This is a genomic window from Brenneria roseae subsp. roseae (assembly GCF_003115845.1).
GTDB lineage: Bacteria > Pseudomonadota > Gammaproteobacteria > Enterobacterales > Enterobacteriaceae > Brenneria > Brenneria roseae.
Map to the genome: position 1 here is coordinate 1 of NZ_KZ819033.1, position 115,343 is coordinate 115,343.

Annotated in this window: 105 protein-coding genes (1 of these 105 running past the window's edge); 52 read left to right on the forward strand and 53 right to left on the reverse strand. The window is 53.3% G+C overall.

Going from position 1 to position 115,343, the window contains the following annotated elements; translation table 11 throughout:
• Window positions 1-86: 86 nt before the first annotated feature.
• Window positions 87-302: a 50S ribosomal protein L31 gene (rpmE, locus tag DDT52_RS15440; RefSeq protein ID WP_136157145.1), complete on the reverse strand. Its 216-nt coding sequence runs from the start codon at window positions 300-302 to the stop codon at window positions 87-89.
• 212 nt (window positions 303-514) lie between these two features.
• Here rpmE and priA point away from each other — a divergent pair, with 212 nt between their 5' ends.
• The 7 genes from priA to rraA all read left to right on the forward strand — a co-directional run bounded on the left by priA (window position 515) and on the right by rraA (window position 8,609).
• On the forward strand, window positions 515-2,713 hold the full coding sequence (gene priA, locus DDT52_RS15445) for a primosomal protein N' (RefSeq protein ID WP_136157146.1): 2,199 nt from the start codon (window positions 515-517) through the stop codon (window positions 2,711-2,713).
• Between the two features lie 276 nt (window positions 2,714-2,989).
• Window positions 2,990-4,033: a DNA-binding transcriptional regulator CytR gene (gene cytR / locus DDT52_RS15450; protein ID WP_109491291.1), complete on the forward strand. Its 1,044-nt coding sequence runs from the start codon at window positions 2,990-2,992 to the stop codon at window positions 4,031-4,033.
• Between the two features lie 81 nt (window positions 4,034-4,114).
• Window positions 4,115-4,939, forward strand: coding sequence for a cell division protein FtsN (ftsN, locus tag DDT52_RS15455; protein ID WP_136157147.1), 825 nt, complete (start codon window positions 4,115-4,117; stop codon window positions 4,937-4,939).
• 87 nt (window positions 4,940-5,026) lie between these two features.
• Complete coding sequence (hslV, locus tag DDT52_RS15460) at window positions 5,027-5,557, forward strand: ATP-dependent protease subunit HslV (protein ID WP_136157148.1); 531 nt, start codon at window positions 5,027-5,029, stop codon at window positions 5,555-5,557.
• A 9-nt stretch (window positions 5,558-5,566) separates the two neighbouring features.
• Window positions 5,567-6,898, forward strand: a complete 1,332-nt coding sequence (gene hslU, locus DDT52_RS15465; RefSeq protein WP_136157149.1) for an ATP-dependent protease ATPase subunit HslU — start codon at window positions 5,567-5,569, stop codon at window positions 6,896-6,898.
• A 119-nt stretch (window positions 6,899-7,017) separates the two neighbouring features.
• Window positions 7,018-7,935, forward strand: a complete 918-nt coding sequence (locus DDT52_RS15470; RefSeq protein WP_109491288.1) for a 1,4-dihydroxy-2-naphthoate polyprenyltransferase — start codon at window positions 7,018-7,020, stop codon at window positions 7,933-7,935.
• Window positions 7,936-8,123: 188 nt separating this feature from the next.
• Window positions 8,124-8,609, forward strand: coding sequence for a ribonuclease E activity regulator RraA (gene rraA, locus DDT52_RS15475; protein ID WP_136157150.1), 486 nt, complete (start codon window positions 8,124-8,126; stop codon window positions 8,607-8,609).
• A 116-nt stretch (window positions 8,610-8,725) separates the two neighbouring features.
• Here the strand turns inward: rraA and zapB are convergent, their stop codons facing one another.
• Window positions 8,726-8,965, reverse strand: coding sequence for a septal ring assembly protein ZapB (gene zapB, locus DDT52_RS15480; RefSeq protein WP_109491286.1), 240 nt, complete (start codon window positions 8,963-8,965; stop codon window positions 8,726-8,728).
• A 511-nt stretch (window positions 8,966-9,476) separates the two neighbouring features.
• Between zapB and DDT52_RS15485 the strand changes: the two genes are divergently transcribed.
• Window positions 9,477-10,310 (forward strand): MIP/aquaporin family protein, encoded by an 834-nt coding sequence (locus tag DDT52_RS15485; RefSeq protein ID WP_136157151.1) that lies wholly within the window; start codon window positions 9,477-9,479, stop codon window positions 10,308-10,310.
• Between the two features lie 55 nt (window positions 10,311-10,365).
• On the forward strand, window positions 10,366-11,877 hold the full coding sequence (gene glpK, locus DDT52_RS15490) for a glycerol kinase GlpK (protein ID WP_136157152.1): 1,512 nt from the start codon (window positions 10,366-10,368) through the stop codon (window positions 11,875-11,877).
• A 48-nt stretch (window positions 11,878-11,925) separates the two neighbouring features.
• Here the strand turns inward: glpK and idnO are convergent, their stop codons facing one another.
• Window positions 11,926-12,690 carry a gluconate 5-dehydrogenase gene (idnO, locus tag DDT52_RS15495; protein WP_136157153.1) on the reverse strand — a complete coding sequence of 255 codons (765 nt, stop codon included), beginning with the start codon at window positions 12,688-12,690 and terminating at the stop codon, window positions 11,926-11,928.
• Window positions 12,691-13,665: 975 nt separating this feature from the next.
• Between idnO and DDT52_RS15500 the strand changes: the two genes are divergently transcribed.
• The 3 genes from DDT52_RS15500 (at window position 13,666) to fpr (ending at window position 17,105) form a co-directional block, all read left to right on the forward strand.
• Entirely contained in the window at window positions 13,666-14,961 is a 1,296-nt protein-coding gene (locus DDT52_RS15500) for an MFS transporter (protein ID WP_136157154.1), read from the forward strand.
• 203 nt (window positions 14,962-15,164) lie between these two features.
• Window positions 15,165-16,175: a class II fructose-bisphosphatase gene (gene glpX, locus DDT52_RS15505; RefSeq protein WP_136157155.1), complete on the forward strand. Its 1,011-nt coding sequence runs from the start codon at window positions 15,165-15,167 to the stop codon at window positions 16,173-16,175.
• A 183-nt stretch (window positions 16,176-16,358) separates the two neighbouring features.
• Window positions 16,359-17,105 (forward strand): ferredoxin--NADP(+) reductase, encoded by a 747-nt coding sequence (gene fpr, locus DDT52_RS15510; protein WP_136157156.1) that lies wholly within the window; start codon window positions 16,359-16,361, stop codon window positions 17,103-17,105.
• Between the two features lie 34 nt (window positions 17,106-17,139).
• Here fpr and DDT52_RS15515 read toward each other — a convergent pair whose 3' ends face one another.
• On the reverse strand, window positions 17,140-17,562 hold the full coding sequence (locus DDT52_RS15515; RefSeq protein ID WP_109491280.1) for a DUF805 domain-containing protein: 423 nt from the start codon (window positions 17,560-17,562) through the stop codon (window positions 17,140-17,142).
• Between the two features lie 270 nt (window positions 17,563-17,832).
• On the opposite strand from DDT52_RS15515, the gene DDT52_RS15520 reads away from it, so the two are divergent.
• Complete coding sequence (locus DDT52_RS15520; RefSeq protein ID WP_136157157.1) at window positions 17,833-18,429, forward strand: DUF1454 family protein; 597 nt, start codon at window positions 17,833-17,835, stop codon at window positions 18,427-18,429.
• 126 nt (window positions 18,430-18,555) lie between these two features.
• A complete protein-coding gene (tpiA, locus tag DDT52_RS15525; protein ID WP_136157158.1) occupies window positions 18,556-19,323 on the forward strand; it encodes a triose-phosphate isomerase in 768 nt (255 codons plus the stop codon).
• A gap of 202 nt (window positions 19,324-19,525) precedes the next feature.
• Here tpiA and aguA read toward each other — a convergent pair whose 3' ends face one another.
• From aguA to DDT52_RS15560, 7 genes are all read right to left on the reverse strand, one after another.
• Complete coding sequence (gene aguA, locus DDT52_RS15530; protein ID WP_136157159.1) at window positions 19,526-20,614, reverse strand: agmatine deiminase; 1,089 nt, start codon at window positions 20,612-20,614, stop codon at window positions 19,526-19,528.
• Between the two features lie 4 nt (window positions 20,615-20,618).
• Window positions 20,619-21,503 carry an N-carbamoylputrescine amidase gene (gene aguB, locus DDT52_RS15535; RefSeq protein WP_136157160.1) on the reverse strand — a complete coding sequence of 295 codons (885 nt, stop codon included), beginning with the start codon at window positions 21,501-21,503 and terminating at the stop codon, window positions 20,619-20,621.
• Between the two features lie 269 nt (window positions 21,504-21,772).
• Complete coding sequence (locus DDT52_RS15540) at window positions 21,773-22,786, reverse strand: YopT-type cysteine protease domain-containing protein (RefSeq protein ID WP_136157161.1); 1,014 nt, start codon at window positions 22,784-22,786, stop codon at window positions 21,773-21,775.
• A 55-nt stretch (window positions 22,787-22,841) separates the two neighbouring features.
• Window positions 22,842-23,339: a CesT family type III secretion system chaperone gene (locus DDT52_RS15545; RefSeq protein ID WP_136157162.1), complete on the reverse strand. Its 498-nt coding sequence runs from the start codon at window positions 23,337-23,339 to the stop codon at window positions 22,842-22,844.
• Between the two features lie 203 nt (window positions 23,340-23,542).
• A complete protein-coding gene (pfkA, locus tag DDT52_RS15550; protein WP_136157163.1) occupies window positions 23,543-24,505 on the reverse strand; it encodes a 6-phosphofructokinase in 963 nt (320 codons plus the stop codon).
• A gap of 218 nt (window positions 24,506-24,723) precedes the next feature.
• The gene (gene fieF, locus DDT52_RS15555) at window positions 24,724-25,629 is read right to left on the reverse strand and encodes a CDF family cation-efflux transporter FieF (protein ID WP_136157164.1); all 906 of its coding nucleotides are present in this window, start codon (window positions 25,627-25,629) and stop codon (window positions 24,724-24,726) included.
• Between the two features lie 42 nt (window positions 25,630-25,671).
• Window positions 25,672-26,823, reverse strand: coding sequence for a sugar transporter (locus DDT52_RS15560; RefSeq protein WP_247595555.1), 1,152 nt, complete (start codon window positions 26,821-26,823; stop codon window positions 25,672-25,674).
• Between DDT52_RS15560 and DDT52_RS21230 the strand changes: the two genes are divergently transcribed.
• Window positions 26,705-26,962 carry a hypothetical protein gene (locus DDT52_RS21230; protein ID WP_247595560.1) on the forward strand — a complete coding sequence of 86 codons (258 nt, stop codon included), beginning with the start codon at window positions 26,705-26,707 and terminating at the stop codon, window positions 26,960-26,962. The two genes, DDT52_RS15560 and DDT52_RS21230, sit on opposite strands and share 119 nt — an antisense overlap.
• A gap of 370 nt (window positions 26,963-27,332) precedes the next feature.
• Here the strand turns inward: DDT52_RS21230 and DDT52_RS15565 are convergent, their stop codons facing one another.
• On the reverse strand, window positions 27,333-27,926 hold the full coding sequence (locus DDT52_RS15565; RefSeq protein WP_136157165.1) for a HupE/UreJ family protein: 594 nt from the start codon (window positions 27,924-27,926) through the stop codon (window positions 27,333-27,335).
• 369 nt (window positions 27,927-28,295) lie between these two features.
• On the opposite strand from DDT52_RS15565, the gene agp reads away from it, so the two are divergent.
• On the forward strand, window positions 28,296-29,552 hold the full coding sequence (gene agp / locus DDT52_RS15570) for a bifunctional glucose-1-phosphatase/inositol phosphatase (RefSeq protein ID WP_136157166.1): 1,257 nt from the start codon (window positions 28,296-28,298) through the stop codon (window positions 29,550-29,552).
• A gap of 162 nt (window positions 29,553-29,714) precedes the next feature.
• On the opposite strand, the gene cpxP is transcribed toward agp, so the two are convergent.
• Window positions 29,715-30,200 carry a cell-envelope stress modulator CpxP gene (gene cpxP, locus DDT52_RS15575; RefSeq protein WP_136157167.1) on the reverse strand — a complete coding sequence of 162 codons (486 nt, stop codon included), beginning with the start codon at window positions 30,198-30,200 and terminating at the stop codon, window positions 29,715-29,717.
• Between the two features lie 153 nt (window positions 30,201-30,353).
• On the opposite strand from cpxP, the gene cpxR reads away from it, so the two are divergent.
• Both cpxR and cpxA read left to right on the forward strand, forming a co-directional pair.
• Window positions 30,354-31,052 (forward strand): envelope stress response regulator transcription factor CpxR, encoded by a 699-nt coding sequence (cpxR, locus tag DDT52_RS15580; protein ID WP_109055259.1) that lies wholly within the window; start codon window positions 30,354-30,356, stop codon window positions 31,050-31,052.
• Window positions 31,049-32,419, forward strand: a complete 1,371-nt coding sequence (gene cpxA, locus DDT52_RS15585) for an envelope stress sensor histidine kinase CpxA (RefSeq protein WP_136157168.1) — start codon at window positions 31,049-31,051, stop codon at window positions 32,417-32,419. The genes cpxR and cpxA overlap by 4 nt, the downstream gene beginning before the upstream one ends.
• Before the next feature lie 62 nt (window positions 32,420-32,481).
• On the opposite strand, the gene DDT52_RS15590 is transcribed toward cpxA, so the two are convergent.
• From DDT52_RS15590 to DDT52_RS15600, 3 genes are read right to left on the reverse strand one after another with little or no spacing between them, the layout of a single operon-like run.
• Window positions 32,482-32,745, reverse strand: coding sequence for a metal-sensitive transcriptional regulator (locus DDT52_RS15590; RefSeq protein WP_168709791.1), 264 nt, complete (start codon window positions 32,743-32,745; stop codon window positions 32,482-32,484).
• 55 nt (window positions 32,746-32,800) lie between these two features.
• Window positions 32,801-33,019, reverse strand: a complete 219-nt coding sequence (locus DDT52_RS15595) for a heavy-metal-associated domain-containing protein (protein ID WP_136157170.1) — start codon at window positions 33,017-33,019, stop codon at window positions 32,801-32,803.
• Window positions 33,020-33,055: 36 nt separating this feature from the next.
• The gene (locus DDT52_RS15600; RefSeq protein WP_136157171.1) at window positions 33,056-35,443 is read right to left on the reverse strand and encodes a heavy metal translocating P-type ATPase; all 2,388 of its coding nucleotides are present in this window, start codon (window positions 35,441-35,443) and stop codon (window positions 33,056-33,058) included.
• A gap of 377 nt (window positions 35,444-35,820) precedes the next feature.
• Here DDT52_RS15600 and DDT52_RS15605 point away from each other — a divergent pair, with 377 nt between their 5' ends.
• The 7 genes from DDT52_RS15605 to DDT52_RS15635 all read left to right on the forward strand — a co-directional run bounded on the left by DDT52_RS15605 (window position 35,821) and on the right by DDT52_RS15635 (window position 44,808).
• Window positions 35,821-38,037 carry a TonB-dependent siderophore receptor gene (locus DDT52_RS15605; protein ID WP_136157172.1) on the forward strand — a complete coding sequence of 739 codons (2,217 nt, stop codon included), beginning with the start codon at window positions 35,821-35,823 and terminating at the stop codon, window positions 38,035-38,037.
• A 9-nt stretch (window positions 38,038-38,046) separates the two neighbouring features.
• Entirely contained in the window at window positions 38,047-39,807 is a 1,761-nt protein-coding gene (locus tag DDT52_RS15610; RefSeq protein ID WP_136157173.1) for an ABC transporter ATP-binding protein/permease, read from the forward strand.
• Between the two features lies 1 nt (window position 39,808).
• Window positions 39,809-40,561: an energy transducer TonB gene (locus DDT52_RS15615; RefSeq protein WP_136157174.1), complete on the forward strand. Its 753-nt coding sequence runs from the start codon at window positions 39,809-39,811 to the stop codon at window positions 40,559-40,561.
• A 28-nt stretch (window positions 40,562-40,589) separates the two neighbouring features.
• Window positions 40,590-41,264: a MotA/TolQ/ExbB proton channel family protein gene (locus DDT52_RS15620; RefSeq protein ID WP_136157175.1), complete on the forward strand. Its 675-nt coding sequence runs from the start codon at window positions 40,590-40,592 to the stop codon at window positions 41,262-41,264.
• 17 nt (window positions 41,265-41,281) lie between these two features.
• Window positions 41,282-41,692, forward strand: a complete 411-nt coding sequence (locus tag DDT52_RS15625) for an ExbD/TolR family protein (RefSeq protein ID WP_136157176.1) — start codon at window positions 41,282-41,284, stop codon at window positions 41,690-41,692.
• A gap of 198 nt (window positions 41,693-41,890) precedes the next feature.
• Window positions 41,891-44,080, forward strand: coding sequence for a PA5441 family protein (locus DDT52_RS15630; protein ID WP_136157177.1), 2,190 nt, complete (start codon window positions 41,891-41,893; stop codon window positions 44,078-44,080).
• Window positions 44,050-44,808 (forward strand): DUF3142 domain-containing protein, encoded by a 759-nt coding sequence (locus DDT52_RS15635; protein ID WP_136157178.1) that lies wholly within the window; start codon window positions 44,050-44,052, stop codon window positions 44,806-44,808. Before DDT52_RS15630 ends, DDT52_RS15635 begins: the two co-directional genes overlap by 31 nt.
• Window positions 44,809-44,855: 47 nt before the next feature.
• Here the strand turns inward: DDT52_RS15635 and DDT52_RS15640 are convergent, their stop codons facing one another.
• A complete protein-coding gene (locus tag DDT52_RS15640; protein ID WP_136157179.1) occupies window positions 44,856-45,320 on the reverse strand; it encodes a tRNA (cytidine(34)-2'-O)-methyltransferase in 465 nt (154 codons plus the stop codon).
• 163 nt (window positions 45,321-45,483) lie between these two features.
• Here DDT52_RS15640 and DDT52_RS15645 point away from each other — a divergent pair, with 163 nt between their 5' ends.
• Window positions 45,484-45,780 (forward strand): DUF2756 domain-containing protein, encoded by a 297-nt coding sequence (locus DDT52_RS15645; RefSeq protein WP_136157180.1) that lies wholly within the window; start codon window positions 45,484-45,486, stop codon window positions 45,778-45,780.
• A gap of 9 nt (window positions 45,781-45,789) precedes the next feature.
• On the opposite strand, the gene DDT52_RS15650 is transcribed toward DDT52_RS15645, so the two are convergent.
• From DDT52_RS15650 to otnK, 10 genes are all read right to left on the reverse strand, one after another.
• Window positions 45,790-46,746: an AEC family transporter gene (locus DDT52_RS15650; RefSeq protein ID WP_109055247.1), complete on the reverse strand. Its 957-nt coding sequence runs from the start codon at window positions 46,744-46,746 to the stop codon at window positions 45,790-45,792.
• Window positions 46,747-46,867: 121 nt separating this feature from the next.
• A complete protein-coding gene (ugpQ, locus tag DDT52_RS15655; protein ID WP_136157181.1) occupies window positions 46,868-47,617 on the reverse strand; it encodes a glycerophosphodiester phosphodiesterase in 750 nt (249 codons plus the stop codon).
• Between the two features lie 5 nt (window positions 47,618-47,622).
• Window positions 47,623-48,696, reverse strand: a complete 1,074-nt coding sequence (locus DDT52_RS15660; protein WP_136157182.1) for a sn-glycerol-3-phosphate import ATP-binding protein UgpC — start codon at window positions 48,694-48,696, stop codon at window positions 47,623-47,625.
• 78 nt (window positions 48,697-48,774) lie between these two features.
• On the reverse strand, window positions 48,775-49,620 hold the full coding sequence (gene ugpE / locus DDT52_RS15665) for a sn-glycerol-3-phosphate ABC transporter permease UgpE (protein WP_136157183.1): 846 nt from the start codon (window positions 49,618-49,620) through the stop codon (window positions 48,775-48,777).
• Window positions 49,617-50,504: a sn-glycerol-3-phosphate ABC transporter permease UgpA gene (gene ugpA / locus DDT52_RS15670; protein WP_136157184.1), complete on the reverse strand. Its 888-nt coding sequence runs from the start codon at window positions 50,502-50,504 to the stop codon at window positions 49,617-49,619. The genes ugpE and ugpA overlap by 4 nt, the downstream gene beginning before the upstream one ends.
• A 71-nt stretch (window positions 50,505-50,575) precedes the next feature.
• On the reverse strand, window positions 50,576-51,904 hold the full coding sequence (gene ugpB / locus DDT52_RS15675) for a sn-glycerol-3-phosphate ABC transporter substrate-binding protein UgpB (RefSeq protein ID WP_136157185.1): 1,329 nt from the start codon (window positions 51,902-51,904) through the stop codon (window positions 50,576-50,578).
• 381 nt (window positions 51,905-52,285) lie between these two features.
• The gene (locus DDT52_RS15680; protein WP_136157186.1) at window positions 52,286-53,050 is read right to left on the reverse strand and encodes a DeoR/GlpR family DNA-binding transcription regulator; all 765 of its coding nucleotides are present in this window, start codon (window positions 53,048-53,050) and stop codon (window positions 52,286-52,288) included.
• A gap of 92 nt (window positions 53,051-53,142) precedes the next feature.
• Window positions 53,143-53,925 (reverse strand): 2-oxo-tetronate isomerase, encoded by a 783-nt coding sequence (gene otnI, locus DDT52_RS15685; RefSeq protein WP_136157187.1) that lies wholly within the window; start codon window positions 53,923-53,925, stop codon window positions 53,143-53,145.
• A 19-nt stretch (window positions 53,926-53,944) separates the two neighbouring features.
• On the reverse strand, window positions 53,945-54,568 hold the full coding sequence (gene otnC, locus DDT52_RS15690) for a 3-oxo-tetronate 4-phosphate decarboxylase (RefSeq protein ID WP_136157188.1): 624 nt from the start codon (window positions 54,566-54,568) through the stop codon (window positions 53,945-53,947).
• The gene (gene otnK / locus DDT52_RS15695) at window positions 54,565-55,875 is read right to left on the reverse strand and encodes a 3-oxo-tetronate kinase (RefSeq protein WP_281728911.1); all 1,311 of its coding nucleotides are present in this window, start codon (window positions 55,873-55,875) and stop codon (window positions 54,565-54,567) included. Before otnK ends, otnC begins: the two co-directional genes overlap by 4 nt.
• 433 nt (window positions 55,876-56,308) lie before the next feature.
• On the opposite strand from otnK, the gene DDT52_RS15700 reads away from it, so the two are divergent.
• From DDT52_RS15700 to DDT52_RS15720, 5 genes are all read left to right on the forward strand, one after another.
• Window positions 56,309-57,334 carry a TRAP transporter substrate-binding protein gene (locus DDT52_RS15700; RefSeq protein ID WP_136157189.1) on the forward strand — a complete coding sequence of 342 codons (1,026 nt, stop codon included), beginning with the start codon at window positions 56,309-56,311 and terminating at the stop codon, window positions 57,332-57,334.
• Window positions 57,335-57,372: 38 nt separating this feature from the next.
• The gene (locus tag DDT52_RS15705) at window positions 57,373-59,244 is read left to right on the forward strand and encodes a TRAP transporter large permease (RefSeq protein ID WP_136157190.1); all 1,872 of its coding nucleotides are present in this window, start codon (window positions 57,373-57,375) and stop codon (window positions 59,242-59,244) included.
• A 21-nt stretch (window positions 59,245-59,265) separates the two neighbouring features.
• Window positions 59,266-59,673: a GlcG/HbpS family heme-binding protein gene (locus DDT52_RS15710; protein WP_136157191.1), complete on the forward strand. Its 408-nt coding sequence runs from the start codon at window positions 59,266-59,268 to the stop codon at window positions 59,671-59,673.
• Between the two features lie 24 nt (window positions 59,674-59,697).
• Window positions 59,698-60,360, forward strand: coding sequence for an aspartate/glutamate racemase family protein (locus DDT52_RS15715; RefSeq protein WP_136157192.1), 663 nt, complete (start codon window positions 59,698-59,700; stop codon window positions 60,358-60,360).
• Window positions 60,361-60,448: 88 nt separating this feature from the next.
• Entirely contained in the window at window positions 60,449-61,255 is an 807-nt protein-coding gene (locus tag DDT52_RS15720; RefSeq protein ID WP_136157193.1) for a beta-keto acid cleavage family enzyme, read from the forward strand.
• A 160-nt stretch (window positions 61,256-61,415) separates the two neighbouring features.
• Here the strand turns inward: DDT52_RS15720 and DDT52_RS15725 are convergent, their stop codons facing one another.
• The 6 genes from DDT52_RS15725 to DDT52_RS15750 form a co-directional block, all read right to left on the reverse strand.
• The gene (locus DDT52_RS15725; RefSeq protein WP_136157194.1) at window positions 61,416-62,603 is read right to left on the reverse strand and encodes an aminotransferase-like domain-containing protein; all 1,188 of its coding nucleotides are present in this window, start codon (window positions 62,601-62,603) and stop codon (window positions 61,416-61,418) included.
• Between the two features lie 53 nt (window positions 62,604-62,656).
• The gene (gene livF / locus DDT52_RS15730; protein ID WP_109055235.1) at window positions 62,657-63,358 is read right to left on the reverse strand and encodes a high-affinity branched-chain amino acid ABC transporter ATP-binding protein LivF; all 702 of its coding nucleotides are present in this window, start codon (window positions 63,356-63,358) and stop codon (window positions 62,657-62,659) included.
• Between the two features lie 4 nt (window positions 63,359-63,362).
• The gene (livG, locus tag DDT52_RS15735; protein ID WP_136157195.1) at window positions 63,363-64,133 is read right to left on the reverse strand and encodes a high-affinity branched-chain amino acid ABC transporter ATP-binding protein LivG; all 771 of its coding nucleotides are present in this window, start codon (window positions 64,131-64,133) and stop codon (window positions 63,363-63,365) included.
• On the reverse strand, window positions 64,130-65,401 hold the full coding sequence (locus DDT52_RS15740) for a high-affinity branched-chain amino acid ABC transporter permease LivM (protein ID WP_136157196.1): 1,272 nt from the start codon (window positions 65,399-65,401) through the stop codon (window positions 64,130-64,132). The genes livG and DDT52_RS15740 overlap by 4 nt, the downstream gene beginning before the upstream one ends.
• Entirely contained in the window at window positions 65,398-66,324 is a 927-nt protein-coding gene (livH, locus tag DDT52_RS15745) for a high-affinity branched-chain amino acid ABC transporter permease LivH (protein ID WP_136157197.1), read from the reverse strand. The genes DDT52_RS15740 and livH overlap by 4 nt, the downstream gene beginning before the upstream one ends.
• A 143-nt stretch (window positions 66,325-66,467) precedes the next feature.
• The gene (locus DDT52_RS15750) at window positions 66,468-67,580 is read right to left on the reverse strand and encodes a branched-chain amino acid ABC transporter substrate-binding protein (RefSeq protein WP_136157198.1); all 1,113 of its coding nucleotides are present in this window, start codon (window positions 67,578-67,580) and stop codon (window positions 66,468-66,470) included.
• A gap of 544 nt (window positions 67,581-68,124) precedes the next feature.
• On the opposite strand from DDT52_RS15750, the gene panM reads away from it, so the two are divergent.
• Window positions 68,125-68,532: an aspartate 1-decarboxylase autocleavage activator PanM gene (gene panM / locus DDT52_RS15755; protein WP_136157199.1), complete on the forward strand. Its 408-nt coding sequence runs from the start codon at window positions 68,125-68,127 to the stop codon at window positions 68,530-68,532.
• Between the two features lie 129 nt (window positions 68,533-68,661).
• On the opposite strand, the gene rpoH is transcribed toward panM, so the two are convergent.
• From rpoH to ftsY, 4 genes are all read right to left on the reverse strand, one after another.
• Window positions 68,662-69,519: an RNA polymerase sigma factor RpoH gene (gene rpoH / locus DDT52_RS15760; RefSeq protein ID WP_136157200.1), complete on the reverse strand. Its 858-nt coding sequence runs from the start codon at window positions 69,517-69,519 to the stop codon at window positions 68,662-68,664.
• A 343-nt stretch (window positions 69,520-69,862) separates the two neighbouring features.
• Window positions 69,863-70,831, reverse strand: a complete 969-nt coding sequence (gene ftsX, locus DDT52_RS15765) for a permease-like cell division protein FtsX (protein WP_136157201.1) — start codon at window positions 70,829-70,831, stop codon at window positions 69,863-69,865.
• A complete protein-coding gene (gene ftsE / locus DDT52_RS15770) occupies window positions 70,821-71,492 on the reverse strand; it encodes a cell division ATP-binding protein FtsE (RefSeq protein ID WP_109055227.1) in 672 nt (223 codons plus the stop codon). Before ftsE ends, ftsX begins: the two co-directional genes overlap by 11 nt.
• A gap of 5 nt (window positions 71,493-71,497) precedes the next feature.
• Window positions 71,498-72,805, reverse strand: a complete 1,308-nt coding sequence (gene ftsY, locus DDT52_RS15775) for a signal recognition particle-docking protein FtsY (protein WP_136157202.1) — start codon at window positions 72,803-72,805, stop codon at window positions 71,498-71,500.
• Window positions 72,806-73,054: 249 nt separating this feature from the next.
• Between ftsY and rsmD the strand changes: the two genes are divergently transcribed.
• Together rsmD and DDT52_RS15785 are read left to right on the forward strand one after the other, a co-directional pair.
• On the forward strand, window positions 73,055-73,630 hold the full coding sequence (gene rsmD / locus DDT52_RS15780) for a 16S rRNA (guanine(966)-N(2))-methyltransferase (protein ID WP_136157203.1): 576 nt from the start codon (window positions 73,055-73,057) through the stop codon (window positions 73,628-73,630).
• Between the two features lie 41 nt (window positions 73,631-73,671).
• Window positions 73,672-73,950 carry a DUF1145 family protein gene (locus DDT52_RS15785; protein ID WP_109055224.1) on the forward strand — a complete coding sequence of 93 codons (279 nt, stop codon included), beginning with the start codon at window positions 73,672-73,674 and terminating at the stop codon, window positions 73,948-73,950.
• 3 nt (window positions 73,951-73,953) lie between these two features.
• On the opposite strand, the gene DDT52_RS15790 is transcribed toward DDT52_RS15785, so the two are convergent.
• Both DDT52_RS15790 and DDT52_RS15795 read right to left on the reverse strand, forming a co-directional pair.
• A complete protein-coding gene (locus DDT52_RS15790) occupies window positions 73,954-74,313 on the reverse strand; it encodes a DUF2500 domain-containing protein (RefSeq protein WP_136157204.1) in 360 nt (119 codons plus the stop codon).
• 3 nt (window positions 74,314-74,316) lie between these two features.
• Window positions 74,317-74,637 (reverse strand): DUF1820 family protein, encoded by a 321-nt coding sequence (locus DDT52_RS15795; protein WP_136157205.1) that lies wholly within the window; start codon window positions 74,635-74,637, stop codon window positions 74,317-74,319.
• A 192-nt stretch (window positions 74,638-74,829) separates the two neighbouring features.
• On the opposite strand from DDT52_RS15795, the gene DDT52_RS15800 reads away from it, so the two are divergent.
• Both DDT52_RS15800 and DDT52_RS15805 read left to right on the forward strand, forming a co-directional pair.
• The gene (locus DDT52_RS15800; RefSeq protein ID WP_136157206.1) at window positions 74,830-75,459 is read left to right on the forward strand and encodes a lysoplasmalogenase; all 630 of its coding nucleotides are present in this window, start codon (window positions 74,830-74,832) and stop codon (window positions 75,457-75,459) included.
• A gap of 91 nt (window positions 75,460-75,550) precedes the next feature.
• Window positions 75,551-77,866: a zinc/cadmium/mercury/lead-transporting ATPase gene (locus DDT52_RS15805; RefSeq protein ID WP_136157207.1), complete on the forward strand. Its 2,316-nt coding sequence runs from the start codon at window positions 75,551-75,553 to the stop codon at window positions 77,864-77,866.
• A gap of 114 nt (window positions 77,867-77,980) precedes the next feature.
• On the opposite strand, the gene DDT52_RS15810 is transcribed toward DDT52_RS15805, so the two are convergent.
• From DDT52_RS15810 to tusA, 3 genes are all read right to left on the reverse strand, one after another.
• Complete coding sequence (locus DDT52_RS15810; RefSeq protein WP_109055219.1) at window positions 77,981-78,946, reverse strand: siderophore ABC transporter substrate-binding protein; 966 nt, start codon at window positions 78,944-78,946, stop codon at window positions 77,981-77,983.
• A 61-nt stretch (window positions 78,947-79,007) separates the two neighbouring features.
• The gene (locus tag DDT52_RS15815; RefSeq protein WP_210732722.1) at window positions 79,008-81,191 is read right to left on the reverse strand and encodes a TonB-dependent siderophore receptor; all 2,184 of its coding nucleotides are present in this window, start codon (window positions 81,189-81,191) and stop codon (window positions 79,008-79,010) included.
• A gap of 424 nt (window positions 81,192-81,615) precedes the next feature.
• Complete coding sequence (gene tusA / locus DDT52_RS15820; RefSeq protein ID WP_136157208.1) at window positions 81,616-81,861, reverse strand: sulfurtransferase TusA; 246 nt, start codon at window positions 81,859-81,861, stop codon at window positions 81,616-81,618.
• Window positions 81,862-82,105: 244 nt separating this feature from the next.
• Here tusA and DDT52_RS15825 point away from each other — a divergent pair, with 244 nt between their 5' ends.
• Window positions 82,106-82,783: a 7-cyano-7-deazaguanine/7-aminomethyl-7-deazaguanine transporter gene (locus DDT52_RS15825; protein WP_136157209.1), complete on the forward strand. Its 678-nt coding sequence runs from the start codon at window positions 82,106-82,108 to the stop codon at window positions 82,781-82,783.
• Between the two features lie 178 nt (window positions 82,784-82,961).
• Window positions 82,962-83,528, forward strand: a complete 567-nt coding sequence (locus tag DDT52_RS15830; RefSeq protein ID WP_136157210.1) for a DcrB family lipoprotein — start codon at window positions 82,962-82,964, stop codon at window positions 83,526-83,528.
• A 53-nt stretch (window positions 83,529-83,581) separates the two neighbouring features.
• On the opposite strand, the gene DDT52_RS15835 is transcribed toward DDT52_RS15830, so the two are convergent.
• Together DDT52_RS15835 and DDT52_RS15840 are read right to left on the reverse strand one after the other, a co-directional pair.
• A complete protein-coding gene (locus DDT52_RS15835; RefSeq protein ID WP_136157211.1) occupies window positions 83,582-85,111 on the reverse strand; it encodes a flavocytochrome c in 1,530 nt (509 codons plus the stop codon).
• 260 nt (window positions 85,112-85,371) lie between these two features.
• The gene (locus tag DDT52_RS15840) at window positions 85,372-86,571 is read right to left on the reverse strand and encodes an MFS transporter (RefSeq protein WP_136157212.1); all 1,200 of its coding nucleotides are present in this window, start codon (window positions 86,569-86,571) and stop codon (window positions 85,372-85,374) included.
• 253 nt (window positions 86,572-86,824) lie between these two features.
• Between DDT52_RS15840 and yhjD the strand changes: the two genes are divergently transcribed.
• From yhjD to kdgK, 3 genes are all read left to right on the forward strand, one after another.
• Window positions 86,825-87,919 (forward strand): inner membrane protein YhjD, encoded by a 1,095-nt coding sequence (yhjD, locus tag DDT52_RS15845; protein WP_247595553.1) that lies wholly within the window; start codon window positions 86,825-86,827, stop codon window positions 87,917-87,919.
• A 17-nt stretch (window positions 87,920-87,936) separates the two neighbouring features.
• On the forward strand, window positions 87,937-88,134 hold the full coding sequence (locus DDT52_RS15850; protein ID WP_109055213.1) for a 2-hydroxymuconate tautomerase family protein: 198 nt from the start codon (window positions 87,937-87,939) through the stop codon (window positions 88,132-88,134).
• Window positions 88,135-88,334: 200 nt separating this feature from the next.
• Window positions 88,335-89,267, forward strand: a complete 933-nt coding sequence (gene kdgK / locus DDT52_RS15855; protein ID WP_136157213.1) for a 2-dehydro-3-deoxygluconokinase — start codon at window positions 88,335-88,337, stop codon at window positions 89,265-89,267.
• A gap of 200 nt (window positions 89,268-89,467) precedes the next feature.
• Here the strand turns inward: kdgK and DDT52_RS15860 are convergent, their stop codons facing one another.
• From DDT52_RS15860 to DDT52_RS15880, 5 genes are all read right to left on the reverse strand, one after another.
• Window positions 89,468-90,943 carry a M16 family metallopeptidase gene (locus DDT52_RS15860; protein WP_136157214.1) on the reverse strand — a complete coding sequence of 492 codons (1,476 nt, stop codon included), beginning with the start codon at window positions 90,941-90,943 and terminating at the stop codon, window positions 89,468-89,470.
• 400 nt (window positions 90,944-91,343) lie between these two features.
• On the reverse strand, window positions 91,344-92,642 hold the full coding sequence (locus DDT52_RS15865) for a dicarboxylate/amino acid:cation symporter (RefSeq protein WP_136157215.1): 1,299 nt from the start codon (window positions 92,640-92,642) through the stop codon (window positions 91,344-91,346).
• A gap of 335 nt (window positions 92,643-92,977) precedes the next feature.
• On the reverse strand, window positions 92,978-94,135 hold the full coding sequence (locus DDT52_RS15870; RefSeq protein ID WP_136157216.1) for a diguanylate cyclase: 1,158 nt from the start codon (window positions 94,133-94,135) through the stop codon (window positions 92,978-92,980).
• A 351-nt stretch (window positions 94,136-94,486) separates the two neighbouring features.
• Window positions 94,487-96,250 carry a gamma-glutamyltransferase gene (gene ggt, locus DDT52_RS15875; RefSeq protein ID WP_136157217.1) on the reverse strand — a complete coding sequence of 588 codons (1,764 nt, stop codon included), beginning with the start codon at window positions 96,248-96,250 and terminating at the stop codon, window positions 94,487-94,489.
• Between the two features lie 107 nt (window positions 96,251-96,357).
• Complete coding sequence (locus DDT52_RS15880; protein ID WP_136157218.1) at window positions 96,358-97,269, reverse strand: EamA family transporter; 912 nt, start codon at window positions 97,267-97,269, stop codon at window positions 96,358-96,360.
• 356 nt (window positions 97,270-97,625) lie between these two features.
• Between DDT52_RS15880 and DDT52_RS15885 the strand changes: the two genes are divergently transcribed.
• From DDT52_RS15885 to DDT52_RS15920, 8 genes are all read left to right on the forward strand, one after another.
• Window positions 97,626-99,269 (forward strand): TIGR04028 family ABC transporter substrate-binding protein, encoded by a 1,644-nt coding sequence (locus DDT52_RS15885; protein ID WP_425591558.1) that lies wholly within the window; start codon window positions 97,626-97,628, stop codon window positions 99,267-99,269.
• Between the two features lie 25 nt (window positions 99,270-99,294).
• Window positions 99,295-100,242 (forward strand): ABC transporter permease, encoded by a 948-nt coding sequence (locus DDT52_RS15890; RefSeq protein WP_136157220.1) that lies wholly within the window; start codon window positions 99,295-99,297, stop codon window positions 100,240-100,242.
• Window positions 100,239-101,099, forward strand: a complete 861-nt coding sequence (locus tag DDT52_RS15895; protein WP_136157221.1) for an ABC transporter permease — start codon at window positions 100,239-100,241, stop codon at window positions 101,097-101,099. The genes DDT52_RS15890 and DDT52_RS15895 overlap by 4 nt, the downstream gene beginning before the upstream one ends.
• Window positions 101,096-102,733, forward strand: coding sequence for a dipeptide ABC transporter ATP-binding protein (locus tag DDT52_RS15900; protein WP_136157222.1), 1,638 nt, complete (start codon window positions 101,096-101,098; stop codon window positions 102,731-102,733). Before DDT52_RS15895 ends, DDT52_RS15900 begins: the two co-directional genes overlap by 4 nt.
• 27 nt (window positions 102,734-102,760) lie before the next feature.
• Window positions 102,761-103,792, forward strand: coding sequence for a putative FMN-dependent luciferase-like monooxygenase (locus DDT52_RS15905; protein ID WP_136157223.1), 1,032 nt, complete (start codon window positions 102,761-102,763; stop codon window positions 103,790-103,792).
• Complete coding sequence (locus tag DDT52_RS15910; RefSeq protein ID WP_136157224.1) at window positions 103,789-104,925, forward strand: alkylhydroperoxidase domain protein; 1,137 nt, start codon at window positions 103,789-103,791, stop codon at window positions 104,923-104,925. Before DDT52_RS15905 ends, DDT52_RS15910 begins: the two co-directional genes overlap by 4 nt.
• 313 nt (window positions 104,926-105,238) lie before the next feature.
• Window positions 105,239-105,574 carry a helix-turn-helix transcriptional regulator gene (locus tag DDT52_RS15915; protein WP_136157225.1) on the forward strand — a complete coding sequence of 112 codons (336 nt, stop codon included), beginning with the start codon at window positions 105,239-105,241 and terminating at the stop codon, window positions 105,572-105,574.
• Window positions 105,568-106,884, forward strand: a complete 1,317-nt coding sequence (locus DDT52_RS15920; protein WP_136157226.1) for a type II toxin-antitoxin system HipA family toxin — start codon at window positions 105,568-105,570, stop codon at window positions 106,882-106,884. The genes DDT52_RS15915 and DDT52_RS15920 overlap by 7 nt, the downstream gene beginning before the upstream one ends.
• A 111-nt stretch (window positions 106,885-106,995) precedes the next feature.
• On the opposite strand, the gene gorA is transcribed toward DDT52_RS15920, so the two are convergent.
• Together gorA and DDT52_RS15930 are read right to left on the reverse strand one after the other, a co-directional pair.
• Window positions 106,996-108,348 carry a glutathione-disulfide reductase gene (gene gorA, locus DDT52_RS15925; protein WP_136157227.1) on the reverse strand — a complete coding sequence of 451 codons (1,353 nt, stop codon included), beginning with the start codon at window positions 108,346-108,348 and terminating at the stop codon, window positions 106,996-106,998.
• Window positions 108,349-108,479: 131 nt separating this feature from the next.
• Window positions 108,480-109,322, reverse strand: coding sequence for a 23S rRNA (adenine(2030)-N(6))-methyltransferase RlmJ (locus DDT52_RS15930; protein ID WP_136157228.1), 843 nt, complete (start codon window positions 109,320-109,322; stop codon window positions 108,480-108,482).
• A gap of 398 nt (window positions 109,323-109,720) precedes the next feature.
• Between DDT52_RS15930 and prlC the strand changes: the two genes are divergently transcribed.
• Window positions 109,721-111,763 (forward strand): oligopeptidase A, encoded by a 2,043-nt coding sequence (prlC, locus tag DDT52_RS15935; RefSeq protein ID WP_136157229.1) that lies wholly within the window; start codon window positions 109,721-109,723, stop codon window positions 111,761-111,763.
• Window positions 111,764-111,774: 11 nt separating this feature from the next.
• Window positions 111,775-112,515 carry a 16S rRNA (guanine(1516)-N(2))-methyltransferase RsmJ gene (rsmJ, locus tag DDT52_RS15940; protein ID WP_425591559.1) on the forward strand — a complete coding sequence of 247 codons (741 nt, stop codon included), beginning with the start codon at window positions 111,775-111,777 and terminating at the stop codon, window positions 112,513-112,515.
• Between the two features lie 107 nt (window positions 112,516-112,622).
• Here rsmJ and uspA read toward each other — a convergent pair whose 3' ends face one another.
• Window positions 112,623-113,063 carry a universal stress protein UspA gene (uspA, locus tag DDT52_RS15945; RefSeq protein WP_109055195.1) on the reverse strand — a complete coding sequence of 147 codons (441 nt, stop codon included), beginning with the start codon at window positions 113,061-113,063 and terminating at the stop codon, window positions 112,623-112,625.
• Window positions 113,064-113,597: 534 nt separating this feature from the next.
• Here uspA and uspB point away from each other — a divergent pair.
• Entirely contained in the window at window positions 113,598-113,933 is a 336-nt protein-coding gene (gene uspB / locus DDT52_RS15950; protein WP_109055194.1) for a universal stress protein UspB, read from the forward strand.
• Between the two features lie 111 nt (window positions 113,934-114,044).
• Here the strand turns inward: uspB and pitA are convergent, their stop codons facing one another.
• Window positions 114,045-115,343, reverse strand: partial view of an inorganic phosphate transporter PitA gene (pitA, locus tag DDT52_RS15955; protein WP_136157231.1) — the 3' portion only. The gene runs 207 nt beyond the window's last position; 1,299 of the gene's 1,506 nt are visible here — the last part of the coding sequence; its start codon lies beyond the right edge, outside the window; the stop codon is at window positions 114,045-114,047.

The window sequence follows — 115,343 nt, forward strand, 5'->3', positions numbered from 1 at the left end:
AAAGTCCTGGCCGGCAGGCCAGGACTTTGTCATCAATCTGAAGGGCGCCCATAGGCGCCCTTGCTTTTACAGCTAACCGGAATAGCTTATTTTTTGCTGCCCGGCACGCTGAAACGCTTGTTGAAGCGCTCAACACGACCACCAGTATCAACAACACGTTGTTTACCCGTGTAGAACGGGTGGCATGCGCCACAAACGTCCAGGTTCAGGTCGTGACCCACGGTAGAATGGGTTTTGATAACATTACCGCAAGAGCAAGTTGCCGTAATTTCAACGTAATTCGGGTGAATACCTTTTTTCATGGGAAACCTCTGTTAAGGCCGTGTCGCTATCCAGCCCTGTTCCGCCAGACACCACACGAAAGTTGAGTAAGTAAGTTCATCATGCAAACAGCACAATGGCGGCGGATCATACAGAAACTGACAACCCGATGCAATCGCATCCACACATTATCACTCACAGCATGTACACTAGCGGCTTACATTATTTCACGCCTGTTCCAACCGGAGATGTCATGTCTGTCGCCCAGGTCGCATTGCCCGTGCCATTGGCACGTACATTCGATTATTTGTTCCCCGCTGCTGGCGTTCAGCCGCAAGTCGGTGTCCGCGTCAGCGTGTCCTTTGGTAACCGCAAAACAATTGGCATTGTTACCGCATTAAGCGAATCGAGCGAACTCCCGCTGGATCAGTTAAAGCCCGTGCATGCCGTATTGGATGATCAACCACTGTTTCCCGCCGGCCTGTGGCGTATTTTAATGTGGGCGGTAGATTATTACCACTATCCCATCGGCGAAGTCCTGTTCCATGCTCTGCCGATATTACTGCGTCAGGGGAAACCGGCCCATCGCGCGCCACTCTGGCAATGGTTCGCCACCGAACAAGGACGGGCTACCCCCCTGAGTTCGCTAAAACGCGCCCCCAAACAGCAGCAGGCGCTGGCTGCGCTTCTTCAGGCGCCGGTGTACCGCCACCAGGTCAGCGAAACCGAACTAACGGAAACCGCGTTCCAGGCCTTGCGCGGTAAAGGATTGTGCGATCTGAAAGCTGCCGAACGAGCCACGCATGACTGGCGTAAAGATTTCAGTACTGCGACAGAGCGTCTGCGGCTGAACACCGAGCAGGCTACCGCCGTCGGCGCCATCCGTAGTGAAGATAATCATTTTGCCGCCTGGTTGCTGGCCGGCATCACCGGCTCGGGCAAAACGGAAGTCTATCTCAGCGTGCTGGAAAATGTGCTGGCGCAGGGGAAACAGGCTCTGGTGCTGGTGCCGGAGATAGGTCTGACGCCGCAGACGATCGCCCGTTTCCGCGAGCGCTTCAACGCTCCCGTTGATGTGCTGCACTCCGGTCTGAATGACAGTGAACGTCTTGCTGTCTGGCTACGTGCCCGCAGTGGCGAAGCGGCGATTGTCATCGGTACGCGTTCGGCCCTGTTTACACCGTTTGCCCGGCTGGGACTGATCGTGATTGATGAAGAACATGACAGCTCATACAAACAGCAGGATGGCTGGCGTTATCATGCCCGCGATCTGGCGGTATTCCGCGCCAGAGAAGAAGATATCCCCATTGTGATGGGCACCGCGACGCCCGCGCTGGAAACGCTCTATAACGTACAAATCGGCAAATACCGTCAGTTGCGGCTCACCAAGCGCCCCGGCAACGCGATGCTGGCCCGCCAGCACATTCTCGATTTAAAGGGGCTCCCTCTCACAACCGGATTATCGCAGCCGCTCATTACCCGTATCCGACACCATCTGACGCAGGATAATCAGGTGATCCTGTTCCTTAACCGCCGGGGTTTCGCTCCGGTGGTCATGTGTCATGAATGCGGCTGGATTGCCGAATGCCAGCGCTGCGATCACTATTATACCCTGCATCAACACCAGCAAATGTTGCGCTGCCACCACTGCGACAGTCAGCGTCCGGTGCCGCATCAGTGCCCCGGCTGCGGTTCCACCAATCTGGTGCCTATCGGCCTCGGGACAGAACAGTTGGAACAAGCGTTGGCGCCGTTATTTCCTGACACGCCGATTACCCGTATCGACCGGGACACGACCAGCCGCAAAGGCACGCTCGAACATCAGCTGTCACAGGTGAGACAAGGCGGCGCCCGCATTCTGATCGGTACGCAAATGCTGGCAAAAGGACACCATTTTCCCGATGTCACGCTGGTTGCCCTGCTGGACGTCGACAGTTCACTGTTCTCTGCCGATTTTCGCGCGGCCGAGCGCTTCGCCCAGCTCTATACGCAGGTATCAGGCCGGGCCGGACGCGCCGGTAAAGCGGGGGAAGTCATCCTGCAAACGCACCACCCGAAACATCCTTTGCTGCAAATTCTGCTGCAACAGGGCTACGACGCCTTTGCCAGTCAGACCCTGAACGAGCGAAAAAGCGTTTTTCTCCCGCCTTTCACTAACCATATTCTGTTCCGCGCCGACGACCATGATAATCAGCAGGCGCCGCTCTTCCTCCAGCAGCTGCGCAATCTGTTGGAAGCCAGCCCCCTGCGCGATGAATCGCTCTGGCTGCTGGGCCCCGTTCCCGCGCTGCAACCCAAACGGGCAGGCCGTTTCCGCTGGCAATTGTTGTTACAACACCCTTCCCGGGCGCTGTTGCAACGGTTGGTCAAAACTTCCGTGGCGCTGATCAACACGCTGCCGCAAGCGCGCAAAGTGAAGTGGGTGTTAGATGTCGACCCGATAGACAGCTAGCATTTTCATACCCGGCATGCCGATGACAAATTCTTGCGAATCGCATCGAAAAACTGAAATTCATCACGTTTTACATGCAAATTAAGCAACAAAAATTGCGTTCAATCTGTTAAGTGTGTTCGTGAAGGCAGTATTCTGGAAATGATGACAACACGAAATTTGGCAACACCCTGGCACTGTCATTGAGCAATGGCGAGCAGTCATTACAGTCAGAAGGGGGAAGTAATAACATCCAGGCCGGTAGCGCCAGCTCAGGCTGACGCAAGGAGAAAAGCGTTGGAACAGAAGAAAGAAGTGACTACGGCGACAATGAAAGACGTCGCGGACGAAGCCGGTGTATCCACCGCCACGGTTTCCCGTACGTTGATGAATCCAGAAAAAGTCTCTGCGGCCACACGAAAAAAAGTAGAGCAGGCGGTTATTACTGTAGGATACTCTCCCCATGCGCTGGCCAGAAACCTTAAGCGTAATGAATCGCGAACCATTCTGGCCATCGTACCGGACATCTGCGATCCCTATTTTTCTGAAATATTCAGAGGGATTGAAGAAACCGCGGCGGAGCATGGTTATCTGGTCCTGATTGGCGATTGCGCTCATCAACACCGGAAAGAAAAAACCTTTATTGATTTGATTATCACCAAACAAATTGATGGCATGTTGCTGCTGGGCTCGGACCTGCCATTCGATGCCGGAAAAGAAGAGCAGCGCAATCTGCCTCCGATGGTTATGGCTAATGAATTCGCACCGGAGTTGGAACTGCCGACGGTCCATATCGATAATCTGACCGCCGCATTCGATGCCGTACACTATTTGCACCAGCTCGGCCATCAACGGATCGCCTGTATTGCCGGCCCCGAACGCATGCATCTGAGCCAATATCGGCTACAGGGCTATGTACAAGCGCTACGCCGCAGTGGCATCGCCGTCGATAACCAGTACATTATCCGGGGCGATTTCACGTATGAAACCGGCGTAAACGGTCTGATTGCGTTAATGAAACATCCGCTGCCGCCCAGCGCGATTTTCTGTCATAACGACATCATCGCGCTGGGCGTGCTGTCGCAGGCAAAAAAGATGGGGCTGGATATACCACGCGATATTTCCGTGGTCGGCTTTGACGACATCGATCAGGCACAGTATTGTTGGCCACCGCTGACAACAGTGGCACAGCCGCGTTATCGGATCGGCCGCGAGGCAATGCTGCTACTATTAGAGCAGCTACATGGTAATACCGTACGCAGCGGCTCGCGACTGCTGGCCAGTGAACTGGTGATACGGGAAAGCTCGGCAGCCCTGAATTATTCACGCAACAGGCTTTAAGAATTCAGGTGCTGGTCAAATATTTTAGGGTTCAGTAACATGGCCCCCTAATACCTTTATTCAATTCACAGCGAAACGACAGTGGCACAAAGAGACTATGTCAGCCGGGGCCGTTCAAATACGCGCCGGAAAAAGACAACCAGCCGAAGGAAAAGCAACGCTTCAGGAACGTCCAAAACCATGGTGGCTCTGGCTGTTGCCGTTTTGGTCACTTTTGCGGGTGGGCTGTATTTTATCGCCCATAATAAACCGGAAGAGTCGCCAGTACTGCCACATCAAAACGCAGCGGGTAAAGGCAATGGGTTACCGCCCAAGCCAGAGGAGCGTTGGCGTTACATTAAGGAACTGGAAAATCGGCAGTTAGGCGTCACATCGCCTACCGAGCCTTCCGCCGGCGGGGAGATTCAGTCACCGGTACAGCTGACGGATGAACAACGCCAGTTGCTGGAACAAATGCAATCGGATATGCGCCGTCAGCCAACTCAACTCTCAGAAGTGCCGTATAACGATCAGACTCAGGTTCCGCGCTCACAGGTGACGATCAAACCACCGACGCAACCCCCGGTGGCTACAACGCCGCCGCCGGTGACGCGGGCTCCGGTTACCACGACGCCGGCGGTGCCGGCCGCACCAAAACAGGACGTCGTTAAGCAAGAGCCAAAGCCAGAAAAAGAGAAAACACAGCGTTGGATCGTTCAATGTGGCTCATTCAAAACCATGGAGCCTGCCGAATCGGTGAGAGCGCAACTGGCGTTTGCCGGTATCGAAAGCCGAATCACCTCTAACGGTGGATGGAACCGCATCATGCTGGGACCTTACAATAACCGCGCCGCAGCGGACAGCATGTTGCAACGTCTCAAAGGCGCGGGCGCATCAAACTGTATCCCTCTCGCCAGTGGGGGTTGAAAAACCCCACGCCTTCCCCCATTTATGAAATCAATATGCCCCGCCGTCGTGGCGGGGGCCTTTTTCTTCAGTAACGGGGATTTACTCGTGACAACTATCGTAAGTATACGCCGCAACGGCCACGTGGTCATTGGCGGTGATGGGCAAGCCACGCTGGGCAACACCGTCATGAAAGGCAACGTGCGTAAAGTGCGCCGCCTCTACAACGATCGCGTTATTGCTGGCTTTGCTGGTGGTACAGCGGATGCATTCACCCTGTTCGAGCTTTTTGAGCGCAAACTGGAAATGCATCAGGGACATCTGGTGAAAGCAGCCGTAGAACTGGCGAAAGACTGGCGTACCGATCGCATGTTGCGCCGACTGGAAGCCTTGCTTGCCGTTGCTGATGAAAATGCTTCACTGATTATTACCGGTAATGGCGATGTCGTGCAGCCGGAAAACGATCTGATAGCTATCGGATCCGGTGGTCCGTATGCCCAGGCCGCCGCTCGCGCCTTACTCGAAAACACGGAATTGAGCGCACGGGATATTGTCGAGAAGTCGTTAAGTATTGCTGGCGATATCTGTATCTACACCAACCAGTTCCACACGATTGAAGAATTAGCCTCGAAGGCGTAAGGATCAACTATGTCTGAAATGACCCCGCGCGAAATAGTCAGCGAACTCGATAGTTATATTATCGGCCAGCACAACGCCAAACGCGCCGTAGCGATTGCCCTGCGTAACCGCTGGCGCCGGATGCAGTTGGAAGAAACGCTGCGCCATGAAGTCACCCCTAAAAACATTCTGATGATTGGCCCGACCGGCGTCGGTAAAACCGAAATTGCCCGTCGTCTGGCCAAACTGGCCAATGCCCCCTTCATCAAGGTTGAAGCCACCAAATTCACCGAAGTCGGCTATGTGGGTAAAGAAGTCGATTCGATTATCCGCGATCTGACGGATTCAGCGATAAAAATGGTGCGTCAGCAGTCCATTGAGAAAAACCGTTACCGCGCAGAGGAACTGGCGGAAGAACGTATTCTGGATGCTCTGATCCCGCCAGCGAAGAACAACTGGGGACAGGCAGAAGAAGCGGCTGAACCTTCTGCTGCGCGTCAGGCGTTCCGCAAGAAATTGCGCGAAGGCCAGTTGGACGATAAAGAAATTGAAATCGATCTGGCCGCTACACCCGTTGGCGTTGAAATCATGGCGCCTCCAGGCATGGAAGAGATGACCAACCAACTGCAATCCATGTTTCAGAATCTGGCGGGTCAGAAACAGAAAGCCCGTAAGGTGAAAATCAAGGAAGCCTTTAAGCTGCTGGTGGAAGAAGAAGCCGCCAAACTGGTCAATCCGGAAGAACTGAAGCAGCAGGCTATCGAAGCCGTCGAACAGCATGGCATCGTGTTTATTGATGAGATCGATAAAATTTGTAAACGCGGCGAAAGTTCTGGTCCGGACGTATCCCGTGAAGGCGTTCAGCGCGATCTGCTGCCTCTGGTTGAAGGTTGTACCGTCTCGACCAAACATGGCATGGTCAAAACCGACCACATCCTGTTTATCGCATCGGGCGCTTTCCAGGTTGCCAGCCCGTCCGATCTGATCCCGGAATTGCAGGGACGTCTGCCGATTCGTGTTGAATTGCAGGCGCTGACGACGGAAGATTTTGAGCGTATTCTGACGGAACCGAGCGCATCCCTGACCGAACAGTATAAAGCGCTAATGGCAACGGAAGGCGTCAACATTGAGTTTTCCGCGGAGGGTATTCGCCGTATAGCAGAAGCCGCATGGCAGGTTAACGAACGTACCGAAAACATCGGCGCGCGTCGTTTGCATACCGTATTGGAGCGTCTGATTGAAGATATTTCTTACGATGCCAGCGAAATGAGTGGTCAAAACGTTACTATTGACGCAGATTACGTACGTGGTCACCTGGATGAATTAGTAGCAGATGAAGATCTAAGCCGATTTATCTTATAATCCGTTTTACGGATCGTCCTGTTAACTATTAAGCGGGAGGCCTGGGCCTCCCGTTTGTGTTTATGGTTCTGTCGTTAAAGATATTATTTACTCATAAACAATAAAAATTGAAGCACACCATGACCTTATCAACCCATAGCAGTAAAACCAAAGCCTGGCTGGATAGTCTGCGTCCAAAAACGCTGCCATTAGCTTTCGCTTCTATCGTCACCGGCTCGGCGATTGCAAGCTGGCATAGCAGTTTTAAACCGGGTGTCGCATTACTGGCGTTACTCACCGCGGGATTACTACAGATTCTTTCCAATCTGGCAAATGACTATGGGGATGCGGTCAAAGGCAGCGACACCAAAGATCGCATCGGGCCATTACGGGGTATTCAAACCGGCGCCATTACGCTGTCTCAGTTGAGAAATGCGCTAATTGCAACCGTTGTCCTCACCGTTATTTCAGGCGTATCGCTGGTGATTCTCGCCTGTGAAAAACCAAGCGATATCATTGGTTTTCTGGTTCTGGGATTGCTGGCCATTCTTGCCGCCATCACCTATACCGTCGGCAATCGCCCTTACGGCTATATCGGGCTGGGTGATATCTCGGTACTGATATTTTTCGGCTGGCTCAGCGTTGCAGGCTCTTATTACCTGCAAACCGGCCATTTCGACAGCATCGTCATGTTGCCGGCCACCGCTTGCGGTTTGCTTGCTACCGCCGTATTGAACATTAATAACCTGCGGGATATCGACAATGACCGTCTCAGTGGAAAAAACACGCTGGCCGTTCGCCTCGGCGCGCAGAAAGCCCGCTGCTATCACACCCTGCTGTTGATGCTGGCGCCGTTCTGTCTCGGCCTGTTCGCCATGCTTTACCTGCATAGCCTGGCGGGCTGGCTCTTTCTCCTGACGCTACCGCTGCTGCTCAAGCAGGCCATTTACGTTCTGCGCGAAACCAGCGCGTTCAGCATGCGCCCAATGCTGGAAAAAACCGTCAAGGGCGCGCTGTTGACCAATCTTCTGTTTGCTGTCGGGGTTATGCTCAGCTAACGCTAAACGGAACGCATTCCCAGACTCGCGGATCGCTCCCCGGCAGTAGACGATGACCTGATGAATAACCGGGACAAAGCGCGGCGGCAATTTACTGATACGCATCAAGTTAACATTTGATGATTTTGCCAACACCCGCCAGAAAGGGATATACTCACTATCCCTGCGGGCAAACTGACATCAATCCTATGAAATACGATACTTCCGAACTGTGCGATATTTATCACGAAGAGGTTAACGTTGTTGAGCCTCTGTTCTCTAATTTTGGCGGGCGTACTTCATTTGGTGGCAAAATCACCACGGTGAAATGTTTTGAGGATAACGGCCTGCTTTATGATCTGTTAGAAGAAAATGGCATTGGGCGCGTACTCCTGATTGATGGCGGTGGCTCGGTACGTCGTGCCTTGCTCAACGCAGAACTGGCCAGATTGGCGACCCAGAATGAATGGGAAGGTATTGTCATCTATGGCGCCGTGCGTCAGGTGGACGATCTGGCGGAACTGGATATTGGCATCCAGGCCATGGCGGCTATTCCGGTCGGCGCAGCCAGCGAAGGAATTGGGGAAAGCGATATCCGGGTGAATTTTGGCGGGGTGACCTTTTTCTCCGGCGATCATCTGTATGCCGACAACACAGGGATTATTCTGGCGGAAGACCCGCTGGATATTGAATAATCCTCACGGCATCAGCAAACCGGTGCTGCCATATAACGTAATCCTGCGTAGGCAGAGATTGCGCTATATGGCGTCGGCAAAAGCTCAAAAAAGTGAGCTTCTGCCTTGCCGGAAGATTAAACTTCTTCCATCTTGCCTAGCAGCGCACGCAAACGATCTTGCCATACCTGCTGCTCTTCTTTCAGCTGTTCGTTCTCGCGCACCAGCGCTTCACGAGAACCCGCCGCCGCCTGAACGTCTTGTGACAAAGCGCTGTTTTGCTCCTTCAGCTCTTCGATTTCCATTTGTAACAGCGTGATCGTATCAATCGCCTGCTGAACTTTTGCTTCCAGCTTTTCAAACACTTCAAATGACATTCTTCAAACCCCTTTTAATCACAAGGCATAAATCGGTTAACGCTGCGCCATCACGTCCGCATGACCACAACACGACAGCACACCCTAATACGATGCCCGTTTAATACGCCTCTGGACATAACCTGATGGCGAGACTGGCCGTAGCTGAATTGTATGTAGCCAATGAATCCCTGTCTAGCAGGCATCCCACACAACGCAGAGTGTGACAGCTTTTATTTATTACCACTATCAGCACAAACTGAAAAAACGCGTTAATGACCTTTCACCGGGTAGCGAATGTTAATCATTGTATCGACGATTTAACATAATACGGGCGATACCAACCGTCAAATCACAAAATTTTAAGCGAATACGCACATTTTTTGACATACAACACACATTTTGATTTCGATATTTCTCGTTTTCGAACATTAACGATAAATTCACATTATAAAAACTTTTAAAGCAGAAGTTGCCGTTTACGGTGACCTTACGATCCCTACCATTCTGTCCCTAACAGCAGGAAAACAATATGAGCAAATCAGAACGTTCAACCTTAAAAGGCCAGTGTATCGCCGAGTTTCTAGGTACTGGCCTGTTGATTTTCTTTGGCGTGGGCTGTGTTGCCGCCCTGAGTCTGACCGGCGCCAGCTTCGGCCAATGGGAAATCAGCGTTATCTGGGGCCTGGGAGTGGCGATGGCTATCTATCTGACGGCCGCCATTTCCGGTGCGCATCTTAACCCCGCCGTCACTGTCGCCCTATGGCTGTTTGCCTGTTTCGATGGCAAGAAAGTCATTCCCTATATTCTCTCTCAATTCGCGGGAGCCTTCTGTTCCGCCGCCCTGGTCTACGGTCTGTATTACAATTTGTTCGTGGATTTTGAACAAACACATAATATGGTGCGCGGTAGCGTGGAGAGCCTGAACCTCGCCGGTGTCTTCTCGACGTATCCCAACGTACATATTTCAGTCATACAGGCGTTTCTGATTGAAACGGTGATCACCGCGATCCTGATGTGTCTGATTCTGGCGCTGACTGACGACGGTAACGGTATCCCTCGCGGGCCACTGGCGCCGTTGCTGATCGGTATTTTGATCGCCGTCATCGGCGCCTCAATGGGGCCGCTCACCGGCTTTGCATTGAACCCGGCGCGTGACTTTGGGCCAAAACTGTTTGCCTCTCTGGCAGGATGGGGAGAGATTGCCCTCACCGGTGGACGTGATATTCCGTACTTCCTGGTACCCATTTTTGGTCCACTGGTCGGTGCTTGCCTGGGTGCGGTAGGCTACCGTGCATTGATCGGCCGTCACCTGCCGTGCGATGTGTGTGAAGCCGACACAACGGCGGGTACAGAAACCCACTAACATTTAGTGCTACAGCAATTACCCTTTTGCGGTTAACCATTACAGGATTGGATTTATGAACCCGGAAAAAAAATACATTGTCGCGCTCGATCAAGGAACCACCAGTTCTCGTGCCGTTGTTCTGGACCACGATGCCAACATTATCAGCGTCTCACAGCGTGAATTCAGCCAAATTTATCCAAAAGCGGGTTGGGTAGAACACGATCCCATGGAAATTTGGGCATCACAAAGTTCGACGTTGGTAGAAGTACTGGCCAAAGCGGATATCAACGCAGATGAAGTGGCGGGTATCGGCATCACCAACCAGCGCGAAACCACCATTGTGTGGGAAAAAGAGACCGGCAAGCCAATTTATAACGCTATCGTCTGGCAATGTCGCCGAACGGCGGAGATCTGTGAACAGCTCAAGAAAAGCGGTCTGGAAGAGTACGTTCGTAACACCACCGGACTGGTCGTTGACCCTTACTTCTCCGGTACCAAGGTGAAATGGATTCTGGATCACGTTGAGGGCGCGCGTGAACGCGCCCAGCGTGGAGAACTACTGTTTGGTACGGTTGATACGTGGTTGATCTGGAAAATGACGCAAGGGCGCGTTCACGTCACGGACTACACCAACGCCTCCCGCACCATGCTGTTCAATATCCATACGCTTGAGTGGGATGAACGTATGTTGCAGGCACTGGATATTCCCCGCGCTATGCTGCCGGAAGTACGTGCCTCCTCCGAAGTTTATGGACAAACCAACATCGGCGGCAAGGGCGGCACACGTATTCCGATTGCCGGTATTGCGGGCGATCAGCAGGCGGCCCTGTATGGTCAGCTTTGCGTCCATCCCGGTATGGCGAAAAACACCTACGGCACGGGTTGCTTCCTGCTGATGAATACCGGTACTGAAGCGGTACTGTCCAAACATGGCCTGCTCACCACCATTGCCTGTGGCCCACGTGGTGAAGTCAATTACGCGCTGGAAGGATCCGTTTTCGTCGGTGGCGCATCAATTCAGTGGCTGCGCGATGAGCTGAAGCTGATTGGCGAATCCATGGACTCAGAATATTTCGCCACCAAGGTGAAGGACACCAACGGCGTCTACGTCGTTCCCGCCTTCACTGGCCTGGGCGCCCCTTATTGGGACCCGTATGCACGCGGCGCGATCTTCGGTCTGACCCGTGGCGTCAACGCTAATCACATTATCCGCGCCACGCTGGAGTCCATCGCGTTCCAAACCCGCGATGTACTGGATGCCATGCAGGCAGACGCGGATACCCGCCTGAAAGCACTGCGTGTAGACGGTGGGGCCGTCGCGAACAACTTCCTGATGCAATTCCAGTCCGATATTCTCGGCACCCGCGTTGAACGTCCCGAAGTGCGTGAAGTCACCGCGTTGGGCGCCGCCTTCCTGGCTGGTCTGGCAACCGGATTCTGGAACGATCTGGATGAAGTGAAAAGCAAAGCCACTATTGAGCGTGAATTCCGCCCCAGTATTGAAACCGTGGAGCGTAACTACCGTTATAGCGGTTGGCAGAAAGCCGTTGCCCGCGCCCGTGACTGGGAAGAGCACGACGCATGATGTTTCTCCGGGCGCGCCTGTCGCGCGCCCATTTTCAGCGCGGCAAGGTTACACCGCAACCAGCATGCCGCCATCCACAAACAACAGATGACCGTTGACAAAATCAGACGCTTTTGACGACAGATAAACGGCAGCGCCAACCAACTCCTCTGGATCCCCCCAGCGGGCGGCGGGAGTACGCTTGCACAACCAATTGGTAAACGCTTCATCCTCGACCAACGCCTTGGTCATGTCCGTCTTAAAATAGCCGGGAGCGATGCCATTAACCTGAATATTATAGCGCGCCAATTCGACGCACATCCCGCGCGTCAGCATTTTTACCGCTCCCTTTGAGGCCGCATAAGGCGTAATCGTGTCCCGCCCCAGTTCGCTTTGCATAGAACAGATATTAATAATTTTTCCACGCTGGCGTTCCACCATATAACGAGAAACTGCCTGTGAAACCAGAAAGACGGATTTTTGATTCACATTAATCACATCGTCCCAATCCTTTTCCGGAAAATCATTGAAGGGATGACGACGCTGAATACCCGCGTTATTAATTAATACATCAATTTCTCCAATTTTTTCCTCAATAAACTGAACCGAGCGACTGACAGCCTGATGATTAGTCACATCAAAAGCACAGGCGTGAGCCGTATAACCTAAATCCCGCAGTTGGCCGGCGGCATGTTCAGCCCGCGCATCAGTAATGTCATTAATAATAATTTCCGCGCCATACTCTGCCAGCCCTCTCGCCAGCAAAAAACCAATTCCTTGTGCAGAACCGGTAATAAGTACTTTTCTTTTTTCCAATGAAAATAAATTTTTCATAATAATATCCTGATAGCCGAACTGAATTACTTTATACCCGTCTTTATTTTCAAACTCAGACGGCCATATATACAAACTTCACACATTACGCTACGTTTCTATTAAATGAGGATGGTGAAACACTCATTAAACCAAAACACCCGGAGATGTTTATTTGAAAGGTAATATTATCAAACCGTTTTATTCACGTTAAAACCGTGACAAATATCACTCAAGAGAATGTTACGATAAGGTGTTACCACTTCCGTGATCGGAATCGCGCCGATACGGCCTGATTAAGCATAATTATTCCTCACAATATCATTCCAACGAAAAGAAAAATAACATGATTAATAAAGGCGGCGATTATTCATCCTGCGGTGTATGTTACCTTTAGCGCCTTTGGTAACACTTTTCTATCTCAGGAAGGCATAGCGAACCATCGCCGCGCCTTTTCATGCCATTTCCCCTGTATTTTCCTGCCTGAAAGCCTTGCTGTCAGGGTTAAATGCCAGGCCGATCACGTTGCCTGTAACATCTTTTTTTAACATGATTTACAGTGACTTTCATCACAAAAATAAAATCTAAAAACAGGTCTCATACTAGCATCAAATAAAAATTGTATATGCCGTTATACCCAATAAATTTCCTGAAGCCTATGCGGGTGAACGATTGAAGCATTAAGCGTATTTCAACGCCACGTGCGGCAACGCCGAAGAGGCGAAGGAAAAAAATAATTCGGGTAGCGGAGGGAAACCAACGCACCGGCAATTTGAAAAATAAAGGGCATACTCTTGGGAATCAAACAGGCACAGGTGAGACAGAGAAGATGACATCAACATCCTGAATGCTGCAAAAATAAATTTATTTTAAATAAAAAACCATCGATTTTTTTATTTAAAAAGATCGCTTTTCTTACATCCGAAAAACAGGAAAAACATTCCTGAATTTACCGGATCGTTAAGATATTACTTTAAAAAAATAAAACAGGTAACCATGATGACGATGAAGAAACTGGCTGTTAAACGTTGGTGGTATTTAATGCCCATCATCTTTATTACTTATAGTTTGGCTTATCTCGATCGAGCCAACTATGGATTTGCTGCCGCATCAGGTATTGAAGTCGATTTAGGTATAACAAAAGGCGTTTCTTCTTTAATCGGGGCGCTTTTTTTCCTTGGCTATTTCTTCTTTCAGGTACCCGGCGCAATATATGCGGTAAAGCGCAGCGTGCGTAAATTAATTTTTGTCAGCCTTATTTTATGGGGCTTTTGCGCGGCGGCGACCGGGATGGTCAGCAATATCCCCACGCTTATGGTGATCCGTTTTATACTCGGCGTTGTGGAAGCGGCGGTCATGCCTTCCATGCTGATTTACATCAGTACCTGGTTTACCAAAGAAGAGCGCTCGCGTGCCAATACCTTTCTTGTGTTGGGAAACCCGGTCACCGTTCTGTGGATGTCGATTGTTTCCGGCTACCTGATCAATGCTTACGGCTGGCGTGAAATGTTCATCTTTGAAGGCGCCCCTGCCATTATCTGGGCGTTCTGCTGGTGGATTCTGGTGCGTGACAAACCGTCTGAAGTGTCATGGTTAAGCGCACAGGAAAAAGCTGACTTACAGGCGGTCATGGACAATGAGCAGAAAAATATCAAACCCGTGCGTAACTATGGCGAAGCACTGCGCTCTCGCAATGTGATTATGCTCTGCGCCGTGCATGCTTTATGGAGTATCGGCGTCTATGGTTTCATGATGTGGATGCCATCCATTATTAAATCTGCCGCCTCAATGGACATTGTTTCTGTTGGCTGGCTGTCGGCGCTGCCGTATTTTGCTGCTATCGTTACGATGCTCAGCGTCTCCTGGCTGTCCGATAAAATGCAGAACCGGAAACTCTATATCTGGCCATTACTGCTGATTGCCTCCGCGGCGTTCTTTACGTCTTACACCATCGGTAATCAACATTTCTGGATTTCCTATGCGCTGCTGGTTATTGCTGCCGCCTGTATGTATGCGCCTTATGGACCGTTCTTTGCCCTGATCCCCGAGTTACTGCCGAAGAATGTCTCTGGTGTATCCATTGGATTAATCAATAGCTTTGGCGCGCTGGGCGCGTTCCTCGGCGCCTGGCTGGTCGGTTATCTGAACGGCATTACGGGTAACCCCAGCGTGTCATACAGTTTTATGGCCATCGCGCTGCTCCTTTCCGTCGTCATTATGATCAAAGTCCGGGCGCCGGAGCAGGAAAAACCCGCAATCCCTCATCCAGGAAAAAGTCTGCCTCAACGTTAATCATCCAATGATGTGCCGCCGCTCAGGCGGCACATTCCCTACAACGCCGGTCACAAGCCGTTCTACGCAGGTTTATCAGCGGCGACGATAAAGTCTCGCCTGCTGGAACTCACTCGCATCCACATTTACGCCGCCCGCTATCCGTTGTGATAAAATCCCGCCTATTGACTATTCCCCCCTCGATCGACAACAGACAGGTATCCATGAAACGTGAATTAGCCATCGAATTCTCGCGCGTCACTGAAGCGGCCGCGCTGGCAGGCTATAAATGGTTAGGCCGTGGCGACAAGAATGCCGCCGATAACGCGGCAGTGCAGGCCATGCGCATTATGCTCAATCAGGTCAATATCAATGGTCAGATTGTGATTGGTGAAGGAGAAATCGACGAAGCGCCGATGCTTTTTATCGGAGAGCAAGTGGGAACCGGTCAGGGGTCCGCCGTGGATATCGCCGTCGATCCCATTGAAGGCACACGGATGACCGCCATGGGTCAGGCCAATGCATTAGCTGTACTGGCCGTCGGTGAAAAAGGGACGTTTCTGCACGCGCCCGATATGTATATGGAAAAACTGATTGTCGGACCTGGCGCAAAAGGCGCGATTGATCTGGCGCTTCCGCTGGCGGACAACTTACACAATATCGCCAGAACGCTGCATAAGTCACTCGACCAGCTAACCGTGATTACGCTGGCTAAACCGCGTCACGACGCCTGCATTGCCGAAATGCAGCGGTTGGGCGTGAAGGTGTTCGCGATCCCTGACGGCGATGTCGCCGCTTCCATTCTTACCTGCATGCCAGACAGCGAAGTCGATGTGCTATACGGCATTGGCGGCGCGCCAGAGGGCGTTATTTCCGCCGCCGTCATTCGTGCGCTTGATGGCGACATGCAGGGCCGGCTGCTGGCGCGTCATCAGGTGAAAGGTGATAGCGCGGAAAACCGCCGTATCGGTGAAGATGAGCTGACCCGCTGTCAACAAATGGGGATTGAAGCCGGTAAAGTGCTGCAACTCGACGATATGGCGCGGAATGATAACGTGATTTTTTCGGCTACGGGTATTACCAAAGGCGACCTGCTGGACGGTATTTCACGTAAGGGAAATATCGCGACTACCGAAACTCTGCTGATCCGCGGCAAATCGAGGACGATCCGGCGGATCAAGTCCACGCATTACCTCGACCGCAAAGATCGGACGCTGCATGATTTCCTGCTGTAACCGGCAGCCCGACGTCCGGGTTTTACTGACTGATTGTTTCACAGTTGTTAATAAATAGCGTATCTTAAAGGCGGCCCATTGAAGGCCGCCATGGCATACTTGACCATCATGAGACAATGCGGATACCGCCTGCCGTCGTACAATGAAAGCAACGGCTATTGACAGAAACAGGAGCACAGCACTATGGCTGAATGGGTAACAGGCAACGTTATTCAGGTGGAGCACTGGACAGAAAGTTTATTCAGCATCCGGGTAAATGCCCCCACCGATCCGTTCACGGCCGGACAATATGCCAAACTGGCGCTGGAATTTAATGGTGAAAAAGTCCAACGCGCCTATTCCTATGTCAATGCCCCCAGCGACCACAATCTTGAGTTCTATCTGGTTAACGTGCCGGAAGGAAAACTCAGCCCTCATTTACACGCGATGCAACCTGGTGCAGAAATCATGATCACCAAAGACGCCGCGGGCTTTTTCGTACTGGAAGAAATTCCACCTTGTGAAACACTGTGGATGCTGGCGACCGGCACCGCGATCGGGCCTTATCTTTCCATTCTTCAGGAAGGCAAGGATCTGGAACGGTTCAAGGACATCGTACTGGTTCACGCTGCCCGTTTCGCCCGTGATTTAAGCTATCTGCCGCTGATGCAGCAGTTACAGCAACGCTATAACGGCAAGCTGCGTATTCAGACGGTGGTCAGTCGTGAAGAGGAAACGGGCTCATTGACAGGTCGGATCCCGGCGCTCATCAGCAACGGTACGCTGGAAGCAGCAGTAGGCTTGCCAATTGATGCGGCAACCAGCCATGTCATGCTGTGCGGCAATCCCCAGATGGTGCGTGATACGCAGCAGATACTGAAGGACGAACGGCAAATGACCAAACATCTGCGTCGCAGACCCGGTCACATGACCAGTGAGCATTATTGGTAATCGCCAGATTATCCTGACGCCTGGAATGAGGGACTCAGGAGCGGAATTTCAAGGGTTCCGCTTCAGGCCCAAATCGGTTCTCACCTTTCGTACCCGAAAAAACACCGCAGTCGAGTATCACCATGACGCTAATCAGCGTTGGAATAAACCGGCCAATTCCCCATTGCCAAATCGCGGGCAACATAAACCAATGACCGGCGGCCAATACCCAGGCAACGATAATCAGTAACGCCCACCAGCCGCTTTTATTACGGTCATGCAGGCGTTTTACCACGATTGCCGCCGTTGGCCACAGCAATGCAACAAGAATAAATGCCGTGGATTGAACATCCAGCCAGTTCTGACCAGACAAGGTGAACAGCAGCGCCATCAACACCAGCCAGAGGACGATCCAGACCCAAAAATCACGGCGGCCGATACGCCCTTTAAACGAGAAACACCATTGCTGTAGCGTCATCAAATACAGAATCCTGAATTACAGAGCCCATCCCATCAAGCGCAACGGGAAAAATATTGATCGGTTAAATAACCAAACGGGCGCGACGTCAAAAACCCCTCACCCGCAAACTTCTCCCGCCAAGTTTACCATTAACCGGATGGGCCACGCGCCCGTAATCTTTACGCGACTTTTGACAATCACTCATGAATGCCGCTTTAATCAAACATAGCATCGCTATCGCCGCCTTTGGCCTAAACTGATTACCATGGCTCGCCTGATAAAATCCTTATGACACGACAATATATCGCTGCAATTTGTACGTTTTCCGCCCTGATGTTCTACCAGTCCGGTGCGTGGTCCGATCCCGTTTCTCCATCAAAAACGACAGCAACGGCCCCTTATCTGCTGGCCGGCGCGCCAACATTTGACCAAACCATCGTCCAGTTCCGTACACGTTATAACCTGAGTAATCCGGCGCTGCCAATTGGGGAATTCCGGGTTATCGACACCGGCAACATGTCCAGTCTGCTGACGCGCGCCGCCAGCAAAATCAACGATCACCTGTACGCGTCAACCGCGTTGGAAAAAGGCACAGGGAAGATCAAAACGCTGCAAATTACCTGGCTACCACAACAGGAAGATACCGATACCGAAGCAAGGCGTACACAGGCCATTAATTATATGGCGGCCCTGTCACGCGCTTTTTCCCCGTCATTGACGGAAGAACAAAGTATTAAAAAAGTCACCGAACTGCTGGAAAAAGGCAAGGGCCATCGCTTTTACCAGCAAACGGAAGGGGCCATGCGCTATGTTGTTGCAGATAACGCTGAAAAAGGGCTAACTTTTGCTGTTGAACCGATTAAGCTAACGCTATCTGAACCGTGATCAACAGGACAATTAATGACGAAAAACAGAGCCACGGTATCATTTCGTCTTTATACTGTTGGCAGGTCAAACTGCCGACTGGCAGTTATGTATTGATTATTTGCGATCCCGTCTGGAGGAAAAAAGATGCGTCATCCATTAGTTATGGGTAACTGGAAGCTGAATGGCAGCACCCACATGGTCAACGAACTGATCGCTGGTCTGCGTAAAGAATTAAGCACCGTCGACGGTTGTGGTGTTGCTATCGCGCCACCCGCTATCTACTTGGATCAGGCTAATCATCAACTGGCCGGTAGCCGTATTGCACTGGGCGCGCAGAACGTTGACGTGAACCTGTCTGGTGCTTTTACCGGTGAAACGTCCGCCGACATGCTGAAAGATATTGGTGCGAAATACATCATCATCGGGCACTCAGAACGTCGTACCTACCACAAAGAAAGCGATGAATTCATTGCCAAAAAATTTGGCGTATTGAAAGATGCAGGTCTGATTCCGGTTCTGTGTATCGGTGAAACCGAAGCAGAAAACGAAGCAGGACAGACAGAAGCCGTATGTGCCCGTCAATTGGACGCCGTGTTGAATACGCTGGGCGCCAAAGCATTTGAAAACACCGTCATTGCCTACGAACCGGTATGGGCTATCGGTACTGGCAAATCAGCAACCCCGGCACAGGCTCAGGCCGTTCACAAATTCATTCGCGATCATATCGCCAAACAGGACGCCGCGGTTGCCGAACAGGTTATCATCCAGTACGGCGGTTCCGTTAATGCATCCAACGCCGCAGAGCTGTTTACTCAGCCTGACATCGATGGCGCGCTGGTCGGCGGGGCTTCACTGAAGGCTGACGCTTTTGCAGTGATCGTCAAAGCTGCCGCTGAAGCAAAACGCGGCTAAGATACGCTTAACGTCGTTATTAACAACGCCGCCATTTCTTATAAAGAAATGGCGGCGTTGTTCAGCTTGATGACAACCTTTTCATCCCCCAAGCCAACCTCCCCTTTACCGGGGAGGGAGCGAACCCATGTGTTTAGCAGGAGCGGGGAATAGTAGCGAACATTTCAATTTTGCCAACGGTCTGAATATTCCAGACCATGCCTTATCTTTTGACGGGGATCTGCTGCGTAATGCAGTGAATATTGCCGCCCCCCAGCAGAATTTCCCGGGCCGGGACGCCGCTTACCCGATAGTCCGGAAACATCTGCTGTAACCGTTCGCGGGCGATATCATCCGTTCGCGCATCCAGCAGCGGAAAAATAATCTGCTGATTGCTGATCAGAAAGTTCACGTACGATCCCGCCAAACGCGATCCGGCATTACGCTCCACCGCATTTCCCCTATCCACGCCCGCGGTTTCTTCCGGCGTCGCATACAGCGGACCCGGTGCGGGCAGCCTCCAGATTTTCAGCTGGCGGCCCTGTGCATCTTTAGCAGTGGACAGCACCCGATATGCCGCCATTGAGCGCGCATATTGCGGATCGTTTTCGTCATCCGTCCAATGCAGCGCCACTTCACCGGGACGCACAAAGCAACACATATTGTCGATGTGTCCGTCGGTTTCGTCGTTATACACGCCCTCTTCCAACCAGATAATCGTCGATATGCCCAGATAATCGCGCATCAGCTGTTCGATCTGCGCTTTGCTCAGATGCGGGTTACGATTGGGATTCAGCAGGCATTCTGCCGTGGTCAGCAATGTCCCTTCACCATCGGTATGAATCGAACCGCCTTCCAGAATCAGAGGAGCGGCATAGCGCGCATTCTGGTGGTAAGCCAACACCTGCGCCGCGACCTTTTCATCCTGTCGCCAGTCGTCATACAGACCGCCGAGTTCACCGCCCCAGGCGTTAAACCGCCAGTCGATACCACGGCGTTCCCCGGCCTGATTCAGTACCATCGTCGGCCCGGTATCACGCATCCAGGCATCGTCACTTTCCATTTCAACCAGTGTGACATCGGCGGGCATTACACGCTTCGCGTCAGCCATGCAGCGCGCGGGCACGCCCATGATTACCGGCGTCGTCTGCGCAATGGTTTTCGCCACCTGCGCAAAGGTTTGCTGGGCAGGAACGCCCTCTTCACGCCAGTTATCCCGTCGATGGGGCCAAATCATCCACACGGCTTCCTGTGGCGCCCACTCGGCAGGCATCGTAAAGCCGTCCTGATGCGGCGTGGTTAACTGTAACATCAACTTATCTCCGGGTTTTGCCGTCGGAACTGGCAATCACACCATACATTTCCGGACGGCGATCGCGGAACAGTCCCCATGATGCACGCTGTGCGGCAATGGCGGCCAAATCAAATTCATGCACCAGAACGGTTTCATCCGTTTTGTTGGCCTGCACCACCAGTTCACCCGTTTGATCGGCAATGAAAGAGGAACCGTAGAAGGTCATTTCCAGGCCGTCGATATACTTGCTGGCTTCGGTGCCAATGCGGTTGGAGGCAATCACCGGCACCAGATTCGCGGCGGCATGACCTTGCTGGACTCGAGTCCAATGCGGCTGGCTGTCAATCTCCGGATAAGCCGGTTCTGAACCAATGGCTGTCGGGTAGAAAATCAGTTCCGCGCCCTGCAATGCCAGGCTGCGAGCGGTTTCCGGGAACCATTGATCCCAGCAGATGCCAACGCCGATTTTTGCGTAACGGGTTTGCCAGACTTTGAAGCCGGTATCGCCCGGAATAAAAAACTGCTTTTCCTGATACGCCGGGCCATTCGGGATATGGGTTTTACGGTAGAGATCGAGTACGGCGCCATCCGCATCAATCACTACCAGCGAGTTGTAGTACGCATTGTTGGCCCGCTCAAAAAAGCTCAGCGGCAACACCACTTCCAGCTCGGCCGCCAACGCAGAAAAATGTTTAATCAGCGGGCTGGTTTCCAGTTCCTGTGCCAGGGCATAGTGTTCCGGGCTCTGATCGATACAGAAATAAGGCGCGGCAAACAGCTCCTGAATCAGGATGATCTGCGCCCCTTTTGCATGCGCTTGCCGCACCAGCTTCTCGGCATTCTCAATGTTCCTGGGCAGATCCCAGGAACACGCCATTTGTGTTGCGGCAACGGTAACTTTTGTCATGCGAAAACCTCAATAATATTTTCTATATATGCCAACAATGAACAATACGGCCCGCGTTCGCTCAGCGGGGCTTGCCCATCGAGTTTAGGTCAACAAATCTCCCACTGCCTGACCCATCATGCCTGAAGCAGACATTCACCGAACATGGCAGGACTATTATGCCAGCTAATGACAATAATTCACTATGAGGGATAAAAGGTTATGAAAAGGTCATCGTCCTGAAGATGGGATAGGAAGTTTACTCCGGCTGTAGCGGCTTTCTCACCGCGTCAATGAACCTTCATCTCCATAATCATCAACTGATCCGGATCCCCGTTCGCCAACGTGTCGGATGCAACGTTCAGCATTTTACCGATCCGGTTCATAAAAGAGGCAAGGTTTTCTTTATTCTGAAAACTGAACATACCGTTATTGGGATCGTAAAACGCATATTGATCGTGACCGTTGCTGTAGATCGCCATTGCGTGACCGTCAGAGTGAACCGCCAGGAGTTGCTCTCGTCCTTCGCGCAGCACATCGCTTACCAGCCCATCACCAAACCCCTCTCTGCGATTGAGCAACACAAACGGCGTTTCCCCTCTCACCGGAATAACGGACATCTTCGCCAAATTCGCAATACGCTGCATCAGATCATAACGTTTCACCACCGGAGCGGCGCCATCAAATCGCCGGTCTTTAAATTGACCGTCAATACGGGCGCTATTTTGAAACTTTTCCTGCACAACATGGATTTTCTCGAACCCGCTTTTCGCTCTGACTCCCGATATCACCTCGTCTTTATCCGCATCGTACCCCAGCAAATTACCGATCACCGTTTTGTCATCCAAACCACTGTGACGCCCCAGCAACCAGAGAGTCGACAACCCCAGACAGGCTCCGTCTTCCACGCTTTGTACTTTTTTCTTCATATCGGGCAGTTGCGTTTTCAACGTTTGCAGATAGTCACTCTGCTCCATTAGCGTGGTTTGCCCTGCGTTCTCATTACAGGAGATCGCCAGATTCGATTCATAAACTCGCGGTTTCTTGCCCAACGCATCCATATCCGCCTCTTTCCTGCTTGAGAAAAGATGGCTCACGGAAGGCGGCAAAATGGAAAACGGCATGGATGGCAACGTGTTCAGCAACCCGCGCAACGAAAAACTGGCATGTCCTTCTTTTTGGCTCAGTGGCGTAAATGCCGCCTGCTCCTGCATGACACGCCATCGGGGCGGCTCCGGCATGGCGTTTCTGGCGGGCGGCAGTGAAGTTGTCATCTCAGGTAAAACAGTTTGATGAATACGCATAGCAACGATCTCGTGATGTTAAATGGACGCACCGTGATGCTGGACAGAGTGGGGTTTACCGGGACAGTTGAGAATGAAACGCGTGTGCCCGATACCGGTTAAGCCCGGATAATGGCAACGTTTTAGCGTCGGCCGATGTCTTTCGGCCAGCCACAACCGAAGCAAACTCTTCTTGTATGCGCAGACCGAGGCTTACCACATTTTCTATCCACGCGCTCAACGCACGCTCATCAAAAGACAACACATTCTGATGTGCCGTCAGCATCAGATTACGCTGTTGTGTTTCCAGCCCGATTGCCGCACCGCACATCAGGCCAGGTTCAAGATTCAGCATCATGCCCAACGCCAGCAGGTCGCCGTCCCGCTCAAAATCCAGCGTATAAACCGGCATAAAAACAAACAGGGTTTCCCGTGATTCGGGCAATTTTAAAAAAAGCGCTTGTCCGTTCAGCACGACCTGAACACCGGCCTCGACATTGAGCGCTCCGTCTCCCTCCGTCTGCTTCTCGACCCAACGTAGCAATAACGTTTTGGCATAATTCGGCTCAGACATCTCCTCCTCCTTAACATGATAAAACACACCGGGATTACCTGCTGTTGCGGCATTCGCGCGGTAAATACCTATAGGGTAAGTGTCAGAAAAGGCATGAGCGTTCCCTGTCCGGGCCGCTAAAAAACAAAACCCCCGAAAAACGGGGGTAGGTCAATAAGCGGCAACCCTGCTTTGACAGCGGGATTGACGATGCGATGGCGGGATCAGAACAATTTTTTCGCCGTTTCCAGCCAGTCGCCTTTAAACGGACGCTTCATGTTCTCAATGGCATCAACGATATCGTGATGAACCAGTTTTTCGTTCTGGATACCGACGCAACGGCCACCATAGCCTTGCAGCAACAGTTCAATGGAATACGCGCCCATACGAGAAGCCAAAATACGGTCATAGGCCACCGGAGAACCGCCGCGCTGAATATGGCCCAGAACGGTGGCGCGCGTGTCGCGGCCCGTTTCTTTCTGGATATATTTCGACAGTTCGTTGATGTCGCAAATGTGTTCGGTAATCGCCACAATCGCGTGTTTTTTGCCTTTTTCGATACCGCCTTTGATTTCGTTCACCAGATCTTCCGGACTGAACGGCACTTCCGGCAAAACGATAAACTCACAGCCGCCGGCGATCGCCGCCGCCAGCGTCAGGTCGCCGCAGTGACGTCCCATCACTTCCACAATGGAGATCCGCTGGTGGGAAGAGGATGTGTCGCGCAGACGGTCAATGGCTTCCAGCACCGTCTCCAACGCCGTAAAATAGCCGATGGTATAGTCCGTACCCGCAACGTCGTTATCGATGGTGCCGGGCAGCCCGATACAGGGGAAACCCATTTCCGTCAGGCGCTTGGCCCCCATGTAGGAACCGTCGCCGCCGATCACCACCAGCGCATCCAGTCCTTGCGCTTTCATGTTTTGAATGGCGACTTCACGCACTTTCTCATCACGGAATTCAGGAAAACGCGCCGAACCCAGAAACGTCCCCCCGCGGTTGATCATATCTGACACGCTGTAGCGGTCTAATTGAACCATCCGATTCTCATACAAGCCCAGATAGCCATCATAAATGCCGAACACTTCCAGCCCTTCCGTCAGTGCGGCACGCACCACGCCACGAATTGCCGCATTCATTCCGGGCGCATCACCACCGCTCGTCAATACTCCGATTCTTTTAATCATGACAACCTCTGGACTTGTAGATGTAAATTTGCAGGATTCTTCTATCGTAAATTCACTGCCGGTTGTTACAACGACAGCGACCTCTCATCTTTTATTAGCATATTATAACAAATACCCGTAGCTGAATTGATTCAGGTCAGGCTAGATTGTGCATAAATTTTCACGGCATATCACGTTTTAAACATAAACAGGCAACAAACAACATCGGACTCAAGCTGTTACAGCTCCTTGAGTTGCCCTTTCTGTTCTTCCGGCACAGCCGAAACCGGATCCTGGTGGATAATAATATCGGAGTCTGGAAATTGCTTAAGCAACGCCTGCTCGATGTCATCGGCAATTTGATGCGATTGCAGCAGCGGCAAAGCGTCATCCATCTCCAGATGCAGTTGAATGAAGCGGGTCGGCCCGGAACGCCGGGTTCGTAAGTCGTGAGCGCCGCGAATGCCCGGCCAGTTGGAGATAATCCCGACAATCATGTTCCGTTCTTCGTCCGGCAAAGCGCGATCCAATAGCGATTGTACGGCTTCATAACCCATACGTAGGGCACTGTATAGAATATAGACACCGATGCCCAGCGCAAACAGCGCATCGGCGCGGGTGATGCCTTTCCAGCTCAATCCCAGCGCCACCAGAATCGCGCCGTTCATCAGCACATCAGACTGATAGTGCAGCATATCCGCGCGCACCGCCTGACTATGCGTGCGCTTGACCACCCAGCGCTGGAATGACACCAGCAGCAACGTTGACAGCAACGCAATCACCGTTACCCATATTCCCACCTCCGGGGCGCGCAGCGTCTGGGGCTCCAGGGTATGCTGCAACCCTGTCAATATCAGAAACAACGCAGAACCGGAAATAAACATACTCTGCGCCAGCGCAGCCAGAGATTCGGCTTTGCCATGGCCGAAAGTATGCTCAAGATCCGCAGGCTGAAGCGAATAGCGAACCACCAGCAGGTTAACCAGCGAGGCGGCGATATCAACCAGAGAATCCACCAATGAGGCCAGCAGACTCACCGAACCGGTATGCCACCAGGCGAAGACCTTCATGACGAACAATATTACTGCAACGGCAGTCGCACTCAATGCCGCCAGCGTAACCAGACGAGCATAGTGTGAATTCATAACGCCCTCACTCAGGACAGAAACGCTCGGTGGATACCCGTATTAGTTCATCGACACATTACTTAACTCGCGGACATAACGGATAAGTGTAAAAATACAGCATGCCAACGCCACCAATCCCAGCGCCGCGCCAATAAAGCCGACGTCAGCCAGCCCCAGGTGCGTAATCACCTGATTGCCCAATAAAGCGCCGCCGCCAATACCAAGATTATAAATGCCGGAATAGAGCGACATAGCGACATCCGTCGCATCCGAAGCCAGCGACAGCACTTTGACCTGCATCGCCAGGCTCAATGCCATAATGGCGATCCCCCAGGCGACGCATAACAGCGAAATGCTCCAGCCGCTGAATGACAGCGGCAGCAACAGCAGCAGACACATCGTCAGGAAAGCAAATGACGTCACCAGGAAGCGGGAAGGATACCTGTTGCTGTAGCGGCTAAACAGCATGCTGCCGATAATTCCGGCGCCACCGAAAATCAGCAGCAACATGGTGGTGAAATTCTCACTCAGCAGAGCCACTTTTTGCACAAACGGCTCTATGTAACTGTAAGCCGTAAAATGCGCGGTGACAATCATCACGGTCAGGCCGTAAATACACAGCAATGCGGGCCGCTTAAGCAGCAAAGGCAAACTTTTCAGCGAACCGGAATTGCTGCTGGGCAATTCCGGCAGCAGCTTCATCATCACCAGCATAATCGCGGAGGCCAGCATGCCAATAATCACGAACGTGACACGCCAGCCCAGATATTGGCCCACCAGACGCCCCAGCGGCAGTCCCAGCACCATCGCCAGCGCCGTGCCCGTCGCCAGCAGGCTCAACGCCTGCGCCTTTTTATCCGCCGGCGCCAGACGCACCGCCAGAGACGCGGTTATCGACCAAAAAATCGCGTGGGACAGCGCTACGCCGATGCGGGCCAGCACCAGAATCCAATAATTCCAGGCCAGACCGGACAATATGTTGCTGACGGTGAATAGAATAAAGATTTTGATCAGCAGGCTACGCCGCTCCATATCACTGGACAGCAACATGCAGGGTAACGACATCACCCCGACCACCCAGGCATAGATGGTAATGATCAGACCAACTTGCGCGGCACTCATTGAAAAACTGGCTGCGATATCAGAAAGCAAAGCAACCGGAGCAAATTCAGCGGTATTAAAAATAAAAGCAGCGAGAGAGAGACTAATCACTCTCAACCAGGCGGTCGATCTGGGAGAACGGGTCATGGTATCGATATCAAAAGTTAAAATAAAAAAGTGCACCGCCTTGTTCTGGCAAGGCCTGCGCGGTGGAGCGATGATACAGAGAAAGTATGACATCACCGTGTAACACCTGCGGTCAACGGTGTTTCAACGTGCTTTTATGAGGATGTCAGCCAGAAGCCCGAGGGCAGATGAGGGAACACTCATGAGCATCATTTTTTGATGATCGCATTCTACGCTTTACCGCTCTCCTGCGCTGTCTTTTTTTCGTGCCATTTTATCAATAATTTCAAACTTGCGTATCGCCTTTTTCGCCCTTGACGACGGCACGATAAAACAACAACGGGCGCGTTTTACAAGGGGAAAACACGGCGATGAGGTTCCCGCAGGGGATACCTCGCGCCGCGGTCGCCGCCCGAGGTATCGCTAACCTTAAATTTCGCCTGCACAGACGGGGTTCATGGCAAACCGACCGTCTCGCAGACAACGGGAATGGACTAAATCAAACCACCCAGTAAACCAAGACCCAGAACAGAGGAACAACCGCCGATCAAACGTGGCCACCACACCGTCGATTTTTTTGAAGAGATCAGCAAATATCCAATGCCTAATCCCAATACGTGCAGCAATGCGGTCGCGATCACCATCCCCGATAATGCCCCCACCGAGTGGGAAAGTTCCGCCCCATGAGCCAGACCGTGAAATATCGCAAAGGCGCCGATACTTAATGCGCCCGCCGCCGAAGACAGCTTCAATTGCATCGCCACCATCAGACCAATGCCCAGTAACGAGGCCGCAACGATATGCTCCGTCGCAGGGATGGTCACACCCGCCATGCCAATCAGCGCGCCCACTAACAGCAAGGACGCAAACGACAGCGGAGCTACCCACCACTTGCGGGTATTCATTGCACTCCATACGCCAACCAGCGTCATTGCAAACAAGTGGTCCAGGCCCGTAAGGGGATGGGTGAATCCTTCTGTAAAGCCCAGCACATGATGTGCACCGCCATCGTTGCCGGTGTGTGCGAACACCAGCGCAGGGAACAAAGTCAGTACCAATACCAACGCACGTTTGACATTTATGCTCATATTTTCCGCCAGAATAAATGATGTTGTAGTAGTAAGTATCGCCTCTCTATTTAGCTCAAAATTCAAGCGCCATATTATGATTTAAATTAATTTTTTATGAAAACAAGACAAAAAACATAATTTTTAAAGAAAAATAACATCATTTTAAAAGCATAAAATCCATCCACTATCGTAAAAATAGAGGCCACACCCGGTAGGGAGTTACGTGGTTTGAATCACATTTTGACTATTCTTTTTACATCAAGCTGTAATTAATGAAACATTAAGCACAAGATATAACGGATGCTCACAACCAAAATATCGGATAAATTTTTCAGTTTTTTCTTTTTTTTATGAAAGAAATAACTCCAACCAACGAGGAGAGTGCAGATGTCCCTGAAAATGAAAGCACTGTTTTGCCTGCCGCTACTGTTGCCGTTTTCGACGGAAACCTTCGCCAGCAGTAATGATGAATTGGCATTGGAGCAAGTCGTCGTATTTAGCCGTCATGGATTGAGAGCACCACTTGCAAGCCCCAGCAGCGCATTAGGCAAGCTGACGCCCGATGCCTGGCCACAATGGGATACGCCCAGCAGTTGGCTGACCACCCGGGGTGGCGTACTGGAAGCCTATTTTGGTCACTATTTCAGCGAATGGCTGGTAGATAACCATCTACTTGCCGCTGATACCTGCCCTACCGACAAAGACGTCTATTTCTACGCCAACAGCCTGCAACGCACGATTGCAACCGCACAGTATTTCTCTGTTGGCGCGTTTCCGGGCTGCATCGTACCCGTAACCCATAAAGAAAAACTGGGCACCATGGACGCCACTTTTAACCCCATCATCCGCGACGGCAGCCCGGAGTTTAAACAACGCGCCATTGAATCCATTAATCAAACCGCGGGAGAAAACGGCCTTGAAGGGCTGAACGAACGTTTGAAACCGACCTATCAGCAAATGGCGCAGATCATTCGCTATACCGAATCGGCAACCTGCAAAGAAGACAAACAGTGTGATCTCACCGCCATCCCGACGTCAGTGAACATCGTTGCCGATCAGGAACCCGGCGTTTCGGGTCCGCTGAGAACCGGCACCTCAATTTCAGATGCGTTTATTCTGCAATATTATGAAGGCGCGCCGATTGAAAATGTTGGCTGGGGACGAATCAAAGACGATAAGCAGTTCGAGTCGCTGGTCGCGATAAAAGAGTATTACAACAGCGTCGTATTCAGCGCGCCGGTCATCGCCAGGGAAGTCTCCGGGAATCTGGTCAAGGAACTGAAAAACTCATTCGGGCAAGATAAACCCAAATTCACTTTCCTCGTCGGGCATGACTCAAACGTCGCCTCACTGTTCTCCGCATTGGGTGTGAAGCCCTATAAATTGCCGAACCAGTTTGAAACCACCCCCATCGGCGGCAAAATTGTCTTTGAGCGCTGGAAGAATAAAACCAGCGGTGAGTCTTTCCTGAAAATGGAATATGTTTATCAATCCACCGATCAAATCAAAACGCTGGCTCCGCTGAACCGCAACAATCCACCACAGCGGGTTACGCTGGCCCTGCAAGATTGCCCGATAAATGCCGACGGATTCTGTTCGTTCAGCGCGTTTGAGAAAATCACTTCCGACTTAACTCAAAAGTAACCGTTGAATAATGAGTACTGAGTAAAAAAAAAGCCCTCCATCATGGAGGGCAAAAGACAGGGATGGTGTCTATGGCAAGGAAAAGGGTGTATCTACTACATGTATCTACTGCGTTACTACTCGAACTACACACTACTACTCGGGATTTACCATGGTGTCTGACTACTGTGGTAACGGCATCTGATTTAACATCGAGATCTGCCGTTCTATTTGCTGCATTCGTTGCTGGTGCTTCTGTTCCAGAATATTTTTCTGCTCTGATGTCAGCAGGTTGTACATTTGATTACGAATACGCGTCATCTGCACCTGACGTTCAATCTGTACTTCCATCATCTTGGTAATCTGTTTACGAACCGCATCTTCATCAAACGCATTAGCCGTCACCAGGTTATGCATGGTTTCAACATCTTTCGCATTAAACGCCGGAACATCCTGGCGCCCCTGATACATAAGATCGCGCATTTGTTGCCGCTGTTGCTCGGTCAACTTCACACCATCAAACATCGCCTGCTGATCGTGCATGCGTTTCATGGCAGAGTCGTCCTGATGCCAGCTATTCACAGACGCACTCCCAACATCTGCCGCAAATGCAGTGAAAACGCTCAGCATCAGCAGCGAAGCAAGAGATAACGTTGTGGCGTGTTGCATCAATAACTCCCCGTTTTGGCGTGCTGTTCTGTGAATCAATGAGCATCAGTTTAATTGTCTTGCTGCAAACATGCGTCAGAGGATGTAAAACTACGTAAAGTCATGGAATACCACTAATCTATGGCGTATTTTGCCCCTGGAGGTAGATAAAACATGAACAAGATCCTGCTGGTTGATGACGATAAAGAGCTGACGTCTTTACTGAAAGAGTTGCTCGAAATGGAAGGATTTAATGTCGTGGTCGCCTATGATGGCGAGCAGGCATTAAACGCATTGGATAATACAATTGACCTGCTTTTGCTGGATGTGATGATGCCGAAAAAGAATGGCATCGACACATTAAAAGAACTACGTCAGCAACATCAGACACCGGTAATTATGTTGACCGCACGTGGCAGTGAACTGGATCGGGTACTCGGCCTGGAATTAGGCGCGGATGATTATCTGCCAAAACCCTTTAACGACCGTGAACTGGTGGCGCGTATCCGGGCCATTTTACGTCGTTCAAACTGGACAGATCAGCAACAGGCAGGCGAAAACAATGCGCCGACGCTGGAAGTTGACGGCCTGCGGCTCAACCCGGGGCGTCAGGAAGCCAGCTTCGACGATACCGTGCTGGATCTGACAGGCACGGAATTTACGCTGCTCTACCTGCTGGCCCAACGGCTGGGTCAGGTGGTTTCACGCGAACATCTGAGCCAGGAAGTGTTAGGCAAGCGTCTGACGCCATTTGACCGTGCCATTGATATGCATATCTCCAATCTGCGTCGCAAGTTACCGGAGCGCAAAGATGGGCTGCCCTGGTTTAAAACCTTGCGCGGACGAGGCTATCTGATGGTATCTGCTGCATGATCAATAGCCTGACCGCACGTATTTTCGCTATTTTCTGGCTAACGCTGGCTCTGGTTCTCATGCTGGTGCTGATGGTGCCCAAGCTGGATTCGCGTCAGCTGACGGCGCTGCTGGAAAATGAGCAGCGGCAAGGGCTTATGCTGGAACAGCACATTGAAGCCGATCTGGCCAACACGCCCGCCAACGATTTACGCTGGTGGCTAAGGTTGTTCTGGGTCATTGAGAAATGGGCACCGCCGGGGCAGCGTCTTTTGCTGGTCACCAGCGAAGGGCGGGTGCTGGGCGCTCAGAAAAATGAAACGCAGATTGTACGTAACTTTATCGGCCTGTCCGATAATGCCGATCACCCACAAAAGAAAAAGTATGGCCGGGTTGAATTACTGGGGCCATTCTCCATTCGGGATGGTGAAGACAACTACCAGCTTTACCTGATCCGTCCGGCCAGCAGCCCCCAGTCAGACTTTATCAGTCTGTTGTTCGACCGGCCGTTACTGCTGTTGATTTTCACCATGTTAATCAGTTCTCCCCTGCTGTTATGGCTTGCCTGGAGTCTCGCCAAACCGGCTCGTAAACTGAAAAACGCCGCTGACGAGGTTGCTCGGGGCAATTTACGTCAACACCCTGAACTGGAATCCGGACCACAGGAGTTTCAGGCAACGGGCGTCAGCTTCAACCAGATGGTCAGCGCGCTTGAACGAATGGTGACGGCGCAGCAACGCCTGCTGTCAGACATTTCGCATGAGCTGCGTACTCCGCTTACGCGCTTGCAGCTTGCCACCGCGCTCCTGCGCAGACGGCAGGGAGAGGGGAACGAACTGAGCCGTATCGAAATGGAAACCCAGCGGCTCGATAGCATGATCAACGATCTGCTGGTGCTGTCGCGCAATCAGCACAAGAATGAGTTGACCCGTGAATTCTTGCGGGCTGATGAACTATGGGGCAATGTGCTGGACGACGCCGCGTTTGAAGCGGAACAGATGGGGAAAACGCTGGAAGTCACTTATCCTCCCGGACCGTGGACGTTCTTCGGCAACCCGAACGCCCTCGATAGCGCGCTGGAGAATATCGTGCGCAATGCGCTACGTTATTCCCACCATCACATTGCGGTCGCGTTCTCCGTTGATAATCAAGGTATCACCATTAAAGTTGACGATGATGGCCCGGGCGTCAGCCCGGAAGATCGCGAACAGATTTTCCGGCCATTTTATCGAACGGATGAAGCCCGCGATCGCGAATCTGGTGGAACAGGATTAGGGTTGGCGATTGTCGAGACCGCCATCACCCAGCACAAAGGCTGGGTGAAAGCGGAAGACAGCCCGTTAGGCGGCTTGCGATTGGTGATCTGGCTTCCTCTGGACCAGCGATGAAACCTGACGTTGTGGCGATCTCGCCGATAAAGGCTCCCGGCCACAACGTCAGTTTACCGTACTCAGCGCATGCGCTGGATCACCTGCAATAATTCCGCTATTTCGGCTTCGCCGCCATCCGCCAGCACAGCTTTGCGCACGCACCCATTGGTATGGTCGGCAAGTAATTGATTTGCTACTGCGTTCAGCGCAGAACGCGCCGCGGAAATCTGGTGGAGGATATCGACGCAATAGCGATCCTGCTCAATCATCTGCGCAATACCATTAACCTGCCCATTAACACGACTCAGCCGATTGAGCAGCGCCTTTTTGCGTGGCTGCACCACTCTGCGCTCATCATGCGCGTCAACGCTATTCGCCGCCTCTGAGGCGGCGCAATATTCACACTTCCGGGACGACGTCAAAGCCGAGACCTTCGACGGTGTCCCGGAAGACGGCTGGATTGGCTTTTTCTGTCTCATCGTACTCCACATTGACCAGACCGGTTTCCAGCGTGACTTCGACACCCTGAACACCATTAAGCGCCTCTAGCGCATTCTTGACCTTGCCGGCGCAACCGCCGCAAGCCATACCTTGAACGCTGATTGTAGCATAGGACATAAAATACTCTCCATTCTGACGGTTAACAGACCGGACTCAGTCACGCCGCGTCGGTTTCCAATTACGTAACAACAGTGAATTGCTCAGTACGGAAATCGAACTGAGCGCCATGGCTGTGCCGGCAATCACCGGATTGAGCAACGAAAACGCTGCCAGGGGAATACCCAGCACATTGTAGAAAAACGCAAAAAACAGGTTTTGTTTCACTTTGCCGAGCGTTGCCCGCGAGAGGCTGATCGCATCGGCAATACTATCCAACCGGTTACGCATCAGCACAACATCCGCGGTATCCAGCGCGATATCCGAACCGGCGCCAATCGCGAAACCGATATCGGCGGCCGCCAGCGCCGGCGCATCATTGATGCCATCGCCCACCATCCCGACGCAGCGGCCGCTGGCCTGTATTCGCTGGATCTCCGCCACCTTGCGCTCCGGCAACATCTGCGCCACAAATCGGTCTATACCCAATTGAGCGGCAATCACCGAGGCGACCCGGTGGTTATCGCCGGTAAGCATCACAACCTCGATCCCTTGCTTTTGCAAGGCCTGCACAGCGTCACGCGCGTCGCTTCTTAAACGATCTTGCAGGCTGACATACCCCAACAACCGCATCCCGATAGCAACGGCAATCACCGTTTTTCCCTGTGCTTCCAACGTGGCGACCCGCTCGCTATCAAGAACGACGCCGCGTTCCGCCAGATAGGTCGGCGATCCCAGCAACCACTCATCACCATCGACCTCAGCCCTGACGCCGCCGCCAATAATGGCCTGAAACGCACTCACCTCTGCCGCTGCCACGCCTGATTCCCGCGCATAGCGCGCCAGCGCCTGCCCTAAAGGGTGCTCCGAATGCTGTTCCAGCGACAATGTGACATGAAGTAGTTCCCCGGCGGTGATCCCCGGCTGCGGAAAAATATCGCTGACAGAGGGCTTTCCCTCCGTTACCGTACCCGTTTTATCCAGTACCAGCACCTGTAAGCGCCGCACCTGCTCCAGCGCATTGGCATTGCGAAACAGAATCCCCGAACGCGCCCCTTGTCCGGTGCCCACCATAATCGCGGTGGGCGTCGCCAGCCCCAGCGCACAGGGGCAGGCGATCACCAATACGGCAACGGCACTGACCAGACTGGCCGCAAACTCACCCGTGATCAGCCAGTGTGTTAGCCATGTCAGCAACGCGAGGCTTACCACAACCGGCACAAACACGGCCGAAATCCTGTCCGCCAAACGCTGTACTGCCGCCTTCGACCCCTGAGCGTCTTCCACCATGCGGATAATGCGCGCAAGCGCCGTATTACTCCCGACGCCGGAGGCCCTGACGCGCAACATCCCGCTCTGGTTCAGCGTCGCGGCATACACCTCAGCGCCCACGCCTTTGACAACCGGAACACTTTCTCCCGTCAGCATGGCTTCGTTCACGTCCGACATACCATCCAGAATCACGCCATCGACCGGAATGCTCTCGCCGGGGCGAACCACAAACACCTCGCCAACGCGCAGACAGGCGACATCACAATCCCGTATTTCACCGTCAATCTCGATATGGGCGGTGAGCGGTTGCAGATTCAACAAGCCTTCAATCGCGGCGCCGGTTTTCGCTTTCGCCCGCCCTTCCAGTAATTTTCCCAATAAAACCAGCGTGATAATCGCTGCACTGGCTTCAAAATAGAGATGTCCATGCGGATCGGTAAACAACGTAAAGACGCTGAAGACATAAGCCACGCTGGTGCCCAGCGTCACCAGCACATCCATATTCGAGGTGCCATTACGTAGGGCGCTCCAGGCGCGCCGATAGAAATGACGGCCGCTCCAGAACTGCACCGGCGTCGCCAGCAGCCATTGCAACCAGCCAGGCAGCAGATGTCCGCGCCCGAAAAACATGCCCGCCATTTCCACCATCAGTGGCAGAGCGAGGGCGGCGGCGATCAGGAACTCGCGCCGTTCCCGATGCCATGCGCGCTTACGTCGTTCACGCTCGCCATCGCGATCGCCTTCATCAATAACATGCGCCAGATAGCCAGCGCGTTCTATCTGCTCAATAATACGGTCGCGATCGGCTATCCCCGGCACATAGCGTACGGCGGCCCGTCCGCTGGCAAACCATACCGTCGCCGACACGCCTCCCAATGCGTTGAGATCGGCGCGGATACGTTCGGCGCAACGTTCGCTGCTCATGCCGACGATCTCTACCGTCAGGTTCTGCTCCACCACGTCAAATCCGAGTTTCTGAATCGCGGCAACAACCTCATGCGGCGAACTGGTTTCGGCCTGTAAACGGATGCGTGCCCGTTCGCTGGCGAAATTGACGTTAGCTTCCACACCATCCAGACGGTTCAGGACGCGCTCTATTCGTACGGCGCAAGCCGCACAGGACATACCGCCAATCGGCAGGTGAAAAGAGAGGGAGGCGCTGTTGTTTGTCATGACATCATTATCCTTAAGCTTTCCATAAATAAAAAAGCCGTCTTTAATCAGCCCCGTCGGCTGCCCGATAAAATACCCCCAACCTATAAATAATAATACCCCTCATAGGTATTATTATCAGAATAGTATATGCAAATTTTAGATATAATTTATTTTCAATAAGATAAAAACAATCATTCATATTTTGACAAAAGCATATATAAAAAAATCATTTTTAATGCCCTACCATCCTTCCTAGTATCGAGCTAATAAAAATATACCCCATAGGGGTTTATTGCATAACCAAAACATTCCAGAGTTTATTACGCTGAAGATAGAAAAAAACACTAATCAATTGAGTTATAAATTTAATTTATTCATTTATAAGGGACAGGAACATGATGACATGCACAGTTATTCGCCACACCAGGCAACATAAAACCTTTCAATTCAGCGCTACGGCGATTTTTATTTCCGGTATGTTATTCGGCGCGCAAACGGCGAGTTCCGCAACGGCGTCGCCGGATAACACCGATTACACCGAGGGGACGACGAATACCGCCACGCTGGAGGGTATTACCGTATGGGGACAGGCGCCTACGGAAGACACCACCTCCTATACCGCGCAGGAGGTAACCGTTGCCAGCAAACTGCCGGTGGCGCTGAAGGATATCCCTCAATCGGTATCGGTTATTACCCGTCAGCGTATTGAAGATCAGAACCTCACTACGCTGGAAGACGCTTTGCAGCAAACCACCGGCGTGACAATCATTCCCAACGGCTCCGGCACCAGCATTATCCGGTCGCGCGGACACAATCTGAATGCCGCCATTGACGGCGTTCCTGTTTACAATGGATTGGGAGGATCGGAGCAGTTCGATCTGGGGATATACGATCGGGTGGAAGTATTGCGCGGTCCGGCGGCGCTGCTGGGCGGCAGCGGTGACCCCGGCGGCACTGTTAACGTTGTCACCAAAAAACCGCGGGACGTTTTCACACTTAACGGCACGCTGAGCGCGGGAAGTTGGGACAATTATCGTAGCGAACTCGACGTCACCGGACCGCTGAACGACAGCGGAACCCTGCGCGGTCGTGCTGTGGGTATCTGGCAGGATCGCGATTTCTTCTACGATAAGACTCATCAGGAAAAAAAAGTGTTTTACGGCGTGGTGGAATATGACCTGACGCCAGATACCACGCTGTCTCTGACATTCGCCAATCAAACCAACAATATCACGGCGCCGTATTACGGCCTTCCCACCTATATCAATGGCGCTCTGCTGGATGTCTCACGATCGGTAAATACCACACCGGAGTGGGCCTGGTACAATAACCACACTCAGGAATATGTTGCCGGGCTGGAACAACGCTTCGATAACGGCTGGACCGCCACCGGAAAATTCCGTTATCTGAACAAGGACAATCCGTATAAGGACATCTTCCCACGCGGTATCGGTGTTGACCCTCAGACCTTAACGCTGCCCTACTCATGGAACCGGCATTATGATTACGAGTATCAACGCTATGCGCTGGACCTGTACGTTGGCGGTCCGTTTACGCTGTTTGGCCGCGAGCATCAGGCTCTGATCGGCTATAACTATGACGATTATCAGGAACAATATCAGGGCGGAAGGACGTGGGGCTCTCAAGCCTCACAGAACGACATCAATCTGTTCGATTCATCCGCGGTACAGGAATACGATGTGGACTGGACGCAAGGTCTACGCACCCGCACCATCCAGAGCGGTATTTATGGGCAGACCCGCTTACGCCTGCTCGATCCGCTCACCTGGGTGATTGGTGGACGAATCAGCGATTTCAGCGTCAAAGAACGTAGCATCGCCCCCGCAGAACCCACAGGATGGAGCCAAACACAGTCGGCACGCAGCGAACTTATCCCTTATACCGGCCTGATCTACGAACTGACGCCGCAGCTTTCCCTTTACGGTAGCTATTCTGAAACCTTTGTCCCGCAAACGGACAAACGCGCGGACGGTTCAACGCTGGATCCACGTAAAGGTAAACAATATGAAACCGGGATTAAAGGCAGTTTTTATGATGGCGCACTGAATGCTTCGGTTGCCGTATTCCGCATTGATGACGTCAACCGCGCATTCAGCGATCCGAACTACCCTGATGACGATGTCTACATCGCCGCAGGCAAGGTCAGAAGCGAAGGGTGGGAAACAGAAATCAGTGGCAGCCCGCTACCGGGTTGGGATATCTCCGCCGGCTACGCCTACCTGAGCACACGCTATCGGTCCGACGACAGCAATATCGGCGCCTTCAGTCTGGCCGAACCGAAGCATAGTTTCAAACTGTGGAGCCATTATCGTATTGCCGGTGGTCTGCTGGACGGCCTTGGTTTCGGCGGTGGGCTTTATGCCGTCAGCAATTATGCCGATGCCAGGGGAAATGGCGAAGAACGCTATCAGGGCGGTTACGCGCTATTGAACGCGGCACTCAGTTATCCCATCAATGACAACTTTACCGTCTCGCTCAATGCGGAGAATCTGACCGATCGCAAATACTACGCCAGTATCGGTGGCCGTGGAACGCAGAACGTATATGGTACGCCACGTAATTTCACTCTTTCGCTGCATGCGAAATTTTAACCCAGGCATATGATGAAGAAACCTTTGTCACATAGCGCACTGTTGGGCGCTTACTGGCGGTCTGAAGAGCGATGGCGCGCCAGCGGCCTGCTGGCGCTGGTGATCCTGCTCGAAATGGGCACCGTGTATGCGGCGGTGGGGATCAGCAACTGGCAGAAAAATTTTTTTGACGCCCTGGCTGACTATCAGCGTAGCGCTATCGCGCCGCTGCTGCTGACGCTGGCGTTGCTGATGGGCATCGCGGTGCTGAGCAAAACGTTCAGCATCTGGTTCACCCAGTTGCTCACACTGCGCTGGCGCAGTTGGCTGGTTGATGTGTTTCTGGAAAAATGGTTGCGGCAGCGCATCTATTACCATCTGGAAAACGATGCGACAGCCGACAACCCGGACCAGCGTATAGCCGAAGACCTGCGCCAGATGGCGGAAAAGAGCCTGGAGCTGCTGCTAGGACTTCTCACCAACATCGCCAACGCCGTCTCTTTTTCCGTGATCCTGTGGGGATTATCCGGCACGCTCTCTCTTACGCTGCTGGGTCACGAATTTCAGGTACCGGGCTACATGTTGTGGGTCGGCATCGCCTACGCGCTGCTGGGATCGTGGCTGATGGAAAAGATCGGCCGCCCGCTGGTAGGGCTGAGCTATCAACAACAGCGCTGCGAGGCGGACTTCCGCTATCAACTGATGCGCATTCGGGAAAGCGCCGAGCAAATTGCCTTTTATCGTGGGGAAAGCGAAGAAAACCGGCGTCTGCGCACTGCCTTCTCCGCCGTTCAGCAAAACTGGCGCGGCTTGATGGTGTACTCAAAACGGGTCGCCTTTACAGAAACCCTGTATATCGAAGCAGGCAGTTTTGTTCCCTATCTGTTTACCATCCCACGCTATTTTGCCAGACAACTCACCATCGGCGGCGTGATGCAGATGGGGATCGGTTTCGCCCGCCTGCGCACCGCGCTTTCCTGGTTCCTGTTCAATTACAAAGATCTGGCGTTACTGCGCGCCGTACTGCGGCGGCTGTGTGAATTCGATGATCTGTTACGTCAGCAGGAACGTGGCGATATTGTGATCACCTCTTCCGCTGACAACGCCCTGCGTACCCGCGGCCTGTGCCTGCGCCTACCGGACGGCGCACCGCTGGCCGCCATTCCCGATACCGAGATACGGCCCGGCGAACGTTGGATGATCTGCGGCGGCTCAGGCGGCGGCAAGAGCACGCTGCTGCGCGCGCTGGCGGGATTATGGCCATACGGCAGCGGCAGTGTCGCGTTTCCGGCCGGTTCTTACCTGTTTCTACCGCAAAAGAGCTATCTGCCCTCCGGCACACTGCGGGAGGCGCTGAGCTATCCCGGCAAGACGCTGGATAGCGAACGCTGCCGCGATGCGCTGACGCAGGTACGGCTGGAACACTATATCCCTTGTCTGGAGCAGACGGCGCAGTGGGATAAACGGTTGTCGCCGGGAGAACAGCAGCGGCTGGCGTTCGCCCGCGTGCTGCTGCAACGCCCGGACAGCGTGTTTTTAGACGAAGCCACCTCGGCGCTGGACCGGGAAAACGAAGACAATCTGTACCGTTTGCTGCGAGAAACCTTGCCAGACGCCACGGTGATCAGCGTAACCCACCACCCGCACCTGACACACTGGCACTCGCATACCCTGCGCATCACGCCAGCGAAGGAAGAGAGCAACGCCGCCACGTCAGATGAGCCGCAAAGCGCTATTTCGTCTTTGCCCGGCAACGCGGCGGAAACGATCACTGTTAGCAGGGCGCACTAAAATGGCAGCCGTTTTTTCAACATCGACCGGCGGAATAACCGACAAGATCGAGAAACTCCTGATCGTCATATTGGCAACCGGGTTGCATATCTTGCTGATCTATCAGATAGCGCATTTATCGTCGGCGCCTGCCATACCACAACCGCAACCGTCGATCACGCTTGAGCTGTCGCTGACCGCGCCGTCTGCGGCAGCGTCCGTCACATCGTCGCCGCCCTCGCTTCCCGAAGTCGCGCCGCCAGCGGAGAATGAGCCGCAACAAGGTGATTTACAACAACAGGAAACACCGCCCGTTGACGAATTCGCGGTGGCGCCGCCGAAACCGGTGGAAAAACATATTGAACCTGGACGAACGATCAAACCCCGGCCCAAACAACCCGCACCGCCGGTTCAGCAGACAGCGGTTGCCAGCGCCCCCACACAGCCCCCGGCAACTGCCCAGACCACTGTGACATCGCAGGCAGACGGCGCCATAACGCCCGCCTCGGCAAACGCGGCGCATCTGAATAACCCTGCACCGCGCTATCCCGCTCTGGCGCTCAAGAGGAAATGGCAGGGAACGGTACAACTACGGGTTCGGGTGCTCACCAACGGCAGACCGAATGAAATCCTGATTGCACGCAGCAGCGGGCGGGATCTTCTCGATCAGGCCGCGGTAGCGGCGGTACGCCAATGGACGTTTGTACCGGCAAAAAAAAACGGTGTTCCGCAAGAAAGCTGGACCACTTTTCCACTCAGTTTCAAATTGCAGTAACGCATGATTTCAACCAACGGAGCAGACTATGATTTTCGCAACCTCTTCATTTTCCGTCGAAACATTAGCGATATGGCTGCTAATCGCGTTTTCGATCATCACCTGGTCGCTGGTCATCCTCAAAGTGGTGCTATTTTACCGTCTGGAGCAGCGCAACCACCGCTTTCTGAAAACCTTCTGGTCCGCCAATACGCTGCGTGGCGCCATCACCGCCAGCGCTCATTATATCGGCCCTATCGCCAATATCGCCAAAGCAGGCATCGCCTCAATTCATATTGATCATGCGACCAGTCAGGGTCTGGCCCAGGAGATTGACTATCAGGATCGCTTCGAGCGCGCGCTGCGCCATCAAATCCAGCGGGAAAGCCGGGTGCTGGAGTCCGGTCTGGCGCTCGTCGCATCCATCGGCTCCATTTCCCCGTTTGTCGGACTGTTCGGCACGGTATGGGGGATCATGGATGCCCTGCAAAGTATCAGCGCCTCAGGCAGCGCCAGCCTGGACGTCGTAGCGGGGCCCGTAGGCTCCGCCCTGCTCGCCACCGGCGTAGGCATTGCCGTAGCCATCCCGGCGGTGCTGGCGCACAACTACTTTCTGCGCCGTTTAAAGAGAACTCTGGCGGAGCTGGATGATTTTGCACACGACCTTTACGGCATTGTGCAGAAAAATGGCTTCCGACTCGCCACTGACTCACTCAATGCTTAATAACCGGGAATATCATCATGGCTTTTACTTCCGCCTCTCAACATAGCCACCATGAGATACACAGCGAAATCAACGTCACACCCCTGGTAGACGTCATGCTGGTGCTGCTGGTGATTTTTATCGTCACCGCGCCGCTGCTGACCAATTCCATCCCCATCAATCTACCAAAGACCGCCGCCACCGCGTCGCCAGAGGCGGAAAAACCGCTGGTAATCAGCATCAACGATCGCGGCGATCTCTTCGTCGGTGAAGAAAACATACCACCAGAACGGCTTGAAGCACGCCTGATCTCGGCCAGGGAAGCGGATGCCGGCCTACAGGTACAGCTACGGGCCAGCGAAGCGGTTAATTACGGCGTGGTGGCGAAATCGCTGGTAAGCGTGGAACGTGCCGGCATCAGCAAAGTGGCGGTCATCACTGCTCGTTGACGGACGCTACGCCGTTCCAGAGGAAGACCTTCCGCTGAAACAGGGAACGGAATTGTTGCCGCTTCCCGACCTTCCACCCGTTAACGGTTGGTATTTTCGTCATCCTTGCGTAAAGTTGATGCCATTTTCTAACCTTATGGTTGGGAACGATTGTTCTCTGGCAACAAATGCGGCGCTTGATAAGGCAGGGATTTGACGATGAAAAACATGATATTACTGGCTGGCGTGCCCATGCTTCTGTTTAGCAGCCACGCTTTCAGTTCCAGCGACGGTATTTGTGGTTTTTCCGATGCCGAGTGCGGGATACCTGCGTTTCCTTACCTGTTGCCAGATAATGACACCCGAACCAATCTGATGCTCTTGCAGAGCAGTCGCAGCCATATCGAGCTACCGTTGCCCCAACCGCTGCCCGATCAAGCCCATACGCGCATTGATCCCTTCACGGCCTACCGCGTGATGGGATTGGCGGCAACCGAAGGTCCCAGCCAACCCGCCATAGCGCCCATCACGCCGGCAGAGACCGTCATATCCGCGGCGGACATCGGCCCATTGCAACAAAAAGCCCAGCGTCTTCACCTGTCGCCAGCCGCACAGGAAAAACTGATTGCTCTGACTTCCGGCGAGGGTGAAGGACGACAGATATCGAACGATGTTTCCACCGTCGAGGCGTTCTTTGACGTGCTGCTGGCAGATCAACAGATAACGGATGATCAGCGCACCCCGCTGGCGCAAGCGCGTATGAATATGCTGTCGTCCGATTATACGGCATCCGATTTATCCACTGAGCTCGTCAGCGTGCCGGATGAAGGCCATGCCGGATCGCTGAAACATTATCTGGTTAATGCGCAGACTTTTTATCAAGGCGAATTTGATCGGGCGGAACAAGGTTTTCAGTCACTGGCGCAAACCGCGCAGCCATGGGTTGCTGAAACATCGCGTTATATGTTGATACGCGTGAAAATCAACCAGTCGATGCAACACGCGCTGGACGAATACAATATGTTCGATGCCGGTAAGGCCGATAAGCCTGCCGCTTTGGCGGCGATACAACGCATTGACGACTATCTGAAGCAATACCCGCAGGGCAGGTACGCCGATTCGGCGCAAGGGCTTTATCGTCGGGCTTACTGGATCATCGGCGATTTGAACGCGTTGCCGAAAACCTATCAGCAGGCACTGGAAAAAACGGAGAATGCCGCAGGCTTACAGGCATTAAGCGACGAAATTGACAATAAGCTGTTGGAAAACGGCGCATTCACCACCTCGACGGAAAGCCCGATGTTGATGTTGGTGCAGGATCTTAAACGTCTGCGTGCCGATAACGGCTGGACGAACCTGCCGGCATTATCCGCAGAAGCGTTGTCTGCCCAGCAGGCCCTGTTTGATAACGCCGGTATGCAAAATGAGTTTCGCTATCTACAGGCAGTCTGGCAGTTCTATCGCCTGAAAGATTATGCCGCCGTGGTCAATCTCATCCCTGCTGCCAGCGAGCACGATCTGACAGATACCACGCGCTTTAGTCTGCAAATATTACGCGGTCAGGCGCTCCAGCAACTGTCGCGCCGGGATGAAGCAGAAGCCCACTGGCGTCATCTGCTGACATTGAACACAAACTATACCCAGCAGCAATTTCTGCAACTGGCTCTGGCCGAAACACTGGTGAAAGCGGGTCATCCGGAGCGGATTTTTGCAACCGATAGCCCGGTTAAAAACCTGCGTTTCCGTTCGGCGGTCCTCAAGGTCAGCGCCAGTGCCGATTTATTGCGTCAGCAAACCGGTTCGCAACAAACACATGAAGAACGGGCTATCGCCCTGCATACCCTCCTGACCAAGTCACTCACTCACGGTGATTACGCCAATTATCTGCAAGACAGCGAACTCAGAAAGGAGATCGCCCCGTTGACCAGCTCTGAAAATATGAGCTGGGATCAGGACGATCTGACGGTATTTGACTGGGATGGCAGCGATACCGAGGAAGGGTATCAGTGCCCGACGCTGGCTACCGTGGTGAATACGCTGAACCAGCGACCGAATGATGCCCGTGCGATTAACTGCCTCGGCGAGTTTTTCCTGCGTACCGGCAACAGCGTCGGATTCGACTGGGGCGAAAGCAACATGCTGGACGGGCTGACCCACTCACCGACACAGTTCAAAGGGACCGAATATAACCGGCTGGATGGTTATATGCGGGTGATTGCCGATCCGCAAGCGCCAGCGGAAGACAAAAGCTATGCCCTTTACCGCGCGGTTTATTGTTATGCGCCCAGCGGCTATAACGATTGCGGTCAACAGGACATCAGCAAAGCGACCCGCAAAGCCTGGTTTAGCCGGCTGAAAACCGAATTTAAAGGCAGCGTGTGGGCAAGCCAGCTCAAATATTACTGGTAACACAGACATTCATGCTGGCCTGGGTGCTGTCATTCAGCCCCGGGGTAAATGCGCTTACCGTCAACGCGGCGCACTATCAGGATTTTTGGCTATGGGCGGCCGTCCGGCCACAGCCGGTACTGCATCAGACGCGGACGCTTTATCTTCATCAGGGGGAAATCGCCCGCCGGCAGGGAAAAGTGGTCTTCCTGCGTCAGGGAATTCCCCCCAGCAAACTCCGCGTTGCCAACGTCTGGCTCTCTTACCGGATGACCACGCTGGAACTCTCAGATAAACATCTCAACCGTATCCTGAAACTACAGGAGAATTGGCGCAGCCACGGTAATCAGATTAAAGGAATTCAACTCGATTTTGACGCGAAAAGTTATCAACTGGCGGGATATGTGGCGTTTTTGCAGCAACTGCGCAACAGGCTGCCCGCGGATTGTCAACTCAGCATTACGGGTTTGCTCGACTGGTCAAAAACGGGCGATGTAGCAGAACTTAACCGCCTGCATGATAGCGTAGATGAACTGGTGGTTCAGACCTATCAAGGGTACGGTACGATTACCAATTATGCCGACTATCTTCCTGCCCTGCTGAAGCTGACCATTCCTTTTCGTCTGGGACTGGTGCAGCATGGCCAGTGGGACAAACAGTGGCAACAGCGTCTGGCGATCTCGCCCTATTACCGCGGCGAAGTCGTTTTTCTGGTCAATCCGCCAAGAAAACCGCCCCCTAACCGATAATTCCTCTTCATTGGTTGGGGAACGCCAGAGCGGAACGGCCCTGTCCGTCAGGTGCGCCCGCCAAAACCATTCTGCCGCCAGGCTTCATAGCTGATAATCGCCACGGCATTAGAGAGATTCAGACTGCGGCTATCTGGCTGCATCGGGATACGAATACGAAAATCAGGCGGGAAACCGTCACGGATCGCATCGGGCAACCCCGCCGTTTCCGATCCAAACAGCAGCACATCTCCCGGCTGATAAGCGGGCCGATCGTATGGACGGCTGCCTTTGGTGGTACAGGCGAAAATACGTTTGCCGGGCACCGCCGCCAGGAAATCCTGATAGTTCTTGTGGCGGCTGACGCTAGCCAGATCATGATAGTCCAGCCCTGCCCGGCGCAGCTTCTTCTCTTCAAAATCGAAGCCCAGCGGTTCAATCAGGTGGAGGCGACAACCGTTGTTGGCGGCCAGACGGATAATGTTTCCGGTATTCGGGGCGATTTGTGGCTCATAGAGCGCAATATGAAACATGGATAACTTCATTCGCAAAGAAAAATTCAACGGCAGTATATATCATTCCCACAGAGCGACCCAAAACCTGAACGGACGACGAATACGGATTACTCTGCACGACGTTTTCGCCCTCAGCGATTACACTGTTAGTAACACGATGATTAATGCAGGTAAGGCAATAATGAAAATCCGACTGATATCTCTATCCTTGTGCGCCTTGTTTAGCCTGCCGCTGACTACCCTGGCCAACACGGCGAAAATCCCCTCGGCACAGCAGCAATTTGAAAATGGCATCAGCAGCCAGCAGCAGTTACAGCAGAATATGCAGCAGAGCCAGCAATTGCAGCAGCAGCGGCTGAATCAGCAGTTGCAGCAGCGCAATTCTCAGCTACAGCAACAACGGCAGCAGCAGTTACAGCAGGATCGGCAACGGGCGCAGCAAACCACGCCACCGCCGCCAATCAAGCAAACGCCCTGACGCGGCGATTTACAACCGCACCCCCATCAGGGTCAGTATCAACGGCGTGGTCAGCGCGGCCAATGCCGTTGACATCAGCAGGCTGGAGGCCACCGGTCCCCCCAGTACGCTGAACTGGCGCGACATCAGATAAACGTTCACGCCGACCGCCATCGACCCCAGCAACACCACTGCCCGCGTCTCCATTTCCGGCAGGCCGAGGGCGATCGCAATGCCCCAGATCACCAACGGCTGCACCAGCAGTTTGATGACGCAAATCACGCTGCTGATCTGCCAGCCATCGCGGATCTGATATTCGGCCAGCCCCATCCCCAAGGCGATCAGCGACAGCGGCACCGCAACCTGTCCCAGCATGCTGAGCGGCTGATCGACGTAGGAAGGGAGCGACAGCCCGGTCAGGCTGAAGGCCGTCCCGGACAGGATGCCGATAATCAGCGGGTTTTTCAGCACGCCCAGCGCGGTTTTGGTAAATCCCTGTAGCGATAGCGCCCCGTTGCGCGCCCACTCCACCGACACCGTCACCAGCGTCCACAGGATCAGGCCGTTAAACACCACCACCAGCGCGACGGACGGTATCGCCTCTTCCCCCAGCATCAGCGTAGCGATCGGCAGCCCCAGCATGACATTGTTGGAGAAGATGCCGCTCAGCGCAAAAATGGAGCCGGATACGCCGTCGAGATGAAAGATTCTGCGCGCCACAACGCGGCCCAGCACAAAAACCACCAGACAACTGCCGAAAAAAGCAATCAACAGCCGGGCATCCACCACCGGGCGCTTGGAAAAATCACACATCAGGCGGAATAACATGGCGGGCATCGCCACGGAGAAGACAAAGCGGCTCATGCCATCGGTAATGGTGGTCGGCCACTTGCCATAACGGATCAGGCAGTAGCCCAGCGCGATCAGCACAAACAGCGGTAAAGACAGAAAAATCTGGTGCCAGAGAGAAATAACAAATGCGGGCATCGAGCCACTTCCTTAATTACCGGCACACATGGAGGAAAGCAGATATACCCATCATCTTTCACGCCGCAGGCGCGTTCACATCCCGCACGGAGAAAGCTATTCGGTATAAAACAGGCAAATTTCAGCCGGTAGCAAAACCCGCCCCGATTAAATCTATCCGGTCAGTGCAGATACAGTCAACGCCCCAATCCAGTAAAGTTTGCGCTCGTTCAGGTTGGTTGACGGTATAGACCAAAATTCGCAGGCCAGCCGCCTTGATCAAGGCCACGCGTTCCGCTGTCAGCAGCTCATGATTCATATGCAGGGACACGCAGGCCAGACGCTGGGTCAGGTTTTGCCAGTCATCATGCCATTCATCCAGCAGCAGGCCGCGGGGCAATTCCGGCACCGCGCGTTGCGCGGCAGCCAGCGCATCAATAGAGAATGACGACAGCAATGGCGCGATAGGATGATCGGCCCACAGCTGACGCGCCGCTTGCGCGACAACACGGCCGGTTTCCGGCTCCTGACCGGTGGTTGGCTTGATTTCAATGTTGGCCGCCATGCCATGCTGCGCACAGCGTTTTGCCACCTCTGACAGCAATGGCAGTCGTTCACCCGCGAATTGTTTGCCGTACCAGCCGCCGGCATCCAGCTCGACCAGCTTGTCCCACGGGAGTTCCCCCGCGATACCCCAGCCGTTACTGGTTCGCTCCAATGTGTCATCATGCAATAAAAAGATCTGACCATCCTGCGATAGCTTGGCATCGAACTCGATCATTTTGTGACCCAGACTCGCGCCCACATCAATGGCCGCCAGCGTATTTTCCGGCGCCAATGAACCACCGCCGCGATGGGCGACAATTGCCGGGTAAGGCCAGATAGTTGCCATTATTTTTATTCCATCCGTAATCCGTTTTGCGAATCAAACAAATGCCATGACTGCTCAGGCAAATGCAGCCAGAGCGTCGATCCAATCGTCGGGCAATGTTCATAAGACAAACGTGCGATCACATTCTGTCCGCCCCACCGGCCATGCGCCAAATTGTCGGCGCCCAGCAGTTCCAGCGTGGAAACCTGCAACGGAATCCCCCCCGTCTCGCGCGTTGCCAGTTGAATATGCTCCGGTCTTACCCCAAGCGTCAATTCACGTCCGCGCCATTGTGGTTTCGCCGTCGGCAGCGCCAGTGCGATATCATCGCCAATCTCGAAGCGGCAACCGTCATCGCTGATTCGCCCGGACCATAAATTCATGGCCGGTGAACCGATAAAACTGGCCACAAACAGCGATGCCGGACGGCGATAAATCTCCGACGGCGCGCCAATCTGCTCGGCAATCCCCTTATTCATCACGATCACACGCTGCGCCAGCGTCATGGCTTCCACCTGATCGTGCGTCACATACAGGCTGGTGGTTTTCAGTCGCTGATGCAGTTGCTGTAACTCCAGCCGCATCTGCACCCGCAGCTTGGCATCCAGATTCGACAGCGGCTCATCAAACAAAAATACCGCCGGTTCGCGCACAATCGCGCGGCCCATGGCCACTCGCTGACGCTGCCCGCCGGAAAGCTCGCGCGGTTTGCGCTGCAACAGCGGCATCAGTTCCAGGATACGCGCCGCTTCTTCCACTCGCTGACGAATCTGTACTTTACCAAAACCACGAATTTTCAGCCCATAGGCCATATTGTCATACACGTTCATGTGGGGATACAGCGCATAGTTCTGGAATACCATCGCAATGCCGCGATCTTTGGGTTCCAGCTCGGTGACGCGCTGGTCGCCAATATAGATATCCCCGCTGGTGGTGCGTTCCAACCCCGCCACCATGCGCAGCAATGTCGATTTTCCACATCCCGATGGCCCGACCATCACGACAAATTCACCGTCGGCGACATCCAGATCGATGGGGTGAATAATCTGCGTTTTGCCGTCATAGGATTTGGTGACGGCCTGAAGTTTTAAACATGCCATAAAAAAACACCCCGTGTGTTTTTCAACGTCGCTTGCGACGGCCCGAAGCGCGGCGGGCGGAATGCCCGCCATCACATATTATTTCTCGCTATCCACCAGACCACGCACAAACCAGCGCTGCATCAACAGTACGACCAGCAGCGGCGGCAGCATGGTGAGCAGCATCGCGGCCATCACCTGATTCCACTGTGTCGCGCCATCGCCGGAAGAAATCATGCTTTTGATCCCCGCCACCGCCGTACCCAGATTGGCATCGCTGATAATCAGCAACGGCCACAGATACTGGTTCCAGCCATAGATGAACGTAATGACAAACAGCGCCGCCAGATTGGTTTTCGACAGCGGCAGCACCATGTCGAAAAAGAAACGCATCGGACTCGCGCCATCAATGCGCGCCGCTTCCAGCAGCTCAACCGGCAGGGTCATAAAGAATTGCCGGAACAGAAACGTCGCCGTGGCCGAAGCCATCAGCGGCAGCGTCAGCCCGGCATAGCTATCCATCATGTCCAGCCTGGCGATCACTTCAACCGTGGGGAAGATACGCACTTCCACCGGCAGCATCAGCGTCAGGAAAATCATCCAGAAAAACAGACTGCGCAGCGGAAAACGAAAATAGACAATGGCATAGGCAGATAAAATCGATACGGTGATCTTGCCCAGCGTAATCGCCAGCGCCATGACAAAGCTGTTCAGCAGCATCAGTCCAAAAGGCGTCCTGTTATTGCCTGCGCCGTGTAACCAGATACCACTCAGGTTCTCCCACAGGTGTGTCCCCGGGATCAGCGACATCGGGGCCTGAAATACCTCTTTGTTATCCAGCGTCGCCGCCACAATGGCGACATAGAGTGGAAACAGCACCGCAGCAATCCCGATGATCAGCATCAGGTGACTGAAAATATCCAATCCTCGGCGATTCTCAATCATTGGTAGTTCACCTTCCGTTCAACAAAGCGGAACTGGATCACCGTCAGCCCGATGACCAACAGCATCAGCACCACCGACTGCGCCGCCGAACTGGACAGATCCAGACCGGCAAAACCTTCCCGGTAAATTTTGTAGATCAGCGTGGTCGTTGATTGCACCGGTCCGCCCGCGGTGGCGGCATCAATAATCGGGAAGGTATCGAAGAAGGCATAAACCAGGTTAACCACCAGCAGGAAAAAGCTCACTGGCGAAATCAGCGGCAGCACCAGATTGAAGAACCGGCGCACGGGGCCGGCGCCATCGATCGCCGCCGCCTCGGTCAGCGAGCGGGGAATGGATTGCAAGGCCGCAAGGAAAAACAGAAAGTTATAGCTAATCTGTTTCCAAATCGAGGCCAGCACCACCAGAAACATCGCCTGTCCGCTGTTCTGCGCGTGGTTCCACGAGTAGCCCAACAGCCCCAGAAAATGCGTAATCAGCCCCAGCCCGGGGTTGAACAGAAACATCCACAGCACGGCGGCGACCGCCGGCGCGACCGCATAGGGCAGGATAATCAACGTCTGATACAGGCGGCTGCACCGGATGACATAGTCCACCAGCGCGGCCAGAAATAACGAAATCAGCAGGCCGAAACCCGCCACCAGAAAACTGAAGATCAGCGTGGTGTAAAATGAATCCAGATAGTAGCCGTCGCTGAACAATTGCCGGAAGTTTTCCATACCCACGAATTCGCTGGACAAGCCAAACGGATCGAGGTTTTGCACCGAATACCAGAGCGCCTGACCCGCAGGCCAGATGAAAAAAATGACGGTGATCAGCAACTGGGGCAAGACCAGTATATAAGGGAGCCAACTGCGGCCAAACACGGGGCGGGACGATGTCATGCGATAACTCTTGCTATCAAAAAAAGAAAGGAGCCGATGCCATTCGGCTCCATATGACATTGATTACATGGTTATTTCGTTGATTGCTCGAAGCGACGCAACAGGGCATTACCACGTTCTACCGCGCTATCCAACGCCTGCTGCGGGGTTTTCTTGCCCGTCCAGACGCTCTCCAGCTCTTCATCCACCACGGTACGAATCTGCGGCATGTTGCCCAGACGCAAACCTTTGGTGAACGCCAACGGCGGCTTGTTCAACATCTGACGCGTGGCGATATCCGCCCCCGGATTCTTCTCATAGAAGCCCTGCTGCTGGGTTAACTCATACGCGGCTTTGGTGATCGGCAGATAACCGGTTTTCTGATGCCATTCGGCGGCGTTTTCCGGTTGCGCCAGGAACTGCATAAACTCGGCTACGCCTTTATAGGTCGCGGCGTCTTTGCCGTTCATCACCCACAGGCTGGCGCCGCCGATGATGGCGTTCTGAGGCGCGCCTTGCACATCGGCGTCATACGGCATCATGCCCACGCCGTAGTTGAATTTGGCATTCTGGCGGATATTCGCCAGTGAACCGGACGACGCGGTAGTCATGGCACATTCGCCGTTGTAGAACTTCTCGGTCGGTTCATCCTTACGACCAAAATAGGTGAAATCCCCTTTCTTGTTCATGTCCTGCAACAGTTGGATATGCTTGACCTGGGTAGGTTGATTGAATTCCAGTACCGCATCGACGCCGTCGAAGCCGTCGAAGCCGTTATTTTTACTGGCGACCGGCAAACCATGCCAGGCACTGAAGTTTTCAATCTGAATCCAGCCCTGCCAGCCGCTGGCATAGCCGCATTTCATGCCTGATGCACGTAACTTCGCGGTATACTCGGCCATTTGCTGCCAGGTTTTTGGCGGTTGTTCCGGATCCAATCCCGCGTTTTTAAAGGCATCTTTGTTGTAGTACAGCACGGGAGTCGAGCTGTTGAACGGCTGCGACAGCAGATGACCGCTTTTCGCATCGGTGTAATAACCGGAAACGGTCGGCACAAAAACCGACTCATCGAAATTGATACCGGCATCGTTAAATACTTCATACACCGGTTTGATCGCCTTACTGGCCATCATAGTGGCCGTACCGACTTCATAAACCTGCAAAATTGCGGGGGCGTTTCCGGCACGATAAGCGGCGATCCCTGCGGCCAGATTCTGTTCGTAGTTGCCTTTATAGACCGGGACAATTTTCACATCACTGTGAGACTGATTAAAACGATCAACCAGAGAATTGACCTCTGTCCCGAGTTCGCCTTCCATTGAGTGCCAGAAAGGAATTTCGGTAGCCGCCTGCGCATTTGCGCTGCAAGCCAACGCCAATACCACACACGCTGTCGCTTTACGGATGTTAGGATTAAACATGCCTGTCTCCTGCAATAGATAGGTGCGCCTGCATCAGAGAGGCGCTTTTTTATGGCGGGCTATCCCTGCCCGCCCCCCTTCGGGCCGTCGCCAAGCGACGTTGAAAAACACTCCCTGTGTTTTTTATGCGGAGGTAACATGACATGTGCGTATGACAGAAAAATAACTGAGATATGACGGAGGGATGACAGGCGGGATATCCCCGGCTTGATGTCATTGATTAGCCCGATTTCCCGGATGTCAGGCAACAGCTATCTTAATCAATCACAATAGCGCGGGCGTGGTAATAAAGAGAATAATGGAGGAAGCATTTCTCCCCCTTGCGAAATAACAGCACGTAGCGCTTCCCTGCGGCAGACAGGATCGATTGCCGACGCGCGCCTAACTTGTTGCCACGATCAGATGTACCCCGGTTTGCAGCAAAGCGCTCTTCGCATTTTCAGGCAATTTATCATCGGTGATGACAACGTCCATATCCTCCAATGACACCGCGTTAAAGGTACCGACTTTGCCGTATTTGCTTGAGTCACAGATCAATATTCGTTTATTGGCCGCGGCGACTGCGGCTTTCTTGATGGCAACCTTGGCCTCCGTCGGCGTCGAAATCCAGCGCGCATTCCACGATGATGACGAAATAAAACTGATATCCACATTCAAATTACGAAGAAATTGCGTGGAGCTGTCCCCAACGCAGGAACGGTTTTCTCTCAACACCAATCCGCCGGTATGATAGAGCTTACACTCGGAGTGCTCGACCAGATAATCGATAACGGCCAAATCGTTGCTGACAATAAGCAAGTCCGTTACCGCTTCCAGTGCCTTGGCTAACGCGAGGGATGTCGTCCCGGCATCCAGATAAATGGACATCCCCGGCTGCACATATTGTGCGGCCTCGTTGGCAATGGCGGTTTTCTCCGCGAATTGCAACGTTCTTTTGGTGAGATGAGAAGGTTCGGAAGTAATTTTCTCCGACAGTTGAACCCCGCCAGAAACAGAAAGCACACGACCTTCCTGCTCCAGCTTTTGGATGTCTCTGCGCACCGTCATGTGAGAAACACCCAACAGCTCCGTCAATTCCGCTATGGATATCAATTCACGTTCAACCAGTGACGTGAGTATCAACTGCTGTCTTTTTGCCGGGATCATCTCTCGCCTTTTCATTGTTTTTTCGCAAGGTTAACGCCAATAAACGCCTGAGGGGGGAACGTCTATGGCTCCGCCGTATTTTTCAATTCCTCTCACTGCTCGTCAAACAGTTTCCGCCAGGACAACCCCGCTTGCGTTCCCGATCTGGGATGGTACTCACAACCGATCCAATCCTCATAGCCCGCTTTCTTCAACTCATTGAAAATATATGCATAGTTGATTTCCCCCTGATCAGGCTCATGCCGATCGGGCACAGAGGCGATTTGCACATGACCGATTCGCTGAGCCAGCGAGCGTATCAGTATGCTCAAGTCTCCCTGAGCAATCTGCGCATGGTATAAATCCAACTGTAAGCGCGCATTAGGGCGGCCAATCATCCTGACCAGACCATCGGTCTGATATTGATCATGCAGAAAATAGCCGGGAACATCACGCGGGTTGAGCGCTTCACAGAGCAACATCGTATCCTGTTCCGCCATCATGTCGGCGGCCAACCGCATGTTCGATAGCCACAACGCGGTAGCCTCATCCAGAGACAGCGAAGCCGGCGTTATCCCCGACATGACATGCAACTTCTTACATTCCAGGCGTTGTGCATAGTACAACGCCTGGCGGACCGCGTTTTCAAACGCCTTTTCTCTTCCGGGCAAGACCGCCAACCCGCGTTCACCGTTGGCATAGTCTCCCGGGCTGACGTTAAACAACGCCAATTGTAGATGATTACGATGCAGTTCCTGTCGAATATCATCAACGTTGTAATGATAGGGAAATAAAAACTCTACCGCATGAAACCCCGCTTTCGCCGCCGCTTCAAAACGTGCGAGAAAAGGCACTTCGGTAAACAGCATGGAAAGATTCGCAGCAAATCCAGGCATAACGTTCCCTTTTTCAAAGCTATGAACGAAGTTCATCAATCTCGGCGTCGGAAAGATAACGCACATTCGCATTTTTCAGTAAGAACATCAGCTTTGCCGTTTCTTCCAGTTCATCCATCGCATTCACGGCTTCTGTCAGCGACGTTCCCAGAACCACGGGCCCGTGGTTCGCCAACAAGAAAGCATTCGCTTCGTGCGCCCGCTGCGATAGCGTCTGCGCAATCATCGCGCTTCCCGGTTTAAAATAAGGAAGCAACGGCATCTTGCCTATTTTCATCACATAATAAGGCGTGAACGGTTTGATGATGTTGTCGGGATCGATATCCGCACAACAAGACAGCGCGGTAAGATAGGTCGAATGCAAGTGCACGATAGCGTTACATTCAGGACGTTGCCGATAAATAGCCAAATGAAAGGCAATTTCCTTGGACATCTTGTCGCCATCAATTTGCTCACCCTGCATGGTCACTTTTGCCAGACGATCTTCATCCAAATAGCCAAGACATGAATTCGTGGGGGTCGCCAGAATATGTCCATCCGGTAGTCTGACGGACATATTTCCGGCAGACCCGACAGAATAACCGCGCAGGTAGTACGACTTTCCGCAGGAAACCATCTGTTTACGCAGTTTGCTTTCCATTATTTGTTATCCTTATAAAAATTCTGTGCGGTAAAAAAGAATTGTTCATCGCCGAAGTTGCCCGATTTCAGCGCGAAAAAGAGGTTGTCGTTGGCCGAGCGGACCCACGGAACGCCAGGCGCAATCTGTGGACCGATATACATCGCATTCACCTGGAGCTGTTGCATAACGGCGCCAGACGTTTCTCCGCCCGCAACAATAAAGTGGTTAATCCCCGCCTGTTTAAGACGCACGGCAAGCTGGGCAAAAAAAGACTCGATAGCGGCGCTCGCGGCCTGTGCGCCATAGCGGGTCTGAACCGAACCCAGTTCAGCCCCCACGGTGGAATAAACGATCGGCGCCCATTCCGCGTCCTGCCGACAGACCCACGATGCCACGTCATCGACATAACCGCTGGGGTCGTCCATACAACGCACCACATCAACGGGTAAGGCCGGCGCCCTGGCGGAATAAGCCGCCACCTGCGCGTTGGTCATGACTGAACATGACCCTGACAGAATGGCTGTTTTCCCCCCTTTGGCGGGCATTCCCGTCAAACTGGCCTGCACCGGGTCCTTTGCTCCGCCCTGCGTCAACATAGCGGCAATATGTTCAGCCAGCCCCGAGCCCCCTGTAATCAGCCGTAATCCGGCGCTGGCCTGAGCGATGGTCTCGAGATGCGCCGACGACAGGGCATCCGGTACGACATAGCGATAGCCTTCTTGTTGCAACCGCATGAGCGCGTTTTCTACCGCCAGCGCCCCTTTTTCAATCACCGAAAAAGGAATATTGGCAACCCGGCCTGTCGCCTGAGCCTCCATCAGCCGCATGATGCAGGCATCCCGCATCGGCGTCACCGGATGGTTTCGCATTCCGGATTCATTCAAAGGCACGCCATTCACAAACAGATAGCCAGAATAGACCGTTCGTCCGTTGACCGGCAGCGCCGGACACAGCAACGTCATACGTTCCCCCATCGCGGCGAGCAGGCTATCGGTGACCGGCCCGATATTGCCTGCCGGACTGCTGTCAAACGTTGAACAATATTTGAAATAAATACGTTCACATCCCTGTTGTTGCAGCCAACGCAACGCCGACAGGCTCATTTCAACGGCCTCATCGGCAGGGCACGAACGACTTTTCAGGCTGACAACCATCGCATCCACGTCAGTTGTTATTTTTTGTTCACCAACATCGCTCACTTGAATCGCAGAACATCCGCCCTTTACCAGAAAACTGGCGATGTCGGTCCCGCCGGTAAAATCATCGGCAATAACGCCGATTCTGGGGATTTCACGCTTAATCCGTTCATGGTTGTTTGACATAGACATAACCCTATCCGTCACAGAGGGGAGAGCATCATTATCACGTCCTGATGTGAAAAAATATTAAATCGATGTCACAATATTATATATAAGGTCCATTTTTGTGATTTTTTTTTATTTTCAGGCAAAAATTATACAAAAGTCACAGAATGGATGTTCCGTTATTGTAGTTTACTGTGATTGTTTCATACTGACGATGCATTCAACACCAGGGATGCCCCCGATATAGCCGTCGCGGGGTTAAAATATAATTATATGTTTTATAAAACAATTAATAAAAAACTTAATCATGGAAAACTAACAGACCTCGGTCTAAAAACAGTTTCACAAAAAACAACAAGAAATTTTACGCTTAAACAAAAAAGAAAACCGGCAGATCCAGTTGTTCCTCCCGGTCAACATTCTCTGTACTCAACAGGAAATATTTAGAGAGGGTATCATGTCGAATATCACACGACGCACATTTCTGAAAGCGGCCGCTGTCGCCGCACCAGCCGCAGCAATCATGGGATTTCCTTTCATCGCCAAAGCGGCGCAGCCTGAATTTCACTTTAAATACGGCACCAATCTACAGCAAGAACACCCCTTCAGTATCTGGACGCAAAAAACCGCAGACGCCATCAAAGAACGGACTCAGGGACGTGTTGTCATTGATGTCTTTCCCAACAACCAGCTAGGGGGCGATACGGACATGCTCGCGCAAGTCCGGCGTGGCGGCATTGATATGTTTAACCCTTCCTCGCTGGTGATCGCCACCCTTGTGCCGGTGGCGGCGATCAATGCCGTGGGGTTTGCCTTCGCTGACTATGACCAGGTCTGGGAAACCATGGACGGCCCTTTAGGCGAGCTGGTGCGTAAAGGGTTCGAACGCGTTGGGCTGCATGCCATGGACAACATGTGGGATAACGGCTTTCGGCAGATGACCAGCAACACCGGCCCCATTAACAGCGTTGCCGATATGCAGGGGCTCAAAATCCGCGTACCGGTCAGCCCGATTATCGTCGACATGTTTAAAGGCATGGGGGCCGCGCCAGTCGGAATGCAATATTCCGAAGTCTATTCCTCCCTGCAAACCAAGGTCATTGACGCTCAGGAAAACCCCCTGGTCGTACTGAAAACCGGCAAACTGTATGAAGTTCAGAAATACTGCTCATTAACCAACCATATCTGGGATGGCTACTGGTGCATCATGAATAAAAAATCCTGGGAAAGCCTTCCTCCCGATCTTCAGGAAATTGTCTCAACCGCGTTTAAAGAAGGCGCGCAGAATCAGCGCGCGGAAATCAATCGGTTGAACACGGTGCTGGTCGATGACCTTAAAAATACCGGTCTGGCATTTAACAATACCGTTCCGGAAAGCTTTCGCCAAAAACTCAAGGAAAGCGGTTATTACGCGACCTGGCACAAGAAATTCGGCGATGAGGCATGGGCATTGCTGGAAAACGCAGTTGGCAAATTGTCCTGAATTTTCAGGTTTATAAAAAATTCACAAGGGTAAGTCGAATGGAAGTTTCACATCAAGTTCAACCCCTTTTACCGCCAGGAAAGATCGCCAATAGTCTGGAGCGTTTTTACGACTATATGGGACGCGGAATAGAGGTTCTGGCAGGACTCCTCGTTCTGTCAGAAATTATCGTGTTGCTGTCCGGCGTGATCTCCCGCTACGTTTTCCATGCCCCGCTCGTCTGGTCAGACGAAGTGGCGACCATCGGCTTCGTCTGGCTGACGATGCTGGGCGCAGTGATCGCCCTGCGGCGGGGTCAACATATGCGTATGACAGCCCTGGTATCGCACCTTTCCAAGGAAAAACGCGCTTTCGTCGAAGCGCTGGCCATGGGGGTCTCACTGGCTTTCCTGATTCTGATTATTGAGCCGGCCTGGGAATATGCGTTTGAGGAAATCATCGTCATTACCCCCGCGCTGGAAATCAGCGTTTTCTGGCGTGCGGCGTCGATCCCCGTTGGCATTACATTAATGCTGATAACCATGTTGTTGCGCATTCTGCTTTCTGCGCCAAGAACAAAAGCAACCTTCCTTGGGCTTTTCATTGTGGCGGTGGCGGTAGTCGTGTTCTCGGCATCAGGCTCTATCCTGATGCCGTTAGGTAAGCTGAACCTGATCCTCTTCTTTGTGGTGATCGTTGCGATTGGCGTTCTCTCCGGCGTTCCTATCGCGTTTTCATTCGCACTGGCCACCTTCGGTTATCTGGCCCTCACCACACGGACGCCAATGCCAACGATGGTGGGACGTCTGGAGGAAGGCATGTCGCATATGATGTTGCTCGCCGTTCCTCTTTTCGTTTTTCTGGGCGGCCTGATCGAGATGACCGGCATGGCCAAGGCCATGGTGCAATGTCTTGCCAGCCTGCTTGGGCACGTACGCGGAGGGTTATCTTATGTCCTCGTGGGGGCAATGTATCTGGTTTCCGGTATCTCGGGATCAAAAACGGCGGATCAGGCGGCTATCGCGCCGGTATTGCTCCCTGAAATGACGTCCCGCGGCGCTAAACGCGGCGATCTGGTCGCATTACTGTCGGTGACCGGCGCACAAACGGAAACCGTCCCGCCGAGTATCGTCTTGATCACCATCGGCTCCGTTACCGGCGTTTCGATTGCCGCGCTCTTTATCGGCGGATTACTGCCGTCGGCGGTACTCGGCGTCATGCTGTGTCTGGTGATTGGCTGGCGTAACAGGAAAGAAGATCTCAGCCTGGTCAAACGCTACAACAAGAAAGAGATAGGGAAACTGTTCCTCATTGCATTACCCGCGCTCATCCTGCCGTTTATCATTCGCGCCGCCGTTATTGAAGGTGTCGCCACCGCAACCGAAGTATCCACCATCGGTGTGGCGTATACGGCGTTTGTCGGCGTGGTGTATTACCGCCATTTCGATATCAAAAGAGCCTGGTCGATGTTAATTGATACCGCCTCACTGTCAGGCGCAATCATTTTCATCATCGGTACGGCAACCGCAATGGCCTGGGGATTGACGCAATCGGGTTTCTCGAAGGATCTCGCCACGCTGATGGCGTCATTAGGCGGTGGCTTGACGTTCGTTGCGATATCGGTCGTTGCATTCATCATTTTAGGCAGCGTGCTGGAAGGTATCCCGTCAATTGTATTGTTTGGCCCCTTGTTATTCCCCATCGCCCGCGACCTTGGCGTACATGAAGTCCATTACGCCATGGTCGTCGTCCTTGCCATGGGGATTGGTCTATTCGCCCCGCCGTTCGGCGTCGGCTATTACGGCTGCTGCGCCGTGAGCAAAACCGATCCGAACGAGCCGCTCCCATATATCTGGGCTTATCTCGGCGCGGCGACCGTCGGGCTTATCATCGTGGCCCTCTTCCCTTGGATTTCAATTGGATTCCTATAACCGAATTCTCTGAGGCAACATATGGAAAATCTGACATTTGAAGAAGCTCATCGGGCAGTCAACCATGCGCTGGAGCTTGCTGAAAATCGCTATAACGGCCGTCCCTTAACGGTTGCCGTTTGCGATCGCAGCGGTACGTTGCTGGCCTTTGCGCGGATGGACGGCACCAAGGCATTCACGGTGACGTTAACTCAGCGTAAAGCCTACACCGCAGCCCAGTTTGGAATACCGACGGCGGCGTTGCTCGCACGACTACAGAAAGAACAACTTGAGTTGTCCTATTTTGCGGATGACGGCTTCTCGCCGCTGCCCGGCGGTATCCCGGTAATTCGCGGGAACACCGTTATTGGCGCCGTCGCGGTCGGCGGCATCAGCATTACCGAAGACGTTGAAGCCGCCGAATCTATCGTTGATTCGCTCTCATCCTGATACCGATTCACGGAGAAAATCATCATGAAAAAAGCTGCCGTTTTTCATACCAGCAAAGGCACATTAGCCATGGTGGATGAGCTGGCAAAAAAAATCATGCCGGACGTCGCCATCATGCACATCGTAGAAGATTCAATGATTGCCGACGTCATGGCTCATCATGGCGTCACGCCAGCCATCAACGCACGTATCGCCGCTTATGTTGAATGCGCCAACCTTGCCGAATGCGATATTTTCTTTACCGCCTGCTCTTCCATCGGCGGCAGCGTTGAGCAATGCCAGTTTGTCAGCCCAATTCCCGTCATGCGCATTGATGAGGCCATGGCCGTCGAATCCGTTGACCGCTATAACAACATTGCCGTCCTGGCCACGGTGGGCACCACGCTGGCGCCGACATTAGATCTGATCCAGCGCAAGGCCGCGGAGCGCGGTAAACAGCCTGCAATCCATTCGTTATTGATGTCGGAAGCCTTTACCGCGTTTTTAGCCGGGGAGTTGGACAAGCACGATGCCATTGTCGCCGCAGGCATTCGCGATGCGCTGAGTAAAAATTGTGACGCCATCGTTCTGGCACAGGCCTCCATGTCGCGCGTGCTGACAACGCTGGGCGATTTGCCGGTACCCGTACTCACGTCGCCGGAACGCGGCATTCGGTTGTTAAAGCAACGCCTTGATGAGATGAACTGATGCGGCAATGTCGAAGGGCGTCGGCTAGTCCAATCGTCATCAAGAAATAAGCATACGCACATGATGCGTAACCATTTCAGAGGCTATTATGAGAAAAATTGTTATTTCCGTTGCCCCCGTAGCCGGAGATACGACATCAGCCAACCCGGAAGATGTCGCCAGAGAGGCGATCGAATCTTATCATGCGGGAGCAGCGATGGTGCACCTTCACGTACGGGAACGCGATGGCCGCTTAACCCGCGATCCCAGCCAGTTCCAGCAAACCATTCAGTTGATCCGCCAACATACCGACATGATTATTCAGGGTTCTACCGGCGGCGTATCTGATATGACCATTGAAGAACGTTGTTCTCCGCTGGATTGTCCGCTGGTTGAAATGTCGTCCCTGAATGCAGGTTCGGTAAACCTGGGCGACCTTGTTTACCGTAACCCCATGCCGGAAATCAAGTATGTTACACAGCGCTGTTTCCAGACGGGGATCGTGCCTGAAATCGAAGTCTTTGAACTGGGCATGATTCATAATATGCAACTCATCGCACAGCAGATGCCGCTGCCTCAACCGGTCATCTACGCCATGGTGTTGGGCCATCAAGGCGGCTGCCCGGCAACGCCCTCGACTCTGGCGCTGTTTAGTCAATATATCCCGCGTGGCGCCTTGTGGAGCATTACCCACTATGGCCGCCGGGATGATTTTTCCATTCTGGCCGCCGCACTCGGCCTGGGGGCCTGTATGGTAAGGGTCGGCTTTGAAGACAGTCAGTACCTTTCACGGCAGGAGAAAGTCGAACACAATGCCGTATTGATTGAGCGAATGAGCGCCATCATTAAAAGTATCGGTTTCGAGGTTGCCAGCCCGGCAGAAGCCAGGCAGATGTTTGGTTTAAAACCGTTGTAATCTCTAATGTCCCGCCGTTCTCAGAAGCCATCGACGATCTGATTCAAAGGGAAATGCCGGATGGCGCGGCATCAGAGTACGGGAGACGTCTGGTTTTAATATCGATGGGATACCCAACATTTTGCCGGGCCGGTCGGTCTTCGTCCCGGCAAAATGCCAACTACAGCGCGCGGCGCAAGCGGGCAACCGCCTCGTGCATCTGCTCATCCGTGGCGGTCGCAAAGGAAAAACGCAGCGTCGAGTAGTCAGGGCAATCAGAGAAGAAAAATTCACCGGGAACAAACACCACGCCCTGATTGAGCGTCTGCTTCAGCCAGTCAGTGGTATTGAATTCATAACGGAATTTCGCCCACAGGAACATGCCGCCTTTCGGCTGGTTAAAGACAATAACATTGCCCAACTCCTGTTCCACCAGCTGCGCCAACAGCTCGCTTTTGTGCTTGTAGGCGTAACGAATTTTCTCGATCTGCGCGTCCAGACGCCCCAACCCCAGATAGTACTCTGCCACGGTTTGTGACAATGCGCTGGCATGTAAATCCGCCGCCTGTTTGATAATCGCGACCTTATGCAGCAACCAGTGCGGCAGGATCGCCCAGCCCAGACGCAATCCCGGCGCCAGAATCTTTGAAAACGTCGAGGTGTAAAGCACATGTTCCGTGCTGCCCAGCTCTTCCTGCGCCAGTTGGAACAACGTCGGATGCCGCTCTTCGGTAAAACGCAACTCGCCGTAGGGATCATCTTCAATGATGACGAAACCGTAGCGCTCAGCCAGTGCAATTAACTGTTTACGGCGTTCATAACTCAGCGTGGCGCCGCTGGGGTTACCAAAGTTCGGGACAATGTACACGCCTTTGATGCGCTGTTTTTGCAGCAGCGCTTCCAGCTCATCCACGACCATGCCGTGCTCGTCGGACGCAACGGACATCACCTGCGTCTGGGCCAGTTCAAGCGTTTGCAGGGCGGCAAGATAGGTCGGACGTTCAACCACAAAAACATCGCCCGGGTCGACCATCGCCCGTATGATCAAATCCAGCGCCTGCTGTGAGCCCGCCGTGACCACAATATCTTCCGCCTGCGTTTTCACACCGCGTAACGCACACAGATCGGCGATACGATCGCGCAACACGCCGCTGCCTTCCGTCAGTCCGTACTGGAAAGCCGTTTTCGGCTGCTCGGTAATGGCTAACTGCGTCGCCTGATTCAACCCTTCAAAATCAAACAGTGCCTCAGAGGGGATCCCACCGGCCAGCGAAATAATATTGTCCATCTTGCTATGCTTAAGCAGTTCGCGAATCGCGGAACTTTTCAACTGAGCAATGCGGTGCGCCAGTAACCCTTCATTGGCCATCTTTTCTCATACCTTCATTTACAGAACAGGCCGGAGAACCGGCATTATATCCATCACCCGCCCAGATAGGCTGAGCGCACCGCTTCATTTGCCAGCAACGCTGCGCCGGTATCCTCCAGCACAACATGACCATTTTCCAGCACATAACCACGATCGGCCAGACGCAGTGCCTGATTGGCGTTTTGTTCCACCAGGAAGATGGTCATGCCTTCTTCACGCAGTTGCTGAATAGTATCAAAAATTTGCAGAATAATAATCGGCGCCAGCCCCAGCGAGGGCTCGTCCAGCAGCAGCAAACGCGGCTGACTCATCAGCGCGCGTCCAATCGCCAGCATCTGTTGCTCCCCGCCGGACATGGTGCCAGCCCGCTGAGCGCGTCGCTCATACAGCCGCGGAAACAAGTTATAGACCCGTTCAATGCGCTGCTGGTACTGATGGCGATCCGCAAAAAAACCGCCCATCGCCAGATTTTCTTCAACGGTCATACGGGAAAAAACACGGCGGCCTTCAGGAACAATAGCAATCGCCTCACGCATAATCTGCGCCGTTTGCCAGTAGGTAATGTCTTTCCCATCAAACGTGATCGTTCCTTCCGTCGCTCGCGGGTCGCCACAGAGCGTCCCCAGCAGCGTCGTTTTACCGGCGCCGTTGGCGCCGATAAGCGTAACGATTTCGCCCTGTTCAATGTGCAGGCTAACCTGATGCAGCGCCTGAATTTTACCGTAGTGGGCCGAAACCTGATTTAATGACAGCATAACGTTATCCTTCACCCAGATAAGCGCGGATCACATCCGGGTTATTACGAATTTCAGCCGGGGTGCCCTGAGCCAGCGGCGTACCCTGATTAACGACATAAATCCTGTCGGAGATCCCCATCACCAGTTTCATGTCATGCTCAATCAGCAGGACTGACACCTGATGGCTATCGCGTAACTCCGCGATCAGCTGATTCAACTCTTCGGTTTCTTTCGGATTAAGACCGGCCGCAGGTTCATCCAACATCAGCAGATCGGGCCGGGTCACCATACAACGGGCAATCTCCAACCGACGCTGCTGACCATAAGCCAGGTTACCCGCCTGACGATTCGCCAGCTCCAGCAAACCGATACGCTCCAGCCAGACTGCGGCACGATCCTGCGCGTCGGCTTCCGCACGACGAAATGCCGGCGTCTTCAGTAGTCCGGCAAACACGCCGCTTTTCAGATGCTGATGCTGCGCCACCAGCAGGTTTTCCACCACGGTCATTTCGCGGAATAAACGCACGTGCTGGAACGTCCGCACCACGCCCATCCGGGCAATCGCCTGCCCTGACAAACCTTCCAGATGGCGATCGCGCAACATAATGGTACCGCCGCTCGGGCGATAAAAGCCGGTCAGGCAGTTGAATACCGTGGTTTTGCCTGCCCCGTTCGGGCCGATCAACGAAACGATTTCACCCGCATGAATATCCAGTTCAACATTGTTGACCGCCAGCAGGCCGCCAAAACGCATCATCAGGCCTCTGACCGATAATAATGGCTGCGTATTCATGCCTGCTCTTCCTTCTTAGCGACTTTCAGCTTCATTTGCGGACGCTTCATCGGCAGTAAGCCCTGAGGACGCCAAATCATCATCAGCACCATCAGCGCGCCCAGCAACAACATGCTGTACTCATTCAAATCACGCATTAGCTCACGGGAAACCACCAGCAAAATGGCAGCAAGAATCACCGCGAACTGCGAACCCATTCCCCCCAGCACAACAATCGCCAACACGAATGCCGATTCGGCGAAGGTGAAGGATTCCGGACTGACGAAGCCCTGACGCGCCGCAAACAGCGTACCGGCGAACCCTGCAAACGCAGCGCTAATGGTAAACGCGGTCAGCTTGATACGGGTCGGACTCAGGCCCAGCGAACGGCAGGCAATTTCGTCATCGCGCAGCGCTTCCCAGGCACGGCCCAGCGGCATACGCAACAGGCGATTAATCACAAACAGGGTTAACACCACCAGCAGCAGCGCAACCAGATAAAGGAAAATGATGCGATCGCTGGGGTCATATTGCAGACCAAAGAAGTTATGGAAGGTATCCCAGCCATCGCGGGCGCTGCGGCTGAACTCCAGACCAAAGAAGGTCGGCTTGGGAATCTGGCTGATACCGTTCGGGCCGCCGGTGATTTCGGTATTGTTCAGCAGCAGAATACGAACAATTTCACCGAACCCCAGCGTCACGATGGCCAGATAATCCCCACGCAGACGCAGCACCGGGAAGCCGAGTAAAAATCCGGACAGCGCCGCCGTCATGCCTGCCAGCGGCAGACTTTCCCAGAAGCCAAAACCATAATAGTGATTCAGCAAGGCATAGGTATAAGCCCCGATGGCATAAAAACCGCCGTAACCCAGCACCAGCAACCCCGACAGCCCCACAACCACGTTCAGGCCCAGTCCCAGCATCACGTAAATTAGCGTGAGAGTGGCAATATCGACGGTACCGCGAGATACCAGAAAAGGCCAGGTAACGGCCGCGATGATTAACAGCGCCGCCAGCAGCTTCTGCCGCGGCGTACTGCCATCAAAACTTGGCAATACCAGCGCCGGACCAGAAAACTTTTTCATGCCGGCCAGGAAAAACGGGCGAATCAACTGGAAGAAGAACACCACGATGCAGCCTGCACCGATCCAGTACCAGCGAACCTCATCGGCGCCGCGAACCACCAGCTTGGTGCCATCAAGCCCGAGCTGCATGCCCATTAAAAATGCGGCAAGCACCAGTAACATAAATGCGGAGATGATCGCATTGAAAAGATTGAGCTTTTTCATACTTTCTCAACCTCCGGACGACCAAGAATACCGGTAGGCATAATCAGCAGTACACCAATCAGCAACGCGAACGATACGGCATCCTTATACTCCGTACTCAGGTATGCGGATGTCAGCGCTTCGGCTACGCCCAGAATCAATCCGCCAATCATCGCGCCGGGGATACTGCCGATTCCGCCCAGCACTGCCGCCGTAAAGGCTTTCATACCGGCCATAAAACCGATATAGGGGTTAATCACGCCATAGAACTGCCCCAGCAGAACACCGGCTACCGCAGCCATTAGCGCACCAATCACAAACGTCAGGGAAATGACGCGGTCAGTGCTGATGCCAAGTAAGCTGGCCATTTTCAGATCTTCCGCACAGGCACGGCAGGCACGCCCCATTCGCGAGTAGCGGATGAACATCGTCAGCGCCAGCATGGCGAGGAAAGTCACGATCCAGATCGTCAACTGCATCGTGCTGATTGTCGCGGCAAAGCCGTTGGTCTCGCCCAATACCCATTGTCCGGTAATCATGCTGGGGAGCGCGACATCGCGTGAACCCTGATTCAGGCTGACGTAGTTTTGCAGAAAAATAGACATCCCGATGGCGGAAATCAGTGCAATCAGGCGCTTGGAAGTTCGTACCGGCCGGTAGGCGACCCGTTCAATACTCCAGCCGTAGGCGCTGGAAATCACGACGGCGGCAACAAAGGCGACGCTGATCAATAGCCAGCTCGCATCAATGCCCATCATCATCAGGGCGGCAATAACAATAAAAGAGACATAGCTACCGATCATGTAAACTTCGCCGTGTGCGAAGTTAATCATGCCGATGATGCCGTAAACCATGGTGTAACCAATGGCGATCAGCGCATAAGTGCTGCCCAACGTCAGGCCGTTGAACATCTGCTGAAAAAAGTAAAGGAACTGCTCGGACATACCCTAACCTTAAATTCTGCCCCCGCACCTTACGGCAACGGGGGCAATCGGTATTGAGGAATTAATACAGAGGCGGTTGATGACGGCTTAGGCACATGCAGAACACACGGAGAGCCAGCGCCGAAATCGTTACCGCACAATCATTACTTCGCTACGCTGGAAGTACCGTCTGCATGCCACTCAAATACACCAAACTCAAACCCTTTCAGGTCACCTTTTTCGTCCCAGCTCAGTGGCCCCATGACGGTATCCACGGAATTGGCTTTCAGGTCGCTGACCAGTTTTTCCGGCTCCATGCTACCGCTGCGCTCCATTGCGGTAGTCAGAGATTGCAATGCGGCATAAGTCGTCCAGACAAACGGACCGGTCGGATCCAGTTTTTTGGCTTTCAGCGCATCGACGATCGGTTGGTTGGCGGGAACCTGGTCATAGCGTTTCGGCAGCGTGACCAGCATGCCTTCAGATGCTTCACCGGCGATATTGGACAAAGAGGAATTACCCACGCCTTCCGGTCCCATGAATTGGGTGGTCATACCAGTCTGCCGGGCCTGACGCATGAGCAGCCCCATTTCCGGGTAGTAACCGCCAAAATAAACGAAATCCACGTTTTCTTTCTTCAGACGCGCAACCAGTGAGGAGAAATCTTTATCACCCGCGGTCACACCTTCAAACAACACAACGTTCGCATTGGCTTTTTTCAGACTATCCTGAACAGAACGGGCCAAACCTTCACCGTACTGCTGTTTATCATGCACAACGGCAATGCGCTGAGGTTTAATCGTTTCAACGATATATTTTGCCGCCGTTGGACCCTGATCGGAATCCAGACCGGTTGTCCGCAGAACCATTTTGTAGCCGCGGGTGGTCAGATCAGCGTTCGTTGCCGCGGGCGTAATCATGATCACGTCTTCTTCTTCGTAAATATCAGAAGCGGGCTGTGTGGAAGAGGAGCACAAATGGCCGATAACATAACGAATGCCGTCGTTGATGACTTTGTTCGCTACGGCAACGGCCTGTTTCGGGTCGCACGCATCATCGTATTCGACGCCAACCAGTTTATTGCCATTAACGCCGCCTTTGGCGTTGATATCCGCAATGGCCTGACGTGCGCCAATAAACTCCATATCACCATATTGCGCAACCGGACCAGACATGGCACCCACGACGGCAACCTTGATATCTGCGGCGCTCACAGCATGGCTCAACGCAACCGCCATACAGCCCATCAGCAATGTTTTGCCTTTACTGAATTTCATTCGATTTACCCCATCTTTTATTATGGATATTGCTGAAAACGTGACCGCCCCGCGTCATAACTTAACCTTTTTCTTATAAGTAAGAATGGGTTAGGGTTATTATTAGTAATAGTTTCTAATAAGGCTTTATTTTTCATATTATTAAACAGGAATATTATGCTGCAAATCAACTAGCATCATCATAAATACGCGATGCAAACAGCATAAAATACTTGTCTTAAAAGCCAATATTTAACCTATATATAGTCAGTTATGCTGCTTTTTTCATTAATTATTGATGTAATACTCGATAAATAGTCAAAGAGGAAAACGTTTTCCCTGTTAACCGTAAAGAATAAAAATACTTCAAGCATTTTTATTCTTTACGCAGTAAGGGCCCGAGGGGAAGCAAGGCGGGGACAGCCCGTCATGAAAAAACGCCGGGGGCGTTTTTAAACGTCACGCAGTGACGGCCCGAAGGGGGTAGCCCGACATAAAAAATGCCTCACGGTTTCACCATAAAACGATTACATTATTCTTCACTCATTTAATGGAGTGCTAGTCAATGAAACTAACCGTTGAATGCCTCACCCAATTCAGCCAACAGGATAAAATTGATCTGTCTAAAATCTGGCCGCACCAGAATATAGAACGCCTGGAAGGGAGTCTTAACGTGGATCGCCGTCTGTTTGCCGCGCGTTTTAACGATCGCTTACTGGCCGCGGTTCTTGTTGAGATTGAAGGCGAATACGCCGAATTGAGCGATCTTCTGGTGCGTGAAACCACCCGACGACGCGGCGTTGGTTTATATCTGATAGACGAAGTACGGAAGCAGTTACCGAATGTTAAAGAGTGGTGGCTGGCGACTGACGATCACGCGTCCGTCAAAGAGGACGTGCTGGCAAAGTTCATGATTTCTTGCGGCTTTTCGCCAGTATCCGGTGGCTGGCGTTACATCCGTAATCAGGGTTAAAAAAACGCCGGAAGCGTTTTTCAACGTCGCTTGCGACGGCCCGAAGGGGGAACGGACAGCGATAGACCGTCATAAAAACAAAACGACCGGGCAAATGCCCGGCCGCGCTTATTTATTTTTCGCTACTGCTTAGGCTTCAATCGCCACGCGCAGCTTCTTCATGGCGTTCTTTTCCAACTGACGTACCCGCTCTGCGGATACACCATATTTATCAGCCAGTTCCTGCAATGTTGACTTGTTGTCATCATCCAGCCAGCGGGCGCGGATAATATGCTGGCTACGTTCATCCAGACCTTGCAGCGCATCCGCCAGCTTGTCCGCCGCGTGGCTTTCCCAATTGTTTTCTTCGATGCCGTCAGCAAAATCAGAGGACTTATCCTGAAGATACAGCATAGGGGACATGGCCTTGCCATCATGCGTTTCTTCATCTGGCGTCGGATCAAAGGTCATATCCTGTGCGGCCATACGCGATTCCATTTCACGCACATCTTTACTGGTCACGCCTAATTCACGGGCAACCAGTTCAACTTCATCCTGATTGAACCAACCAAGGCGCGTTTTAGACTTACGCAGGTTAAAGAACAGTTTACGCTGCGCTTTGGTGGTAGCGACTTTCACAATGCGCCAGTTGCGCAGCACATATTCGTGAATTTCAGCTTTGATCCAGTGTACGGCGAAAGAAACCAGACGCACTCCCACTTCAGGATTAAAGCGACGTACCGCCTTCATCAGGCCGATGTTGCCTTCCTGAATCAGGTCTGCCTGCGGCAGACCATAGCCGGAATAATTACGAGCCACATGAATAACAAAACGCAGATGCGACAAAATAAGCTGCTTCGCTGCATCCAGATCGCCCTGATAATGCAGCCGTTCAGCCAGCGCCCGCTCTTCCTCCGCCGTTAGCATCGGATAGGCATTGGCGGCTCGAATGTAACCTTCCAGACTGCCCTGGGGAACTAAGGTGAAAGTTTGCATATCTTTGGTCATCCAACCTCTCTCATAACTACGGTTACGCAGCGCGCTGCAACCAGCCCGCTCAAACGAGCGTCATTGACAAGTCGCTATACTAGCACTGCTTTAGCATACTGTTTTGTGCTAAACGGATAAAAAAATCCGGCACACTGTCCCTATCTTCAGACTGTGATTTCCCTCACAAGTTCCTACAATATTATCCATCTTATTTCACATATCAAGTTGGATACAGCGAGAAAATTATACACCAATAAAACAGGAGAAAATACGCGGGAACACCGCAAGAAGAAAGAACACCGATGACAGCTTCCCCTGCCACACAGCGGGAGTAACAGGGAAAGAGTATACCAAAAAAAGACTATTGTGGTGTAAAGCGGCGTAAATGTTGCACTGTCGCTAACCACGCAGCCAGCCAGCCAATCATCCCGGCGACAAGCAACAACAACAGCGATTCATCCCAGCTCAACCCTTTGACCGTAAAGGTCGTACCAAACACCGAAGCCACCTGCGCCACCACCGCGCCGAGCTTCCATACCAGCGCCTGAGACAGGATCAGCGACAGCACCGCCCCGCCAAACCCCATGACGGCGCCGCCATTCAGAAACGGACGCAAAATAAAACCGTCCGTCGCACCAATCAATTTCATGACGTTAATGGTTTCGCGACGGCTAAAAATGCTCAAACGCACGCTGTTGCCGATGACCAAAAACACCGCGATAACCATCAATATGCCAATTGTCGCCGCAATCTGGCCGACCAGGCCGGTCAGCGCAACCAGCCGGGCAAACCAGCTATCATCCATCCGTACTTCATCCACCCCTTGCGTGGCGGCTACGCGATCGCGCAACGTTGTCAGCGTGTTCGCGCTCTGGAAATTCATTTTGGGGGTGATGATGGCCACGGCAGGCAGCGGATTCTCTTCAAGCATATCCAGCGCGCCGCCAAAACCAGACCAGTTGCGGAACTCTCCCATCGCTTCATCACGCGACAAATAGTTCACTTTATCGACACCATCTTCAGACTGAAGCTGGGTGATCACCGCCTGCGCGGCGTTGTCATCCAGAGATTTATCCAGATATACCGTCAATTGAGGTGAGGGATACCACTGCGTCGCGGCCTGACTCACGTTTTTCCATACCAGATAGCAGATACTGGGCAAGGCCAGAGAGATGGCAATCACCATCACCGTCAGCAGCGTTGCCAACGGTTGGCGCAGCATGTCATCCAGCGTATTGGTCCAGGCATAACGCCACTGCTCCCGCCAGCCGCCGCGCAAAGCCCTGGACTTCATTCCCGGCGTTTTCGCATTACGGGTGTTATTCGCCATGATGATTTCCCCCAATCATGCGACCATCGGACAGCGTAAGAACCCGGTAATTGCGACGGGCAATCAGCCCGGTATCGTGGGTGGCCATCAACACCGTGACGCCAACCCGGTTAAATTCTTCAAACAAACGCAAAATACCCTCGGACAGTGCATCATCCAGATTACCCGTCGGCTCGTCCGCCAGTAGGACGGCGGGTTTATTCACCACCGCGCGTGCAATACCGACCCGCTGCTGCTCACCGCCCGAAAGCTGGATAGGGTAATTTCGGGCTTTATCCAGCAGCCCGACTTTGTCCAGTGCCGCGGATACCCGGCGGCGAATATCTTCGCTGCTGGCACCGGCAATAATGAGCGGCATCGCCACGTTGTCATAGACGGTTCTTTCCATCAGCAGATGGTGATCCTGAAAGATCATGCCGATCTGGCGACGCAGAAACGGAACTTCACTTTTTTTCAACCGGCTGATGTTATGTCCACTAAACAGGATCTGCCCCGCACTGGGACGCTCAATGCCACAAATCAGTTTCAGCAGGGTGCTTTTCCCCGCGCCGGAATGGCCGGTCAGAAACGCCATCTCTGCCGGACGCAGATGAAAATCGATGCCCTGTAGCGCCTGGCGCCCGCCGAGATAAGCTTTACTGACCTGTTCAAAACGAATCATCCGTTTTAATCCTCTCGGGCAAAAAGTGCCTCAATAAAATCGTCAGCCTTGAATGGCCGCAAATCTTCAATACCTTCCCCCACCCCAATATAGCGGATAGGAATACCGAACTGGTCGGCAATGGCGAAGATCACCCCGCCTTTGGCGGTACCGTCCAGTTTAGTCAGTACGATACCCGTCAGACCTACCGCCTCGTTGAAAAGCTTCGCCTGGCTGACGGCGTTCTGACCGGTGCTGGCATCCAACGTCAGCATCACTTCATGCGGCGCATCCTGGTCCAGCTTTTTCATCACGCGCACAATCTTTTTCAATTCTTCCATCAGATGCGCTTTGTTCTGCAATCGGCCCGCCGTGTCGGCAATCAGTACATCGACGCCACGCGCTTTTGCCGCCTGAATCGCATCAAAAATCACCGAGGCGGAATCCGCGCCGGTATGCTGAGCCACCACCGCAACATTATTACGCTGGCCCCAGACCTGAAGCTGTTCTACCGCCGCGGCACGGAAAGTATCGCCCGCCGCCAGCATCACGGATTTCCCCTGAGCCTGGAACTGACGCGCCATCTTGCCAATGGTGGTGGTTTTCCCGACGCCATTCACTCCAACCATCAGGATCACATAAGGTATTTTGCCTTCGATAATCAGCGGCTCATCAACCTTAGCAAGAATCGTCGCCATTTCTTCTTTCAGCTTAACAAAAAGCGTATCAGCATCTTTCAACTGCCGATGATTGACGTGCTCCGTCAGGTTGGTAATGATCTTGCGGGTGGTCTCCACGCCTACGTCGGCAATCAGCAGTTGCTCTTCCAGTTCGTCAAACAGATCGTCGTCGATTTTCTTGCCACGAAACAATCCGATAAATCCTGAACCCAGATTTTGGCGGGTTTTAATCAGGCCTCGTTTCAGGCGGGCGAAGAATCCCTCTTTCGTCGGACGTTCCTGCTCCAGCAGCACGACCGGCACATCATCCGGTTGACTCTTTTCCGGCTCGTCTGCGACGACCGGCGTCATTTCCGCCGGTTCGGTCTCTTTTACCGTTTCATTCACTACCGCCGCTTGCTGCGTCAGCGCATCCGCTACGACAATCGGTTCTTCCGGCTGCGGCGGTTCCGCCAGAGAGTCATCTTCCGGCGCCGCGACATCGGCCAATTCGAGCTCCTTTTCAACAACCTGTTGGGTTGAGTCCTCAATATCCGGCGATACTGCGGGCACATCCTCGACTACCGGTTTCTCTTGCGGTTGCTCTTTTTGTTCTTCTTCCTGTGTCCCCAATCCCAACCAGGAAAAAAAACCGCGCTTCTTTTCTTTTGTCATGTGCAATCGCGCTCCACGCCGCTCACCACAGCGAATGAATCAATTAAAATCATATTTAAACAACAAGTTTAACACTTTCCTGCCGCCAGCAACACGCAGCCAACGGCGGCAAGGTCAGACAATCTCCGTAACGAAGTGTGTCAGCCTCCATCTTAACATTCCCTCTACACGTAACCGCCGTTAGAATAGCGCCTGAATTTTCCCGATTGTGTCTGCCGGCAACGCGGCACACCAACCAACCTGTGAGCTATGGCTAAAAAAAATGCATCGTCAGCCGCCGGCCAGATCCGAATTATCGGTGGTCAATGGCGCGGCAGAAAACTTCCGGTTCCCGATAGTCCGGGTTTACGCCCTACGACCGACCGGGTACGCGAAACGCTGTTCAACTGGCTGGCCCCCGTTATTCAGGAAGCTCGCTGTCTGGACTGTTTCGCCGGTAGCGGCGCGCTGGGTCTGGAAGCCTTATCGCGTTATGCGGCCCATGCCACATTATTGGAAGCCGAGCGAGCGATAGCGCAACAATTAACGCAGAATCTGGCTCTGCTTCGGGCGGAAAACGCACGGGTCGTGAATACGGATACGCTACGCTGGCTGGCCCAACCGGGGGAACCCTATGACGTGGTATTTCTCGATCCGCCTTTTCGCAAAGACTTATTGAACAACACGCTTTCCCTGCTGGAACAGCAAGGCTGGCTGGCGCCGGAAGCATGGATCTACGTGGAAACCGAGTCAGAAAATACACAGTTGGTTATTCCGGATAACTGGCGCTTGCACCGGGAAAAAATCGCGGGTCAAGTCGCCTACCGGTTGTACATCCGCCAATGATCGCCTGAGCGACCCATTCTCAATAAAATTAAGGGGTAATGATGATATGGATTAATCTGGGACGACTGTTGATGCTGGGCGTATGGGGTTTTCTGATCTTTAACCTGATTCACCCGTTTCCCAGACCATTGAATATTTTCATGACGGTGGCGATGGTGTTTATGATCCTGATGCATGGCTTTCAACTGCTGCTGCTGAAATCCAGCCAGCCGAAAGACGACTCGTCACTCAATCGGGCGCTACAGGCGCGTATTTTTCTGTTTGGCGTATTTGAACTGCTGGCATGGCAAAAGAAACAGCCCAGGCCGCCTGGAAAATAATGTTCACGCCTGCCGGGGCACAAAACCGATAAAACGGGTGCCTTTCACCTGCAACGTGCCCTGCATTCCCTTATCAAGCCGGTGATAGTCCGTGCTATCGAGCCGCAGAATGATATCCGCCCCGCCATATACCGGACGAAACATCGCTTCATAACGCATATCCTGCGCCACCACAATCTGGTGTTCACGGGAGCGGCTGCGGCTACGCGGAAACTCCCGCTTGGTCTTTATCTCCGCCAAAACGGTACGCAGCGGAGCGGCATCATTCAATGCCGCCTGATTACGCTGGCGCAGATATTGTCGTCCGGCCAGCACCAGAATCAACGCAAAAGCCAGCATCAACAGCAAGGGAAACTTGCCCATAGGTCAGGGCTTTTTGCCGGGAAGATAGGGAAAGTGCGTCACATTATCCCCCAGTTCAGAAATCCGGGCGCTACCTTTTTCCGTCACCGCATCGATACGAATAATTGCCTGCAAGGGAATAAAGCTGCGGCTAACACCGGAAAATTCCGTTTTGAGCTTTTCTGTCGACGGGTCAACCAGCACCGTTGATTGGCTGTCGAAGACAAAGTCGGCAATCTCAATAAAACCAAACAAACTGCTCGACGTTAATTCGCGCACATAAAGCTGGTAGTTTTTACCATTATTAATGAATTGAATACGATACAGTGCAGGTTCATTACTCATTCAACACTACTCTCCTTCAAGAGACTTTACGGCACTCATCGACAATAAAAACAGGCCGATAAAATAACATGATGCACGGATATTCGCACCCGTCTCACCCGATGTTGTTTATACTCATAACAACCCACTACATTGCATAAAGAAAGGGTTATGTCTGATATTGGTCACTGAATCCCCCTATAAGGACACTCTATGCTTTGGTCATTTATTGCCGTACTTTTCTCTGGCTGGCTATATGTTGATGCCAGCTATCGTGGCCCGGCGTGGCAACGCTGGCTGTTCAAACCGGTTACGTTATTACTGTTGCTGGCGCTGGCCTGGCAAACCCCGTTTCTGAGCGTACCGGGTTACCTGATCGTCGCAGGATTGCTGGCTACGTTGGTCGCCGATACTCTTCTGCTGCTTCCGACGCAGCGCCTGCTCTATGCGTTTGCCGCCTATTTCGTTTCTCACCTGCTTTACACCATCAGTTTTTTTACCAGCCAAATGACGCTGACGCTCTTCTGGCCGTTAGCGCTGGTGCTCGTGGTACTGGCCGCGGCGTTGATCGCCATTATCTGGAGCAGACTCGATACCCAACGCTGGCCGGCGTGCACCTTTATCCTCATGACCACCCTGATGGTCTGGATCGCCGGTGAACGTTATTTTGCACTGGCAACGGACTATAACTTCTCCTTGCTGGCTGGCTGTGCGCTGCTGTTTATCGCCCATGCAGCCTGGCTTATCCACCATTATCGGCTCAGCTTTCGCGCCCATCAGGTCATCGTCGCGGCCTGCTATTTTGGCGGACATTTCCTTATCGTGCGTTCGCTCTATTTTTAACGTTCACTGTACACGCGAAATGCTGGAGTAGCCTGATATAACGGTGTAAGGTTCCTGATGAGAATCACTATCATCAACACAGGAGGAAGATATGCATTCTCATCAGCATCACTGCGGCGAAAAATCAGCCTGTTGCCAGGCCCATGCCAAACCCGCATCACGTGCAGAGAAAAGCTGCTGCGCGGTAAAACGCGCCCCTGCTTCAGCGATCAACCGCGTTCGTAGCCCCGATAATGACGCGTCAGCAAGTAGCGATAATGCCGATTCAGACGATCCCGACGGCGGAGACAGTGACCGACCCGGCTCCCGCCAGCGTTTCAGCTGGAAAATCAGCGGCATGGATTGTCCAGGCTGCGCCCGTAAAATTGAAAATGCCGTAAAAAATCTCCAGGGTATTGAACACGCCTCTGTGCTGTTCGTAACCGAAAAACTGGTTGTCGCCGCCCGCCACGATGTACGCTCACAGATACAACGCGCTGTTTCGCAAATCGGTTTCACTTTGCAGGATATTTCGCCCAGCACACCACCAGCGGCAAATCCACGCCATTTTATTCACGGCGCTTCTTTTTACGAATATGGTTTCCTGATGCTTTTTGTGTCGCTGACCGCGATAAGCTGGGGAATTTCATTCCTGAATGATGCACTCGGCGAAGTTGCGTTTATCGCCACTACCGTTGTTGGCCTCATTCCCATACTGAAAAAAGCCCTACAGCTCACCCGTTCCGGCACGCCTTTTGCGATTGAAACGCTGATGAGCGTGGCTTCCATCGGGGCATTACTGATCGGCGCCACAACAGAAGCCACCGTGATTCTGTTGCTCTTTATGCTGGGCGAACGGCTGGAAGCCTATGCCGCCAACCGGGCGCGACAAGGCGTCACCGCCTTAATGGCCCTGATCCCCGAAGACGCCACCGTTATCCGAAATGAACGGCGCGTTAAAGCGCCGGTTGCCAGTCTGTTACCCGGCGAGGTGATTGAAGTCGCCCCCGGAGGAAGATTGCCAGCCGATGCGGAATTACTGCACACGGAAGCCAGCTTTGATGAAAGCGCCCTGACCGGCGAGTCAGTGCCCGTTGAACACACCGCGGGCGACAGGGTTGCCGCCGGCAGCCTGTGTGTCGATAAAATGGTACAGCTGCGCGTCATTTCACAGCCGGGCAGCAGCGCTATCGATCGCATTCTGCAATTGATAGAAGAAGCCGAAGCGCGACGGGCGCCAATAGAGCGTTTCCTCGATCGCTTTAGCCGCGGCTACACGCCAGCCATTATGCTGCTGTCGTTACTGGTGATGTTGATTCCGCCTTTACTGATGGGGCAGCCCTGGCAAGAGTGGATTTATCGCGGCCTGACGCTGCTGCTGATCGGCTGTCCTTGCGCGTTGGTGATTTCCACGCCGGCGGCGATTACCTCCGGTCTGGCGGCGGCAACCCGCCGGGGGGCACTGATCAAAGGGGGCGCCGCGCTGGAATCGCTGGGAGGTATTCGCACGATCGCCTTTGATAAAACCGGCACCCTGACCGAAGGCAAACCACAGGTTACCGATATTTTACCGACGGTTGGCGTGAGTGAGGCGGCGCTGCTGGCGCGAACCGCGGCAGTGGAATCCGGTTCACACCATCCGCTGGCTCAGGCGATTGTGCAACACGCACGGGCAACCCGCGCTTTTTTACCCATCGCGGAAGATCGCCGCGCGTTAGCCGGCATTGGGGTAGAAGGCACCATTGCCGGCAAGCGGATTCAGGTTAGCGCGCCCGCCAGATTAGCCTCGGGCGTGCTGGACAATATCTGGCAGCAACATGTTGATACGCTGGAAAGTGAAGGCAAGACGGTGATTGTGGTGCAGGAAGATGGCCGGGTACAGGGCTTGCTGGCACTGCGCGACACACTGCGCAACGACGCACGAAGCGCGCTGAGCGCCTTACAGAGCATGAATATACGTTGCATCATGCTCACGGGCGACAATCCGCGGGCCGCGATGGCGATCGCTGCCGATTTGGGCATCGATTACCGGGCAGGTTTACTGCCTGCCGATAAAGTGACGGTTGTGAGGGAGCTTAACCAGCAACACCCGGTCGCCATGGTTGGTGACGGAATCAACGATGCGCCCGCCATGAAAGCGTCAACCATCGGTATTGCCATGGGAAACGGCACCGATGTCGCGCTGGAAACGGCTGACGCCGCCTTGACGCACAGTCGTCTTGGGGGATTAGCCGACATGATCCGGCTATCAAGGGCCACGCACCGGAATATTCGTCAGAATATAACCATCGCACTGGGGCTGAAAGCCGTCTTTCTGATCACCAGCATATTGGGGATCACGGGGCTCTGGCTGGCGGTATTGGCGGATTCCGGCGCTACGGCGCTGGTCACCGCCAACGCGTTGCGGTTGCTTAAAAAACAGGACTGACGCCGTGTTCCGGCGCACCGCGATGGTGCGCCATGCTTGCAGCGACAGTATGTCGATAATGCCGACCCCGTCTTTCAGGACGGGGAAGCATCATTTGATGAGGAAAGACCCCGATCAATTCGCAGGATGCTGATCCAGCGCTTTGTTAACGTCATCCATCAAACGGGAATAGGACTGCAATCCCCCCGCCACGTACAGCGCACTGGAATCCATGTAGACGATCTGATTTTTCTGCCAGGCCGTGGTTTTGTGAACCAACGGATTATCCAACACCTGTTTTGCCGCGTCTTCTCCGGTACGGCCAATCGCACTGTCGCGGCTCAGCACAAACAGCCAGTCAGGGTTGTACTGCAACAGAAGCTCCGGACTCACCACATTGCCGTGTCGTCCTTCCTGAGGGAGTTCAATGGCGGGCTGAAAGCCGAGAACGTCAAAGACAAAGCCAAAACGTGATTTCGGGTTATAAGCAGAGAGTTTTCCGCCGCTGATCATCAGCACCATGGCATTACCCGCATGGGCCGATTTGGCTTTGACTTGTTCAACCTGTTGTTTAAAGGCATCCAGCTTTTGCTGAGCTTCCTTTTCTTTGCCGAAAATAAGGCCGATTTGCTCAGTACGCTGGGTCAGGCTATCAATGAAGTTATTGTCATCAACGCTCAGAGAAATCGTGGGCGCGATACCGCTGAGTTTGTCGTACGCGTCGGTCGCACGCGCGCCAGCGATGATCAAGTCCGGTTTGGCGCTGCTCAACGCTTCATAGTTGGGTTCAAACAGCGTCCCCGCGTTCAGGTATTCGCTGCCGCTATATTTGGATAAAAATGACGGCAAATGGATGCTGGTTTGCGGCACGCCGCTGATTTTGACATCCAGCGCGTCCAGAATATCCAGCGTTTCCGGGTTAAATACGATGACGTTCTGCGGGTTTAGCGGAACCTCAGTGGTGCCCTGCGCATGTTCGATGGTTACCGTTTTCGGGGCGGCGCTTTCGGTCGCTGCGGGGCGATCGTCGCATCCGGCCAGCAACAGGAACGACAGGGCGACAGCCACTGAATGTAATGGGGTGATTTTTATCTTGCTCATCAAAAAAACCTATAGTGATTAATTAGTTGTAAAAAATGCCGGGCACGCCCGGCATTCGGCATCAGAATGACGTTGTAATACCTGCGTAGTAGGCGCGGCCCGGTTCGTTATAAGTCGACGCCCCATCGTTTTCACGATAGAGACGTTTGTCGAGCAGATTACTGACGCCGGCGTTAACGCGCAGGTTTTTATTAATGTCATATTTCACACCGACACCCACTACGGAATAAGCGCCGACCTCTTTGGTGGACAGACCGTTATTGGCCTCGTTGCGGATATCCGCATACTGGCGCGGCTTCTGGCGGCCGTACATCGTCCAGACCACGTTGGTGGACAACTTGTCATTCACCTGATACTCGAGCATGGTATTGACGGTGTATTTGGGAATGACAGACAGCGGGTTGCCGGTCTCTTTGTTCTTGGAGTTGATCATCAAGGTGGCGTTGGTGCGCCAGGTCAATGTATCGCGCACTACCGGCACCGTCAGATTGGCCTCCCAACCATGCACCAGCGCCTTACCGCCGTTTTCCCATTGCAGGACGTTGGCGGTTGAGTTCGGATCAATATCTTCCGTACCGGCAACAATTTTATTCTTGTAATCGTTGCGGAAATAAGTGATGCCCGCGTCATAGCCGTCATAGGTAAACTGCAATCCGATCTCTTTATTGACGCTGATTTCCGGATCCAGATTGTCATTGCCGAGCAGATAGCAGGCGTCGTTTGTGATATTTGCCGGGCAGCCGTTGCCATTGGTGCGCAGCAGGTATCCTTTGCTGGACTGATACAGGTTAGGCGCCTTAAACACCCGGGCGATCCCCGCCTTCAGCTTGAAGTAGTCGCCCAATTCCTGAGAGGCGTTCAGACTTGGGCTCCAGTTGGCGCCGAATTCGCTGTGATAGTCGAGACGCAGGCCGGGAATAATATTGGTGCCCGGCACGGCCTCGATATTATCCTCGAAGTAGACCGCGCTTAGTTCCGCGCTGTTTTTACTGCTGCGATCGGCCGCGTTGCCCGATACACCGGCGACGGTGTCGTTGGTGTTGGTGGCCCGCATGGAAGCCGGATCGTTCAGTTCTTCGCGGTTCCATTCCGCGCCCAGGGTGGCGGTCTGTTCCACCAGCAGGCGGAACGGAATATTCAGCTCGCCGTTGGCTTTGAAATTCTCCAACCGGCTGGTAGAAAGCGTTGTATCGTTGATCATCCCCTCGACGCGCCCGGTCGATCCTTCCGGCATACGCGTATTATTGGTTTTCTCATAGTAGACACCCAGACGCGACTGTCCCCAGTCCCAGATGCCGTTATGGGTAATGCCGTAGTTCTGGCGGTACATACGGTTGGTTTCCTGACCGTATAGCGTCGGCACCAGCGTGCTGATATTACCGTTGCTGTATTGAGTATCCCCGGCGTAGATATTTCCCTGGCGGCTGTAGCCGTATTCAAAGTCCATAATCTGCTGGGGATTGATCCTCCAAGACAGCAGGGTGTTGATGTCCCTGTTGCGGACCCCTTCGCGTCCGGCGGCGCTAGAGCCATTTTCCTGCGTATTGATATTGTAAGCGTCGGCGTCGGTTTTATTGATATTGCCGTACAGCCGCATGGTCAACACGTCGTCGATCAGCGGCCCGTTCAGGCTGAAGTTGGCACGTTTGGTAGCGCCTTCCTTACTGTCTTCCGGCTGATTGGTGAATAGGGAAAGCGAACCGTGCCAGTCGTTAGTGGGGCGTTTGGTAATGATATTCACCACGCCGCCCGCGGCGCCGGAGCCATAGCGCGCGGCGGCCGGGCCGCGCAGCACTTCGACGCGCTCCACCATTTCCACCGGCACCCAGTTGGTATCGCCGCGGGTGTCGCGCTCGCCGCGCCAGCTGTAGCGCACGGAGTTGCGCGAAGTGACCGGCTTGCCGTCAATCAGGATCAGGGTATTTTCCGGCCCCATGCCGCGAATATCGATCTGCCGGTTGTTCCCCCGACTGCCGGAAGCGCTGTTGCCGGTCAGGTTAACGCCGGGCATTTTACGAATAATTTCCGACAGGTCATTGACCGGCGGCTGTTTTTCAATGTCTTCTTTGGTAATAATGGAAACACCGGGCTGTTGCTTAAGCTCTTCTTCCGCCGTCGCCCGCACCACCATTTGATCTTCAAACTCGGTGTCGTTTTCCGTTGCGGCATAAGCACCGCCCCCCATCATTCCCACCAATAACAACGCCAGTGGTTTTTTTGCGCATTTAATACCATGTGGAAACATCGTTCCTCCCCTTATTACTTATGGTTATATTTTTTTACTAATTCACAAGGATGGTAATATCAATAGCAATGAGAATCATTAGCATTCTTTTTGAGAGTAGAATTTTTTTCAGGATCGCCCTTTTTTTAAGAAAAATCGATAGTGTGAATAAATTATGAAGATTCGCTATTTTGAGGGAATGAGCCTTTACATATGCCCATTTTGATGAACAACAATTTTGATAATAACCATGTGGAAATAACGGCATCGCTGTCTGTTTATCCAGACTGACGACGGAATCACTCGGTAAACCCCGCATTCCCGATGCGGAAACGGACAGTAAGACGCGGATATGGAGAAATGATTTATTGGGCGGAACCTTCCACCGCCAGCCGCCAGCGGGAGCACCGCCTGTGATGGCAAGTTTTGCAGTCTTCCCCTGAACTTAGCCGCCTTTGCGCAGCAGATACCGGTAGGGAAGCCGTTCGGTCATCAGCGCCAGCAGGTCATGCTCCATATAGCGACAGAAACCGGGAATATCACGGGTCGTCGCGGGATCGTCCGCAATCACCAGCAGCGTTTGTCCAGACTCCATCTGGCGTACCATCTTGCGCACCATCATCACCGGTTCGGGACAGCGCAATCCCTGAGCATCAAGGGTTTTATCCGGATTGGCAAATGGATCGGTCATCAACGTTCTCTGTGGTAAGGTGATAGGTAGCGATAAAAACCGCCTTAATTTACGACGGAGATAGTTTACGCCGGAGATTTTGTGACGCAAGCCACGACAATGCTTGTGTAAAAAACACCCATTTTTCTTGGCAAAACCAATTGCATTACAAAACCAATTGCGTATCATGCCGCGCGTCGATAACAAAAGCAGTACGCCATTATTTCTTGGGTTCCCTAACCCCAATAACCAAAAAGGTCACATCATGTATCGTTTTACTCTCCGGCAGCGGCTTGCGGCGCTGATCTGGCTATCGTTGTTTCATATTCTAATCATTACTTCCAGTAATTATCTGGTACAGCTCCCGGTATCCATCTTCGGTTTTCATACCACCTGGGGGGCGTTTACCTTCCCCTTTATCTTTCTGGCTACCGACCTGACGGTACGGATTTTCGGCGCGCCGCTGGCACGCCGTATCATTCTGACCGTCATGGTGCCCGCGCTGGTGATTTCCTATGTCATTTCCGCACTGTTCTATCAAGGGGAGTGGCAAGGGTTCGGATCGCTGAACCAGATTAACATCGTGGTTGCCCGCATTGCCTGCGCCAGCTTTATGGCTTACGTCCTTGGCCAGATTCTGGATGTACATGTCTTTAACCGATTGCGCCAGCGCAATGCCTGGTGGGTTGCGCCGACGGTCTCCACGCTGTTCGGCAATTTCAGCGACACGCTGGCCTTCTTCTTTATTGCGTTTTATCGCAGTACCGATCCTTTCATGGCCGCAAACTGGATTGAAATCGCGCTGGTGGACTATACGTTCAAGCTGCTGATCAGCCTGATTTTCTTTCTGCCGATGTATGGCGTGATGTTGAATATGCTGCTGAAACGCCTGAGCGAACAGCAAGATACGGTGTCCTATCAGGACGTCGAAAACCAAGGCTAATCGCGACGCCGCCGAATATTGACGATATCGGCGGCAAACCGGAATTTGTAAAAATAGTTCCTGTGATGCCAACGGTTTGCAACAACAAAATGCTTGTTTTTGCCATCTGAATAGGGTGCCATACTGTTCTTCACCTGTTTCAAAATGTCTGTTTCAAAAATGAGAGAAAGGGAACCCCATGTCGAATTTAATAAAATACCTCGGCGTCAGCCTATTGGTGACCGTGCTGGCAGCCTGTGATGGCAAAACGGACGATACCGCGAAAACCCCCGCGCAAGATAAACCGGCAGCCGAAGCCGCGGCAAACAATACGGTTGAATTACTGTCTGGCAAGGTCGTATTTACGCTGCCAGCCGACATGCAGGATCAAAGCGGTAAATTAGGGACACAGGCCAACAACATGCATGTGTACGCCAACGATAACGGACAAAAAGCGGTTATCGTGATTCTGGGCGACAACACCACGGAAGAACTGTCCGTGCTGACGCAGCGTCTGGAAGATCAGCAACGTACGCGCGACACCAACCTTCAGGTTGTGACCAACAAAACCATCGACATTGACGGACAGAAGCTGCAACAGTTGGACAGCATTATCACCAGCAGCGGGCAGCAGGCATACTCCTCGGTGGTGTTGGGGAAAGTGGACAACCATTTGCTGACCTTGCAGATTACCCTGCCCGCAGACAATCAACAGCAGGCCCAGACAGAAGCGGAAAACATCATTCACACGCTGAAGCTGAAATAAACGTTGCCGCATGAACAAGACGGCCATTTGCTGGCCGTCTTGTTCGCGTAATGTCAGGCCGTTAACGCCGCATTTTTCCCGGCGATACGCCCAAATACAATACAATCCGTCATGGCGACGCTGCCAAGTCTGACGGCGCCATGTACTCCACCGACGGTTTCGCCTGCCGCATACAGGCCAGGAATCGGCTTCAGGTCGAAACCGATCACCTGCGCGTCCTTGTTAATCGCCAAACCGCCCATTGTGTGGTGTACCCGAGGCCATAAACGCGCCGCGTAAAACGGCGGCGTAACGTTAGGCACCGCATCCTGGAAAATCATACAGTCGAGATCGGCATCGTTACGCTGGCTGACAAACTCGTTCCAGCGCTTAACCTGCGCAACAAACGCGTCCACCGGCATTTCATAGGCTTTCGCCAGCTCTTCCAGCGTGTTATACGGCTTAAGCGAACCATTCTTCAACGCGCCTTCCCGTTGCCCCGGATCCACCATATTGTCTGTATTGGTTTTATCGGCAATGATGATGGCCGGATGCCCCAGTTGGATAATAGCGTCGGCACGCTCCTTACGGTTTCCTGTCTCTTTAAAGAAGCGCTTTCCGGTCGCGGGATCGACCATCAACCCATAGCCGACCACACGTTCGACAAACTGCGGTACATATCCGAAACCTTTTTCGTCCGGGCTGGTCCACGGCCCCAGTTGGATCCAGTCCATCTGCGTATCCAGCGCACCAATCATACAGGCCGCCATAATTGCCTCGCCGGTTGCCCCGGGGTGGTTGGTCGACGTGAATGATTCGGTCAGACGCGGATCGTACATCTGACGTAATGCAACGCCCTGTGAGAAGCCGCCGGACGCCAGCACCACGCCTTTACGGGCACGGATATAGGCAATCTCGCCCGAATTTTCATCCGGAAACCGGTAGCCCCGCCGTACTTCCGCACCGATAACCCGGCCATCAGGCTCGACAATCAGCCGCAGGAGCTTGGCGCGTTGTTCAATCACCGCGCCAAGCTCCTTCGCTTTCTGTTGCTGTTTGACGATCAGCCCCGACCCTGAACGCTGCACCAGTTGATGGGCCCGCTTCACCGAATGGCCGCCATGATAGTTGACGACATTAAACTGCGCGCCGATGCTCTGCGCCCATTCCAGCGCTTCCACCGAATGTTCCGCAACGGTTCTGGCTAGTTCAGGATAATTGAGGCCGTTGCCCGCCTTGAGCATGTCCTGATACATCAGCTCCGGCGAATCATCAATGCCGGCCTCTTTTTGCATTTTGGAGCCCGCCGCCGCGAGATCGCCGCCATTCAGCACCGAATTCCCCCCCAGCAGCGGCATTTTATCGATGATCAATACCTCGGCCTGCGCATTACGCGCTTCAATGGCGGCCGCCAATCCGGCAAACCCGGTACCGACAATCAGGACATCAACCGTCGTATCCCATTTCTGCGGCACGGGGGATGGCGTTGGCACCGCCTGCGCCGGTTGAGATAGCGCCATACCGCCGAGCGCGCCCACTACCATGCCGGTCGATTTCAAAAACTGTCGGCGACTCTGTTGATCATTTACTGGTTTGTTACTCATTTGCACTACCTCCATATGCTCAAAAACGATAAAGGCGATAAAAACCAAAAAATATTCTGGAGACCCTGCGCGATAGATGACGACACAGGCGGTAGGGAGACGATAGCAGGTGATGATTGAAGCGGTACGTGTTGGAGTTATAAGTACCTGAAATGATTTCAACATAAAAAGCAGGGGATTAAACGTGAGTCCACTCGCACTGTCGCCATTATTCCCGGCGAACCACCGGCCGTGCTGTCCGGTGGCGGACGAGGTACATTTTACTCTGACGAAACCGGTCGCCGGTCCAAACGCAGGGTCAGCAGTAAACCCGCAACCCCAAGAAGCGCCGCCGCCAGATAGATGGAAGCAATACCGAAATAACTCATCAGCAACCCGGCAGCCGGCCCGACGACACCCAAGGACAAATCGAGGAAGATGGTATAGGTCGCCAGTGCGCTTCCCTGATTCTGCGGCGAGACGGCCTTGACCGCCACCACACCGAGCGCCGGGAACACCAGCGAAAAACCCGCCCCCGCGAGAAACACGCCAAACTCGGCCATCAGTGGATGTACCGCGCCACACACCAGCAACAGTCCCGTTACTTCGACCACAAAACACGCCAGCGCCACGCGCAAGCCGCCAAACCGATTGATGCTGTTAGGAAACAACAGGCGTGCGCCAACAAAGGCACAGCTGAAAATGGTCAACGTCAGGGCGGCGCCTTCCCAGTTTCTGTCCGCGTAAAACAGCGTAATGAACGTCGCGATCACACCAAATCCCGCCGAGGCGAGCGCCAGGATAATGCCGTACATCCACACCTTGCCCAATACCTCACGGAAGGGGATTTTCTTGCCGGGCGTGACTTTCACCTCTGGACGAGGCAGTGCGCAGACGATCGCCACCGCCGCAACCAGGATAATGGAAACAGACAGCAACTTGAGTCCGCCGATATGGTTCAGCCAGACACCAAGCGGCGCGCCAATCGCCATGGCGCCATAAGTCGCAATACCGTTCCACGAGATCACCCGCCCGATATGCCGCGATCCGACCACGCCGATCCCCCACAGTATCGAACCGGTTCCGGCAAAACTCTGCCCGGCCCCCAACATCAGTCGACCGACAAACAGCAAAAGCAGCGCGATCAGCGGTGAAGCGCCGTTCTGGGCCGCCAGCAGGTAAAACAGACCGCTAAGCAGCGTTCCCGCCAGCCCCCATACCACCACTTTCTTCGGGCCTTTCTCATCGGTACAGCGTCCGGCATAGGGACGGCTCAGCAGCGTAGAAAAATATTGCAGGCTGATCACCAGCCCGGTCCAGAACGCGTTATATCCCAATGTGTCGTGAACATACACGGGCAACACGGCTAACGGCAGACCGATATTCAGGTAACTGGCAAAGTTGAAAACAACGACGGAAAAAATGCGCAAATTAAGGCGCAGCGCACCAACGGCAGGCTCTGATGAGGACGGAACAGACATAGAAAATTTCACTCACTTAACATCATCACTTGAGGCGGAGCAAAAGTGTTAGCCGGGTAATCCGGTCGTTGTTGGCATACAGACGTTTGAGTATAAACAAGCACCGGCCAGCTTTCACGGTTAATTATCACGGACGTCACTATTTAATTTACACCTAAGAACAACAAACCATGAAAAACATAACATTCTCATATTGTTGGTTATAATCAAAACTGTCCCCCTATCACTCAAACCTGACCGCAGGAGAAGATCAATGCCTGAACCGGCAGAGTCGGATCGTCATTCACTACCAACCCATCCCACCAAAAAAGAAGGCGGAGAAGCAAAAAATTCCCAGGAGAAATTTTTGACGTCGCACCGCGACGACCCGCAAGGGACCGTGGACACAAAAGAACCGCACGCTTTTTTAACCCGGACCAAACGGTTGGTGAAACGTATCCAGGACATCCCCAGCGTGGCGCATATGATCCGCGCGGGCGAGCGCTTTAATGACCGCATGGGCAATCAGTTTGGTGCGGCGATCACCTATTTTTCTTTCCTGTCGCTGATACCGATTCTCATGGTGTCCTTTGCGGCGGTCGGTTTCGTGCTGGCGTCCAACCCGGATTTGCTGACCGAGCTGATCAACAAAATCGTCAACAGCATCAGCGACCCCAGTCTGGCCAACACGCTGAAAAATACGGTTAACACCGCCATTCAGCAGCGTACTACCGTCGGGCTGACAGGACTGCTGATCGCCTTGTACTCCGGCGTCAGTTGGATGGGAAATCTACGAGAAGCCATCCGTGCGCAATCGCGCGACGTCTGGGAACGCAACCCACAGGACGAAGAGAAGATTTACTTCCAGTACACCCGCGATTTTCTATCTCTTACCGGGCTGATGGCTGCGCTGGTCGTGACGTTGTTCCTGACGTCGGTGGCGGGCGCCGCGCAAAATATCATTGTGAATGCGCTGGGGCTGGGCGGCATCGAATGGCTGCGCCCTGCCCTGACGCTGATTGCGCTGTCGATTTCGATTTTCGCCAACTATTTATTGTTTCTCTGGATCTTCTTTGTTTTGCCGCGACACAAACCCAAACGTAAGGCTCTGCTCCGGGGAACGCTTCTTGCTGCCGTTGGTTTCGAGATAATCAAATTTGCCATGACCGTCGTGCTGCCCAAGCTCGCCAGCTCTCCTTCCGGCGCCGCTTTTGGCTCCGTGATCGGCTTGATGGCATTTTTCTATTTATTCGCCCGGTTAACACTCTTCTGTGCCGCCTGGATTGCCACCGCAAACTATAAAGGCGACATCTCTACGGATCAGAATGCACCAGAAGACGCCTCATCGAAAAAGGATCAATCCACTTAACCCAGACAGGAGAATTTATGCCGTACGTTAATATCAAAATCACCCGGGAAGGGGCGACCACCGAGCAGAAGAAAGCGCTGATTGCCGGCGTGACCCAGCTTCTGGTCGATACGTTGGGGAAAAATCCGGCCACCACCGTGGTCGTCATTGATGAAGTCGACACCGACAACTGGGGCATCGGCGGAGAAAGCGTGACAAATTTGCGCCGGAAATAGCCCGTCTCTTCCCGGGAGAAATTTTCAACGCCGCTAGCGGCGGCCCCGCCATAAAACGGGTCGGAAAATCCTGGTTTTCCGATCCACGTCATGAAAAAATAAAACATCGTTTCAAGACTATTGACTCCGTCTCACGTTATGTTGAGACTGATGCTAATTTCCGCGTCTTACCGACTTCTTTTTCAAACAGGCCAGCTGTGATGACAACCAATAACATTGCCGTAATCGGCGAATGCATGATCGAACTGTCGCAAAAAGGCACGGATCTTAACCGTGGATTTGGCGGCGATACCCTGAATACCGCCGTATATATCGCCCGTCAGGTTAACCCCGATGCGCTCGGCGTTCACTACGTTACCGCGCTCGGCACCGATAGTTTCAGTGAAGAGATGGTTGCCGCATGGCAGAAAGAAGGGGTGAAAACCGATTTGATCCAGCGCATGGATAACAAACTGCCCGGTTTGTACTTCATCGAAACAGACGACACGGGTGAGCGAACCTTCTATTACTGGCGCAACGATGCCGCGGCCCGTTACTGGCTGGACAGCGCTGAATCAGAAAAAATCTGTCAGCATCTGGCTCGCTTTGAGTATCTTTACCTCAGCGGCATCAGTCTGGCGATCCTCAATCCGGAAAGCCGCCAGCGCCTGTTATCCCTGCTGCGCGTCTGCCGTGCCAATGGCGGTAAAGTCATTTTTGATAACAACTATCGCCCGCGTTTGTGGCAAAGCCAGGCAGAAACACAGCAAGCCTATACTGAAATCCTGTCCTGTACGGATATCGCATTTCTGACGTTGGACGATGAAGATATGCTGTGGGGCGAAAAACCGGTTGAAGATGTTCTGGAGCGTACCCACGGTTTTGGCGTGGCGGAAATCGTGGTGAAGCGCGGCGCGGATTCCTGCCTCGTTTCAGAACGCGGAAAATCGCTCATCGACGTACCTGCGGTGAAGTTGCCGAAAGAGAAAGTGGTCGATACCACCGCCGCGGGCGATTCTTTCAGCGCCGGTTATCTGGCGGTCCGGCTGAGCGGCGGCAGCGCTCAGGAAGCGGCTCAGCGTGGTCACCTGACCGCCAGTACGGTGATCCAGTATCGCGGGGCGATTATCCCGCAGGAAGCCATGCCGGCTTAATGCGGGTGCAACGTTAGAACCTGTAAAAAGGGCCGCATTGCGGCCTTTGAGTTTGATGACAAATTCATCGTGGTGAAATCGAGATACCCGGGGCGACCACGGGGCGAGGCATCCCTGCGGGAACCTCATCCCCGTGTTTCCCCTAAAATTTGACTTGGTCAGCAGCCTGAAGGGCCGCATTTGCGGCCTTTTGCGTTTGGTTACTGGGCGGCGGGCGCATCACCTTGCAACGGGGGCGTTTCTGCGACAGGCGCCGGCGTCATGATCCGATTATAGGTAGCCTGAAGATCTTTCATATTCGTCTCCGGCTCCCCCTGCCGCTGCACCAACATCAACGTCGCGTCCTGCGAAAGCTGCTGATGAAGCTCTTGGTTCAGCATATCGAGCGTCAGCGCCGACAAATAAGCCTGCCGTAGTTTCTGATATTGCTCGGGAGCAATATCCACCACCCCATTTTGCTGAGACCGCAGACGTTGCGACATCAGAATATCGGTGCTGGTGCGGGCGTAGGTCGCGAACAGCTTGTTCAACTCATCCGTTTTGCGTGAAATCAGCTCATCAAACTCCGGCTGCGTCAGTCCGTTATCCCTCAACGTCGCCAGCTCCTGAGCCAGAAATGTCAGACCCGGCGTCACGCTATCGTTATTCGGCACATCCAGATGGATCGCACACTGCGCACGGCTGTAGAACACATTGCAGTCAAAACGCAGATTGTTATCTTTCTGCTGGCTCTTCTCCAACGCCTGTTGTAAATGCCAGAACAACGCTTCCCGGGCTAAATCACTTTGCCAGTAATTCGCTAACTCCTGCGACTCGCGAATCGGATGCCAGGGCGTATCCCATACCAGTGATAACGTATCCTGCTGAACATTTTTATTCATCAGGCTGATGGCCTGTTGCGGCAGCGGGCTTAATGTCGGCACCGGGGCAGGCGCTTCCCGCTTACCCTGCAACGCAGAGAACGCTTTGCTGATTTGCTCCACAATACTGCGGTTATCGACATGCCCGACGACATAGAGCGTCATCGCATCGGGGGTGTACCAGGCTTTATAAAATTGCTGCAATTGCTCACTGTTAAGCGGCAGCTTAACGTCCTGACCGGGATCGTGGGCTAATAATGCAGACCCTTTGAGCCGATAGCGCCAACTGGGATCCTGTGGATTCGGCGGAAAGGTCGTTACCCGATCGGGAATATTGAGCGCGGTTTGAATACTCTCATCATTGACTGCCATCTGCCCCGCAGTTTCTGCCAGCCAACCCAGCGCTTCTTTCAGTAACTCCGGTCGGTTGTTCGGCAGGCTCAGATTATAAGACGTGAAATCATATGAGGTAATTACCGGCGACAGAGGACGCATGCCGTTATTGTCTTGTATCCACATAGACGGCGACTGGGCGGCCGAAAGCTTATCGCCGGGCGCCAGCGCCAGACGAGGAAGAAAATGTGCGAACCCGATTTGCTGAGCATTCTCGACCAGCGAACCGGTATTGACCATCAGACGTAGTTCCACCCGGTCGCCGGGGCGTTGCGGCGTGGTCAGTAATTGCCAGGTAAAACCATTGTCCAGTTTACCCTGTTGCCAGGCAGGATCAGGTTGTAGTGTTTCAGCCTGCACGTTGCTGCCGACAACCGCCAGCAACATTCCACCAACTAAAAGACCAATTTTGGTGCCCTGCATGTGAACCCCTACTTAAATAACTATCCAACATAATGTGGTTGCTGTTGATAATAATAGTGGCCTTGCGTTTGCCACCGAACACGCTCGTGTATTCATCACGGAAAATGAGAAAGGCGAAGTGTACCATTCCCTTAGACCACGCGCTTTTATCTATGTCACCCAAATAGGTTAAATAATCGGCAAAAAAAGAAAAATATTTAGATTTAACAATCTGTTTACGTGATTGGGACGGTTAACAGCAGGCAGGAAACGCACAAGAAAAACGCAGCGCATCAAAGACAAACCAGAGATAGAAAATCGCTTGCGGCGGCCCGCAAGGGGCGGGCAGGACCGCCACAAAAAGACTCCCCACGGCGCAATCACGCCGTGGGGAAGTGCTATTCAGGAACACGCATCGTGATTATGGCAGTGTATTCGGTGCCGTCGTGTTGTTGTTATTGTGCTTGTTATTACCGGAAAGTTCGTCCTCCAGCTGTTTCTCATCCAGTTCACGGCAGTATTTCGCAACCACGATAGTGGCGACGCCGTTGCCGACCAGGTTCGTCAGCGCGCGGGCTTCCGACATGAAACGGTCAACACCCAGGATTAACGCCAGACCCGCCACCGGCAGATGACCTACGGCAGACAAGGTCGCGGCCAGTACGATAAATCCGCTTCCCGTTACACCCGCCGCCCCTTTGGAAGAAAGCAGCAGCACAATCAGCAGCGTGATCTGATGCCAGATGTCCATGTGGCTGTTGGTCGCCTGCGCGATAAATACCGCCGCCATGGTCAGATAGATAGAGGTTCCGTCAAGGTTGAACGAATAACCGGTGGGGATCACCAGACCGACAACGGATTTCTTACAGCCGACTTTCTCCATTTTTTCCAGCATACGTGGCAACACCGATTCAGAAGACGACGTACCCAGCACGATCAGCAGTTCTTCCTTGATATAGCGGATGAACTTGAAAATGCTGAATCCGGTCGCTTTGGCGATACTGCCCAACACCAGGAAAACAAACAGAAGACAGGTGATGTAGAAACAAATGATCAATTGGCCCAACTGTACCAGCGTGCCCACCCCATATTTACCAATGGTGAAGGCCATGGCGCCAAACGCGCCCAGCGGCGCCAGTTTCATGATCATGTTGATGATACCGAAAATGACTTTGGAGAAGCTTTCGATCACATCAAAAATCATCTTGCCTTTGCTGCCCAGACGATGCAGCGCAAAACCAAACATGACGGCAAACAGCAACACCTGCAAAATATTGCCGCTGGCAAAAGCCCCAATCACACTCGATGGGATGACGTCCATCAGGAACGGAATCAGTCCCTGCTGGGAAGCCTGCTGGGTATAAACCGCAACAGCCGAAGCATCCAGCGTGCTCGGATCGACGTTCATTCCCTCGCCCGGTTTTATTATGTTTACTACGGTCAGACCGATGATCAAGGCAACCGTACTGACAACTTCAAAGTACAGCAGGGCAACCGCACCGGTACGGCCGACTGACTTCATGCTTTCCATGCCGGCAATGCCTGTTACAACCGTACAGAAGATAACCGGGGCGATGATCATTTTAATTAATTTAACAAACCCATCGCCGAGCGGTTTCATCTGTTCGCCGAGATCCGGATAGAAATGTCCCAGCAGTATCCCTACCGTAATGGCGACAAGCACCTGAAAATAAAGACTTTTAACAATAGATAGTTTCATATATTTATACGTCCTATGGTGGGGAAACACAGGAGGATAATAGAGTACGGTAATAATGCCGCCTGTGATTGCGCCGGAAAGTAACATCGCAATAACAGGCTGAAAATGTTTTATAACTTTAGTTTGTGAACGGAAGGTTAAAAATAAGAACTGAATCGCTTCAATAGATGTTATTAATAAACAGATGTGCAATTTATTTATAACAAGCCACCGATTATCTCTAACCGCATACCGCCACAAGAAATCGACGAGGTCAGTGATAGCGGGGCTTACAAGGGAATAAACGATAAAACACTTAATAATTATAGGGTTATTGATGAATAAAAATTATTTAATCATGACATAAAGAGATGAATGCCATTTCTTCCTTCATTACGGGCGACCTGCATCGCAAAACGCGCTTGAGCGAGAAACAAGTCCGCATCCCTCTTTTTTCCCGACAACGGTGGGACAAGGTGAACCATTCCCACACAGGCCGCCAGCGGTGACTGGCTGGTAATGGCAAATGGCGTGTTGAGTTGCAACACCATATGTTGCGCCCAGTTCTGTATCTGCTCTGCCGGCAGTGGTTTCCTCAGCATCGCAAACTCATCGCTGTTCAGACATGCCAACAGGACCGATTCCCCGGATGCCTCAATTGCCGATTTCAGCTGATTCACTAATGTATGCAACGCCGCATCGCGCGTCTTGTCCGGCGCCACCGTCGGTGGCTCAAGCCCGAGCACCATCAGACAGAGCGGGATATTTTCCGACAGGCATTGTTGCAACTGCGCTAAAAAAGCGTCTTTTCCCGGTAAATCATAGCGTTCCTCTATCGAAATAAGGGATTGCTCCAGCCATTGCTGATTGCGGTTATAGCTGCGGACCAACACACCGAGTTCATCATCCTGATGCCACTCGGGCAGGGTTAGCTGGTGGTGTGGCAACGCTTCCGTCGGCAGATTTTGCAACTCGGCAATAATGGCGCGCAGCGGATGAACCATAAGCCGATTCATACACCAGGTAATGGCAATCGACAGGATCAGCGCCAACAGCAGGTACGTTGCCAGCATGGTCGAAAACGTACTGACGATGAACTGAAACATACGATAAGAATCCGCCTGTAGCACCAGATTCGCCAATGGCGTCGTATTCTGCGTCTGCGGTGGCGAATAGAGTGGCACAGAGATCCGGATAGGCAGCTTGAATACGCGGGCAATCCAGCCTGGCACCGGGCGTTCAGTCGGGAAATTGGCATGCAGCGTCTGGAATTCGTCCGGCAACAACACGTCGGCCCGACTGAGAAAACCGGCAGGCAGCAGGTTATTGAGAATATCTTCGGCCCGCTGCACTTCACCTTGCAGGACCGCCTCCGTCAGAGGCTGGCGCACGGAATAAGCGATGCTCTCCAGTTGCCTGGCATAATCTTCACGACGTTGATGAACGAAGTGAAAAAGCTGTATCACGATAAAAAGGCTGATGGTGACCAGTGCCACAGCGGACACGGCTGTCATCTGCTTAATCGTTAATGAACGTCTGAGCCGCAAGCACCTTCTCCGTCAATCCTGTATTGCCGCTGTACTTATACCCAATAGACTTATGACGGGCTATCCTGCCCGTCAACGGGAGTCAACGTTACGCGTTGTTAAAAAACGCGAACTTACCGCAATTTCATCCAACTACGGGCTAAAAATACCGTATTTGCCCGTTTTTGACACCAGGATGAAAGAAGCCGGAAAGAAACCCCGCTAGTATAAGACAGCTTATCTGCGCCTCCATGCTGTTTTATGCCGCTCCCTACCGGATTTCGTCTTAATCCTATGTTGCATTGACGTGGCGGTACCGCCCGGTCAGCCCGAAGGATATCAATAACCGATCGCCGCACCCGCCGGACGTCGAATATCATTGGCGCCGTACAGGTAGCCTTCGCGTACTTTGCCGGAAACCGCAGAGTCGTTACCGGAGTTAGCGGGCATGACACCTGCCGCCCCCGGCAATCCAACCATGATCAACTCTGCCGCGCCCCAGGGCGTTTGTTCCACCATCTTATATCCACGCTGCTTTAAGAGCGCCAGCGTATCGGCGGAAAGTCCGCGCTGTTCGTAATACACCTCATCCGGCAGCCACTGATGGTGAATACGCGGCGCGTCCACCGCCTCCTGAGGCGCCATACCGTGATCGATGATATTCAACGCGGTCTGCAATGTAATCGTGATAATGCGCGACCCGCCCGGAGACCCCAGCACCATAAAGATTTTTCCATCTTTCGTGACCAATGACGGGCTCATGGATGATAGTGGGCGCTTACCGGGGGCGATGGCGTTACGTTCCCCCTGCACCAGTCCATACAAATTCTGCTCGCCCACTTTGGTGGTGAAATCATCCATTTCATCGTTGAGGAAAAAGCCGGTCCCCGGTGCAATCACCACCGCCCCGAAACGCCCGTTGACCGTATAGGTTGTAGAGACCGCATTTCCCTGACTATCCACGATGGAGTAGTGCGTGGTTTCCGGTTTCTCGTGCGGCCCGATGCCAGGCTGAACCTGCTGTGACGGCGTGGCGTTTTGCGGTTCTATTTTTTTGCGGATCTCGGCGGCGTAATCCTTACTGAGCAGACGTTTAACCGGATTACTGACAAAATCCGGGTCACCCAGATAGGTGTTGCGATCCATATAGGCATGACGCATGGCCTCGCTCAGGACGTGTACCGACGCGGCTGAATTGAATCCCAGCGCGTTGAAATCGTAGCCTTCCACAATATTGAGAATTTCACACATCGTCACACCGCCTGAACTCGGGGGCGGGGAAGAAACAAACTGATAGCCACGATAATCGCAGGTGACGGGCGCGGTTTCAGTAATACGGTAATCAGCAAAATCCGCCGCGGTCAGAATGCCGCCGCCCTGACGCGCCGCCTGCTCTACCGCTTGCGGGATTTTTCCTCTGTAGAAGGCGTCAGGACCGTTATCCGCAATGGCCTGCAAGGTGTTCGCCAAATCACGCTGCACCAGTTTATCGCCCGGCTGTAGCGGGCTGCCATCCGGACGCAGGAAAATGCGGGCCGCTTCAGGATCGTCTTTGAAACGTTTGACGGTCGTATCCAGAATATCGGTATCCGCCCGCGTCAGCTCAAAACCATATCGCGCCAGTTTGATCGCCGGCGCCATTACCTGTTCGCGGCTCAGCTTGCCGTATTTTTTCTGCGCCGTATCCAGACCTAATACCGTTCCGGGCACGCCAGCTGCCAGATAGCCATACAGACTGGACTCTTTCTTTACATTGCCCGCCGCATCAAGATACATGTCTGCATTGGCCGCCGCGGGCGCCGTTTCACGGAAATTGATGAAGGTGTCTTTGCCGTCGGCCAGATGGATGGTCATAAACCCGCCGCCGCCAATATTGCCGCAGCAGGGGTTAACCACCGCTTGTGCATATCCCACAGCAACCGCCGCATCAATCGCGTTTCCCCCCATCTTCATGATATCGACGCCTATCTGCGAGGCCAGATACTGCGAACTGACCACCATGCCGTTTTTCGCCTCTACCGCAGGCGCAGATGCAGCCTGCACCGCGCCACTGACCAGCAGCGCTGCCACGCTCAGCGACAAAAGCCATTTTCCCAATGCCATTGCGACTCCTTTTACCCTGTTTATTTCGTGTTGTTTCTTGTTGTACAACGCCCAAACCAATTCATTTCCGACCGGCGACTCAAGGTGCAGACCACCGGCATTGCCCGTTATCCCTGTCGGATTGGAATCAATGACCGCAGACGGGAGCCGAATACATTGATTATCAGCCCCAGCATAATCATCAATGCGCCGACAATCTGTAGCGCCGATAATGATTCATTGAGGAAAACAGCGGCGCTTATCAGCCCCGTAACAGGCACCAGCAACGACAGCGGCGCAACGCGCCAGGTTTCATAGCGCGCCAGCAAATTCCCCCAGATGCCATAGCCGATAATGGTGGCGCAAAAAGCCAGATAGACCAGCGACAGAATAGTAGGAAGCTGGATATTCATCAGACTGGAGACCATCACATCCTGGCCTTCAAACAGCCAGGAACACGCAAAGAAAGGCACGATGGGGATCAGCGCGCTCCACACCACCAGCGACATAATGTTGACGCCGCGGTAACTACTCATAATGATTTTATTGCTGATATTCCCGAGCGCCCATGACAGCGCGGCGGCCAGCGTGAGCAGCAGCGTGGCGATCGTCATGCCGGAAGCCATTTGCCCGTCAGTGCGCCCTTCCGCCAGCACAAACATCCCCATCGCTGCCACCAGGATACCGGCGATGTGATTCCAGCGAAGCTTTTCCGACAGCAGCACGGCTCCCGCCAGCAGGGTAAAGAATGCCTGTGCCTGGAGCACCAGTGACGCGATACCTGCCGGCATACCCAGCTTAATCGCAAGAAACAGAAACCCAAACTGACCAAAACTGATGGTCATGCCATACGCCAACAGCCAACGAAAAGGGATTCGCGGCGCGGGGATAAAAAAGATCGCCGGTAATGCCACCAGCAAAAAGCGCAGTCCGGCCAGTAAAAAAGGCGGCATACCATGCAGGCCAATTTTGATTACCACAAAATTTACCCCCCATAAAACCACCACACAAAGCGCAAGCAACCCATCTTTTATTGACATCCTGAATCTCTCTCACCGCATCAGACAACGACTTACTACTGTACAACCCGGCTCGGCCGGGGAACACAAATCGTTCAGGAAAATTTAGGCTAAAACCAATACCGCCGGTTAGCGTCTCCGCATGTTCACTTGTTTCCATTCACAGTTAAAACGTTACATGAATTAAACACATTAAATACAGAACACTCACTTCTCCTACACAAAATTGGATAATAAATGCCGGTTTTGTTCTTTGCTGTTTCTGATCACCTATGGAAGTATCGGCTTTGGATATCGGTTAAATCCTCCAGCAATATCGCATCAGGCAATGGCGTGGCCGGTGCATTCATCTATATGATAAATAAATGGAAAACAATGTGAAGAACGACTTTCATTCTCATCGGAAACCGGCTCTGAATCTTTTTGCCTCTCTGATACTTCTGGGCAGTACCTTTGGTTCACAGGCGGCAAGCGACACGCCAAAAATCGGCGGCACGCTGCTCTATCTGGAGCAACAACCCCACACCAATCTCTATACGCCCGCAGGCGGGTTTTATCCTAATGGCGGTATTCTCAACCAAATAACCGACAAGCTGACGTACCAAAACCCGGAAACGCTGGAGATCGAACCCTGGATTGCCGAGTCCTGGAGCGTCAACGCCGATAACACCGAATATACGTTTAAACTCCGCCCTGGCGTCACGTTCTCGGACGGCACGCCGCTGGACGCCAACGCCGTCGCAAAAAACTTTGATACTTACGGGTCAGGCAACCCGGCGCTCAACCAGCCCGTCTCTGAAGTCATTAATAACTACCTGCGCAGCGAAGTCATCGATCCCCTGACGGTGAAGTTCTACTTCAAGAAACCGTCGCCGGGCTTTCTACAGGGAACCTCGGCCATTGGTTCCGGTCTGGTTTCCCTCAGCACGCTGGCGCAGAATTTCAACCAGTTAGGCAACGCCCGCAACATCATCGGCTCCGGTCCGTTTGTGGTCAGCAGCGAAAAGGTGGGACGCGAACTGAAACTGACCGCCCGCCAGGATTACAACTGGGCGCCGGTGAAATCGAAGCATCAGGGGCGGCCTTATCTGGATGGCATAACCATTCTGGTCACGCCGGAAGATAGCGTGCGTATCGGTGCATTGATATCCGGTCAGGCTGATTTTATTCGCCAGATACAGGCATACGATGAAAAGCGGGTACAGGATCAAGGCTTCAATATTTACGCGCCGCCGACGCGCGGCGTAAACAACAGCATCGTTTTCCGCCCGGATAATCCGCTGGTGGCCGATATTCGCGTCCGTAAGGCGCTGCTGCATGCCACTAATACCAAAGAGATTATCGATACGCTATTCTCCGCCAACTATCCGCAGGCAACCTCACCGCTGGCGAAAACGGCGGCCGGGTATGTCGATCTCTCGGAAAAGCTGGCGTTCGATCCGGCTCAGGCCTCCCGTCTGCTGGATGACGCAGGCTGGAAAACGGGCGCTCAGGGTATCCGGCAAAAAGACGGCCAGTCACTGATACTGACGGCGTATGAATCCCTGCCCCAACCCCAGAACAAAGAAACGTTGCAGCTCGTCTCACAGCAGTGGGCCAACGTTGGCGTGAAGCTGAATATCCTGGCGGGCGATGCCGGCAGTAAAACCGTGGATAGCCTCGACCCGCTCAAAACCGCCGTGGCCCCCGCGATGGTAGGCCGCGCCGATCCTGATGTACTGAAAAGCCAGTATTACCCCACGGTGCGTAACGTCCTGCTGCAAAAAGGCGGCGCCAGCGACAAGGTCAAAGATTTTGTGGATACCCACCTGAACGCCCTGCTGGATGGCATCGCCACCGAAACCGATCGCAGCAAACGGCTGGCGCTGGTTGGCGAAGTCCAGAACTACCTGATCGACCAGGCGTATGTGATCCCCATTTTTGAAGAGCCGCAGGTCTTTGCCGGCGCATCAACGACCAAAGGCATCGCCTTTGAAGCCGTAGGACGCCCCAGCTTTTACAACACCTGGTTAGATAAGTAATCAGACTGTCGATGAGGAGAGCTATATGAGCAGATATCTGGCAATACGCATCGGTCAGGCGCTGATTGTGCTCTGGGCGGCATTTACCTTATCTTTCATTCTGCTCCAGGCCATGCCGGGCGATGCCGTTCTTATCAAGTTTCAAAACCCCGAGCTTGGCCTGAGTGCCGACCAGATAGCCCAGCTACGTCTGGCCTACGGCGCGGATATTCCGGTGCTGACCCAATATTTTCACGCCATTGACCGGGTTTTACATGGCGATTTCGGCCTTTCATTACAGGCTGGCGTACCGGTTACCGAACTGCTGGCGGTCAATTTGCCCCCCACGCTGTTGCTGGCGGTACTGGGCTTCAGCGCGGCGGCGATTCTGGCGTTCGCCATCGCGTTCTTATCGACGCTGACCCCCTTTCATTGGCTGCGGACCGCGTTGCAGTCGCTGCCTTCGCTGTTTATCTCCGTACCCACCTTTTGGTTGGGCATCGTACTCATTCAGATTTTCTCTTTCCGGCTGGGCTTAATTTCCGTGATTAATCCCGGCGAATGGGAAGGATTGATTTTACCTGTCCTCACGCTGGCGCTACCGATTTCCGCGCCGCTGGCACAGGTGCTGATGCGCAGTATCGATCAGGTTCAGACTCAGCCTTTCGTCGCCGTGGCGCGCGCCAAGGGCGCCAGCCGTCGCGGCGTGCTGTGGCGACATATCGCCCGCAACGCGATGCTGCCCACGCTCACTATCGCCGGTTTGCTGCTGGGGGAATTAATCGCGGGCGCGCTGATTACCGAAACCGTGTTTGGCCGCAGCGGACTCGGGCAACTGACGCAGGAGGCGGTGAACAATCAGGACAGCAGCGTGTTACAGGCCATCGTGATTATTTCCGCCATCGCCTTTGTGGTGGTCAATCTGGTTGTTGACCTGCTTTATCCCTTACTCGATCCGCGCCTGAAGAAAACCACGACAGGAGCCACATTATGACCATTGCGCAACTGGAAAAAATTTCCTTTCCGCTATTACGCAAGCGCCCCCGTCTGCGCCGTTACGCTGTTCAGCCGGGACTGATCCTCGCCTGGCTGGTGATCCTGACGGTCGCGCTCTGGGCGCTGTTTCCCGGTTTGTTTACCGCCTACAGCCCAACCGCAGGAACGCCCGGCGCACAACGTCTGGCCCCCGGCGGCGAATACTGGCTGGGCACCGACCAGCTTGGCCGCGACCTTTACGCCCGTATCGTTTACGGCGCGGTGCACTCCCTCTCCGGCGCGTTTATCGCCGTGGCGCTGGGTCTGGTTCTCGGTAGTTTTCTTGGTCTGCTGGCAGGAGCCGTTGGCGGCTGGCTGGATACGATAGTGATGCGTTTTATTGACGTACTGCTCTCGATCCCCGGCCTGCTGCTGGCGCTGAGCGTCATTATCCTGCTCGGGTTTGGAACGGTTAATGCCGCCATCGCCGTCGGAATAACATCAGTGGCCAACTTTGCCCGTCTGGTTCGTTCAGAAGTGCTGCGCGTGCGCTACAGCGATTATGTCGAGGCGGCTTATGGCAGCGGCGGCACGTTCTTCAGCGTACTGTGGCGACACATTCTGCCAAACTCGTTGACTAGCGTATTTGCGTTTGCCGCGTTGCAATTCGGCAGCGCCATTCTGGCGATCTCCACCCTGAGTTTTCTGGGCTACGGCGCGCCGCCGCCAACGCCGGAGTGGGGCCTGCTGATCGCAGAAGGCCGCAATTACATCGCAACCGCCTGGTGGCTGACCGCGTTCCCGGGGCTGGTCGTGGTACTGGTGGTGTTATCCGCCAACCGCATCAGCCAATCCATCGGGAGGACGGAACGATGAGCCTTGCTCTCCGGTTGCAAAGCAGCGCCAGCGTGCCCGTGCTGGCTCTGGACAAGGTGACTATCGCCTACCGCAGCGACGGCCGGGAACAAACCGTGGTGGAAGGGGTTTCCTTTCAAATTTACCCCGGTGAAGTCGTCGCGCTGGTGGGAGAGTCAGGCTCTGGTAAAACCACCACGGCACAGGCCGTTATCGGTTTGCTGGCGGAAAACGGTCGCCTGACGCGAGGCGCCATCCGGCTTAACGGCACCGATATCACCCACTGGCCGCAAAAGCGGCTCGATAGCCTGCGGGGCGCCCATATCAGCCTGATTCCACAAGATCCCACCAGTTCGCTGAATCCGGTAAAAACCATTGGTGAGCAGGTCGATGAAATTCTGCGCATTCACCAGCGGGAAGATCGTCATACCACCCGCCAGAAAACGCTGACCTTGCTGGAGCGAGTCGGCCTGCACCAACCGGAACTGCGGGCGCGTCAGTATCCGCATGAACTTTCCGGCGGTATGAAGCAGCGGGTACTTATCGCCATGGCGATTGCCCTGAAACCGGCGCTGATTATCGCTGATGAGCCAACCAGCGCGCTCGATGTCACGGTACAAAAACGTATTCTCGATCTGCTGGACGAACTGCGGCGCGAAAACGGCACCGCAGTCCTGTTCGTCACCCACGATCTGGGCGTCGCAGCGGAACGGGCCGATCGGCTTCTGGTGTTTCAAAACGGCTATATTCAGGAACAAGGGCCGACGAATGACATCCTGAAAGCCCCCGCCAGCCACTATGCGCAAACCCTGCTGGCGAACGTTCCCTCGCTGAATCCGGTCAAACGCCCTCCGCTGCCGCCGTCGACCGACACCATCGTTTCCGTGGAAAATCTGATACAGGAATTTACGCTGACGGGTAAAGACGAACGCTTCCGCGCCGTCGATAACGTTTCTTTTCGCGTCGCACGGGGCAGTACGCATGCCATCGTGGGTGAATCAGGGTCAGGCAAAACCACCACGGCTCGCAGCCTGCTGGGGTTTCAGCATCCCAGCGCAGGACGAATTCTGATTGATGGTACGGATATCACCCGTCTGAAGGGAGAAGCCCTGCGTCAGTTCCGGCAAAAGATCCAGTTGGTTTATCAGAACCCGTTTGGCTCGCTCGATCCGTCTCAACGGCTGTATGACATCGTTGAAGAGCCGTTACGCAACTTTAAACGCCATACGCCGGCGCAGCGCGAACACAAGGTTCATGAAATGTTCGATCGCGTCGCGCTGCCTGCCTCGCTGCTGGCGCGTAAACCGCGCGAGCTTTCCGGCGGTCAACGTCAACGCGTCGCCATTGCCAGAGCGCTGGTGCTGGAACCGCAGGTGCTGGTGCTGGACGAAGCGGTATCCGCATTGGATGTCACCGTGCAGGCTCAGATTCTGCGTTTGCTGAGCGAGCTACAGCGTTCGCTGGGCCTGACCTATCTGTTTATCTCGCACGATCTGGCGGTAGTACGCCAGATCGCCGACACCGTTTCCGTGTTGTACCGCGGCAGGCAGGTGGAATCAGGTCCGGTAGAGCAGATCTTTGCCCAGCCAGCAAATCGCTATACCCGCGAATTAATCGACGCAATTCCCGGGCGGCAACACCCGGCTTTCGTCTGATCGCCATACAAAAGAAGGATTTTCAGAATGACAAGTAAACGTCTCGGGTTTTTCACCCGCTTGCTGGATGATGTCTCCGCCCGGCAGCGCTATCGGTTAGCCACCGAGCAAATTATCAGAGCGGAACAACTGGGATTCGACAGCGCCTGGGTTGCCCAGCATCACTTTCATGCGGATGAAGGCGGCTTGCCGTCGCCGCTGGTTTTTCTGGCACAGGTGGCGGCCCGCACTCAGCATATCCGGCTGGGCACGGGGGTTATCACGCTTCCCATGGAGCAGCCTCTGCGGGTAGCGGAAGACACCGCCGTACTCGACCTGCTCAGCAACGGCAGACTGGAAGTCGGCGTTGGTTCCGGCGGCACGCCATCGTCCTTTGCCGCATTCGGACATGACAGCGCACAGCGAGGACACATCCTGGGGCGTCATCTGGCCCAGTTACGCGCCGCCTGGCAAGGCGATGCGCTGAGCGAAGACGGGAATCAACTTTATCCCGCGGCGCCACAGCTAAATAAACGCGTCTGGCAGGCCACTTTTTCCATAGAAGGCGCTGAACGGGCGGGTAAAGCGGGCGATGGCCTGATGTTGTCGCGCACCCAGCCCAGGCCGGAAAATTTCCCCGACGCCACACTGGCCGATCTACAGAATCAGATGATCGATGTCTATCTGGACGCCCTGCCCGCAGGGGTCACGCCGCGTATTCTCGGCTCCCGCAGCGTATTTGTTGCAGACGATCGCCAACTGGCGCTGGATTTGGCGGAGAAAGGTCTTCAGCGTTCCGCCGCTCGTCTGGGCGCCTTCCGCCCCATACGCAGCGACTCGGTTGAATCGCTGATCGCGTCATTCGATAGCCATGTTGGTACGGCGCAGGATGTCATCGCGTCGCTACAGGCGGACAGCTCGCTGGCTCGCGTTACCGATCTGGCATTCCAGGTACATTCTATCGATCCGCCACATACGCTGATTCTTCGATCGCTTGAATTAATCGCCACCCAGGTGGCTCCCGCTTTGGGCTGGAAGCCCGCCGTCAAACAGAAAAATCCGCTACAGGAGATTGTATGACAACCTCATCCCACCACATCCATTCCCATGACGTATTGAACGTACTGGCTGAAATCCCCGCTGATTCAGAACTGGCGAACGCCAGAAAAACCCGTGAAGCGGCGACACGCCACACGCAGGGAAGTTATGAAGCCCTGTTTTCTGCGCCATCACGAGAGGAAACGTCGCTCCCGCTATCGCTGCGTTTATGGCTGGCAGAAAAGATCGGCGGCTGGCATCAGGATGACGTATTGCAACGCTTTTATGCCGACAGGCTCGCCGATTTCCCGGCGCCGGAACTGACGCCGGCGTTACAGCTGGCGCTGGCGCATGCGGAACGGCTGACTCAAAACCCCGTCAGTGCCGATGCCGGCCACCTACAGGCGTTGCAACAAGCGGGCTGGTCGGTGGATGACATCGTCACCCTTTCACAGCTGGTGGCCTTTATCAGTTTTCAAAGTCGATTGCTGCGCGGCTATCGCCTGATTGCGGGGCATCGGGTCAGTCAGCCGCACTCTCAGGCGGCGGTGGCGGGTCGCTGGCATACCCATGCCAATACCCAAAGCGGAAAACGGGCGCCGCAGGCGTTCACCCAGGCAGAACTGGACTGGGAACCGTGGATTCAGCCTAAGTCGCTGGCCGCGTTCAGCAACGATGAACAAGCGATTCTGGCGCGTTTCGGCCATACCGACTCTGACTATTTCCGCCTGCTGGGGCGTAATTTTCCGGTGCTGGAACAGCGCACGCTGACGGATAAAGGGATCTTTTACACTTCGGGCGGATTGCCGCGTAAGGAACGAGAATTGGTCGCCGCCATCACCAGCAAGGTTAACGGCTGCATCTATTGCGCATCGGTGCACGCCCGTAAGGCCAGCCAGCTCTCCAAACAGGATGATGACGTGCAACGATTACTGGACGTCGCACCCGGCGGGGATTTGAGCATCGGCCAAAGCCCGCGCTGGCAGGCCATCATTGATTTTGCCGCCCGTCTTTCCGTTACGCCCGCACAGGTCAATAGCAACGATCTGTCCCGTTTACGGGAACAAGGGTTGGATACGCTGGAACTTGTTGATCTGGTGCAATCAGCCGCCTTCTTCTCCTGGGCCAATCGACTGATGCTAACGCTGGGCGAACCTTTCTGGCCGGAGCGCTAATCTTGTCTCTGCCCGTTTGCCGCCGAGGCAAACGGGAAAATAGTATCGCCGGAACATCGCCAGACAAACGGCGAAGCCAGCAAAACCACGCCAGCCGTTCTTCCATCCGTTTAATCACCGCTCCACGACGTAAAAAATAAACTCATAACATGATAATATTCCCTATCTGGAACTTTAAAACTCTTTTTTGGGTTTAATGTTCCATAATAGGAATCTTATAAACCACTTAAAAACCAAAAATCATAATGTGCTATTATTGTCATCTAAAGCCACAGTTTTGCAGTTTGTGTCCCCCAAAAGGAACATTATGAGCATGACTAATAAATCACCGGCGGCCATTGCAGAAGAGCTTGGAGAGCGGTTAAAACAGGCCCGCCTCAACAGTAACTTAACCCAGTCAGAGGTCGCGGATCTCGCCGGATTATCAAGAAAAGCGGTACTCAACGCTGAAAAGGGTAAAGTCCAACTGGAAGCGTTGATCGCTATCATGGCCGCGCTCAACCTGACAGAACGGTTAGATAACTTTCTGCCTCCGCAGGATATTTCTCCCATCCAGCTTGCCAGACTGCAAGGTAAGCAGCGGCAGAGGGCATCCGGTCAGAGAAAAACCAAAGATAACAAAAGTAATGAGGACGTACTGGAATGGTAATGGAAGTTATCAACGTCAATTACAAAAACAGTGAAGTGGGCGCCGTCAGTTTTAATACGGATACCGGGATAGGCGCATTCGAATATAGCTCGTCATTTATCAGGCAAGGCATCGAACTCTCACCGCTTAAGATGCCGCTGGAAAAACGAATATACGCGTTCCCCGAGCTTGATTTCGCAACCTTCAAAGGGTTACCAGGATTAATTGCGGATTCCCTGCCGGATGATTTCGGCAATGCCGTACTAAACGCATGGGTGGCAAGCAAAGGTAAACAGCCAGGCGACATTACGCCCCTGCAAAGATTGCAGTACGCCGGTAAGAGAGGGATGGGCGCGCTTGAATACACGCCGGCCACCAGGCTGAAAAGCCTGAATGCTTCACAACAGGTAGAAATTGCATCGTTAGTCAATATTGCTCAGGAAATTCTGGATAGCCGGGCAAACTTTTCAGTTGAGTTAAATAAAGCGGGCCAGGAAGATCGCGAAGCCATGATGGCGCTGTTATCCGTGGGCATGAGCGCAGGCGGCGCGCGCGCCAAAGCCGTTCTGGCATTTAATGATGATTTTACTCAGGTTCGTTCTGGTCAGGCCAAGGTTCCCCCTGGGTTTACCCATTACCTCATGAAATTTGATGGCGTAAGCGAACACAATAAAAATAAGGAAACATTCGGCGACCCGCTCGGCTATGGCGCCATGGAATACGTTTACCACCTGATGGCTAAATCCTGTGGTATAGAAATGATGCCCTGTAAACTACTCAATGAAGGCGATCGCCGCCATTTCATCACCCAGCGATTTGATCGGGCAGGCAATCAGAAAATTCATATGCAAACCCTGAATGGGATAGCGCATGTGAGTTATAAGCAACCGGGCTCTTTTTCCTACGCAGAATTGTTTGGAGTAGCCAGACAACTCCGCCTTCCTGCCGCCGCCGCAGAACAATTGTTTAAGCGCATGGTATTTAATATCGTCGCCAGAAATCATGATGACCATGCTAAAAACTTTGCGTTTCTTTTGAATGAGAACGTCTGGGCTCTGGCGCCCGCCTACGATATCGCTTACAGCTACAAACCCGAAAGCAAATGGGTCAACCGTCATTGGATGAGTCTCAATGGCAAACGCGATAACTTTTCCCGCGATGACTTCTATTCGCTTGAAAGACTCAGCCCGCTCTTTACCCATGACAAGATCAACCGCATGATTGATGAAACCATCAGCCATGTCGCGCAATGGCGAAAACTGGCGACGGAACAGCATGTACCAGAGACGTTGATAGCGGAAATTGAATCAAACCTCAGATTGTCGCTATAGCCTGAAACGAAGCAAGCGACGGATGAAGCGGCGGTGAGTGAGTCTTAAAGCCGTTATCAAGAGGTTTCTCCACCGATTCCCGATCAAGAAACCCCTTATAAGCGACAAGCATCAACGCATCGTCACAAACTCTTCCGATGCCGTCGGATGAATGGCGACGGTATTGTCGAAGTCTTTTTTGGTCGCGCCCATTTTTACCGCCACCGCAAAGCCTTGCAGCATTTCATCCATGCCGAAGCCAATACCGTGGATACCCACGATCTTCTCGTCCTTGCCGACACAGACCAGCTTCATGCGGCACGGTTGGCGATGCCGGGTGACAGCGGTATACATGGCCGTAAAAGCCGATTTATACACTTTCACCTGCTCGTCGCCATACTGTTCGCGCGCCTGGGGTTCGGTCAGTCCGACAGTACCAATCGGCGGATGGCTGAACACCACGGTCGGAATGTTGTTGTAATCCAGATGCTCGTCCGGTTTGTTGTTGAACAGCCGTTCGGACAAACGACGCCCCGCCGCGACAGCAACCGGCGTTAACTCAACCGCGCCAGTATTATCACCCACCGCATAAATACCCGGTACGTTGGTGTTCTGGAATTTATCGACCTTGATATAGCCTTTGTCGTTCAGCGCAACCCCGGTCACGCCAAGGTTCAGGTTATCCGTTGCCGGTTCACGGCCAATCGCCCAAATCAGGCAGTCAACCGTGTGTGACTGCCCGTTTTCCAGCCGTAGCGTCAGGCTGCCATCGGCATTTTTTACTACCACCTCGGGAATGGATTCGGTATGCAGCGCCGGTCCTTCGCTGTTCATCACTTCCACCAATGTATCGACAATCAGCGGATCAAAGCTGCGCAGCGGCGCGTGTTTACGCACGAACAGATGCGTTTCTGACCCCAGCGCATTCAGCACCCCGGCAATTTCGACGGCAATGTAGCCGGCGCCAACCACGGCAGTACGCTTCGGTAACGCATCCAGCGCAAAGAAGCCGTCGGAATCGATGCCATACTCCACGCCCGGAATATCCGGATGCGTCGGACGACCGCCGGTCGCGATCAAAATACGGTCGGCCGTGATTTTCTCACCGTTCACTTCCACGGTATGGGCGTCGACAAAACGGGCAAAACCCTGAATGACATCGACCTTGTTTTTACCCAACACGTTGTCGTAAGACTGGTGAATACGATCAATATACGCGCTACGGTTTTTCACCAACGTTCCCCAGTTGAACTGATTAACCGTGGCATCAAACCCGTAATCAGGCCCGTACTGATGGATCGCTTCGGCGATCTGCGCCGCATGCCACATCACTTTTTTCGGCACACAGCCGACATTGACGCAGGTGCCGCCCAGCTGTTTTGCTTCGATCAACGCACATTTTTGCCCATACATCGCCGCACGGTTAATCGAAGCGATACCGCCACTACCGCCGCCAATAGCAAGGTAGTCATAGTGTTTGGTCATCAGAGTATCCATGCTTAAGTGAGTAAAATTTGCCTAGAGTGTAACGCCGGAGCCCTGCGCCCCACAAAGTTTATGCCTATGGCTATAATAGGAAAAACCAAACCACGCCAACCTGTACGGGATGCCTCAACCTACTCCGGGACAATCTGCTCTACCAGCGTATGGCCCGTTCCCGCGGGCACCAGCACGCTGTGCAGCCAGGGCAGCACGCTTTTCATTTGCGCAGCCAGTTTCCACGGCGGGTTAATCACAATCATCCCGGAAGCGGTCATACCGTGCCGATCGCTATCCGGCAGCACGGCCAGTTCAATTTGCAGAATATTACGGATCCCGGTTGCTTCCAGCTCTTTCAGCAACCGCTTGATTTGCTGACGCAGCACCACCGGATACCACAGCGCAAATACGCCGGTGGCAAAACGTTTGTGCCCGTCCTGAATGCCTTTCACCACCGCCTGATAGTCGGTTTTCAGTTCATAAGGCGGATCAATCAGCACAAAACCACGGCGTGAGAGCGGCGGCAGCTGCGATTTCAACTGCTGGTAGCCATCCTCGCGTCGTACTTTGGAACGGGCGTCTTTCTGGAATTCATTGCGTAACAACGGGAAGTCGCTGGGGTGCAGCTCCGTCAGATGAATTTTATCCTGCTCGCGCAGCAGCTGGCGGGCAATCAGCGGGGAGCCGGGGTAATAACGCAGCAGTCCGTTATGATTATAGGTACGCACCGCCTGCATATAGGGTTCGAGCTCAGCCGGAATATCATCGCGCTGCCAGATTTTGGCAATCCCCTCCAGATATTCCCCGGTCCGTTCGGCGTGCTCCCCGCTGAGTTGATAGCGCCCGGCGCCCGCGTGGGTATCCAGATACAGAAAAGGTTTCTCTTTCTCTTTCAGGGCGGAGATGATCAGGCTCTGAACGGTGTGTTTCAGCACGTCGGCATGATTGCCGGCGTGAAAACTATGGCGGTAACTTAGCATAATGGTTATTGCTTTCCGATGACTTGATATTAACAAGGTAAATCAGCTAATTACGCCGACTTTACCTATATGCTGTCCCTGCTGCGTATGCGCCGCGTTGTTGAAACGCCACCGGGCAGGAAATAAAGAACGGTATGCCCACAGTATAAACTGTCTGACGCTGAACCGGCGATGATAAAAAATTTCCGGGAGAAATTTTTGGCGCGGCGTTAACAATACGCATTAGGTGACGGTCATTGAGAATCCGTCACAAAAAATCCGCTTCTCACTTTTGAATGCCCCTTCAACCATTGATTTTCACCTTACTTGACCTCATCTTAGTGATTAATCCGCAAGTTACATTCGCCTTGTTAGTCAATAACGGCAACGAGACCACCCACAATGATCAGGACTGCGCCATGACGAATCCATTACTGACCCCATTCACCCTGCCCCCGTTTTCCAGCATTAAAATCGAAGATATTGTCCCGGCAATAAAAACTGCGCTGGAGGAATGCCGTCAAACGGTAGAACGCGTTGTGGCTCAGTCAGAAGCGTTCACCTGGGAAAATCTTTGTCAGCCGCTGGCCGACAGCGGCGATCGCCTTAGCCGCATTTTTTCACCGATCAGCCATCTGAACTCGGTAAAAAATAGCGCGGAATTGCGTACCGCTTACGAGCAGTGTCTGCCGCTGTTGTCCGAATACAGCACCTGGGTGGGTCAGCATGCCGGGCTTTATCAGGCTTATCGCAGCCTGAAAGACGGCGAACATTATGCGGCCCTGAGCGTTGCCCAAAAGAAATCCGTCGATAACGCCCTGCGCGATTTTGAGTTGTCCGGTATCGGTCTGCCGCCAGAAAAACAGAAGCGCTATGGTGAAATCGCCGCCCGTCTGTCAGAACTGGGATCGCAGTACAGCAATAACGTGCTGGATGCCACCATGGGCTGGAGCAAGCTGGTGACGGATGTCGCCGAGCTTGACGGGATGCCGGAAAGCGCGCTGGCGGCCGCCAAAGCGCAGGCTGAATCCAAAGAGCAGGATGGTTGGCTGCTGACGCTGGATATCCCCAGCTACCTGCCGGTCATGACCTATTGTTCCAATCAGGCGCTGCGTGAAGAAATGTATCGCGCTTACGCCACCCGCGCTTCCGATCAGGGTCCGCATGCCGGGAAGTGGGATAACAGCGGCGTCATGGCGGAGGAGTTGGCGCTGCGCCATGAACTGGCGCAACTGCTTGGTTTTGACAGCTACGCACACAAATCCCTGGCCACGAAAATGGCGGAAAGCCCGCAGCAGGTTATCGACTTTCTGACCGATCTGGCAAAACGCGCCCGTCCTCAGGCTGAGGAAGAACTGGCGCAGCTACGCGCGTTCGCCAAAGCGAACTACGGTGTAGACGAATTACAAGCGTGGGATATCACCTACTACAGCGAACAGCAAAAACAACATCTGTACTCCATCAGTGACGAACAACTCCGCCCGTACTTCCCGGAGCAACGGGCGGTAGCCGGCCTGTTTGAAGTCGTGAAACGTATTTACGGCATTACGGCAAAAGAGCGCAAAGACGTGGATGTCTGGCATCCGGATGTGCGTTTCTTCGACCTGTTTGATGAAAGCGGCGAACTGCGCGGCAGCTTCTATCTCGACCTTTACGCCCGCGAACACAAACGCGGCGGCGCCTGGATGGATGATTGCGTAGGCCGCCTGCGTAAAGGCGACGGCGAACTGCAAAAACCGGTCGCCTACCTGACCTGTAACTTTAACCGTCCGGTCAACGGCAAACCGGCGTTGTTCACGCACAATGAAGTCACCACACTGTTCCATGAATTCGGTCACGGGCTGCACCATATGCTGACTCAGATCGATACTGCCGGCGTGGCGGGCATCAGCGGTGTACCGTGGGATGCCGTCGAACTGCCAAGCCAGTTTATGGAAAACTGGTGCTGGGAGCCGGAAGCGCTGGCCTTTATCTCCGGTCATTACGAAACCGGCGAACCGCTGCCGCAGGAACTGCTGGATAAAATGCTGGCGGCGAAAAACTATCAGGCGGCGCTGTTCATTCTGCGCCAGCTGGAATTCGGCCTGTTCGATTTCCGTCTGCATGCCGAATTTGATCCCGCCAAAGGCGCGCAGATTCTGCCAACGCTGGCTGAAATCAAAGCGCAGGTTGCCGTGGTGCCAAGTCCGAGCTGGGGCCGTTTCCCGCACGCCTTCAGTCATATCTTCGCGGGCGGTTACGCCGCAGGCTATTACAGCTACCTGTGGGCCGACGTGCTGGCGGCCGATGCCTATTCCCGTTTCGAAGGAGAAGGTATTTTCAATCGCGAAACCGGCCAGTCTTTCCTGGACAACATCCTGTCCCGCGGGGGTTCTGAAGAGCCGATGGAATTGTTCAAACGCTTCCGCGGCCGGGAACCTAAACTGGATGCCATGTTGCACCATTACGGCATTAAAGGGTGAATATTTGCCTGATGGCAGAGGACGGCGCCGATTACGGCGCCTTATCCCTGCTGGCCGACCGCTGGGGATTGGTTTCCGATCCCGCCGCCACGATGGCGCTGGTGCTGACGCCGGAACGGCTGGAGCTGCGCAAGCGGGATGAACCCAAACTCGGCGCCATCTACGTCGATTTTGTTGCCGGACCGATGGCGCACCGCCGGCGTTTCGGCGGCGGGCGCGGCGAGGCCGTCGCCAAAGCCGTGGGCATCAAAAAGGATTACCTGCCCGATGTGGTTGACGCCACGGCAGGATTGGGAAGAGACGCCTTTGTGCTGGCATCGCTGGGCTGCCGCGTTCGGATGTTAGAACGCAATCCCGTTGTGGCGGCGCTGCTGGATGATGGGCTGCAACGGGGCTATCAGGATGCGGAAATCGGTTCGTGGCTGCGGGAGCGGCTTACGTTACTGCACGCTTCCAGCCTGACAGCGCTACGCGATATCACACCACCGCCCGACGTCGTCTATCTCGACCCGATGTTTCCTCATCGGCAAAAGCATGCGCTGGTGAAAAAAGAGATGCGGGTATTTCAATCGCTGGTGGGGGCTGATGATGACGCCGATGCCTTACTGGCGCCGGCGCGGCGGCTGGCAAAGAAACGAGTTGTGGTAAAACGGCCGGATTACGCCCCGCCGCTGGCGGGCGTTCCAGCACAGTCGATGCTCGAAACCAAAAGTCATCGTTTCGATTTCTACCTGCCGCAGATTACGCAATAGAATAAAACCCTCGTTTTCGCGAGGGTTCTGCCGTCGTTACACGACACCTTACATCAGCACGGCGTGCGTAACTTTTTCTACAAAAGACGATTAAATCATGCGAATTTTTATTCGTCCTCTTCATCTTCGCGTAGCGGAACAATCAGCATATCAATATGCACCGTGTTAATTAGCTGACGCGCGGACGACATCAGTTTGCTCCAGAAATCCTGGTGGTGACCGCAAAGCACCAAATCCACATCGTATTTTCTGATCGCATCGACCAGTACCTGCCCCAGATCGCCGCTACCACTGAGCGTTTCGGTAATAGGATACCCCGCATTCTGAGACAGATCGGTCAATGCATTCTGGGTTTCTTCGGAGATTCGTTGCTGCATATCACCCAGATTGACATCAATCAGCCCGGTGTAGAGATCTGAGTAGTTCACATCGACATGGATTAAAGAAACCTTTGCGTTATACGGCCTTGCCATTGAAACCGCTTTTTCCACTAACACTTTACTTTCCGGAGAAAGATCAACAGCAATAAGGATATGTTTGTAAGCCATAATAAGACTCCTTCCGTAAAGACTAATTAATGGTCAGCAGATATTTTCCCTGCCAATCTGATACTTAACAGCTGGTTATATGATAACACCCGGCTGTCTCACCGATATGTTCAGCAGATCACAACGCCGTATTTTAACAAAAATCAAATAAAGCGCGGCAAATCACAACACCTGGCAATCTTCGCAATATTCTTTATAAGTATAGTAGAAATCGCTCCTTTTCATCATTAAATCACACAGGTTCTTCTTTCCAAAAGGATATTACGCCAGACAAAATAACCGGACAGCGTGATTGTCCCCTTCAGGTATGGAAAAAAAAGGCGTTCCTCTTCTACAATAAAAAAGAGGGGACAATTTCATTTCGTCATCCTCGACAGGTGAAAATGACAATCGGGTTAGCCGTCAAAACCATTGGCTACCCGGGAACACAATAAAATCGCGTGAAAACGTGTGGCATAAGTATTCGCAGGGATATTGTCGGCAAGATGTCGTGCACGATGACACCTGACGAATAACATCTACCGGGAGGGGAGCATGATCAGTACATTTGCGCTTTTCTGGGCTTTATGTGTTGTCTGTATCATCAATATGGCGCGATATTATTCCTCATTACGCGTATTACTGCTGGTTCTGCGGGATTGCGATCCGCTGCTTTACCAATACGTTGATGGGGGTGGTTTTTTCACATCACATGGTCAGCCAAGCAAACAAATCAGACTGGTACGCTATATCTACGCACAGCGTTATCTCGAACACCACGATCCCGAATTTATGCGCCGCTGTGAAAGGGTGCGAGGGCAGTTCCTGCTGACAACCGCGCTGTGTGGATTGGTCGTTATCAGTTTAATCGCGATGCTGATTTGGTACTGAAACCCATTTGGTAATGAAATAATGAATCGTTACAGATAGCAAAAAGGCGATCCCTTACCGAATCGCCTTTTTTATACGCTATACCCAATAGATTTCGAAATACCGGGAGCGCTAGATCAGCTTTAACGTCAGCCAATACAGTGTGCCAGACAGTATCAACGAGACCGGCAGCGTCAGCACCCAGGCCAACATAATATTTTTCACCGTTTTACTCTGAACGCCGCCGCCGTCGACAATCATTGTCCCGGCAACCGCCGATGACAAGACGTGGGTAGTCGAAACCGGCATCCCGGTGTAGCTCGCCACACCAATCGACAGCGCCGCGGTAACCTGTGCGGAAACCCCCTGCGCATAGGTCATGCCTTTCTTGCCAATCTTCTCGCCGATCGTGGTGGCAACACGTTTCCAACCCACCATCGTACCCAGAGAAAGAGCCAGCGCTACCGCGATGATGATCCAAATCGGCGCGTACTCGATAGTCTGCAACAGGTCTTTACGCAGGTTGCTCAGGTAACGTTTATCTTCTGACGGCGTTTCCGGCAGCTTGATAATCCGATCCATGGTATCGGCGATACACATCAGCAAACGGCGTACTTTGCCACGATCGTCCGCAGTTAACTGATCGTAGCCTTTCAGGTTATTCAACTGTCCTGCGGCATGATCAATGGCAAGCATGACGCGTGAACTATCGCAGTGGAATTCGGCCTGTCCGTTTGCGGGAATCGTTTTTTCCGGCGCAGGAATCAACGGTGGCGAGAGATCGATGACATGCATCAGCGCTTCACCGTGCTGCTGGTAGTATTCCTGCAAATTGACAACCGCATCGCGGGTTCGACTGATGTCGTAGCCGGACGCGTTCATATTGACGATGAACCCGGCCGGCGCCACGCCGATCAGAACCAGCATAATCAGACCGATGCCCTTCTGACCATCATTCGCACCGTGGGAAAAGCTGACCCCGATGGCGGATAAAATCAGTGCGGTACGCGTCCAGAAAGGCGGCTTGCGCTTACCATCCTGTTTCTCGCGATCGACAGGCGTCAGGTGAACACGTTGACGTTTTTTACTGTTGTTCCAGAAACGGCGCAAGAGGAAAACCATCATCCCGGCGACAATCATCCCTACAATGGGCGACAAAATCAACGACAGGAAAATACTGATCATCTTGGGTATATTGAGCGCGTCCACCACTGACGTGTCCGTCAACAGCGCGTTAGTCAAACCAATGCCGATAATGGAACCGATCAACGTATGTGAACTTGAAGCCGGGATACCGAAATACCAGGTTCCGAGATTCCAGATGATCGCCGCCAGCAGCATGGAAAAAACCATCGCCAGGCCATGAGCGGAACTGACATTCAGTAATAAATCGGTAGGCAGCAGGTGGACAATCGCGTAAGCAACGCTTAG

Coding starts and splice junctions, on each gene's coding strand:
- pfkA (WP_136157163.1), bottom strand. CDS start 24,505: ATGATTAAAAGAATCGGAGTATTGACGAGCGGTGGTGATGCGCCCGGA.
- DDT52_RS15705 (WP_136157190.1), top strand. CDS start 57,373: ATGGAAGTTTCACATCAAGTTCAACCCCTTTTACCGCCAGGAAAGATC.
- glpX (WP_136157155.1), top strand. CDS start 15,165: ATGAAACGTGAATTAGCCATCGAATTCTCGCGCGTCACTGAAGCGGCC.
- DDT52_RS15740 (WP_136157196.1), bottom strand. CDS start 65,401: ATGAAAAAGCTCAATCTTTTCAATGCGATCATCTCCGCATTTATGTTA.
- livH (WP_136157197.1), bottom strand. CDS start 66,324: ATGTCCGAGCAGTTCCTTTACTTTTTTCAGCAGATGTTCAACGGCCTG.
- DDT52_RS15865 (WP_136157215.1), bottom strand. CDS start 92,642: ATGAAACTATCTATTGTTAAAAGTCTTTATTTTCAGGTGCTTGTCGCC.
- DDT52_RS15520 (WP_136157157.1), top strand. CDS start 17,833: ATGACACGACAATATATCGCTGCAATTTGTACGTTTTCCGCCCTGATG.
- yhjD (WP_247595553.1), top strand. CDS start 86,825: ATGCCTGAACCGGCAGAGTCGGATCGTCATTCACTACCAACCCATCCC.
- DDT52_RS15920 (WP_136157226.1), top strand. CDS start 105,568: ATGGTAATGGAAGTTATCAACGTCAATTACAAAAACAGTGAAGTGGGC.
- DDT52_RS15540 (WP_136157161.1), bottom strand. CDS start 22,786: ATGCGTATTCATCAAACTGTTTTACCTGAGATGACAACTTCACTGCCG.
- rsmJ (WP_425591559.1), top strand. CDS start 111,775: ATGGCAGAGGACGGCGCCGATTACGGCGCCTTATCCCTGCTGGCCGAC.
- ggt (WP_136157217.1), bottom strand. CDS start 96,250: ATGGCATTGGGAAAATGGCTTTTGTCGCTGAGCGTGGCAGCGCTGCTG.
- DDT52_RS15915 (WP_136157225.1), top strand. CDS start 105,239: ATGACTAATAAATCACCGGCGGCCATTGCAGAAGAGCTTGGAGAGCGG.
- DDT52_RS15840 (WP_136157212.1), bottom strand. CDS start 86,571: ATGTCTGTTCCGTCCTCATCAGAGCCTGCCGTTGGTGCGCTGCGCCTT.
- DDT52_RS15785 (WP_109055224.1), top strand. CDS start 73,672: ATGATATGGATTAATCTGGGACGACTGTTGATGCTGGGCGTATGGGGT.
- DDT52_RS15805 (WP_136157207.1), top strand. CDS start 75,551: ATGCATTCTCATCAGCATCACTGCGGCGAAAAATCAGCCTGTTGCCAG.
- DDT52_RS15645 (WP_136157180.1), top strand. CDS start 45,484: ATGAAAATCCGACTGATATCTCTATCCTTGTGCGCCTTGTTTAGCCTG.
- DDT52_RS15630 (WP_136157177.1), top strand. CDS start 41,891: ATGAAAAACATGATATTACTGGCTGGCGTGCCCATGCTTCTGTTTAGC.
- DDT52_RS15715 (WP_136157192.1), top strand. CDS start 59,698: ATGAAAAAAGCTGCCGTTTTTCATACCAGCAAAGGCACATTAGCCATG.
- prlC (WP_136157229.1), top strand. CDS start 109,721: ATGACGAATCCATTACTGACCCCATTCACCCTGCCCCCGTTTTCCAGC.
- DDT52_RS15625 (WP_136157176.1), top strand. CDS start 41,282: ATGGCTTTTACTTCCGCCTCTCAACATAGCCACCATGAGATACACAGC.
- DDT52_RS15700 (WP_136157189.1), top strand. CDS start 56,309: ATGTCGAATATCACACGACGCACATTTCTGAAAGCGGCCGCTGTCGCC.
- DDT52_RS15835 (WP_136157211.1), bottom strand. CDS start 85,111: ATGAGTAACAAACCAGTAAATGATCAACAGAGTCGCCGACAGTTTTTG.
- DDT52_RS15600 (WP_136157171.1), bottom strand. CDS start 35,443: ATGACAAACAACAGCGCCTCCCTCTCTTTTCACCTGCCGATTGGCGGT.
- DDT52_RS15545 (WP_136157162.1), bottom strand. CDS start 23,339: ATGTCTGAGCCGAATTATGCCAAAACGTTATTGCTACGTTGGGTCGAG.
- rpoH (WP_136157200.1), bottom strand. CDS start 69,519: ATGACCAAAGATATGCAAACTTTCACCTTAGTTCCCCAGGGCAGTCTG.
- DDT52_RS15610 (WP_136157173.1), top strand. CDS start 38,047: ATGATGAAGAAACCTTTGTCACATAGCGCACTGTTGGGCGCTTACTGG.
- DDT52_RS15890 (WP_136157220.1), top strand. CDS start 99,295: ATGAGCAGATATCTGGCAATACGCATCGGTCAGGCGCTGATTGTGCTC.
- DDT52_RS15870 (WP_136157216.1), bottom strand. CDS start 94,135: ATGACAGCCGTGTCCGCTGTGGCACTGGTCACCATCAGCCTTTTTATC.
- DDT52_RS21230 (WP_247595560.1), top strand. CDS start 26,705: ATGATCAGACCAACTTGCGCGGCACTCATTGAAAAACTGGCTGCGATA.
- DDT52_RS15800 (WP_136157206.1), top strand. CDS start 74,830: ATGCTTTGGTCATTTATTGCCGTACTTTTCTCTGGCTGGCTATATGTT.
- DDT52_RS15795 (WP_136157205.1), bottom strand. CDS start 74,637: ATGAGTAATGAACCTGCACTGTATCGTATTCAATTCATTAATAATGGT.
- DDT52_RS15470 (WP_109491288.1), top strand. CDS start 7,018: ATGACCTTATCAACCCATAGCAGTAAAACCAAAGCCTGGCTGGATAGT.
- DDT52_RS15710 (WP_136157191.1), top strand. CDS start 59,266: ATGGAAAATCTGACATTTGAAGAAGCTCATCGGGCAGTCAACCATGCG.
- tpiA (WP_136157158.1), top strand. CDS start 18,556: ATGCGTCATCCATTAGTTATGGGTAACTGGAAGCTGAATGGCAGCACC.
- fpr (WP_136157156.1), top strand. CDS start 16,359: ATGGCTGAATGGGTAACAGGCAACGTTATTCAGGTGGAGCACTGGACA.
- DDT52_RS15905 (WP_136157223.1), top strand. CDS start 102,761: ATGACAAGTAAACGTCTCGGGTTTTTCACCCGCTTGCTGGATGATGTC.
- DDT52_RS15850 (WP_109055213.1), top strand. CDS start 87,937: ATGCCGTACGTTAATATCAAAATCACCCGGGAAGGGGCGACCACCGAG.
- DDT52_RS15880 (WP_136157218.1), bottom strand. CDS start 97,269: ATGTCAATAAAAGATGGGTTGCTTGCGCTTTGTGTGGTGGTTTTATGG.
- livF (WP_109055235.1), bottom strand. CDS start 63,358: ATGCTGTCATTAAATCAGGTTTCGGCCCACTACGGTAAAATTCAGGCG.
- panM (WP_136157199.1), top strand. CDS start 68,125: ATGAAACTAACCGTTGAATGCCTCACCCAATTCAGCCAACAGGATAAA.
- DDT52_RS15620 (WP_136157175.1), top strand. CDS start 40,590: ATGATTTTCGCAACCTCTTCATTTTCCGTCGAAACATTAGCGATATGG.
- ugpQ (WP_136157181.1), bottom strand. CDS start 47,617: ATGGCAACTATCTGGCCTTACCCGGCAATTGTCGCCCATCGCGGCGGT.
- DDT52_RS15810 (WP_109055219.1), bottom strand. CDS start 78,946: ATGAGCAAGATAAAAATCACCCCATTACATTCAGTGGCTGTCGCCCTG.
- DDT52_RS15910 (WP_136157224.1), top strand. CDS start 103,789: ATGACAACCTCATCCCACCACATCCATTCCCATGACGTATTGAACGTA.
- DDT52_RS15615 (WP_136157174.1), top strand. CDS start 39,809: ATGGCAGCCGTTTTTTCAACATCGACCGGCGGAATAACCGACAAGATC.
- hslU (WP_136157149.1), top strand. CDS start 5,567: ATGTCTGAAATGACCCCGCGCGAAATAGTCAGCGAACTCGATAGTTAT.
- DDT52_RS15930 (WP_136157228.1), bottom strand. CDS start 109,322: ATGCTAAGTTACCGCCATAGTTTTCACGCCGGCAATCATGCCGACGTG.
- DDT52_RS15750 (WP_136157198.1), bottom strand. CDS start 67,580: ATGAAATTCAGTAAAGGCAAAACATTGCTGATGGGCTGTATGGCGGTT.
- DDT52_RS15790 (WP_136157204.1), bottom strand. CDS start 74,313: ATGGGCAAGTTTCCCTTGCTGTTGATGCTGGCTTTTGCGTTGATTCTG.
- DDT52_RS15725 (WP_136157194.1), bottom strand. CDS start 62,603: ATGGCCAATGAAGGGTTACTGGCGCACCGCATTGCTCAGTTGAAAAGT.
- gorA (WP_136157227.1), bottom strand. CDS start 108,348: ATGACCAAACACTATGACTACCTTGCTATTGGCGGCGGTAGTGGCGGT.
- cpxP (WP_136157167.1), bottom strand. CDS start 30,200: ATGCAACACGCCACAACGTTATCTCTTGCTTCGCTGCTGATGCTGAGC.
- cpxR (WP_109055259.1), top strand. CDS start 30,354: ATGAACAAGATCCTGCTGGTTGATGACGATAAAGAGCTGACGTCTTTA.
- otnK (WP_281728911.1), bottom strand. CDS start 55,875: ATGTCTATGTCAAACAACCATGAACGGATTAAGCGTGAAATCCCCAGA.
- aguB (WP_136157160.1), bottom strand. CDS start 21,503: ATGACAAAAGTTACCGTTGCCGCAACACAAATGGCGTGTTCCTGGGAT.
- rpmE (WP_136157145.1), bottom strand. CDS start 302: ATGAAAAAAGGTATTCACCCGAATTACGTTGAAATTACGGCAACTTGC.
- ftsY (WP_136157202.1), bottom strand. CDS start 72,805: ATGACAAAAGAAAAGAAGCGCGGTTTTTTTTCCTGGTTGGGATTGGGG.
- DDT52_RS15500 (WP_136157154.1), top strand. CDS start 13,666: ATGATGACGATGAAGAAACTGGCTGTTAAACGTTGGTGGTATTTAATG.
- DDT52_RS15860 (WP_136157214.1), bottom strand. CDS start 90,943: ATGCAGGGCACCAAAATTGGTCTTTTAGTTGGTGGAATGTTGCTGGCG.
- DDT52_RS15895 (WP_136157221.1), top strand. CDS start 100,239: ATGACCATTGCGCAACTGGAAAAAATTTCCTTTCCGCTATTACGCAAG.
- agp (WP_136157166.1), top strand. CDS start 28,296: ATGTCCCTGAAAATGAAAGCACTGTTTTGCCTGCCGCTACTGTTGCCG.
- priA (WP_136157146.1), top strand. CDS start 515: ATGTCTGTCGCCCAGGTCGCATTGCCCGTGCCATTGGCACGTACATTC.
- ugpA (WP_136157184.1), bottom strand. CDS start 50,504: ATGACATCGTCCCGCCCCGTGTTTGGCCGCAGTTGGCTCCCTTATATA.
- otnI (WP_136157187.1), bottom strand. CDS start 53,925: ATGCCTGGATTTGCTGCGAATCTTTCCATGCTGTTTACCGAAGTGCCT.
- DDT52_RS15595 (WP_136157170.1), bottom strand. CDS start 33,019: ATGTCCTATGCTACAATCAGCGTTCAAGGTATGGCTTGCGGCGGTTGC.
- zapB (WP_109491286.1), bottom strand. CDS start 8,965: ATGTCATTTGAAGTGTTTGAAAAGCTGGAAGCAAAAGTTCAGCAGGCG.
- DDT52_RS15485 (WP_136157151.1), top strand. CDS start 9,477: ATGAGCAAATCAGAACGTTCAACCTTAAAAGGCCAGTGTATCGCCGAG.
- ftsX (WP_136157201.1), bottom strand. CDS start 70,831: ATGGCGAATAACACCCGTAATGCGAAAACGCCGGGAATGAAGTCCAGG.
- cpxA (WP_136157168.1), top strand. CDS start 31,049: ATGATCAATAGCCTGACCGCACGTATTTTCGCTATTTTCTGGCTAACG.
- ugpE (WP_136157183.1), bottom strand. CDS start 49,620: ATGATTGAGAATCGCCGAGGATTGGATATTTTCAGTCACCTGATGCTG.
- aguA (WP_136157159.1), bottom strand. CDS start 20,614: ATGTTACAGTTAACCACGCCGCATCAGGACGGCTTTACGATGCCTGCC.
- uspA (WP_109055195.1), bottom strand. CDS start 113,063: ATGGCTTACAAACATATCCTTATTGCTGTTGATCTTTCTCCGGAAAGT.
- DDT52_RS15900 (WP_136157222.1), top strand. CDS start 101,096: ATGAGCCTTGCTCTCCGGTTGCAAAGCAGCGCCAGCGTGCCCGTGCTG.
- glpK (WP_136157152.1), top strand. CDS start 10,366: ATGAACCCGGAAAAAAAATACATTGTCGCGCTCGATCAAGGAACCACC.
- livG (WP_136157195.1), bottom strand. CDS start 64,133: ATGAATACGCAGCCATTATTATCGGTCAGAGGCCTGATGATGCGTTTT.
- DDT52_RS15640 (WP_136157179.1), bottom strand. CDS start 45,320: ATGTTTCATATTGCGCTCTATGAGCCACAAATCGCCCCGAATACCGGA.
- DDT52_RS15680 (WP_136157186.1), bottom strand. CDS start 53,050: ATGATCCCGGCAAAAAGACAGCAGTTGATACTCACGTCACTGGTTGAA.
- kdgK (WP_136157213.1), top strand. CDS start 88,335: ATGACAACCAATAACATTGCCGTAATCGGCGAATGCATGATCGAACTG.
- rsmD (WP_136157203.1), top strand. CDS start 73,055: ATGGCTAAAAAAAATGCATCGTCAGCCGCCGGCCAGATCCGAATTATC.
- DDT52_RS15565 (WP_136157165.1), bottom strand. CDS start 27,926: ATGAGCATAAATGTCAAACGTGCGTTGGTATTGGTACTGACTTTGTTC.
- DDT52_RS15720 (WP_136157193.1), top strand. CDS start 60,449: ATGAGAAAAATTGTTATTTCCGTTGCCCCCGTAGCCGGAGATACGACA.
- DDT52_RS15825 (WP_136157209.1), top strand. CDS start 82,106: ATGTATCGTTTTACTCTCCGGCAGCGGCTTGCGGCGCTGATCTGGCTA.
- uspB (WP_109055194.1), top strand. CDS start 113,598: ATGATCAGTACATTTGCGCTTTTCTGGGCTTTATGTGTTGTCTGTATC.
- ftsE (WP_109055227.1), bottom strand. CDS start 71,492: ATGATTCGTTTTGAACAGGTCAGTAAAGCTTATCTCGGCGGGCGCCAG.
- fieF (WP_136157164.1), bottom strand. CDS start 25,629: ATGAATTCACACTATGCTCGTCTGGTTACGCTGGCGGCATTGAGTGCG.
- rraA (WP_136157150.1), top strand. CDS start 8,124: ATGAAATACGATACTTCCGAACTGTGCGATATTTATCACGAAGAGGTT.
- DDT52_RS15515 (WP_109491280.1), bottom strand. CDS start 17,562: ATGACGCTACAGCAATGGTGTTTCTCGTTTAAAGGGCGTATCGGCCGC.
- ugpB (WP_136157185.1), bottom strand. CDS start 51,904: ATGTTTAATCCTAACATCCGTAAAGCGACAGCGTGTGTGGTATTGGCG.
- DDT52_RS15660 (WP_136157182.1), bottom strand. CDS start 48,696: ATGGCATGTTTAAAACTTCAGGCCGTCACCAAATCCTATGACGGCAAA.
- idnO (WP_136157153.1), bottom strand. CDS start 12,690: ATGAAAAATTTATTTTCATTGGAAAAAAGAAAAGTACTTATTACCGGT.
- tusA (WP_136157208.1), bottom strand. CDS start 81,861: ATGACCGATCCATTTGCCAATCCGGATAAAACCCTTGATGCTCAGGGA.
- DDT52_RS15830 (WP_136157210.1), top strand. CDS start 82,962: ATGTCGAATTTAATAAAATACCTCGGCGTCAGCCTATTGGTGACCGTG.
- DDT52_RS15650 (WP_109055247.1), bottom strand. CDS start 46,746: ATGCCCGCATTTGTTATTTCTCTCTGGCACCAGATTTTTCTGTCTTTA.
- DDT52_RS15815 (WP_210732722.1), bottom strand. CDS start 81,191: ATGTTTCCACATGGTATTAAATGCGCAAAAAAACCACTGGCGTTGTTA.
- DDT52_RS15605 (WP_136157172.1), top strand. CDS start 35,821: ATGATGACATGCACAGTTATTCGCCACACCAGGCAACATAAAACCTTT.